Genomic DNA, 109,645 nt, shown 5'->3' with positions numbered 1-109,645 from the left:
GCGCGCGTGAAATTTTGCGCATGACCTTCCCGGCATAGTTTGATGCGGCTGCATTCCCTTGGCTGGAAGCTTTGCCCGAAGAAACCGACCCCGCGCTGGCAGACTTCCCTTTGGTGCTGCCCGTCACGGTGCCTGCTGTTGCGTTCTTCTTAGAGTTCCCCTTTTTCGGGGGCTTAGGTTTTGAAACCGCCTTGGCCACCTTTTCGGGGCGCTTGGCCGGGCGGCGGGAAGAGGTCATGCTTTGTGTTGTCGGCTGTAAGGTGTCGGGCGTGGGGGCGACAACCAATGTTGCCACTGCCGGTTGGGCCGTTAATGGCTTTAGCTGGGCTGCCGGCGTTGTGGGGGAAGCCAAGGGGGCCGCGACGGGCGGTGCCGTAACGGGCGTGTTGGTTGGCGTTTCAGCCGGTGTCACGGGTGCGGTGATGTCTTCGCCATCGACAGGCGTCTTAACCCCGGCTGCTAAATCCGCGAACCCGGTCCCAAGTTTTGCTTCGACGGCTTGGGCACCGCCCTCAATCTCGACCTGGATGCCTTGGGCGGGCCACATAACCCCGCCCAGATGCAATCCCAACGCCGCCAAAAGCGACGCCGCGGCGGCGGTGCGCGATGCCGGGATCATGGCAGCGCCCTTTGCGACACAACCATCACCCGCGCAGCGCCGCCTTGGCGCAGCTCTGCCGCGATGCGCAGAAGGTCACGGGCAGGAAGCGCTTTGTCGGGAACGACGCGAATGTCTTTCGTCCGCAGTTCCGCCGGTAGGGAGGACAGGAACTCTGCGACCGAGACCACGGTCTTACCCCGCAGCGATAGCCGCCCATCGGGGTGAACGACCAATGTGTCGGGCGGTTCGCGCCCCTCAAGGCCTGCGGTCTCTATCAAGTTCAGCTCACCATCAAGCGGGGCGGCAAGCGTGCCCGCGACCATGAAAAACACCAGCATCAGAAAGACGATGTTGATCAGCGCGATTGTCGGTTCGCCCTTTGTGCGTTTGCTTCGGCGTGTCAGCATGGCTTAGCCCATCACCAAGACATCAACGTCTTTCAGACCGCGCAAAGCGGCCAGCACGTCGACCAAACGCTGAGAGTTGGCGGTTTGCGCCAAGCTGACCAAGACGACGGTCGCGCCAGCCGTCCCGCCTGATACCTGATCGCGCAGCGCTGCCATCGCGACCGGCGCGCCATTCAGGTTCAGCGTATCGGCGGACACTTTTAAAAACAGCCGTGTCGCGTTGGTGTCGCCGCCACCGCTGTTGGCGGCGGAAAGCTCTACCTCGCCGAATTTCGAAAAGGTCGAAGAAAGCATGAAAAACAGTAACAGCAAGAAGATCACATCGATGAGCGAGGTCATCGAAAGCTTCCGCCGTCGCCGTTGTTTCAGCTTAAGTGCCATGAAGGGCCTGTACGCGTTGGTGTTCTGCTTGGCCTTCGGGGGCAAAGGCGGTGCGCAGAACACGGTTGGCAAAAACGCGTTCCCGTTCCATCCGGCCTTCGAACCATGCAAGGATCAGGGATGTGGGCATGGCAACGGCCAAACCCGCAGCCGTGGTCAGCAGGGCGACCCAGATGCCGCCCGCCAGCAGCGATGGATCAACCGACGCGCCTGCGTCCTGCATGGTTTGGAAGGCTTTGATCATTCCCAGAACGGTGCCAAACAGGCCAAGAAGCGGGGCCAGCTGTGCAACGACATCCAACAGGCCCAGCCCACGTTCCAGCTTGGCAAAGCATTCGGTCGCTTCGGCATCCACCCGGTCAGAGAGCGGGACTGTCGCCGTGTCGCGGGCGGCAAAGACCATGCCAACCACCGGTGCAAGGTAGCTTTTGCTGCGGTCCAAATGCGCCTTTGCGCCCACACGGTCGCCGCGATCCCAGGCCGCGATGGCGTGGCTTAGCGCCTTGTGCCGCCCGACACCTGCGGCTTGATATTGCCAAAGCTTGTACAGAACCACTGACAGCGTCACGGCTGAAATGAACAACAGCACGGCCACGACTGGGCCGCCAAGGTCATAGATCTGGGTAAGCTTGGATTGAAGCTGGGCAAGCGCGGTCATCCGACCAGCTCCACCATGGTGACGGATTTCAGATCAAGCCCGTCTTGGCAGGCGTTTGGCGGCAATCCATCGCCCGTACAGGTATCCGCGCCATTGATCAGGATGCGCCCGATATCGTTACAGGCAAGCCCGTCGATCTGAAACTGGCGCACGCGCGGGCGTTGCGACGGAAGCGATTGGAAATCAAACAGGGTCAGACGCGCGACTTGTCCCTGTGGGTTGAAAAGCACGGTTTCATAAACCGCCTGACCGATGTCTTCGCCATACCGGTTTTCGACCAGAAAACTGATGCGGCACGCACCGGACTGTTCGTCCAGTGCATTAAGTTCGATTGAGACACCCGCCGGTTTGGGAACGTTTTCACCAGCCGCGAAACCCGAACCAACACTCATGAGGGAAGCACAGAAAAATACAAGCACCAGATGGGTCGCGCGACGAGGGAGTGGTGTAAACATGACGGGTGTCTCCTTTACGCTCAGAAGGTTCTGGCGAGCGTAAGCTTGAAGTTCCGGCCCGGCGCTGCGCGGGTCCAAAGATGCGGTTGGTACTGGCGGTCAAAGACGTTTTCGACCCCGAAGCGCACTTCGGTTCCTTCCAGAACGCCGCTTTGCGGAACGTATGTGGCGCGCAGGTTATGCGCTGCAAATCCGGCGCTTGGATTATCCGTGCGGGTCATGCCGTCATTGGCGACAACTTCCCAGCTTAGATCCAATTCTTCGCCGAAGGTTTTGCCGAAGGTCACGCGTAGGCTGTCCGCCGGAACGCCGTCCCAGTAGGTTTTGACGCCGTCGCTATCGGATCCTTTGCCCCGCGCGATGTTGGTATTCAGATCAACATAGTAACCGGCGTTGTGGCTGTAAGATGCCTCCAACTCTAGGCCTTTGGTATCAACGCTTTCGGTGCCTGAATATGACGTCACATCCCACAGCGCCGTTTGATAAAGGTTTGCCTTAATTGCAAAGACATCCCCATCTGCAAACAGGTCCGCGCGCCGGAAAGATGCGCCAACCTCAAAGGTGCGCGATTTTTCAGGCTGTTCCATGTAATCTGAGTTGTTCAGGTCATCGATGATCGGCAGGTTTTCGGTATAGGCCGCGCTGCCGAAGACCGCGAAGCCGTTGCCAAACGCATAACGGGCCGAAAGGCCGCCCATCAGCGCGTCATTGTCATAGGTGCCGTCATTTGGCGCGGTGGACCCTTCGACATGCGAGGTTTCGTAACGCAGCGCGGGTGTCAGGGTCAGGTTTTCCGCGATTGTCATGTCATCAACGGCAAACAGGGCAATCCGGTCATCTACGCCACCGTATGCCGCATAGGCATCCAGCCGATCCCGCTGAATGAATTCCAACCCTGTGCGCAGGTCGTGTGACACGGCCCCGGTGTCGAACAACGACGTGTTGCGAAACGAAAGTGCGGTGGTTTCGTATTGGTGATCCGCATCCAGCAGCGAAGAACCGGGAGTGATCGCGTCGTTGGTGATCACCTCGTCCGAATAGCTAAGCGTTACGGACAGATCGATCAGGTCGTTCTGAACCGGGTTGTACCGGTAAGTCAGCTCAGCCGTTTTATTTCTGATTGTGCGGTCGACATTGCCAAAGTCCAGCCGTGCGAAGGCGTCATAGGGAACATCACGTTGGTCAGAGTCTGTATCGGAATAGGCAAAGGTCAGGGACTGATCGCGGTTCGCCCCGAATGTATACTTTCCCTTCAACAGGTATGATGGGTCATCCACATCGCCGGCATCCGGGTTGATCAGGTTGCCACTGCCGTCATCCTGAATGCCCAAGGTGCGGCGGGTGTAGTTGGCCAAAAATTCCAGATCCTCGGTCGGTTGCCATGCAAGGATGGAGGAACTGGTAATGCCATCGCCATTCGTCTCAAACTCAAGTGCTTGGCGGAACTTGAACCCCGGTTCGCCACCGGTCAGGTCAGATGCGTCTTTGGTGACAAGCTGTACGGAACCGCCCACAACGCCAGAACCGTATTCGAACGACCCGACAGTGCCGCGAATGACCGACACTTCTTTGTAAAGGAAGGGGTCAGTGTAAAGTTGGTTGCCGATCCGGTACAACTCTTCGCTGCCCCGGGTAACGCCATCAACACGGATCAGAACTTTCTGGTCGGTCCCGTAGGTGCCGTTTGCACCAAAGCCACGAATGTTGATACCCGCGCCCGCGGCTGTTGCGCCGTTCACAAGGTTCACACCGGGAACCGAGTCGATCAGTTCCGATATGGTGCCCGCTTGGCGGTCACGAATCTCTTCTTCATCGACAGTGGTGATGGCGGTGGCGACGTCTGTTTGAATGTCGCGCTTGTTTTCGCCCAGAAGCAGCACGCCAAGATAGCCGTCACCTGTATCCTGTGCGCTGACCGATTGCGCAGAGGCAACCACCGCCAGACACGACGCTGTGCCCATTAGTATTCGTTTTATTTGGGTCATCCGCATGAGCCCGTCCCCTTTGTTGCAAGCAATTCACCTGATGCTCGCATGGGCTGGCGCGGTGTCGTGTTTCTTGGATTTTTTCGGTCGCTGATGCTTCCGACTTGAGTTTCGTATAAAGACTGACTAAAAGTGTCAAGAATAAAGGATAGCCCAGAAGCGCTATCTTTTAAGCCATGGGCGGTGCGCGCCCCGTAGCCATCTTATTCAACCTAGAAAAAAGAGGCGGCGAATGGCCCTTTCCACATGCCCATCTCCAGCGGAAATTCGTGAAGCGCGGGTAGAACACAATAAACTGCGGGAACGCGATCTTGCCGATCAGCTTAAGATAAGCGAAGCGCAGCTTTTGGCCGCCCATGTCGGGCAAGGCGTTTCGCGAATTTCGGCCCATCCTGATCAGATCATGGGGCTTGTTCCCACACTGGGAGAGGTGATGGCCCTGACGCGCAATATTAGCTGCGTGAACGAACGGGTCGGGGCCTATTCCAATTACCGGTCGGGCCCACATGCGTCGATGGTGCTGGCCGAAGAGATTGACCTGCGTATCTTCCCCTCGCACTGGGTCAGCGCCTTCGCGGTCGAAAAAGAGACAGACATCGGTGTCCGCCGCAGCCTTCAAGTGTTTGATGCGGCGGGGGATGCGGTTCACAAGATATACTTGCGCGAAACCTCTAACATATCGGCGTGGTCCGGCGTTGTTGAACAGTTGGCCCTAGGGGATACAAGCCAAGTCATTGAATGCCAGCCCCGTAAGCCTGCCGAAACGCCGAAGGCGGATGTGTCAAAGTTGGATATCCTGCGCAAAGAATGGGCGGGGATGACCGACACCCACCAATTCATGCGCCTAACGTCCAAGCTAAAGATGAACCGTTTGGGGGCTTACCGTATTGTGGGTGCGCCCTATGTGCGGCCACTGGCACCGGCGGCGATCAATCAAATGCTGTTGGGCGTTGCGGCGACCGACATGGAGGTAATGGTCTTTGTCGGGAACAAGGGCTGTATCCAGATCCACGGCGGACCGATCGAAACACTGAAACCTATGGGGCCTTGGCAAAACGTGCTGGACCCTCGTTTCAACCTGCACCTGCGGCTGGACCACGTGGCAGAGGTGTGGGCGGTGGATAAACCCACACAACGCGGCCCTGCCATTTCGGTAGAGGCGTTCGACAAAGACGGCGCGCTTATCTTCCAAGTCTTCGGACGACGCACGGAAACGCGCGACAGCCGCCCACAATGGGGCGCATTGGTAGAAAGCCTTGAAACGCTGGAAGAGGGGGGCGCGTCATGATCCGGGCGACGCATCTAAGTGCGATACTGTTCCTTGGGGCGCTGACTGCCGGTGTCACCGGAAGCCAAGCCCAAGACCCCAAGGTGGATACATCGCGGGTGCTGTCCATCGGTGGGTCAATTACCGAAATCGTCTATGCGCTGGGTCAAGAGGATCGGTTGGTCGCCCGTGACACGACCTCCAGTTTTCCGGCGGCGGCGGTGCGGCTTCCTGATGTGGGCTATATGCGTGCGCTGTCACCCGAAGGGGTGCTTTCGGTTAACCCCGGTATGATTATTGCTGAAGAAGGTGCAGGCCCGCCGGAAACCATCGCTGTTTTGCAGGATGCCGATATATCGTTCACCACTGTCCCAGAGGCATACTCGCGGCAAGGGGTGTACGATAAAATTTTGGCGGTCGGTCAGGCGCTGGGCGTCAGCGATGCGGCGCAACAGTTGGCTGGGCAGGTGGACGCGCAGATATTACAAGCCGAAGGTGCAGCGGGTGCCATTCCCGATGCCGATAAGAAGCGCGTGTTGTTTATCCTAAGCACCCAAGGCGGCCGTATCTTGGCGTCGGGCGAAAACACTGCGGCGGATGCGATTATCCGTATGGCAGGGGGCGTGAACTCCGTTTCTGGTTTTGAGGGGTATAAGCCACTGACGGACGAGGCAATCAGCGTTGCCGCGCCCGAAGTGATCCTGATGATGGCGCGGGGTGTAAATCACGAAGCTATGACGGAAGAGCTGTTCGCGATGCCAGCCATCGCAACCACGCCTGCCGCGGAAAACCGTGCGCTGGTGCGTATGAACGGGCTCTACATGCTTGGCTTTGGCCCGCGCACGGCGGATGCCATCGCCGATCTGAACACAGCGCTTTACGGGGGGTGACATCGGGTGGTGAGCATAACTGATATCCCCCGACAGCCCGACGTGCCGCTTGACCGGCGTGTCATCGCGCGGCGCGCGACAATGGGGCTGAGCCTGCTGCTGGCGGCGGCCTCGCTTCTTAGCCTGACTTACGGGGCATCCGGCACTTCGCTTTGGTCCGCGCTGGGCGATCTGCTGGCCGGGCGGGAGCTGTCGCGGATGGATCGTGTGATCCTGTTTGATATTCGTCTGCCACGGGTAATCTTGGGCATACTCGTCGGGGCGGCTTTGGCGGTTTCCGGTGCGGTGATGCAGGGGCTGTTTCGCAATCCCTTGGCCGACCCGGGGCTGGTTGGTGTCAGCGCCGGGGGCGGTTTAGGCGCGATCACTGCGATTGTGCTGGGCGGTATGCTTCCTGTGGCGCTGCGCGACTGGGCGGGCAGCTATCTGGTTTCGTTCGCTGCGTTCATCGGGGCGTGGGTGGCGACGATGATCCTGTATCGTGTTTCAACGCGGCATGGGCGGACCTCGGTCGCGACGATGCTGTTGGCGGGGATCGCAATGGGGGCCTTGGCCGGCGCAGCAGGCGGCACGGTGACCTATATGGCCGACGATCAACAATTGCGCGACCTGACATTCTGGAGCTTGGGTTCGCTTGCGGGTGCGACTTGGGCAAAGGTTCTGGCCGCCGGGCCGATCATCTGTATTGCCGTCCTTGGTGCTCCATTTCTCGCGCGCGGTCTAAACGCCTTGGCGCTGGGCGAGGCATCGGCGGGCCATATGGGTATTCCCGTTCAGCGGCTCAAAAGCATCGCCATTTTGGCCGTTGCGGGGGCGACGGGCGCTGCTGTGGCGGTGTCGGGTGGCATCGGGTTTGTCGGCATCGTGGTGCCACACCTGTTGCGGTTGGCGACGGGGCCGGATCATCAAGCGCTGTTACCAAACGCCGCGCTTTTGGGCGGCAGCATGTTGCTGTTGGCCGACGTGATCAGCCGCACGATCATCGCGCCAGCGGAACTGCCCATCGGTATCGTTACCGCCGTCTTGGGCGCACCGATCTTTCTTTGGATTCTTCTACGGCGACGGGGGCTGGTTGACCTATGATGTTTGAGGCAAAAAATGTCGTTGTTTCCCTTGGTCGCAAGCAAATCTTGCACCACGTGGGGTTCACCGCCCGCGCGGGCGAGTTGACGGCGATTGTTGGCCCTAACGGGTCTGGCAAAACCACGTTGCTGCGCGCGTTGACGGGCGATGCCGAATATTCCGGCGAAATCGCGATCAACGGGCAGGACACGCAATCTTTGAAGGGTTGGGAATTGGCCGCGATGCGGGGCGTGTTGCCACAAGCCGCAGTCTTGGCGTTTCCGTTCACGGCAATAGAGGTGGTCCGCCTTGGCTTAACGGCTGGCCTGTCAGCGGGGAATACGCGGTTGCCGACGCAGGCGCTTGATGCTGTGGGGCTGCATGGGTTTGCCAACCGGTTCTACCAAGAACTGTCAGGCGGCGAACAGCAGCGGGTGCAGTTGGCGCGCATTCTGACCCAAGTCTGGGAACCCGTCGTCGATGGAGTGCCACGCTGGTTGTTGTTGGATGAACCCGTCGCCAGCCTTGATATCGGCCATCAGTTGAAGGTGATGCAGCTTGTCCAGCAATACGCCAAACGCGGGGGCGGGGTGATTGCGGTGATGCATGATCTGAACCTGACGGCGATGTTTGCCGACAGCGTCACGATGATGTGCAACGGTCAGGTCGCAGGCAGTGGTCCGGTAGACGAGGTGCTGAACAATCAGACGCTCTCAACGGCGTATGGGTGCAGTTTGCGGGTGAACACGATGCCGCCCTTCGGTGGAACGTTCTTGCTGCCCCATTCTGCATCGCAGCCCACGATGGGCCACTAACACCTTAGCTACGCGCCCGTTTCATCATCCGGGCGGGTGCGTAGCTGGCGCAGACGAACCCGGTGCGAGCTTTCCATGTGTTGGCGCATCGCGGCCTCGGCGGCGGCACCGTCACGCGCGCGCAGGGCCTTCAAAATCGTGGCGTGTTCTGCCACCGCTTCTTCTGCCCGCGAAACTTCCGCAAGGGTCGAGGTGCCAAGGATCAGAAGTGTCTTTTGCAAAGCATTGGTTGATTTCACCAAGAAACGGTTCTTGGCGGCGTCCAGCAATGTGCGATGGAATTGCCGGTTCAATTCGTACGCGCGGTTGGCATCGTTGGTGGCGGTGGCAAGCTCTGCGTTGATCTCTTCCAGCTCTGCGATTTCGATGTCCGAGGCAGCCCTTGCAGCCATCCGGGCGGCGGTGCTTTCCAGAACGGCGCGCATCTCATAAAGCTCCATCACCTCGGAATAATCCAAGCTGCGGATCGCGGCCCCAACGCGTGGGACATGGGTCACCAAACCGTCGGCTTCCAGTTGGCGCAATGCTTCGCGCACGGGCGTGCGGCTGATGTTCAACCGTTCGGCCAGTTCCGTTTCAAGCAGGCGATCACCAGGGCCCAATGCGCCGGTGCGGATGTCATCCAACAGGCGGTCATAGACGCCATGCCCGTGACGTGGTTCGGCATTTTTGTTTTTAGGATCAGCCATTCATATCACTCTGCTTGCAGTGTCGCATCCATGTGTATACAGGTGGATACATATCCGTCAACCTGCTCCGAATCCAAGGATGTGTTGTGCCGTTTATACCCGTTAACCGCCTGAAAACCATCGCTGTGGCCGCCATAGGCACCGCTGTGTTCTGGGCGCTTGGCTTGCCGCTTCCATTCCTTTTCGGGCCGATGTTTGCCTGTCTGGTTGTGGCACTGGCGGGGGCGCAGCTTCAGGGGATGGGGCCGGTGTCTGTTGGTGCGCGAACGATCCTTGGCGTTGCTGTCGGCGCCTCGATCACGCCCGAGGTCGTTGGCCAGCTACCGCAGATGGCCCTGTCGGTGGCGTTTATCCCAGCCTATATCGCGGTGATCGCATTGATCGGGGTGCTATTTTTCACCAAGGTCTGCAAATTCGACCCCGTCACGGCCTATTACGCCGCAATGCCCGGCGGCCTTCAGGACATGGTGATCTTTGGAAAAGAGGCGGGCGGCGATGTGCGTGCGCTTTCGCTTATCCATGCGACGCGGGTTCTGATCATCGTCACGCTTGCGCCGGTGATCCTATCCGGGCTTTTCGGCGCGTCGCTGACCAACCCGATTGGCGAACCTTTGATCAGCCTTCCGGCGTCAGAGATGGCGATAATGGTCTGTGCTGCGTTGATCGGTTGGAAAGGCGGCGAAAGGATCGGGCTGTTTGGTGCATCCATCCTTGGGCCGATGATTGTCACGGCTGTATTGTCGCTTGGTGGTGTTATCCATCACCGCCCGCCGGCCGAAGCGATCTTGGCCGCGCAGTTCTTTATCGGCATGGGGATCGGTGTTTACTACGTCGGGGTCACCTTGCGAGAGCTGCGCCATGACGTTCTGTCCGGTGTCGCCTTTGTCGTGATCCTTGCCGTGCTTGCCGCCCTTCTGACAGAGGTGATTGTCCTGACCGGTCTTGCCCAACCGGTCGAAGCTTTTCTGGCCTTCGCGCCCGGTGGTCAGGCCGAGATGACGGTGCTGGCGATCGTCGCAGGCGCGGATCTTGGGTTTGTTATCGTCCATCACCTGACGCGGATTATTCTGGTGATCACGGGCGCGCCCATCGCCGCGCGCTGGCTTGGCCGCAAAAAGTGAGCCGCCCGCGCAGCGGTTTCCGGCGCCACATTGATATACCTCAATGAAAGTAGCGTTCCGAACTCGGTACCCTAAGCAGGTCAGTGAGTTTGGAAAATACATGCACTTCAGGTCTGTCAAACTGATTACGCTGCTGGGCTGTCCTATCAAGGCCGACCCAAGCTGGTTTTTGCTGACCCTGATTGTTGTTTGGAGCTTTTCCACCGGCTATTTCCCGCAGGCGATTTCAGGTTTTGGCCCCGGCACCTATCTGCCGTTGGCAATTGCCGCGCTGCTGGGGTTGATCCTGTCACTTTTATTGCACGAACTGTCCCACACCGCTGTTGCGCGCCACTTTGGGGTCGGCGGCGGAGCCATCACGCTGTTCCTGTTCGGTGGCGTCGGGGACGTCGACATAGAGGTTCACGCCCCAGTCCCTGAATTCTGGGTGGCCGCAGCGGGGCCCGCGATCAGCTTTGTGGCGGCGGCTGGTTTTTGGGTCGTGGGGCAGGTTGGGGCGCTGTTGAACGTGCCGCCCGCGCTTGAGGCGTTGATCAATTGCCTTGTGGCAATCAACCTTGGACTTGCCCTTATAAATCTGCTGCCTGCCTATCCCTTGGATGGGGGGCGGATGTTGCGCGCGCTGTTGTGGCAACGCTCTGGCGACTTGATGTCTGCGACCCGGCACGCTGTGCACCTGACCGCCATCATCTCTTACACGGCGATGGCTGTGGGCGTGGGGGCGTTGTTTGCGGGGGCGCAGATCGGTGGGATCTGGGTGATCATCGTTGGGCTGTCGCTGTTGTTGTTATCGCGCGGGGCCGAACAGCGGATGCGCCTTAAGACGGCGCTGCGATCCAAGACCATCGCGTCGATCATGACGGTAACACCGTGGACGGTTGCCCCCTCCAGCACACTGGCCGAACTGGTGAACCGGGTCATGCTGCATCACGCCGTCAGCTTTGTTCCCGTGGTCGATGGCCAAGACCTTTTGGGTTATATCGACATCCACCTTCTGAAGAAAATCGACCGCGAGCATTGGCCCAGTACCACCGTAGGCGACGTGTTTATCAGCGTGGCCGAGGAAAACGCGATATCGCCCCATGCCACGACCAAGTGGCTGGTTCAAAGGGTGTTGGAAACAGGACGACGCAAATTTTTGGTGACAGAGGCTGGTCAGCTTCGCGGGGTTATCACACTGTCCGATTTGGCCGCGTACCTGTCGGTCTTTCGCCAACTGGACGCACAGCAGCCGGACCCGGATTTAGCGAAAGTGGAGGCCTCAGGCGCGCTTTGACGCGGCACCGGCACCTGTGCGCACAACATCCGCCGCCAAAATATAGCCCACACCGCGAACGGTTTTGATCAGGGCAGGGCGCATCGGATCCCGTTCGATCTTTTTGCGAAGCCGCGCGACCTGATTGTCGATGGTGCGATCCAGCGGGTTCCATTCAGGGCCGTCGATCAGGTCCATGATGCGTTCGCGCGAAAGTGCCTTCTTTGGGTTTTGCAAAAACGCGTTCAGCAGTTTGAAGTCACCGCTGGTCAGTTCAATCGCGGTCCCGTCACGATCCAGCAGTTCCAGGCGTTCACTGCGGGCGATCAGGCCATCAAACTCAACCCCGGCTTCAGGATCGGCTGGCGTCTCTGGCGCTGCAGGGGCCGACCGTTCGCGCGTTTCAGCGCGGCGCAGCACCGAACGGACACGGGCCAAAAACTCGCGCACATGGAAAGGTTTGGTGATGTAGTCATCGGCGCCGATTTCCAGCCCGACCACGCGGTCAATCACATCGTCCTTGCCGGTCACCATAATGATCGGGATGTCCGAGCTGTATCGAACCTGACGCGCCACATCGAACCCGTCGCCACCACCAAGGTGCAGATCAAGTGTGATCAGGTCGAAGGCTTCTGATTCTAGTTGCGCAAAGGCGGATGGCACATCCGCTGCTTCGACGACGGCTAAGCCTTCGATATCAAGGCACTTACGGATAAGCGCACGGATTTTAGGGTCATCATCTACGACCAGAACTTTTTTTCCGACCATGTTCGCCCACACAAATAGACAATAATTCCGCAGTAACTGCGCGTATCAGAACGGCTTTCTATGTCATAGCTGATGTTGATACAATTCCATACAATTTCTTACACCAATACGGGAACGGTTGCGACATACGCACGTCAAAGTGGCCTTAACAGCGAACAGGAGGCGACAATGTACGTAACTAACCCAAACGAATTTTACGAAGCCGCGGCACACAATAAATTTGCAGTCTCTTCTTTCCAAGGTGGCGACGCAGAAAAGAAACGCGAGATCGCGACAGGCAAGTGCTTGTTCCGCGAAGGGGACGATGCAAACAGCGTTTTTGAAGTGAAAACCGGCGTACTTCGCCTGACCCGCGTACTTGAAAACGGCCGTCGTCAGGTCATCGCGTTCGGCCTGCCCGGCGATATTATTGGGTTTTCAAGCCTTGGCTATCACATGTCCGAATGCGACGCGATCGCGTCTGCCGAAGTGGTCGAACATTCGGTCGATCCGAAAAAAGCGGGCGGTGTTGACCCTGAACTGCGCGACCGTTTGTATCAGGCGGCTTTGCGCGAAATCAGCGCGATGCAAGACCACTTTATGATGCTTGGCCGCAAATCGGCACGTGAAAAGATTGCCTCGTTCCTGATGGTTCTGTCTGACCGTCTTGGCGAAGAACTGGGCGCATATACACACGTAAAGCTGCCCATGACACGGTCTGATATCGCTGATTTTCTTGGCCTGACAACCGAAACGGTAAGCCGCACATTCTCTCAACTGCGCGCCGAAAAGGTCATCGCGCTGGAAGGGAACAAAGCGCTGATCGTGCTGAATGCAGACCAGCTTTTGGATTATGCTGAATGCGACTGAGGGTCATAGGCCGAAAAGCCGAAAAGTCATAAGTATCTGTTTTAAAAAGTTTTGTAAGCGGTGTGCCAGTTTTCAGATGTCGTGACAGGGCGCGAAAAAACTACTGGGTATTAATTGTTGAAAAAAAACTGATAAGCTTTGCCAAACAACTTTGGCGAGCGACATATAAATGAATGCGAATGAACAGCTTACGCCGTCGGCCCTGCAACAGGATGGCAAGTTCGAAGCTCTTCTATCGTCGGCGGTGGATGGCATTATAATTATCAGTGACCGCGGGTTGATCCAAACGGTCAACCCCGCCGCCGCGACGCTCTTTCAATATGACGTCGAAGAATTCATCGGGCGTAACGTCAAATTCCTGATGTCGGATGAACATCGCCTGAACCACGATGGCTACCTGCGCAATTACCTGACCACCGGAACCCGGAAGATCATCGGGATAGGGCGCGAAATCACCGGGCGGCGCAAGGATGGTTCGCAATTCCCGATGCATCTTTCGGTTGGTGAATTCCGCGTCGACGGCGAAATCTATTTCACCGGCATCATCCACGATCTGACCGAACGCAAACAGGCCGAAGGCGCATTGCGTCAGGTTCAAAAGATGGATGCAATCGGGCAGCTGACCGGCGGGGTTGCCCATGATTTCAATAACTTGCTAACGGTTATTGTGGGGAACCTTGAACTGTTGGAAATGCAGTTAGAGGACGAGCCGGGCAAGCTTGGTCTGCTGAAAGAGGCGCAAGAGGCCGCCGATCTTGGCGCGCGTTTGACCGAACGTTTGCTGGCCTTTGCACGTCGCAGCCCGCTTGAACCCCAAGTCATCGACCTGACCGCGCTTATCCATGGCCTGACGGACATGTTGAAACGCACCCTTGGCGCAACCGTAGAGTTAAGCACGGCCATCGCCGATGAACCTTGGTTGCTGAAGGTGGACCCGGCGCAAGTTGAAAGCGCGATTGTGAACCTTGCGGTAAACGCGCGGGACGCGATGCCGGGGGGCGGGCGTTTGGTTTTGGAAACGCAAAACATCCGGCTTGGAGAGAATTTCTTAGCCGATGATATAGGGCTAAGCCTTGGCGATTACGTTCAAATCTCGGTCACGGATACGGGCAGCGGCATGCCCAAAGACGTGATAGAGCGGGTGTTTGAACCGTTCTTCACCACCAAAGAGGTTGGTCAGGGCACCGGCCTTGGCCTTTCGATGGTTTATGGGTTTTCGCGGCAATCCGGTGGCCACACCACGATCTATAGCGAGGTCGGCAAGGGCACGACGGTGAATGTTTATTTGCCACGCCACACCGAAGACGGCGACGTGTTCCAACGCGAAGACCCATCTGAAAACGCCTCGGCCGTGGTGGGAGAGCGGATTCTGGTCGTCGAAGACGATGAACGCGTGCGGCGGCTGACGCGCACCCGGCTAGAGTCGTTGGGATATACCGTCGTGACCGCGGAAAATGGCACCATCGCGATTGAGATGCTGCAACAAGATCAAACCTTTGATCTGGTTTTCACTGACCTTGTCATGCCCGGTGGTTCGTCGGGGTATGATGTGGCCGCTTTTGTGCAAGAAAGCCTTCCCGATACGCGGGTCTTGCTGACCTCAGGCTACGCCGAAGAGTTGCTGCATGGGGACAAGCTGGCCTCAAAGAACCTGCATCTTTTGCGCAAACCTTACCGTCAGGCTGCGTTGGCTCAGGCGGTTCGGGATGCGCTGGACGTTTAGACGCTAACAGGTTTTTTCAGCAGAAACGCAGCTTGAAGCCCTTTGTGAACGCGGTATAAACCCGCATGAAATTGGGCTGGACCCTTATTGGCGATCAGGTGTTCGCGCGCCCGATATGCTGAAAAATGCTTGGCCGCAGTTGCGGTTGGCCTTTCACAGGTAGTTGCATCAACCGCATGACCATGGATGACCGGAACACGCGTTTTCAGCCAGCCGCCTCAAAGGCGGCGCTTCACCTGTCCGATGTCTGTTTGCGCCTTGATGACAAACTGATCCTTGATGGCATTTCGTTTGATGCAAACGAACGCCGCATCGGCATTGTGGGGCGCAACGGGTCGGGGAAGACCACGCTTGCCCGCGTTATGGCCGGGCTGATCGCACCCACCGAAGGTGTGGTGGAAATTGCCGGAATTGATGTGCTGAACGACCGCAAGGCGGCAATCGGCAAGGTGGGAATTCTGTTCCAGAACCCAGATCATCAGATCATCTTTCCAACCGTCGAAGAAGAGCTGGCCTTTGGCCTGACGCAACTGGGTCTTAGCAAGGCGCAGGTGGCCGAGGGTGTGGTTGGCATTCTGCGCTTGTTTGAAAAGGAACACTGGGCCAAGGCCGCTGTTTACCAGCTGTCCCAAGGGCAAAAGCAGTTGGTCTGCCTGATGTCGATCCTTGCGATGAAGCCCGAAGTTATCATTCTGGACGAACCGTTTTCAGGTTTGGACATCCCGACCAAAGCCCAGCTAAGCCGCTATCTGGATCGGGCAGAGGCGCGGTTGGTGCATATCACCCACGATCCCGCATGCCTTGCCGGGTATGACCGCGTGATCTGGCTTGAACAGGGGCGGGTGGCCCAAGATGGCCCCGCCGCACCGACGCTTGGCGCTTTTACCCAACGTATGAACGAGATTGGAGAGGATGATGATATCTCTGACCTCGCCAGTTGAAACCTGGGCACATCGCTGGCCGGCAGGTGCGAAACTTGCCGGGCTTTGCGTGGCGACGATGGTCCTGTTCGCCGCAGACGGGCTGATCTTTCACGCGGCAACCCTGTTCGGGTGTATCGCGCTTTATGCCTTGCCGGGGCATGTGTTCTTGTTGGCGGGGCTACGCCGTTTATTCGTGCTTTGGCCGTTCTTGGCCGTCATCTTTGTTTGGCACGTCGTAACGGGCACTGCGATCGAAGGCGCGGTTATCGCCATGCGGCTGATCACAGCCGTGGGGCTGGCGAACCTTGTCACCATGACGACAAAGCTGTCAGACATGATTGATGTCGTGAAATGGCTGGCGACCCCGCTGCGCGCCTTCGGGCTGAACACGCGGGCGTTAGAGCTTAGTATCGCGTTGGTAATCCGGTTTACCCCAGCATTGGCGGAAAAGGGGGGGCAGTTGACACAATCGTGGCGCGCTCGATCCGCGAAAAGAGCTAAATGGCAAATCGTCATGCCATTCACCGTTTTGGCGATCGACGATGCAGAGCATGTCGCCGAAGCCCTGAAAGCCCGTGGTGGGCTTTAGGGCATTGAAGTAAAGGAAATACCGATAATGGAACGAAACGTAGCCATGATTGCCTTGTTTGCAGCACTAATCGCTGCCCTTGGCCTTATCCCTAAAATCACTTTGGCGTTTGGCGTCCCCGTTACGGCGCAAAGCCTTGGCGTCATGCTGTGTGGCACGGTTCTGGGTGCGCGGCGCGGGGCGCTGGCGGTTTTGTTGTTCTTGGTGTTGGTCGCGCTTGGCCTGCCGCTGTTGTCGGGTGGCCGTGGTGGTCTTGGCCTGTTCACGTCGCCCTCTGCCGGGTTCCTGTTCGGCTTTCCGGTCGCGGCCTTTGTAACTGGTCTGATCGTTGAAAAATGGCGCAATGGCCCGCTGACAATCGTTGCTGGCGTTGCCTCTGTCATCGGCGGCATCGTGGTGCTGTACATCTTCGGCATCGTTGGCATGGCGGTCACGTTGGGCAAGACCATTCCCGAAGCGACGGCGCTGACCACTGCGTTCATCCCGGGCGACCTTCTGAAAGCGGCCATCGCTGGTATGGTGACATCCGCACTGGCCAAGGCGCGCCCACAGAGTGTCCTGTCGCGGGCATGACCCCAAGCAGCGTTGAAAATGTGCTCTGGCAGCGGAAATCTGTCAGGGCATACTTGGATACCCCTCTTCCACAGGAAGATGTCGCGCGTATTTTGCGCGCGGCACGCCAAGCGCCCAGTGGCGCGAATTTACAGCCCGGCAAGTTCCACGCGCTAACCGGTGCGCCTTTGTCTGCGCTGAAACAAGCGCTGGATGGGGCCATCACAGACGGGCGTGAAACCGTCGCGGAATATTCCTATTTTCCACAACCGATGCCCGCGGACCTAAAGGCAAAGCAACGCGCCGCCGGATATGCGCTTTACCAAGCCCTTGGGATTGAGCGGCGCGATTTCGCGGGCCGCAAGGCGCAGTTTGACCGCAACTATCGCTTCTTTGACGCGCCTGTCGGGATTGTCGTGACGATCCACCCCGACATGGGCAAAGGGTGCTATATGGATCTGGGCATGGCGCTGATGGCGCTGTTCCTAGCGGCCGAGGATTTGGGCTATGCCACCAGTGGCATTGGCGCACTGGCAAAATACGCCGACGTCACCCACACCGCATTGGACCTGCCCAAAGATGAACTGGTCGTCTGCGGCATCGCCCTTGGGGTCGAAGATAAAGACGCCCCGGTCAACAACTTCCGCACCGAACGCGACTCTTTGGAGGGCTTCGCCACTCTGCGTGGCTTTGAGGAATAGCTTTAGGAAGCTGGGTTCTCTGCTTGATGAGGTTGTCGGCTTTAAGCCCAAAGCGCAAAATGCTGCGGGGCTCCGCAATGTCCGCATACATGCAGGACTTAAGTGACACAGGGATGCCTAGCTTAATCGTGTGTGGCTGGCGACATGCCCGACAAGGTTTCCGTCGAGAGTATAACTTTGACCAGCAGTCCAGCCATTTTCACTAAGAGCATCCCGTACCTGATCGCTGCTGATGTGTTTATCACGTGACTTCTTGTTGCAGGTGACAATCATCACTTCCTGCTGTTGCTCGGAATTCTTGTTGAGCCAGTTCCGAAGTTCCAGCTCCGATGAGACTTTTACCCGCTTCAGTTTTGGAATGATCATGGCACGCAAACCTGTAAGACTGGCGAACACTATAGGATGAAGCGGCCATTGGCGCAAACCTGACCAAGGCCGTCTCTGTCCGCTTACCTAGTGACAGGCCCTTAGCAACAGGGCGGTGCCCAGCCCTCCGGCGGCGGCGATGGTGGCCAGCCCGTATCCGCGCCGGGTTTTCAGTTCGTGAAACAACCGCACAGCGTTGATTGCGCCAGAGGCCCCGATGGGATGGCCACGCGCCAACGATCCTCCGCCGGGATTGACGATATCCGGGTCAAGCCCGGCTTGGGTGACGCAGGCGATGGCTTGGGCGGCGTATGCCTCCATCACCTCGGCGACGGAAAGGGTGTTGGGCGTAAGCCCGGTCTCTGCCAACAGCTTTTTGATTGCCGCCACGGGCGCTATGCCGGGGCAATCGGGGCGGTCGCCAACCGTGACGCCGTGGATGATTTCCAGCGCGGGGGCGGTCAGCCTGTCGGCAACCTGCGCCGACACCACCACACAAAACGCCGCCGCATCCGCCGCGACCGAGGTATTGGCGGATGTGATATCGCCACTGATCGGCGCCGCGCGGGCGCAAAGCTTTGGCGTAAGGTTGCGTGTGAACGCATCCTGCGCCAGCCCGGCGATTGGCGTGATCTCATCCGAAGCAGTCTGACGGGCTGCCTTTTGGTGGCTTTCGATGGCCCAGCTGTCTTGTGCGGCGCGGGGAATTCCCAACATGTCAGCGGCTTCGGCCAAGTCGGGGTCTTGATCGGGCCACGGCGCAAAGGGCGGCCGATCATAAGGTTCGGCAGGGCGACCATCGGCAAAGGTACGCGACCGCAGGGGGCGGCGGGAATAGCTTTCGACGCCGCCCGCAATCACCACCTGCGCACGGCCAGATTTGATCAGCGCGTCCGCCAGATTGATTGCATCAAGCCCGCTGCAACATTGCCGGTCAATCGACAGCCCAGCGACAGAGGCGGGCAAGCCCGACGCCAGAGCCACCAACCGCGCCGGGTTACCGCCCGCACCAAGTGCGTTTCCGGCGATCAATTCGTCCACGTCTTGGGCTGCAATTCCTGCGGTCTTAAGGCAGGCCTGCACGACGGGGGCGGCTAGGTCGTGGATGTCCAGGTGCGCCAAGGCACCGCCCCGTGGCGCAACCGCTGAACGGTGCGCGGCGACAATGAAGGACCGGGTCATTCTTGCGCCTCCAGCCATTTGGCGATCTTCACGATGTCAGGTTTTCCTGCCGGAAGAGCTGGTAAGTCATTCATAAACAATATCTTGCGTGGGGCGGTTAACGTACCAAGGTTTTGACGGCACAGCGCGGTCAGCCGGTTTTTCAGAACGTCATCCGGCGGGCCACCGATGACAGCCCACAGAACGCTTCCGCGTATTTCATCCGGACGTGGAAGGACCGCGCAATGGGTCACGCCCGGGTCGCTTAGCAACAGGGCCTCAACCTCGTCCAGAAAGACGTTTTGATCTGCTATCGTAACCATCCGGCTTTTGCGCCCCTTCAGGAATAGGTTGCCGGCCTTATCCAAAGCACCCAGTTCGCCCACCGTGACAAAGCCATCCTGCGATCGGGTTTCGGCGCTGTCGCCAATTGCGTAGCTGTCGAACAGATAGGGGCTTTTGACCCAAACCTCGCCTACGCCGCTGGTCTGGTCCGTGTCCCTGATGGACAGCTCAACACTGTCATAGGCTTGGCCAACGGACCCGGCTGGGGTGTCTGAATCCGACATGGTGATGAAACTGGTTTCAGAGGCGCCATAGAACTCACTAAGCGTGGCGTTGGGGCACAGGGCCTTAATCTGGGGGCGCATCTGGGGGGCAAGCTGGCCACCGCCGCACAGGATATGCCGGACTGCGGGCAGGGGCTCTGACCCGCATAAGGCGCGCAGTTGGGTTGGCGTGGCATAAAGAACGCTGACCGCATTACGGCCCAGCGATTGTGCCTGACGGTCGGGGCGCATATCGGCAAGCAGATGGATGTTTGCGCCGATATGCGCGGCCTCTAACACGGCATAAAGCGCCAGCGAATGTGCCAACTGGCCGAACACGGCGTAGCTGTCGGTGGATGATAGGGCAAACCGTGCCCTGTTGGCCTCAAAACTATGGATCCAAGAGGCGTGGCTGCGGCGGATTGCCTTGGGATTGCCCGTGGTTCCCGATGTCATACACTCAAAATACGCGCCTGATCCTTGCGTGGGCAGGGCGGTGATCGCATCGGGCGCGACCCTGAACTCTAACCCATCGCGGATAGCCGCCAAAAGCGTGCCAATTGGTGCTGACGTGTTCGGATCGACCGGCTGATCGCGCACAAAAACCTGTGCGTCGTCGTGCCATTTGAAGGTTAAGCCGTTTGCCACGTCGTTTCCTGTGTTGGGGTAAAGGGCACCGTTACCGTGATGTTTACGTGTATGTTGTCGCTAAGCCAATCGCAGTCGCGCAGCTATTTGTCGGGCGTAACTGGGACAGGGTTCGCGCGGATATAGCAAAAACTTATAATATCGCGCCCTCTTTAAATTGGATGAATCTGCGCTGAACCGCGAAACTCTGCCGCAACGATATTCGGAGGATTTCTGAGATGAGTAACAAGAGCGCGCTGGTTATTTCTGCGCATTCGGCGGATTTTGTGTGGCGCTGCGGCGGTGCGATCGCGCTGCATGCAAGCATGGGATACGATGTGACCGTTGTGTGCCTGTCCTACGGAGAACGCGGCGAAAGCGCCAAGCTGTGGAAGCAAGAGGGCATGACCCTTGAAGCCGTCAAATCAGCCCGTCAGGTAGAGGCTGAAAATGCCGCTAAGGCATTGGATGTGCACGATATAAAGTTCTTCGACCTTGGCGATTACCCGTTGGAAATGGACCGCGAGGCCAAGTTCAAATTGGTCGATGTGATCCGCGCTGTTCAGCCGTCTTTCATGCTTAGCCATTCGACCTATGACCCTTACAACACCGACCACATGTACGCCACGCAGGTTGCGTTGGAATGCCGGATGGTGGCGCAGGGTTGGGGCCACAACCCGGGCGAAAAGGTTCTGGGCGCGCCGCAGCTTTACCTGTTCGAACCCCATCAGACCGAGCAGATGGGCTGGAAGCCCGATACATTCTTGGACATCACCCCGGTCTGGGACAAAAAGCGCGCCGCGATTGAATGCATGCAGGGGCAAGAGCATCTGTGGGATTATTATACTCGGGTCGCTGAAAACCGTGCCAATCACTTCCGCCGCAACTCGGGCGGGCAGGCAGGTGGGCGCAAGGCGGAATACGCCGAAGGGTTCCAATCTATCTTCCCACGCACCGTGGATGAGCTGTGATGTCGGACATCGCGCATCTTGGCCATGTAGAGCTGCTGACCGATAAGTTCGACGAAAGCCTGGACTTCTTCACACGTGTTTATGGGTTGAAAGAGGCCGGGCGCGATGGCGCGTCTGCATACCTTCGGGCGTGGGACGATTACGAATTCCACACGCTGAAATTGACGGCATCTGACGCGACGGGCATCGGCCACATCGGGTATCGCGCGACATCGGAAGAGGCGCTGTTGCGCCGCGTTGCTGCGATTGTGGAAATGGGCTGTGGCGTGGGCTGGGTTGAAGGTGACCTTGGCCACGGACGGGCATATCAGTTTCGGTCGCCAGCCGGGCATCTGTTTGAAATCTATTACGATACGAAACGATACGCGCCTACGCAGGGCGATGAACCGGCGCTGAAAAACACCGCGTCAAAGTTCACGGGCGCAGCGCCACGCCGGATCGATCATTTGAACCTTCTGGCCCCGGATGTCGAAGCGATTGAGGCATTCATGACCGCCGCGCTTGGGTCCAAGGTGACGGAAAAGATTGTGCTAAGCGACGGCACGTTGGCCGGGTGCTGGTTCACGGTGAACAACAAAACCTATGACCTTGCCTGCACCAACGATCACACCGGGGTGCCCGCGCGGTTCCACCACGTGACCTATGCCACGGATCAGCGCGAAGACATTCTGCGCGCCGCCGATATCTTCCTTGAAAACGGGGTACATATCGAAACGGGCCCGCATAAACACGCCGTTCAAGGCACGTTCTTTTTATACGTCTGGGAACCTGCGGGAAATCGGGTTGAATTGGCCAATTCCGGCGCGCGGTTGATCCTTGATCCCGATTGGGAACCCATCGTTTGGACCGAAGAAGAACGCAAAAAGGGCCAAGCGTGGGGCCTGAAGACGATTGAAAGCTTCCACACGCACGGAACGCCTCCAGCCGCAAAGGATCACTAAGATGGGCGTCGTTGTACAGAATATTGAACGGGCTGATCGTGATGTGATCGCCGGGCTTGGGGCTGCTGGTGTTGCCACCGTGCACGAAGCACAGGGGCGCACGGGGCTGATGCGGTCCAACATGCGTCCGATTTGGTCGGGTGCGCAGATGGCCGGATCGGCGGTGACGATTTCGGCGGCGCCGGGGGATAACTGGATGATCCACGTCGCGATTGAGCAGTTGCAGGAAGGGGATATCATGGTCCTTGCCCCGACAGCGCCCTGCGACATGGGGTATTTCGGGGATCTGCTGGCGACCTCGGCAATGGCGCGGGGCTGTAATGCACTGATCATCGATGCAGGTGTGCGCGATATCCGGGATTTGAAAGAGATGGGCTTTGCCGTCTGGTCGTCGGCCATTTCGGCGCAGGGGACGGTTAAGGAAACGCTTGGCTCGGTCAATGTGCCGATCGTTTGCGGTGGGGCGTCTGTGAACCCCGGTGATGTGATCGTGGCCGATGACGATGGCGTCTGCGTGGTGCCGCGTGAAACGGCCGCGCAAGCGTTGGCGGGCGCGGAAAAACGGCTGGCGGCCGAAGACGCGAAACGAGAGCGTCTGGCCGCAGGCGAGTTGGGCTTGGACATCTATGACATGCGCCCCCGTCTGGCCGAAAAGGGCCTGAAATATGTCTGACGGCATTCGGGCAATGTGGATGCGTGGTGGCACGTCAAAGGGCGGGTATTTCCTGGCCTCTGACTTGCCACGGTACAGGGCGGCGCGCGATGCGGCGTTGCTGGGGGCGATGGGGTCGCCTGATCCGCGCCAGATTGATGGGATGGGCGGGGCGGACCCGCTGACCTCGAAGGTGGCGGTGGTCAAGAAATCCGAACGCGCGGGCGTGGATGTCGATTACCTGTTCCTGCAGGTTTTCGTTGATCAACCGATTGTCACGGATGCTCAGAACTGCGGGAATATTCTGGCCGGGGTGGGGCCGTTTGCCATCGAACGCGGGTTGGTTGCGGCGCAGGATGGGGAAACGCCAGTGACCATCTATATGGAAAACACCGGCCAAACGGCTGTCGCCCGCGTTCAGACGCCGGGCGGCGTGGTCAAGTATCGCGGTGCGGCGCGGATTGATGGCGTGCCGGGGCCAGCCGCGCCGGTTCCGATCGAATTTCGCGATACTGCGGGGTCATCTTGTGGCGCGCTTTTGCCAACGGGCAATGCCAGCGACATGATCGATGGCGTGAGCGTCACGATGATCGACAACGGAATGCCTTGCGTGATCCTTCGGGCCGAAGACATGGGGATAACGGGCCGTGAAACCCCGGCTCAGCTTGAGGCGAACGAAGCTTTGCGCCAGCGGTTAGAGGAGATCAGGCTGAAGGCCGGCCAATTGATGAACCTAGGGGATGTTACCGAAAAATCGGTTCCCAAAATGACGATGATCAGCACAGCAGAGCAGGGCGGGGCGATTTCAACCCGAACCTTCATTCCGCATCGCTGTCACAAAACAATCGGGGTTCTGGGCGCGGTCAGCGTTGCCACGGCATGCCTGACGCCCGGTGCGGTGGGGGCCGATGTGGCCGTGGTTCCCGACGGGCCAGTCAAGCAGATGTCGATAGAACATCCAACCGGCGAAATGACGGTTGTTGGCCAAATCGATGCCGCGGGCACCGTCGTACGCGCCGAAGTGCTGCGCACCGCGCGCAAGATATTTGATGGGGTCGTTTTCCCGACCCCGGTGGAGGATCAAACCGAATGACGAAGGACTACATGCCGTTTCATGCGTCCCCGCGCAAACCACGCTTTTCCGCTCCGGCGGGGGCGGTGGATGCGCATTGCCATGTTTTTGGGCCAGCGGCGCAATTCCCATTCGCACCTGAACGGAAATACACGCCTGTCGATGCCTCCAAGGAAAAGCTGTTTGCGCTGCGCGACCATCTGGGCCTGTTGCGCAATGTTATCGTTCAGGCAACCTGCCACGGTGCCGACAACGCAGCGCTTGTTGATGCGCTGGACGCGGCTGATGGGTTGGCGCGCGGCGTGGCCGTTGTGAACGCGGATGTGACCGACGCAGAGCTTCGTGCGCTGGATGCTGCCGGTGTTCGCGGCGTTCGGTTTAACTTCGTCAAACGTTTGGTCGATGACACCCCGCGCGACGTGTTCAAAGCCATCGCCGCGCGCGTCAACGCGTTGGGTTGGCACATCGTTGTGTATTTTGAGGCCCCCGACCTGCCGGACCTGATCCCGTTTCTGTCGGAACTGCCGGGCGTGATCGTGGTGGACCATATGGGCCGCCCGGATGTTACTGCCGGTGTTCAAAGCGAAGGGTTCAAACTGTTCCAGTCCTTCATGGCCGACAATCCAAACATTTGGGTGAAAGTGTCATGCCCTGAACGGCTAACGGTCGCGGGTCCGCCCTATGACGATGTGGTGCCTTTCGCCCGCACCTTGGTCGAACGCTTTCCTGATCGGGTGCTGTGGGGCACCGATTGGCCGCACCCGAATATGAAATCGCACATGCCCGACGACGGAGAGCTGGTGGACACCATCCCCCGAGTTGCCCCAACCGAAGCGTTGCAGCGGGCGCTGCTGGTTGACAACCCGATGCGGCTTTACTGGCCAGAGGAACCGGTGAAATGAGCACGCAAGGGGGGAGAAACGCAAACGATTGGATGATCGCAGCACTGGCAAGTTGCATGTGCGTGGTCTGTATCCTGTGGAACGTCGAAGCACCGACACGCCTGGGTTTTGCGATCATGACCCAGCAATATATGGCGTTCCAGCTTGGGCTGGCGCTGACCATTGCTTATTTGCGCTATGGCTTTGACGGGCAGCAGAAGGCGCGCATCGGCTGGCTTGATGGGGTGATCGCGCTGACGGCTTTTGTCGTGCTGATGTACACCGCATGGGATTTCCCGTGGCTGTTGAAAGAACAAGCTTACCGTCCGTGGCAGATCACCTTGGTTGGGGCCGTCGTCACCCTGACGGTGATGGAGGGTATACGCCGCCGCGCGGGTTTGATGCTGTTCGGGATCGTTGGTGCGTTTTTGGTCTATGCGCTGTTCGCGGACAAAATTCCCGGGCGTCTGATCGGCAAAGAGCTTAGCCCAGAGCGGCTGGTTCAATACGTCGGCTTTGACCCCAGCGCGGTGTTTTCCACGCCCTTGGCGGTTGGCACGATCATCGTGTTGCTGTTCGTTTTCTTCGGCCAATTGCTGTTCGCAGCCGGGGGCGGGGCGTTCTTTACCGATTTGGCGATGGCGGCAACGGGCCGCGCGCGTGGCGGAAGCGCCAAGATTTCGGTGGTGGCTTCGGCGTTGTTCGGGTCCATCTCGGGCAGTGCGGTGTCGAATGTTGTGACCACCGGCGTTGTGACCATCCCGCTGATGCAGCGTGGCGGGTATTCGCGAAAAGACTCTGGCGCGATTGAGGCCGTCGCCTCCACCGGGGGGCAGTTGACGCCACCGATCATGGGCGCAGCCGCGTTCCTGATGGCCGAGTTTTTGGACGTGTCCTATATGACGGTCGCCTCGGCCGCGCTGCTGCCGGCGGCGCTGTATTATCTAAGCGTCTTTATGCAGGTCGACCTGATCGCCGGGCGTGATCAGATCACCAGCACCGAACAGGACGTACTGAGCGTTCGTCAGGTGATTGCCGCGGGTTGGCATTTTATCCTGCCGTTTGGCGTGCTGTTGGCGGGCCTGTTCTGGTGGCGGATGGACCCCGAAGATTCCGCGCTGTTGGCGTCGGTCGCGATTGTGTTCGTCGGCTTTCTGCGTGGGTATCGCGGGCAGCGGTTGGACATGAAGACACTGGGCAAGGTGTTCGTAGACACGGGCACGTCGATGGTTGACCTGATCCATGTGGTCGCAGCGGCGGGTTTTGTGATCGGCGTGCTGAATATCACCGGCCTTGGCTTCGCCCTGACGTTGGTGTTGGTCGATGCGGTGGGTTCGAACGTGATCTTGCTGCTTATGATTTCGGCTGCCATCTGCATCATCCTTGGCATGGGGATGCCCACATCGGGGGTCTATGTGTTGCTGGCGGCACTGGTCGCGCCATCACTGGTGCAGGCTGGGATCGACCCAATCGCGGCGCATCTTTTCATCCTCTATTTCGGAATGATGTCGATGATCACGCCGCCTGTTGCACTGGCGGCCTTCGCGGCGGCGACCATCACCAAGGCCGACCCTTTGGGCACCGGCATCGCGGCCATGCGCATTGGCTGGGCGGCTTTCATCATTCCGTTTGTGTTCGTGGCATCGCCTGCGTTGCTGCTGAACGGAACAGCGGCGGAAATTGCCACCGTTGGCGTGCTTTCAACGATTGGCGTCTGTGCGGTGACGGTGGGGATCGTGGGCTTTTGGGGCCGCGTTTTGAACCCGGTGCTGCGCGCAATGTTCACATTGTTGGGGCTGTTTGCCTTACCCATGGGGTTCTTGCCCTTTGCGCAGGCGTTCCACGTTCCGGCCGCTGCATTGGCCGTGGCTTTGGCCATTGGGCTTTTACTACGCAAACCCCGACTTGCCGAGGATGAGTCAGCGGTTTGAACCAACCGGCGCATTGCGTCGAAAATGAGGGAGGAGACGACATGAAACGACTAACAAAGACCATAGCCACAGGTGTGGCCGGGATGGTGTTTTCGGCCTTTGCGGCGAACGCACAAGTGGTCACGATTGCCACCGGGGCGCAGGGCTCACTTGCCTATAACTCGGGTCAGGCGGTGGCCAAGGTTGCCAACGAACAGGGCATCACGGCACGCACGCAGCCCTTGGTGGGGTATCTGCCACTGATCAACAATGGCGAGGTTGATTTCGGCTTTTCGAACGGGGTCGAGGCCGCCTATGCCCTGACAGGTACCGGCAACTACGACCGTGAAAACAAAAACCTGCGGCTGGTGGGCGTGATGTTCCCGCTGACCACCGGCATCATGGTGCCTGCTGACACGGGTATCGAAACCATCGCGGACCTGAAGGAAAAAGCGGGCGACCTGCGGATTGCTTCGGAATACACGTCTTCGACCATCATCCCGTTCTACATCGCCGGTGCGCTGGCGAATGGCGGGCTAAGCTATGACGACTTCAAACAGGTTCCTGTTGCCAGCTTTGTGGCCGGTATTAACGCGCTTGGCGATGGCTTGGTTGATGTTTCGCTGGTCAGCCTGAACGCAGGCGCGGGCAAACAGGCCGAGGTAAAGTTGCAAGGGCGTGGCGGGCTTCAGTATGTTTCGCTTGATACATCCGACGCAGCGGTTGCCGCGTTTAAAGAGTATCTGCCAGCGGGCAGCATCGTATCGCTTCCACAGAACGATAAAATCCCGGGGCTGCAAAAGGCGGCGAACCTGATCAGCATTCCTTGGGTCATGCTGACCCATGTCGATGCCGACGAAGAGCTTGTCTATGAAATGACGAAAGCCATCGCTGAAAACAACGCCGCGCTGAAAGAGTCGTTCGGCGCCTTCGGTCGGGCCAAGCTAGAGGCGATGGCCCCCGCAAACGAAGTTCCATACCACCCAGGTGCCGTTCGTTATTTCGACGAAGCGGGCATCAAGGTCGGCGGATAAGTCAGATGGCGTGGCCTTAACGGGCCACGCCGCATTTTTATATCAGAGGATTCCTCAAATGATGACGAAACTTACCGCCGCTGACGGGCATGAATTTGATTGCTGGATCGAACCTGCAAAGGGAACCCGCCGCGGTGGGTTGGTGATCTTGCAGGAAATCTTCGGTGTGACCGATCAGTTGAAAGGCGTGGCTGCGCGTTATGCCGAACAAGGGTACGAGGTTGCCATTCCCGCGCTGTTCGACCGTCAGCGCCGGGATGCCGTCATTCCGTTTGATACGCCTTTGGTTGGGCGTGACCTGATGCTTGCCTCGGCGCTGGATCAGACCATGGCGGATACCGCTGCGGCGGTTGCGGCATTGGCGGCGAACGGCGGCAAGGTTGCGGTTATGGGCTTTTGCTGGGGCGGCGGGCTTGCCCTGCGTGCTGCGCAAAAGCTGGATATCGCCTGTGCGGTATCATTTTATGGCACACGCTTGCCGACATATCTGGACAGCCCGCTGCGCGCGCCACTGCTAGGCCATTTCGGCACCACCGATGACCACACCCCGCCCGAGGTGTTGAAGCAGGTTCAGGACTATATGCCAGACATCCAAGTCCACATGTACGAAGCGGGCCATGCTTTCGCCAATGACGCACGCCCGGCGTCTTATGTCCAAGATGCTGCGGAACTGGCGCATCAGCGCACCGATGCGTTTCTGGCCGAACATTTGGGGGCCTAACCGCAATGGCACTGAACATCGCTTTCATCGGGATGGGAGAGGCCGGTCATGCACTGGTATCAGGCTGGGGCGCGACCAGATCGGCGACCATCACGGCTTATGACATCAAGCTGGGCGATCCTTCGACAGCGGATGAAATTACCGAACGCTGCGATGTTCTTGCCATCGGGTGCGCGGCCACCGCGGCCGAGGCCGTGGCTAAGGCTGATTTGGTGTTTTGCACGGTCACAGCGGATCAGGCGGTGAACGCGGCCCAAGCAGCCGCTGCGCATCTGCGGCCCAATGCGTTTTGGTGCGACCTTAACTCCTGTGCGCCGTCGTCGAAACGGGCGGCGGCGGCAGTGGTTGAGGGCGCAGGCGGGCGGTATGTAGATGTCGCCGTCATGTCACCGGTACACCCCAAGCTGAACATGGTTCCCTTGCTGATATCCGGCGCGCACGCCGCTGACATCGCGCCAGTGCTGGAAAGCCTGCCCATGGCCCCGCGCATCGTCCCCGGAGAGGTCGGGGCAGCGTCATCCATTAAAATGATCCGCTCTGTCATGGTGAAGGGGCTAGAGGCGCTGACAGCGGAATGCGTTCTGGCCGCCGTCGAAGCCGGGGTCGAGGATGAGGTTCTGGGATCCCTTCAACGCAGCCATCCGGGCATCGATTGGCCCGCGCAGGCGGCTTATAATTTCGAACGCTCCATCGTGCACGGGGAACGCCGCGCGGCCGAGATGGAAGAGGTGGCCAAAACCCTTCTTGATCTTGGCCTGCCGGCTGACATGGCCCAAGCAACGGTGATGTGGCAGCGCCGGATCGCCGGATCAGGCGTCGCGGCCCCGGCAGATGCCGTGGCGACCGGGCCAACACCTATCGCGGCGCAGCTGTTGGAAAAGCTGAAGACATAGGTCAACGCGATACATGCATAGGGCCGGGGTCGTCGAACAACGCGGTAACGGGCGCGTTGGGCGGCAGGTCCAGCGTACAGCGCAGCGTGGCCCGTGCGCGCGACAGCCGGGACGTGACCGTGCCAATGGGCAAGCCGGTATCGCGCGAAAGCTCTTCATAGCTGGCGCCGGTGGTCGCCAGCAGCTGCATCAGCTCTGCCTGATGGGGGGGCAGGGTCGCGATGGCCTTCAGCACCTCGCGGCAGGCCATGCGCTGTGGCGCCTCGGGCGGGTGGCCGGGCATCGCATCCTCATCCGCGTCGGCAAAGTTGGGATGCGCCCTTGTGCGCCGATAGGCGTTGCGCAGCGTGGTCATCAAATAGGGCCGAAGCGCACGGATATCTTCCCCCTTGGCCAAGCGGGAACAGACCGACAATAGCGCCTCTTGCGCCAAATCTTCGGCGGTGTCGCGGTTGCGGGTCAACAGGCGGGCCAGACGCATCAGATCTGGCAGCAGGGCCTCTAGCTCAGTCTTTTCATGTGTCATGGTGAACTCCCTTTCTTGGGTGCGCATCCATTGGGCCTTGCCGCTGGGACAAGCGCAATCTGGGGGAAATCCGCGCAGGTGAAATCGGGGGCCTTTTTGCGCGGCTTTTTGCGCGGCTCAGGCCCGCAGATCGGCAACCTGTCGCGCTTGGCGGAAAACCCCCAAATGGCGCGGGATTAAACCGGGTTCAGAACGCTCTTGTCTTGTGAGGGCGGCAAAACGTCGTCTCTCAGCACAGAAACTCAGGAGAGTTAAAAACATGAAACGTATTATTCTGACCGCTACAGCTTCGCTCGCGATTGCAGGTGCCGCATTTGCACAGGCAGACATGAGCACAATGGACAGCGACGGCGACGGGATGCTGACGATGAATGAACTTCTGGTCGCTTATCCAACGCTCACGGAAGAGACCTTCACCGCGATGGACGCCAACGAAGACGGCATGATTGATGCTGATGAAATGGCCGTTGGAATGGATGCGGGCCTTCTGACCACAGACGGCTAAACGCCGGTGCGCGCGGTGTCCTGACAAAGGTCAGGGCACCGTGACCGTTGCGCAATTACAGTTTGTAGCCCGGCGCGAACGGCGACCAAGTTTCGAAATACTCTCTTTCGAACTCGGGCAGTTCTTCCATCTTTTTGACCCCACATTCCCGCCGAGCCTTAATCGCGGCCGCGAAATTGGGCTGAATCCGCTTTAGCATAGAAGGCTGCGCCTGCGATTGGGTGGGTCCTGCGCTTTGGCTGACAGCGGTGAAGCCAGTATAGATATTTGCGATCCCACGATAGCCGTACGTAAAATAGCTCATGAAAAGCAAAGAGTTGTAGTGGCTTGAAAGAAGGGTCGTGAACCCGCCAGAGTTTTGGAAAATGATCCCCGGTTGTTTGCGATCCTTCCACAGACAGGACAGCCCGCTTGCTTTGGCGATGTATGTCGGCACCGAAGCCTTAAGCGCCTTGTACCCGTTTGGAAGGGTGAAAAGGTGCCAAAGGCTGATGTTCACGTTTCCTCTGGATAGGTGCGTCGGCTGAATCCATTGATAAAGGCCATCGGGCGCCCGCGCGTGATCGAACCCCTTCATTTTGTTCATAAAGGGCGAAATATCGAGCGTATCTACGAAAATCTCTTCGGGGCTTTTGGCAAGGTTCGCTAACGGTTCCAGCATTATTCGACCGTCGACGTCAAAATACTTGCAAATTTTGTCCAGAACGTCAGGGCGTGGGTAAGCCGTACCTGACAAGTAACGCGAGAACTGAGTGCGATTCAGTCCAAGGTCGCGCGTTACCTGCGATATCGACTGTTTCCGATTGACCAAAATCTTAAGATTTTCGCTGAAAACGTCGCGTATATTCGGAGAATTTGCCTGACGATCTGTCATTGTACTTTTCGTTTGGTCAACTGAGTGACCGGCGATCTAATTCGCGTTTGGGTTGAAGTAAACCCTGACGCGACTTGGCGTCATGGTGATGCTAAAGTTGTCGCTGGGGGAGTTTTGGGTGCATGTGGTTTTGCTTCTTGGGGTTTGGTTGTTTTTCTGAACGCTTGAAAAGCGCGCATGTATATTATGCCTTCGTGTCAGGTATCAACGCCCGGAGCAAACGGGGACCAGTTTCTAAGATAGTCTTGTTGGTCTTCTGGGATGCTTGAAATATCGATTTCCCCACATTGCCGACGCGCTTGCAGCACTTCGGAACAGCCACCTTGAATGTATTGAAGGATTGCGGGCTGGGCCTGTGACTGAGCAGTACTGGACATTTGTGTGGCTGTGGTGAACCCCGCCTTTACCGTGGATATTCCGCGGAACCCAAGGGAAAAGAAGGAATTAAAGAATGGCTCTAGCCCGGGGTATTTAAAGAGCATCGAAAACCCATCCGCATGTTGGAACGCCATGCCGATCTGCTTTCGGTCCCGCCACTGGGTGGATGTGCCCGATGCTTCGGCCATAAAACGGGGGAAGGCGACGGTCACTTGTTTCATCGCATTGGGCAGCGTTGTGAAATGCACAAGGTTCAGAACAATTCGCCCCCTGCGCATCAAAGAGGGCTGTATCCAGCGATAGACCCCGTCAGGCACCCGCGTATGGTCAAAGTGAAACATACGGCTGATCATCGGCATGATGTTTACATTTTCGCGAACATTGTCCGCCTTGGCGTTGTCAAGCTTTTCGATCGGCTCAAGCAGTATTCTGGCGTCACGTTCAAAGTAGGCACAGATTTTGTGCAAAATGTCCGGCCGTGGGAATGCCTCTCCGGAAAGATAGCGGTTGAACTGTGTGCGGTTGATCCCCAGTTCACGTGTAAGTTGAGCGACGGATTTGTGTTCGGAAGTCAGCTTGCGCAGGTTATGGCCGAAAACACCTCGAAGAAACTCGGGGGAATCGAAATGTTCGGTATTTTTGTTCAGCATTTATTTCCCCCTCAAACTCGCGTCACAAATGATGTGTCCGCGTCATCGCTTTTTCAACATGACGCTATTTAGCGTCTCGGTGATGCTGATTAGATAGATTATGGACTCGCCACGACACAAAGCAAGGACTTTCCTGACGCTGGGGAAGTCTGCTCAAAGTATGGGCAGAAACTCGAAACAAGATTTGGTGATTATTGTGAGTTTACAAGTTTATGGTGTTGTTGTGTGGGCCAAAGAGCATTCTTCCACTGCTATAGTGTGGTGTTCGGACGGCAATCGTCTCGCGTATATTGAGAAGGATGTCACCGAAAAGGACGGCGTGTGTTGGCCGTCCACCGGTGACCTAGTGTTGATGACAATCCGCGAAGAGGGAAAGTTGCGCTACTGCGATAAGGTTCGCCTGGTAGAGCGTAATTACAATCCTGACGTCGCGCGGCTGATCAGAAAAATAAAAGGCAACCATCAGGCTGCCAGTCAGACTAACTTCGATAGTAATCCACTCACGGACTATCAGAAGAAGAGCGTCGATAAGGCGCTGTTGGCCTCGGCGAATACCAATGGCTCGCCGAGGCCACTTTCCACTAAGCCCCGCCTCGGGAAAGCGCTGCGACGCCCGTTCGCGCGACTTCGACTAGGCCAAGAGGGCGCATAAGCTCCGCGAACGCGTCAATCTTTTGAGGCGTTCCGGTCATCTCGAAGACGAAGCTTTCCAGCGTGCTGTCTACGACGTTCGCGCGGAAAATCTCGGCCAGGCGCAGCGCCTCGATGCGCTTGTCGCCTTGGCCCGTGACTTTAAACAATGCCAGCTCCCGCTCGACCGAGGGGCCTTCGACCGTAAGATCGTGCACTTCGTGAACGGGAACGATGCGGCCAAGCTGTGCCTTGATCTGTTCGATAACGCTGGGCGTGCCGCGTGTAACAACGGTGATGCGTGACAGGTGGCCCTGATGGTCAACCTCGGCCACTGTCAGGCTTTCGATGTTGTAACCGCGCCCGGAAAACAGACCGATCACACGCGCCAGAACCCCGGCTTCGTTATCAACGATAACGGCCAGTGTGTGGCTTTCGATAACTTCGGCGTTCGGGTCTTTCAGATCATAAGCCGAATGTTTCGAAAGGCCTTTTTTCAGTTTTAGTGCAGACATTTGCAGACCTTTCTTAAACCAATACCGCGCCTTTGGCGCCGATTGCATCCTGGGTCGACGCATCGCCCAACAGCATCTCGTTATGGGGGGCACCCGATGGGATCATTGGGAAACAGTTTTCATGCTTCTCAACAAGGCAGTCAAAGATCACCGGGCCGTCATAGTTGATCATTTCCATGATCGCGTCGTCCAGATCGGCCGGGTCACTGCACTGAATACCTTTGGCGCCAAACGCCTCTGCTAACTTAACAAAGTCGGGCAGGGCTTCGGACCACGAATGGCTATACCGTTCGCCATGCAGCAGTTCCTGCCACTGGCGGACCATGCCCAGACGTTCGTTGTTCAGGATGAACTGCTTAACCGGCAGACGGAACTGAACCGCCGTACCCATTTCCTGCATGTTCATCAGCCAGCTAGCCTCACCCGCGACGTTGATAACCAGAGCGTCGGGATGGGCCATTTGAACACCGATGGAGGCGGGGAAGCCATAACCCATCGTGCCCAGTCCGCCCGATGTCATCCATCGGTTCGGGTCCTCAAAATTCAGGTATTGCGCGGCCCACATCTGGTGCTGGCCAACTTCGGTCGTGATGTAACGATCATGGCCTTTGGTCAGCGCCTCAAGGCGTGCAAGCGCGTGCTGTGGCTTGATGGTTTTGCCGGACTGATCGAAGGACAGGCAATCAACCTTTTTCCATTCTTCGATCTGTTTCCACCATTTGGCCAAGCCTTCTTTGTTGACCTTGCGCCCGCGTGATTTCCAGACGCGCAGCATGTCTTCCAGAACATGCGCAACATCGCCAACGATAGGCAGTTCAACATGCACAACTTTGTTGATCGACGAGGGGTCGATATCAACATGGGCCTTCAACGAATTCGGGCTGAAATCAGCGATCCGCCCGGTGATCCGGTCATCAAAACGCGCGCCCAGATTGATCATCAGGTCACAGCCGTGCATGGCCAAGTTGGCTTCGTACAGACCGTGCATGCCCAACATACCCAGCCAGCTTTTGCCGGACGCAGGGTAGGCACCCAGGCCCATCAGGGTCGAAGTTACAGGGAAACCCGTTGCCTCAACCAGCTCTCGCAACAATTGAGTCGCCGCATCGCCAGAGTTGATAACGCCACCGCCGGTGTAAAAGACCGGGCGCTCTGCTATCTCCATGGCTTCGACAAGCCGCGTGATGACTTCGATGTCGCCTTTGACCTGAGGCTGATAATGTTCAGTCTTCGTTTTGCGCGGGTCGGTATAGTCGCCCGTCGCAAACTGAACATCCTTAGGAATGTCGATCAGAACCGGGCCGGGGCGGCCGGTTGTGGCAACATGAAATGCCTGATGCAGGGTTTCGGCCAGACGGTCGGTTTCTTTCACCAGCCAGTTATGCTTGGTGCAGGGGCGGGTGATGCCAACTGTGTCGGCTTCCTGAAAGCCATCGGTGCCGATCATGAACGTCGGAACCTGACCGGTCAGAACAACGATCGGAATACTGTCCAGCAACGCATCTGTCAGGCCGGTCACAGCGTTTGTCGCGCCGGGGCCAGAAGTTACCAGAACAACGCCGGGCTTGCCGGTTGAGCGTGCATAACCTTCGGCGGCATGAACAGCGGCCTGTTCGTGGCGCACCAGAATGTGGCGAATTTCATTCTGCTGAAAAATCTCATCATAGATCGGAAGCACGGCACCGCCGGGGTAGCCAAAGACCACCTCCACCCCCTGATCCCGCAGGGCTTCAACCACCATCTTCGCGCCGGTCATTGACTTGGTCATTTTACTCTCCGTGCTTCACGTCTTTAGCCACAAAAAAACCCCCGGTGTAAGCGGGGGCGCATGGGGTTACCGTTAGGTGTCCGTTACCGGCCCATGCGCTTTTTTCCTACGAGGACGACAATGTCGATCATTCCTTGGGTCCTTTGCGGTCTGCGCGGGCGACATTATTGGCGGTGGAACAGGGCGTCAACCGGCAAAATGGTGAATTTTGTTTCGCCGGGGTGAAAAAACCTTTCCATTTATTGCGCGATTTTGGAATACCGCGAAATTTGGCGCATTTTTCGCCCCTGATTCCGGCCTTGTGGGGCAGAATTCAACCTGCGTGTGCGGCGCGGCTATCTTCGGGGGCTTGCGCGCGCTCTGTCATGCCATAGTCGCGCAGCACATGGGCCACCCGCAGGCGATAGCCGGAAAAGACACCGCCGCGCCCTGCAGCCTGCGCTTGGCGGTGGTCTTCGGTTTCGCGCCAACGCTGAACGGCGGCCTCATCTTCGAAGAACGAGATCGAAAGCATTTTGTCTGGGTTTGTCAGGCTCTGAAACCGTTCGACCGAAATGAAGCCTTCGATCTGTTCAAGTTCGGGGCGCAGATGGGCGGCGATACTTAGGTATTCGTCTTTGCGGCCCTCAGCCGGGAAAACCTCAAAAATGATGGCGATCATGCCATTCCTCCGTGTGGGTGGATGCGCGTTTGGGCATTGTCCGATCATGTGTCAGGCTGAACCGGTCGCACGGTGCGGTTTATATTTGCCAAACCGTGGGGCGATGTAAACGCCGGGGCAGGGGTGTGGCATCCGTTGATTTGTATCAACGACATGATCGTGAAGGCGCGGCAATTTGCCTTCAAAAGCTTTCACGAACGATTGGAACAGCAGATGACCACTTTTCGAAACACCAAGCCTGACCACTATATCGACATGCCCGAAGCCGTGGCGGTGTTTGACACGGTCGAGTCCTTACAGGCCGCGATGTATGACCTGACCCTTTCTGGGTTCAGCCGGTATGACATTTCGGTGCTGGGCGATGCAAAGGCGATGGAGGAAAAGCTGGGCCATCACTATTGGCGCGCGATGGAGTTGGAGGACAATCCAGACGCGCCCCGCGCCGCCTTCGTTTCAGAAGAGGCGGTCGGCGAACTGGAAGGTGCAATCGCCGGTGGCTTTTTCTTTCTTGGGTCTGCCATTGCAATGACGGCGTTGCTGACCCCGGCCAGCACACTTGCGGCGTCGGTCGCGGCGGTGGCAATTGGCGGCAGCCCGGGCGCGGTGATCGGTACTTTGCTGGCGCGGCGCGTCGGGGCGCATCACAAAGATTATTACGAAAACCAGATCAAGCACGGCGGGCTGCTGCTGTGGGTGCGGGTCGTTTCCAAAGAGAAAGAGGAACTGGCCCTGAAAATCCTGAAAGGCCATTCCGGCAAGGACGTGCACGTTCACCCGTGGAGCGAGGTTTAGGCCAGCGGGAAGATCAGCCCGCGTGGCGTGAAACCCGCGCGGGTCAGCCTATAGAGTTGGGACCCAAGGGCCGTCTAAATGCGTCGCCTCTGTATCGCCGGGCCACGGGGGCATCGTGATACAGATGAACGTCAGCGGCACATCCCCGTCACAGCGATATTGAAACGCCGTGCCGACCGGTATGTCGATGGATGTGCCCGCGCGAAGCTGTGTCACGCGTTCTTCACCGTCTTCGCGCCGCCAGATGCGCCCTTCGCCGCCCAGCACATGCCAGAACTCGCTAACCGTGGCGTGGACTGTCGCGCGGTTGATCTGGCCGGGTGGCACGGTGGAATGGATCATGTTGCCCCTGTCGCCATCCATGATGAACCGAATGTGCGCCCCTGCGGGGGAGGTCGCGTCCGGTTTGGCCGACAGGGTCGTTTCTTTCATCTTAGATATCCACGCCGGTGCCTTGCAGCACGCCATGTTCCAGCGCGTATCGGGTTAGCCCGGCAGTGGATGAAATCCCCAGCTTGCGCTTAATGTTCTTGCGGTGGGTTTCGACGGTACGCACGGAAATATCCAATGCGATCGCGACTTCTTTGTTCGAATTGCCTTGGGCCAGCTGCAACAGAATGGTCTGTTCGCGGTTGGTCAGCTGTTCACGCCCGCCGGGCGTTTTCGGCGTAAGAGAGGCCGTCGCGCCGGGGCACAGGTAACGCCCACCGGCCATCACCGTATCAATGGCGCGTTTGATTTCGTCGGTCGGCACATCTTTCAGGATATACCCCATCGCGCCGTGGCTGAGGGCAGAGCTGATGTATTCCGAACTGTCATGCATCGACAGGATCAGGATGCGCGTTTCGGGGCGGCGTTCCAGAATGATTTCAGTCGCGCTTAGCCCGTTGACGCAGGGCATGTTCAGATCCAGCAGGATCACATCGGGGGCAAGCTCTTCGACGCGGTCGATGGCTTCTTGCCCGTTGGTCAGCGTGCCGACGACGGACAGATCGTCATAGGTTTCAAGGATCGCTTCGATCCCTTCGGCGACCATCGGGTGGTCATCAACGATCGCAATCTTTACCGGTTCACTCATGCCGATGCCTTTCTAGAGCCTTCCGGCGGCAACATATGGCTGAGCGGCACCTGAGCTTCAATCACTGTTCCGCTTTTAGAGCTGAGGATGCGCAGGTTTCCGTTCAACTGTTCGATCCGTTCTTGCATGTTGCGCAGGCCCAGCCCGCTGGCCGTTTGCCGCCCGCGCGGTTGTTCAATACCCACGCCGTTGTCCGAAATCCGCAAGGTGCCGCCGCCTTTGTGACCGAACAGTTTCAGCGTCACCTGCGTGGCTTCGGCGTGGCGTTCGATATTTGTCAGGGCCTCTTGGGCGATACGGTAAAGCGCGATCTTGGCGTCCTTGTCCAAACGGTTGCGGAAAACGACGGTTTCAAATTCCGTTTCCATCCCGGTGCGGTGCTGGAAATCTTCGGTCAGCGCCTTAAGGGCAGGGCCAAGGCCCAGATCATCCAATACGCCGGGGCGCAGGTCGCGGCTGATCCGGCGGACCTCTTGAATGGCGCCGTTCAGGGTGGTGATGCCTTTTTCAACGCTTTCCTCGGCGCGGGCATCGCCCGCCGTCAGGCGCCGTTTTGCCAGTTCCAGCGCATATCGCGCCCCGACAAGGATTTGGCTGATGCTATCGTGGAGTTCGCGGGCGACGCGGCCGCGCTCTTCTTCTTGGGTGTCGAAAATGCGCTGTGTCAGCTGTTTCAGCTTGGCATCCGCCAGCCTTCGTTCACGGATGTTGATGCCAAGTCCGGATAGGAACACCAACAACACCGCGGCCAGCGTAATGCCACCGATCCACCAGAAGGTGCGCGCCACGCGGGCTTCGGTTTTGGCGCGGGCGGCGGCGACGGTATTCAGAACGTCATCGATGAATATTCCAGTGCCGACAGCCCATTTCCAATCTTGCAGGCCAATCACATAGGACACCATGCGGGCCTCTTCCCCAGTCGACGGTTTGCGCCACATATAGCTGTGATAGCCGCCGCCGGTTCGGGCAAGCTGGATCAACTCATCCACCACAGGAATGCCATTTGTGTCACTTAGACCGGCCCAGTTGCCGTTGATGAATTCCGTCTGGCGCGGGCTGACAAGGTTTGTTCCGTTGTAGTCATAGACGAAGAAATACCCATCCTGCCCGTACAGCATCGCGGCCAGCACTTGGGCGACCTTTTCTTTCGCGGCCTCGTCATCGGGCAGGGCGTTGCCATAGACCGCGCTGAACGATGTTCGCGCCAGCGCGAGATAGTTCTTAAGCTCGGCCTTTTTGGCTTCGATCAGTTGCGTTTCAAGCGCGGCAATCTCTCGTTGGGCCATCTGACGGGATTGGTTGATGACAAGATAAGAAATGGCCGCGACAGCCAGCAGCAAGGGCACCGTCGCCAGAAGAAACAGCTTCTGAGCGTAAGACAGCGTAAACCGCGTTTTGATCTGTTGTGCCAACCATGCCACCGGCGCGTGTTCCTTACCAAGAAAGGCCGAATCGCAGGATGCGGTGTTGCGGCGGCGGCGTCAATTCTTCGGGCAGCGCGCAATATTTGTGCGCAAATCGAGGCAGATATTTCGAAAACAATGCGATCTACGTACTACTAGGTATTTATTCGGCGGATAGCTGCCGCTAGGCTTTCGCCACCATGCAACGATCCGCCTGCTTAAAGGTGGGCTGTCACTCGGGAGGAGAACCTAATGGATCGTCGTTCTTTTTTGAGAACTTCTGCACTTGGCGGCACTGCTGCTGCTGCATCTACGCTGGCCGCGCCAGCATACGCACAAGGTAAGCGCACGCTGACCCTTGTTACCACGTGGGGCCGTGGCCTTGCTGGTGTTCACGATAGCGCACAGCGTTGCGCCGACAGCATCACAGCGATGACTGATGGCCAGCTGACAATCGACCTGAAAGCCGCTGGCGAACTGGTTGGCGCGTTCGAAGTATTCGACGCTGTGACCTCTGGTCAGGCTGATATGTACCACGGCGCAGACTACTACTTTGTTGGTCAGCACCCAGGCTACGCATTCTTCACATCCGTTCCGTTCGGCATGACCGCGCAGGAACTTGCGAACTGGTACTACCAAGACGGTGGCCACGAGCTGCACGACGAGCTGGGCCAAATCTTTGGTCTGAAATCCTTCCTGGCTGGTAACACCGGCGCACAGGCAGGCGGCTGGTTCAAGAAAGAGATCACTGGCCCAGAAGACTTCAACGGTCTGAAGTTCCGTATGCCAGGTCTTGGCGGTAAAGCACTGGGTAAACTGGGCGCTTCCGTACAGAACCTTCCAGGCGGCGAAGTGTACCAAGCACTTGCTTCCGGCGCGATTGACGGCACCGAGTGGATCGGCCCATGGGCTGACGAAAAAGCCGGTTTCCAGGAAATCACCAAGACATACTACACCGCTGGCTTCCACGAGCCGGGCGCAGGTCTGTCGCTGGCAACAAACCGCGAAGTCTTTGAATCGCTGAGCCCTGCGCATCAGAAAGTGATCGAGATTGCCTCGGGTGAAGCACACCAGCACAACCTGTCGCAGTTCTTGGCCAACAACGGTGCAGCCCTGCAGCGTCTTCAGGCTTCCGGCGTTAAGATTCTGGAATTCCCTGACAGCGTTTGGGATGCGTTCGGCAAAGCTTCTATGGAAGTGCACGCTGAAAACATGGGCGATGAGCTGTACAAGAAGATCTATGACAGCGCGATGACTTCGATGAAGTCCTCCTCTGCGTGGTTGAACAAATCTTCTGGCGCTTACACCGCACAGCGTGACCGTGTTCTGGGCTAAGCCCTGACATTTTAAATTTAGGTGCTCCCCGGTCCGGCTTTTGGGCCGGGGAGTTCCAGTTAAATGGCACGCGCACAAACGCGCGGAAGGACAGACGGGGGGACCGGCTTTGGAGTTGTCCGAAAAACAAGCAATCATGCGCATCGTCTACTACGGCGGCTCGGTGGAGTTTTTCACCGCCGTTTTTGTGGCGTTTCTGGCGCTGACCGCTGTTGGCATTTGGCGGCGTGAAATCATGTGGGGCGCGGTTCGCGTTCTAGAGGGGTTCGCCAACAGCGTTGGCCGCTTCTTTGCATGGGCCGGGCTGTTGATGGTGCTGCAGCAGATCGTGATCGTGTTCTTGCAGCGTATCTTCCGCGTTTCGGAAATCTCTTTCGGCCCGCTTGGCTATTCTTTCACCAAGGATCTGTCTTGGTGGTCTGAAGAGCTGAAACTGTACAACGCCATGATCGTTGCAATGTGCGCGACCTACACATTCGTGCAGGGCGGGCATGTGCGTGTCGATCTGATCTATTCCGCCGTTTCCCATCGCACGAAACGCATCATCGATATGGTTGGCTCGCTGATCTTCATGATGCCCGTTGCCGTGCTGACATGGATGTATGCGTGGTACTTCCTGTGGCGCCACTTGATTACGCCCAAACCTTCTGCTTCGGACACGCTGGATAAGCTGATGCTTAAGGCGCGGGCCGTGCGCTGGAACGTCGAAACCATCGGTTTCTCGCCCAACGGGTTCAACGGCTATTTCCTGTTCAAGGTACTGCTGCTGGCCTATTGCGGGCTGATTTTCCTACAGGCCATCGCGTTCTTCTATCGTTCGTTCCTAGAACTGATAGAGGGCGAAGAAAGCGCCGGGAAATACTTGGATAGAGACACCCTCGGTGAGGGTGAAGAAGCCTACGAAGGCACACACTAATAGGGGCAGGGCATATGCTATTTGGACTTGATGGCGTCGAGATCGGCCTGATCATCGTCTTTCTTTGCCTCTTCGGGGGCATTCTTTCCGGCTTTCCAGTGGCGTTCGCCATTGGTGGCGCGGGGGTTATTTCTTTCGCGATCATCGCAGGGTTGGACAGCGCCGGTTTGCTGATTCACCAAGCGGTGGATACTGGGTCTCAGGCCTATAACGCGCTGATTTCGCAGGGGTTGCATCCTGACAGTATAACCGCGTTCCGATACCCGGAATTGCCGCGGTATGAGACACCGGTTTTCCCACAGGGTTGGGAAACTGCGATGGACCGCAACATCAGCTTTGTCGTTAACCGTATGAACGAACGTGTTCTGGCCGGCCAGTCGATTGAAACGCTGCTGGCGGTTCTGATGTTCGTGCTGATGGGCATTACGCTTGAACGTTCCAAGATTGCGAACGACCTGCTGACGACTATGGCGCGCGTCTTTGGCCCGCTTCCCGGTGGTTTGGCTGTGTCTGTTGTTGTTGTGGGCGCGTTCCTTGCCGCATCGACAGGCATCGTTGGCGCGACTGTTGTGACCATGGGTCTGTTGTCGCTTCCGACCATGTTGAAGAACAAATACTCGCCTGAACTGGCGACGGGTGTGATTGCGGCGTCGGGCACGTTGGGGCAGATCATTCCGCCTTCGATCGTGATCGTTCTGCTGGGCACCTTGGCGGGGGATTTGTATTCGGCCGCACAGGAAAAGCGCGCGGTTATCGAAGGGTGTTCGGATGCGCTGACCTATCTGGGGCAGGCGGCTGTTGTGTCGGTTGGTACATTGTTCCAAGCGGCGATCCTTCCGGGGATCATGCTGGCGTTCATGTATGGCGCATATGCTTTTGGTTACGCGATGCTGAAGCCGCACAAGGCACCCCCAGTGGTGTTCGAAGGCGGCTCGGGCGAGGTTAGCACCAAGCGCGAAGCGCTGACTTGGTACCTGTTCGTTCCCGTCGGCCTGATCGCCGCCGCAGTCCTTGCCGGCATGGTCAATCTGGCTGGTAGCCAAGATGTGTCTGTCGACAGCTATACTGACATCTCTCAGGGGGCGGTGCTGCGCACAAACGTTTCCGAACAGTGTCAGGTTTCGATGATCGAACTGCACGGCCAAGAAAAATGGGATCTGGCCGTCGCTCAGCAAAAGGCAATCGACGATGCGGGCGGCGCGGTGGCAAGCACCAAGCGCACACCTGAAGAGATTGAAGCTGTGCGTGCAGAAAAGATCGCCGATGCGCCGCTGATTTCGACCGGTGTCTTGATTGGCTTCACACTGTTGGGTCTGGTTCTTTCCATGGCACGTGGCGCGCATCCAACGGCTGACGTTCGCCCATTGTTGATCGGTGGCGCGGGTATCGCACTGGCACTTATTGCCGATGCGGCGTTCATCTCTCCGATCACATCGCCGGGTCGCGGTTTCATGATCTTGTTGATCCCGCTGGCGATGGCCCTTTACGGGTGTCGCCATGCGACCGGCATGCTGAGCAAGAACGAGCTGTTGCGCGTTGTCTTCCCGCCGCTGGTGCTGATCGTGGCTGTGCTTGGATCGATCCTTGGTGGGATCACCAACCCAACCCCGGCAGCGGCGCTTGGCGCGGGTGGTGCGATCATGCTGGCGGCTTATCGCAAGCTGCGCGAAGAGGAGAAATCGGGCAAGCTGATCATCTGGTCCGCGCTGTCCATTCTGGTGATGATCCTTGCGGGCACCGACTTTGACCTGCGGGTCAGCCGTTCGGACGTGCCGTTCGAAGACTGGGTGGCCTTCTTCGTTGCGCAGGGCGCGTATCACTTTGCGCTGTTCGGTATCCTGTATGGTTGCTGGGTTCTGTTCCGGTCGGGCGTCTTGACGCCAATCGTGCGGGAAACAGCCAAGGTGACATCGATGGTGTTCACCATCCTGATCGGGTCGCAGCTGTTGAACCTTGTGGTCATCTCGTTCGGGGGGGAGGAGTATATCCAGCAATTCCTTGAAAGCTTTGACGACGAATTCACCGTGTTCCTGTTGGTGATGCTGGTGCTGTTCGTCCTTGGCTTTGTGCTGGACTTCCTAGAGATCATTTACATCGTGATCCCGATTGTGGGGCCTGTCATTTATGGCGGCGATTTTGATCCTAAGTGGGTAACGATCATGATTGCGGTGAACCTGCAAACCTCGTTCCTGACGCCGCCGTTTGGCTTTGCGCTGTTCTATCTGCGCGGGGTGGCACCTAAGGAAGTGACGACCGGGCATATCTATCGCGGGATCATTCCGTTTGTTCTGATCCAGGTGATTGGGCTTGCGATCCTGTGGTTCGTGCCGTCGATCGTGACAATCGTGCCGAACCTGTTGCCGAACTGATCCAAAGGAAAAGCCGCCCCCAAGGGGCGGCTTTATTCCATTAAGGTCATGGGCCCGCCATTGGCGGGCCCATTCCGTTTCGGCGCTAGGCCGCGATGTCAGAGTTGAATTAGCCCTTGGCGGGTCGGCTGTCGGGAAGGGTGATTCTGGCAACCTGTTCCGCGATCGGATCAACCGAAAGCGGGTGGGTTTCGCTGCGGTGATCCATGGGATCGCCGATGTCCTGCCAACGCCCACCCTTATAGATTTCCAATGCCGAGAAGTTGGCCTTGTACCCCATCTTTGGGCTGCCGGGGACCCAGTAGCCCAGATAGATATACGGCAGGCCTGCTTCGCGCGCGATTGCGATGTGATCCAAGATCACATGCGTGCCCAAGCTGGAATTTTGAAGGTCAGGGTCGTAGAAGGAATAAACCATCGACAGCCCATCTTCCAACACATCCGTCAGGCATACCGCAGAGAGATCCCGCTGGCGCCCGCCTTCGGGCGAGGGGCTGGTATATTCGATCACGCGAGAGCGCACGGGCGTTTCTTCGATCATCGCGGCGAATTCGAAGATATCCATGTCGGCCATGCCACCATCGGCGTGCCGGCTTTCCAGATAGCGGCGGAACAGGCGGTATTGTTCTTCGGTGGCCCAAGGCGACGTCGCTTGGCGCAGAAGCCCGGCATTGCGGCGCATTGTTTTACGCTGACTTCGGCTTGGCTCAAAATCATTTACCCGGATGCGGGCGGACATACAGGCGCTGCAATCCGCGCAAGAGGGGCGGTAAAGCACGTTCTGTGACCGGCGGAACCCTTGCTTTGACAGGCTGTTGTTCAGCTTGTCGGCAAATTCCCCCTGCAGCGCCGTGAATAGCTTCCGTTCCATGCGCCCTTCTAGGTAGGGGCACGGTTGCGGGGCCGTCACATAAAACTGGGGCGCAATGGGAAGCGTGTGGCGCATGAAGAGGTTGGTTTCCGTTTACGAGGAAACGCTAGCAAAGCATTCGACGCTCGCCAACCGCTTTTGTTCAGGTCGTGGCAGCACGGTTAACGGCCGCCGTGCCCAGCAGCAGGTCATGAAGCGCCTGACGACGTGGCCCCGTCAGGATCAGAATGATCGAGGCAACCTGCGGTATCAGGAACGAAAAGAACACAGAGTAGAGGAATGTGTGCATCACCGCCGTGCCCAAATCAAACCGTTGACCGGTGCGGGTGCGGAATTCGATTGCGACCAGTCGCATGCCCCAAGTCGCTGACTTTCCTGTCATGGTGATCGTGCGATAGGCAAAGCTGACGACTGCCGCCAAGAGGGGAAGGAAGAACAGCCCGGTAAACGCCGTGAACGGTACGATCACTGCGGTTAACAGTAGAATGACCAGCGTATCAACGATCCATGCGATCAGCCGCTTGAACGGCACATCGGCATAGAAATCTGCGTGAATGTCGGGGTCGGGTAACCCCCAAAGTGTGTCTGTCATATTCTTTATCTAGGGATTAGGTCGCATCAGGGGAAGGGCGCCCCGCGAAGGGCGCCCATTCTTGTCAGGCATCAATCGGATCGTTCGAAGTTGCCTCGCGGGCGGTGCGGGCGCGTTCGTCCATGAATTGGTCGAATTCCGATTTGTCTTTTGCTTCGCGCAGGCGCTTCAGGAAGGCCTCGAAGCTTTCTTGTTCGTCTTCCAACCGGCGCAGCATGTCCGCCTTATATGCGTCAAATGCGCTGTTGCCCGAAGACTTGAACCCGTGTGTCCGGGAGTGGGTGTGTTTGCTTTTGCTACAACCGCTGAACATTCGTTTGCTCCAGATCATGTATCCCAACAGGGCAAGGCCGACGGGCCAGAAGAAGATGAAACTTAGGACCATGGCCGCGATCCATGCGCCCTTACCGCGCTGATCGAGCCAGTTTTCGGCTTGTGACGGCCAAGTGGCGACGGAACTCATTTATTATCTCCTTGGTTAATGTGTATGTGAATGCCTTTCACATTACCAAGATCGGGATTGCAGGGACCTGTTGCAAGGGGTCATGTAAATGTTTTTTACATTTCTTATAATTATTTAATGAAATCAAATGGTTGCGCGCCGGTCAGTTCATTCATAACGCGCGGATCTATCGGGAAAACATGGCGTGGGGTCCCGGCGGCGGCCCAAACGGTGCCAAATTCCAGCAACCGTGGGTCGATAAATGCGCGGATCGGATTCAGGTGGCCAATCGGGGCCACACCGCCAATGGCGAACCCTGTTTGCGACCGTATAAGCGCGGCGTCGGCTTTCCCCAACGGCTCTGCCGCCAAAGCGGTGGCCTTTTCGGCGCAGACTTTGTTGCCGCCCGCGGTCAGGAACAAAATCGCGGTGCCAGAGTCTTCACCGCGAAAGATGATCGATTTGGCGATCTGGTCAATTTCGCAGGAAACGGCTGCAGCAGCCTCGGCGGCGGTGCGGGCTTGGCCAACCTCGCGGATTTCTGCGTCAATGCCGGCGGCATCTAGGGCGGCTTTCACACGCTTCAGGCTTTTGCTCATCTGACCCTCCGATTTTTGCGGGGACTATCGGTGGGGCGGTTGGGGCATGCAAGCCCCGTTGACCCCGCGCGCGCCGCACTGCATCACTTTGATATGAATTTCGCCAGCCGCATAACCCGCCACCCCATCGCCTTTGACCCTGAACGTGGGGAAGACGTGTCTGAAAGGTTCGCCGCGCAGCCTGCTGAGGTGCGCGCGCTTTTGGAAGGCACCGCCGGGTGCAGCCCGTTCCTGAAAGGCCTGATGGAGCGAGAGGCAGAGTGGTTGGAAAACGCCATCTCTGGCCCGCCCGAAACCGCGTTCCAAAGCATCCTAAGCGATGTCAAAGCGATGAGCTTGGATCAGCTAAAGCTTGGCCTAAGGCAGGCCAAACGGCGCGCGGCGTTGCTGATTGCGCTTTGCGATTTGGCGGGCGTTTGGGCGTTGGAAGAGGTCACCGGCAACCTGACCGACTTTGCCGACCTGTGCATCGATGTGTGCCTCAAGCGTCTTGTCGCGGCCGAAATCGGGCGGGGAAAGCTGCCCGGCGCGACAGAGGATGACATTGAAACCGCCGGGGGCATGGTCGCCCTGGCGATGGGCAAGCAGGGCGCGCACGAGCTGAACTATTCATCCGACATCGATCTGATCTGCCTGTTTGACCAAGACAGGTTTGCCCCGGATGATTACCACGATGCCCGCGCCAGTTTTATACGCGTCACCCGCCGGATGAGCGCGCTGTTGTCGGACATCACCGGCGACGGCTACGTGTTCCGCACGGATTTGCGGCTGCGCCCCGATGCATCGGTCACGCCTGTCTGCATGGCGATGGAAGCGGCAGAGCGGTATTACGAAAGTCTGGGGCGCACATGGGAACGCGCGGCGCATATCAAGGCGCGCCCCTGTGCCGGTGATCTGAATGCGGGGTGGGGCTATCTTGAACGGTTGCGCCCGTTCATCTGGCGCAAGCATCTTGATTTCGCGGCTATTCAGGATGCCCACGACATGCGCATCGCCATCCGGGAACACAAAGGGCTGCATGGCAAGCTGGCGTTGGAAGGGCACAACATGAAGCTTGGCCAAGGCGGCATTCGCGAGATTGAGTTTTTCACCCAGACCCGTCAGATCATCGCCGGGGGCCGTGATCCCGATCTTCGCGTGCGCGGCACAGTCGAAGGTTTGGCGCGGTTGGCGGAAAAAGGGTGGGTGGCCCCGGATGCCGCCGACGTGCTGAGCGGTCATTACAGGTTCCACCGCGAGGTCGAACACCGCCTGCAAATGGTGAACGACGCGCAAACACACAGCCTGCCGACCAACGATGACGGGTTCACCCGCATCGCCCGTTTCATGGGTTATGGCGACACGGGCGCATTGCGCGACGAACTGGTCGCGCGCCTGACAGAAGTGGCCGATCTGACCGAAGGGTTCTTTGCCCCGACCGCCCCGTCCGAAGGGCCGGTCGCCGCGCCGGACGGCGCTGATGAAATTATGGATCGCTGGCCCACATACCCCGCGCTACGCTCTGCCCGCGCGGTAGAGATCTTTTCGCGCCTGAAGCCCGAAATCCTAAGGCGGTTACAAAAAGCGGGCCGCCCCGAAGAAGCGCTTGCCGCGTTCGATGGGTTCCTTGCGGGGCTGCCGGCTGGGGTGCAGGTGTTTTCTTTGTTTAACGCCAACCCGCAACTAATTGACTTGATTATAGATATCGCTGCCACTGCGCCCGAACTGGCGCGGTATTTGTCGCGCAACGCCAGCGTCTTGGACGCGGTGATCGGTGGGACATTCTTTGAGGATTGGCCGGGCAAGGACACGCTAACAGCAAACCTGTCAGAGCAGTTGGAACAGGCGCAGGATTATGAACGGCAGCTTGATACCGCGCGCCGTTGGGCCAAGGAATGGCACTTTCGCATCGGGGTTCACCTTCTGCGCGGCTTGATCGACCCGGATGAGGCAAGCGCGCAATATGCCGACCTTGCGGGTGCGGTTGTGGCCGCAGTGTGGCCCGCAGTCGTCGCCAATTTTGCGCAAAAGCACGGGGTGCCACCGGGGAACGGTGCGGTTGTGCTTGGCATGGGGTCGCTTGGCGCGCAGCGGTTGAATGGGGGCTCCGATCTGGACCTGATCGTGATCTATGACGCGGGCGAGGTTGAAGGCTCGGACGGGCGGCGCCCGCTGCCGTCGCGCACCTATTACGCCCGGCTGACGCAGGCCTTGGTCACGGCCCTGACGGCCCCGATGGCCGAGGGCAAGCTCTATGAGGTCGACATGCGCCTGCGCCCGTCAGGCAATCAGGGGCCTGTCGCGACCTCGTTCCAGTCTTTCGTAGACTATCAGCGTAACAGCGCCTGGACGTGGGAACATCTGGCGCTGACTCGTGCGCGCGCGGTTGCTGGCGATGCGCAGCTTGGCGCGCGGGTTGAAGAATTCCGACAGCAACTGTTGCGCGAAAAGGCCGATGTGCAGACCGTGGTGGACGGCGTCATCGACATGCGCGCGCGGCTGGCCGATGCAAAGCCCGCGAAAGATGCGTGGGATGGTAAGCGTGGCCCCGGTCGTGGTCAGGATGTGGAGCTTGTCGCCTCAGCCGCGGCATTGATCGCGGGCAGTGCCGAGACGATGGTTCCCGCGCAGCTTGCCGTTGGGGTAGAAGCCAAGTGGCTGACGCAGGAACAGGCGCAGGGGCTGGAAGATGCCTATGCCTTGTTCCGCCGTGCACAGATCGCGGCAAAGCTGTTAAGCGATAAACCGATTGATCCGTCCGCATTGGGGGCGGGGGGCTGTGCCTTTTTCCTGCGCGCATGCGGCGCAAACAGTGCAGACGCGCTGGCGGAAATGCTGGAACAGGTGCAGTCTAAGACCGCAGCGCTGATTGACGCGGTGCTGACACGTAAAGGAACGGACGAATGACGCTGGACATTGCGGACCCAAAGGGGCTGATCCGGGAATCTTATCGGATCGAAGGCATTCAAATCGAAGAGTGCCGCTCTATTTTCTTGGATTGGGCGATGGCGGCAAAAGATCCGGTCGCGAAACAGATCGAATTCTTGTTGGCGACCTATGCCCAAGACGCGCCCGACCACCCGATGAGCACCGTCCTGCGCGAAGGGTTGGCCACGCCGCCCGTGCCAAAACGGCGCGGGGGGCGGCGCGGCCGGATGGACAGTTAGCCCGCCAACGCGGCTGCTTCGGCTGCTAGTTCGGTGATGGCGGCCCAGTCACCTTTTTCAACCAAGTCTGCGGGGGCAACCCACGACCCACCGACGCAAAGCGTGTTGGGCAGGCTTAGGTAGTCGCGGGCGTTGGCCAAGCTGACACCGCCGGTCGGGCAGAACCGGACCTGCGGAAGAGGAGAGCTGAGCGCGCCAAGCGCCTTAGCGCCGCCCGACGCCTCTGCGGGAAAGAATTTCTGAACGGTGTATCCGCGTTCCAGCAAACGCATGGTTTCGGTTGCGGTTGCGGCACCGGGCAGCAGTGGCAGGTCTGAACCTTCGCAGGCATCCAGAATGGTGTCCGTCGCACCGGGCGAAACACCGAACAATGCGCCCGCAACCTTGGCTTTTACCACGTCTGCCGGGGTCAACAGTGTTCCGGCCCCCACAACGCCGCCCTGAACCTTCGCCATTTCGCGGATCGCATCCAGCGCGGCAGGGGTGCGCAAGGTCACCTCAAGCGCGGGCAGGCCACCGGCGACAAGGGCCTCGGCCAATGGGCGCGCTTTGCTTGCGTCGTGGATCACCAGAACGGGAATAACCGGCGCAAGGCGGCAGATTTCTTCGGTTTGGATGCAGGCTTCGCTCGGGGTCATAATGGGTCCTCGGGTTTGTACTGTTAGCGCTCTCGTACATCAGATTTGCGCGCGGCGGTAGGGGGCAGTTCACGCAATCGCGACCAGTGTGGGTCAGGGATACCCGTATTGACCGATTGGCGCGCGAGGCGGATCATTCCAGCATTAAGTCGAAGGAATTTTTCCAATGAAACATATTGCGATTTTTTGCGACGGGACATGGAATAAGCCCGATAACAAACATCAGACCAATGTCTGGCACGTCAGTCAAATGATACCGTCCGAGCACCCCGATGGCACGCATCAGGTGGCGAAGTATTTCAAGGGCGTCGGCACGGGCGAGGGCGGAAACCGGCTGGGCCGGGCGATTGACCAATACGGTGGGGGCGCGTTTGGCTGGGGGCTTCAGCGCAAAATCGAAAAGGCGTACATCTGGCTGGCCGAGGTTTTTCAGCCCGGCGATCAGATCTATATCTTTGGCTTTTCGCGCGGCGCCTATACGGCGCGTTCGCTAAGCGGTTTGATCCGGGCCAGTGGCATCCCACCCAAGCGCAACTTTGCCCGCATCCCCGAAGCCTTCGCCCGGTATCGAAGCCGCGCAGAAGAGACCCACCCCCGCAGCGACGCCTCGGCCGCGTTTCGGGCTGAATTTTCGCCCGACGTTGTAACCGGGGAGGGTGAAAACGCGTGGCGGGCTGAAAATGGCAAAGCGGCGGGGCACGAACTAAAGATCGCCTATCTTGGCATCTGGGACACCGTCGGTGCCTTGGGCGTGCCAGGGTTCTTGGGCGCGATTGCGAAGCCGTTCAACGCCAAATACCTGTTTCACGACGCCCAGCTTTCCAGTTGGGTTCAGGCCGGGCGGCATGCCTTGGCAACGGACGAGGCGCGGCTGTTTTATCCGCCGACCCTGTGGGAAAACCTTGATACGCTGAACGCCAAAGCCAGCGGCAGACCCTATCGTCAGGAATGGTTTGCCGGTGATCACGGTATGGTCGGCGGAAGCGGGCGGGAACGTGGTCTTTCCAACTGTGCGTTGGCATGGGTCGCCGAAGGGGCGGTTGATGCCGGGCTTGCGTTTCATCCTGAAAAGCTGGCGGCGTTTCAGCGCGCGCAGAAATACTATGGCCCGCTGTCAAACCGCAGCGGCACCAGCATTTTGCGCAAACCGCGAAAGGTGAACGCGCATTGTCAGGTGGTGTCGGACGCAACGATGCACCGGCTGGCGTTCGGTGGGGATGACGGCAAGGTCTATGACCCGAAAACCCTGCGCCCGTTGCAAAGGCGGTTGGCAGCATTACTGCCAACCGAACAATCAACCCAGTTCGCTTAGGCCATTTTACCTTCGGCTGTGATGCGGGTTTTTCCGCCCAGCCAAGGGTGCAGGGCCGCGGGCAGGGTGACAGAGCCGTCTTCCTGCTGGCCGTTTTCCAGAACCGCAATCAGGCAGCGCCCAACCGCAAGGCCAGAGCCGTTCAGCGTGTGGACAAATTCGGGCTTGCCGCCAGCCGCGGGTTTAAACCGTGCGTTCATGCGGCGGGCCTGAAAATCCCCGCAGGTCGAGATGGAGCTGATTTCGCGGTAGGTATCCTGACCGGGCAGCCACACTTCGATGTCATGGGTGCGACGCGCGCCAAAGCCCATGTCGCCGGTGCACAGAACGACGGTGCGATAGGGTAGCTCCAGCTTTTCCAAGATCGCCTCGGCGCAGCGGGTCATGCGGGCGTGCTCTTCCTCGGAGTTATCGGGGTGCGTGACCGATACCATTTCGACCTTTTCGAACTGGTGCTGGCGCAACATGCCAGCCGTATCGCGCCCCGCGCTGCCGGCTTCGGAACGGAAGCATTGCGTATGCGCGGTATAGCGGCGCGGCAGATAGCTTTCGTCGATGGTCGCGCCGTTGACGATGTTGGTCAGCGTCACCTCGGCCGTGGGGATCAGCCACCAGCCGTCAGTGGTTTTATAGCTGTCTTCGCCAAACTTCGGCAGCTGGCCGGTGCCATACATCATCTCTTCGCGCACCAGCACGGGTGTGATGGCTTCGGTCAGGCCGTGTTCTTCGGTGTGGGTGTCCAGCATGAACTGCGCCAACGCACGATGTAGCCGCGCAACCGCGCCCGACAGCACCACAAAACGAGAGCCGGAAAGCTTGGCCGCCGTTTCAAAATCCATGCCGTCTTGAACGGCGGGCAGGTCGTAATGCTCTTTGGGCTTGAACGCCAATTCGCGGGGTGTGCCCCAACGGCGGATTTCGACGTTGTCATTTTCGTCAGCCCCTTCGGGCGTGTCGTCATAGGGCAGGTTGGGCAGGCGCATCAGCAGATCGGTCAGGCGGGCGTCTTCTGCCTTTGCCTCATCGTTCAGGCGGGCGACTTCGGCCTTTTTGTCGGCGACAAGGCCACGCAGGCGCTGAAACTCTTCCTCGTCCCCACGCCCCTTGGCGGCGCCAACTTCTTTGGAGGCTTTGTTTTGTTCCGCCTGCGCGGTTTCGGCAGCCAGAATTTTGGCCCGGCGCGCCTCGTCAATTGCCAAGATCTCGGACGACATCGCATCAGCCCCGAGACGAGAGAGAGCCGCGTCAAAAGCGGCGGGGTTCTCACGGATGGTTTTGATGTCGTGCATGGGAGTGTTCCTTGGTTGAACGAATTACCCCGCACATATGCCCCAAGAACACGACCATTTGAACCGCGAAAACGCAGGCCTATTGGGTCTTGGATATCTCTTCTGCAATTGTCCCGCTGGGAACGGCCGCGATGGAACGCAGCGGAGCCTCATTTCCCGCGCTGGCATTGACCACAGCAACCACGCGCCATTCGCCATCCACAAACGCCAAAACCGGCGCACCGGAGTTGCCCGAAACGACACGGCAATCTGTGCCAATGATCCCATCACGTTCCAGGGTCAGATTGCAGTAAGGATGGCCGCTTAGCACGGTTGGCTTGTTGCGGCTGAACCCGATAATGCGGAAGGGTGATTTGACGTCGCTAAGGGGGATGATGCGCAGTGGTTTGGCGACCTCTGCGGGCACTGGGGTTGCCAGTTGAATAAGCGCGATGTCCTGCGCGCTGGCCTTGGTGAAGGGGCCAAAGACCATCAGATACACCTCTGCCGCGCGGCTGTGGAAGGCGGGTTCGCCATTCAGCCAGCCAGCGGTGAAATGAACGTTTTCGGGCAACATGGTCTGACCGGTCTTATTGGCCGCAACGCAGTGGGCGGCAGTCAAAACAAATTCCGGGGTAACCAACGTGCCGCTGCAAACTGATTCAGTATCAGCCGCCCCGCGCGTCACACGGCCAATGGCGGGCCAGTCGTCTTGTTCCCATCCGGAAAGGGGATGGGGCGCGCGCGCTGGGTCTGACAGGGCGGCAGACGGCATCAGGGTCAGCACAAATACGGCAAGCAGTTTTACAAATGGAACGTACATTCTGGCCACTTCAATGATTGACGGGCGTCGAGGCTGAACCCATATGGCTTAAAAGTGTGCATTAATGAACTGGGAATTCCCAGAGTTTTGCGTCACCTTGCCAAGGCACCGGGCCACAGATAGTGTGCGCGCCATTCCTAAAGGGGCGGGAAACCGCCAAAAACAAACGGGGACATATATATGTTTGCTACGCCTGCTTACGCTCAGGCCGCTGGGGGCCCAGGTGGCGCCTTTACCAGCTTCGTGCCACTAATTCTGATCTTTGCGATCATGTATTTCCTGCTGATCCGTCCTCAGCAGAAAAAGATGAAAGAGCATAAGGCGATGGTTGATGCGCTGCGTCGCGGCGACCAGATCGTGACCCAAGGCGGCCTGATCGGTAAGGTCACCAAGGTAAAAGACGACAACGAAGTTGAAGTCGAAATCGCCAGCGGTGTGAACGTACGTATCGTGCGCCACACAATTGCACAGGTCATGAATAAGACCGAACCGGCCACCAAAGACTGAGCTGACATTAAATGCTGAACATTCCTCTCTGGAAACGCGTCTTTATTGCCGCGATTTGTGCGTTGGGTTTGGCCTATGCCATGCCCAACCTTTTTTATTCGCGGGTCGAAGGCCACAACGATGCCGTCAAGGCGATCGAAGCAGGCATGACCACACCAGAGAGGGAGTTGGCACAAGGGGCTTGGCCAAGCTGGCTGCCCTCGACAATTGTGAACCTTGGCCTTGACCTGCGCGGTGGTGCGCATCTGTTGGCCGAGGTTCATCTAGAAGACGTTCACGCAACCCGCGTGGATGGCATGTGGACAGAGGTTCGTGACGCATTGCGTGATGAGCGCGCAACCGTCGGCACAATCCGCCGTCAACCGTCCGCACCAGATGAACTGCGTGTTCGTATTTCACAGCCCGAAGGCATCGACGCTGCCGTGACGGCCGTGCGCGCGCTGGCCCGGCCCATCGTGTCGCTGACCGGTGTTGGGTCGAACGACATCGAAGTCCGCGCGGAAAACGCCGAAGTTGTGGTGACCCTGTCCGAGGCAGAGAAACAAGCCACGAACGACCGCACCATCCAACAGTCGCTTGAAATCATTCGCCGCCGTGTGGATGAGGTGGGCACACGCGAACCCACGATCCAACGCCAAGGCGCGGATCGTATCCTTATTCAGGTGCCCGGCATCGGTTCTGCTGCAGAGCTGAAAGAGCTGATCGGTACCACCGCTCGTCTGACATTCCACCCGGTTGTCAGCCGCACCGACAACGGCAATCAGTCCCCCGGTGCGCGCAACGTGATCTACCCCTCGCTGGACGAAGAGGGGGTTTTCTATGTTCTTGAACAAACCGCAGTTGTCAGTGGCGAAGACCTGACCGATGCGCAGCCCGCGTTCGACCAGAACGGTCAGCCGGTCGTGACCTTCCGCTTTAATGCGACCGGGGCGCGCAAGTTTGGCGATTACACCGTTGATAACGTCGGGTCGCCTTTTGCCATCGTTCTGGACGAAGAGGTCGTTTCGGCCCCGCGTATCAACGAACCGATCCGTGGTGGTTCGGGCCAGATTTCGGGCAACTTCACCCTCGAAGAATCTACTCAGCTTGCGATCCTTCTGCGTGCTGGTGCGCTTCCGGCGGAACTGACGTTCCTGGAAGAACGCACAATCGGCCCAGAACTGGGTGCAGACAGCGTGCAGGCCGGTAAGGTTGCCAGCCTTGTGGCTTTTGCCGGCGTGCTGGTCTTTATGGCGCTAAGCTATGGCTGGTTCGGGATCATCGCCAATATGGCGCTGCTGCTGAACGTTGGCCTGATCTTTGGTATCCTGTCGGCCATCGGTGCGACGCTGACCTTGCCCGGTATCGGGGGGATCGTGCTGACCATCGGTATGGCGGTGGACGCCAACGTGCTGATCTTTGAACGTATCCGCGAAGAGCTGAAATCGGCCAAAGGCCCGGCACGCGCGATCGAGCTTGGCTATGAAAAAGCGCTTAGCGCGATCATTGACGCCAACATCACCACGCTGATCACTGCGGTTATCTTGTTCATGCTTGGCTCTGGCCCGGTGCGCGGTTTCGCCGTGACGCTTGGCGTGGGCATCATCACATCCGTCTTTACGGCCATCTTCGTTACCCGCCTGATCATCGTGATCTGGATGGAACGTCGCCGCCCCAAGACCATCACGGTTTAACGAGGAAGACTCATGAGACTTAAACTTGTCCCCTCCGAAACCAACTGGGATTTCTTCCGTCGCTCGCGCATGACTTTTGGCGCGTCGATTGCGGCGGTGGTTCTTTCCATCGTGGTGTTCTTCGCGTTCGGCCTGAACTTCGGTATCGATTTCCGTGGCGGTACGACCATCCGTACGGAAAGCTCGCAGCCACTTGATGTGGGTGTTTACCGTCAGGCATTGGCCCCGCTGAACCTTGGTGATGTGTCCATCACTGAAGTGTTCGATCCAAGCTTTGGCGAAGATCGCCATGTCGCGCAGGTGCGCATTCAGGCCCAGGGCGATCAGGAAAGCATCACCGTTGAAACGATCGCACAAGTCGAAGCCGCGCTAACGGCAGTTGACAGTGCTATCACCTTCCCATCGGTCGAAAGCGTTGGCCCGAAGGTGTCGGGCGAGCTGGTGAAAACCGCTGTGATGGCGGTGCTTTTGGCGATCAGCGCGGTGCTTGTTTACATCTGGCTGCGGTTCGAATGGCAGTTTGCCTTGGGCGCTGTTGCGGCGTTGGTGCATGACGTCACCATCACAATCGGTCTGTTCGCGGCGTTTCAGATCAAGTTCGATCTGGCCATCATCGCCGCGCTTTTGACCATCGTGGGCTATTCGTTGAACGATACCGTGGTGGTCTTTGACCGCGTGCGTGAAAACCTGCGTCGCTTCAAAAAGCTGGAGCTGAAAGAGGTTTTGAACCTGTCCATCAATGAAACGCTTAGCCGGACTGTGATGACCTCGGTCACCACGCTGTTGGCACTGATTGCGCTGATCGTGCTGGGCGGCGATGTGATCCGCGGGTTCGTCTTTGCGATGATCCTTGGCGTTGTCATCGGGACCTATTCGTCGGTCTTCGTGGCCTCAAACATCCTGCTGTTCCTTGGCGTGAAACGCGACTGGTCCAAGCAAGACAACGATGCCGGAACCCAGTTCGGCAACATTGATGCCTGATACTTTTCAGATCATGCCCCACACTTTGGGGCGTGGTCTGGTTCGGTGATTCCTGTTTGTCCGAGGAGCCGCAGATGCGAATGAACGAAATCGAATTTTCCGGCGCGCGCCCGATTGATGGCTATGGCCCCGGCTTTTTCCGGATCGGCGGGCAGGTCCATGCCGGTGCCTTGTTGGTTTCGGACAGCGGCGTTTCGACTTGGGGCGGGCTGGATGATGCTGACGCGCTGTTGGCGCTGGCCGGGCAGGTTGACGTTGTTTTCATCGGGACTGGTGCAGATATTGCCCACATCCCAGCCGTTCTGCGCGATCAGTTGGAAGAGGCCGGTCTGGGCGTTGAAACCATGTCCAGCCCCTCTGCCGCGCGTACCTACAATGTGCTGCTAAGCGAGGGGCGGCGCATCGCCGCCGCGCTGTTGCCGGTTGAAGGCTAAGTGCGACGGTTCGTGGCGGTTGGGGATTCCCGCTTTGCCAACACATTCCAATAATATATGCGAATGAGGTATGGACCTTAGCGTCACCAATTTATCTTGCGCGCGCGGCGGTTTGCCGGTGCTGGAAGGGGTCAGCTTTACGCTTTCCCCTGGCAAGGCGCTGTTGTTGCGCGGCCCGAACGGGATTGGCAAAACCACGTTGCTGCGCACGCTGGCCGGGTTGCAGCCCGCGCTTGATGGCACGGTGTCGGTCCCGGCTGAAAGCATCGCCTATGCCGCCCATGCCGATGGGCTGAAGGCGACGCTTACCGTCACAGAAAACCTGCGGTTCTGGGCGCGGGTGTTTGGCACCGACGGCGTTCAAAACGCGCTTGATGCGTTTAACCTGAATGATCTGGCTGACCGCATGGCTCAGAACCTGTCCGCCGGGCAAAAACGCCGCCTTGGCTTGGCGCGGCTGCTGGTCACCGGGCGCCCGATCTGGGTGCTGGATGAGCCGACAGTCTCGCTTGATGTGGCGTCGGTGGCGTTGTTTGGCGATGCGGTAAAGGCCCATTTGGCAGGTGGCGGCATGGCGCTGATCGCCACGCATATCGACCTTGGCTTTGATGCCGAGGTTCTGGATGTGACACAGTTCAAAGCCGCCCCGCAGCGCCTTGATGATTTTGACGAGGCGTTTGCATGATCGCCTTGTTCACCCGTGATTTGGCATTGGCGATCCGTGCGGGCGGCGGGTTTGGCCTTGGCCTTGCGTTTTTTCTGATCGTGACGGTTCTGGTGCCGTTCGGGGTAGGGCCGGAAAGCGGCATCCTTTCCACCATCGCGCCGGGCATCTTGTGGATCGGCGCGCTGTTGTCCTGCCTGCTGTCGCTTGACCGGATCTTCGCGCTGGACTTCGAGGATGGGTCGCTGGACCTGCTGGCCACTGCGCCGATCCCGTTGGAAGGGGTGGTGTTGATGAAGGCCGCCGCGCATTGGGTTGCGACCGTGTTGCCGCTGGTGCTGGTTTCGCCGGTGCTGGGGCTGCTGCTTAATCTGGAGCCGGCTGGGTACAGTTGGCTTGTGATCAGCCTTGCGCTTGGCACGCCCGCGCTGTCGATGATCGGCACGTTTGGCGCGGCGTTAACCGTGGGGCTGAAACGCGGGGGGCTGTTGCTTTCGCTGCTGGTCTTGCCGCTTTATGTGCCCACGTTGATCTTCGGCGCCGAAACCGTAAAGCGGGGCGCCGATGGTTTGGCAACTGGAACACCAACATTGATGTTGGCGGGCATCACCCTTGGCACGCTGGCCCTGCTGCCATTCGCCGCCGCCGCCGCAATCCGCGTCAACTTGCGCTAGGGAAATCACGCGCTATTCAATTGAGAACCGCGCATTAAGGACCTAAGACACCGATATGGCATCGATCTGGCAATACGCAAACCCGCAGAAATTCATGCAGTCCACCACTGCCGTACTTCCGTATTTGGCCGTGCTGACGGTGGCCGCATTGGCGACGGGCCTGATTTGGGGCTTCTTCTTTACGCCTGATGACTACAAGCAGGGTTCGACGGTCAAGATCATCTATCTGCATGTGCCCGCCGCCCTGATGGCGATCAACGCGTGGTTCATGATGCTTGTCGCCTCGCTTATCTGGTTCGTGCGCCGCCATCATGTATCGGCCCTTGCGGCAAAAGCGGCGGCACCTATCGGCATGACAATGACCCTGATCGCGCTGATCACCGGCGCGCTGTGGGGGCAACCGATGTGGGGAACCTATTGGGCGTGGGACCCGCGTCTGACGACGTTCCTGATCCTGTTCCTGTTCTACCTTGGTTACATCGCGCTTTGGGCCGCGATCGAAAGCCCGGACATCGCCGCCGATCTGACATCGGTGCTGTGCATGGTGGGGTCGGTCTTTGCGCTGCTCAGCCGGTATGCCGTGAACTTCTGGAATCAGGGCCTGCATCAGGGGGCCTCACTTTCTTTGGATAAAGAAGAGAACGTGGCCGATGTGTTTTACCTGCCGCTGCTGGTCTGCATCGCTGGGTTCGTTCTGTTGTTCATAACGCTGGTCTTGTTGCGCACGCGGACGGAAATTCGTGCCCGCCGCCTTCAGGCCCTTATCGCGCGGGAGCGGATGGCATGATGCCTGATCTTGGTAAATACGCGGGCGCTGTGCTGTCGTCCTATGGGCTAAGCCTGATCGCCCTTGCGCTGCTGGTCGGGCTTAGTCTGTTAAAAAGCGCGTCGGTTCGCAAACAGCTGGATGCAGCAGAAAAACGGCGGGAAAAGCATGGCTAAGCGTAAAATCAATATTCTGATGATCCTGCCGCCGCTGCTGTTTCTTGGGCTTGCGGCGCTGTTCTTTGTGGGCATGTGGCGCGATGATCCGGATGGGTTGCCATCGACGCGGGTTGGGCAAGCTGCGCCAGCATTGACCGTGACTCAGTTGGGCGAGGGCGCGCCGTTTGATAACGCCGCCTTGAATGCGCCGGGCGTGAAGCTTGTGAATTTCTGGGCCAGTTGGTGCGCGCCATGCCGGGCCGAACATGCCAGTCTTGAAACCATGCAGAACGAAGGCGTGGTCATCTATGGCATCAACTATAAGGATGAACCGGCGAACGCGCTTGGCTTCTTGGAAGAGCTTGGGAACCCCTATGCCGCGATTGCGGCCGACGGGGAAGGGCGCACCGCGCTGGAGTGGGGCGTCTATGGCGTGCCGGAAACATATGTGATCGACGGGAACGGCAAAATCGTGCTGCGGTTCGCTGGTCCGATCACGCAACAGATATTGAACAACCGGATTAGACCGGCCATCGAAAGCGCGCGCTAGCCGCCTACAACTGCCATCAGCAGAATATAGATCGCAAACGCAATTGCTTCGAACGCTGGCATCGACAGCGTGAATTTTGGAATAACACCCACCATAGGTCGATCTATATCTGACTATTTTAGTAATGTTGATGGCTATTTTTAATATGTGCCTAATATTTATGTACTTTTCCGCCTTCCGTTGCGTAAGCTTTTTCAGCAGGGAGCATTGATTGCCGCCTTGGTCGCAGGCCCGGCCGGGATCAATTAGAAAGCTTTAGAAATTCGGTCAGGTCAGGGTGGTTGGGAAACCGGTTCAAACCGTCACGTGCTTCGCGCCGGGCCTCTTCGCGGCGGCCAGACAGTTGCAGCGCCCAGACATATTCGATCAGGTGTCGTGGATCATCGGGGGCCAGTTGCCGTGCCTTCGATGCCAGCGGAAGCGCGCGGCGACCTTGGTCCAAAAAGTTATAGGCGCGCGCCCCGAAGAATAGCGCGTCAAGGTTGTCTGGATCTCGCAGAATGGCCTGTTCGCAGTCCTTCGCCGCCTCTGCGAATTTTTCTTGGTCCTGCCGAACAACACAACGCGATAGCCACGCCTGCCAATGGTCATCGGTCTTAAGTACGCGGGTATAAAGCTTTTCCGCCTTTGCGGGCTGTCCCAGCTCCCGATACGTCCACGCAAGCATTCGCATGTGGCGTGGGTCGGGAAATGCGTCGATTGCTTTGGTGAGGTCAGCGACGCTTAAACGCATTTGACCCAGCTCTCGCTGCGCGATGCCGCGATTGGCATACGCTTCGCCGCGGTCTTCATCACTTCGTTCGCCGGATGTCAGGTAATCGGTGCACGCGGCTTTTGCTGCCGTCGGATTGCTGTTTGGGTTCAGGGTAAAGCAGGGGTGGGCCGTTTCACAAAGCGCTGCGTTTGGAAGGAAAAGCAGGGCGATGGCCAGAAACTTGCGCATATTATTCTTTCGATGTCGGGTTCGGAAAATGCTCCACCCAGACAGTAAAACGGCCCCTTGCGAAAACAAGGGGCCGTTTCTGTGTCTTTAGCTGTCAGCCGTCAGATTACGACTTGGCAAGGTCGCGCAGCACATAGTGCAGAACGCCGCCATGTTCGACGTATTCTTTTTCGATCGCTGTATCGATACGGCACTTCAGCGAGATTTTCTTTTCGCTGCCGTCGGCGAAGGTGATGGTGCAAGGCACCTCGGAAAGCGGTTTTAGGTCGCCTTCCAGACCTTCGATCGAAACAGTTTCGTCACCCGTCAGGCCCAGCGATTTGCGTGTGTCGCCGCCGGTGAATTCGAACGGGATAACGCCCATGCCAACCAAGTTGGAGCGGTGGATACGTTCGAACGATTCCGCAACCACGGCCTTAACGCCCAACAGTGCAGTCCCTTTCGCAGCCCAGTCACGGGACGAACCTGCGCCGTACTGTTCGCCACCGAAGATAACCAGCGGAGTGCCAGCATCCTGATACGCCATCGCCGCGTCGAAGATCGACGTTTGCGCGCCATCTGGGCCTTTGGTGTAACCACCTTCAACGCCGTCCAGCATTTCGTTCTTGATACGGATGTTGGCAAAGGTGCCGCGCATCATGACTTCGTGGTTACCACGGCGCGACCCGTAAGAGTTAAATTCGCGCACAGGCACCTGACGTTCGATCAGGTACTGACCAGCAGGTGTCGATTCTTTGAACGAACCCGCAGGGCTGATGTGGTCGGTTGTGATCATGTCACCCAACAGGGCCAGTACTTTGGCGCCTTTGATGTCATTGATAACGCCCGGCTCTTTGCTCATCCCCTGGAAGTAAGGAGGGTTCTGAACATAGGTCGACGCAGCAGGCCAGTCGTATGTCTGGCTGTCGGTCGTTTCCACGCCCTGCCACTTTTCGTCGCCTTTGAACACATCGGCGTATTTCGAAAGGAAGGCTTCGCGGGTCACGGTTTCGTGGACCAGATCTGCGATTTCCTTGTTCGTGGGCCAGATGTCTTTCAGGTAAACGTCGTTACCGTCTTTATCTTGGGCGATTGGATCGGTCGCAAGGTTGATATCCAGCGTACCAGCCAGTGCGTAAGCCACAACCAGTGGGGGCGAAGCAAGGTAGTTCGCGCGAACATCAGGGCTGATGCGGCCTTCGAAGTTCCGGTTGCCGGACAGAACGGATGTTGCCACCAGATCGCCTTCGGCGATTGCTTCGGACAGCTCTTTCTGGATCGGACCAGAGTTACCGATACAGGTCGTGCAGCCGTAACCAACAAGGTTGAAGCCGATTTTGTCCAGATCTTCCTGAAGGCCAGCGGCCTCAAGATAAGCAGACACAACCTGCGAACCCGGAGCGAGCGAGGTTTTCACCCAAGGCTTACGATCCAGACCAAGTGCGGCGGCTTTGCGTGCTACAAGGCCCGCGCCGATCATCACGTATGGGTTGGAAGTGTTGGTGCAGGACGTGATCGAGGCGATCACAACCTTGCCGCTTTCCATGGTGTAGTCTTCGCCAGCGACAGGAACTTCTTTGCCCATTGGGCGCTTGAAGGTTTCTTCCATTTCTTTGTGGAAGGCTGTCTTGGCTTCGGTCAGCGCAACGTAATCCTGTGGGCGTTTCGGGCCAGAGATGGCCGGAACGATTGTGCCCATGTCCAACGTCAGTGTGTCGGTATAGATCGGTGCGTAATCCGCATCGCGCCAGAAACCGTTTTCCTTGGCGTATGCTTCGACCAGTGCGATCCGGTCTTTGTCACGGCCAGTGTTGTCCAGGTAACGGATGGTTTCGGCATCGATTGGGAAGAAGCCACATGTCGCGCCGTATTCTGGGGCCATGTTTGCAATCGTTGCACGGTCTGCCAGCGGCAGGTGGTCAAGGCCTTCGCCATAGAATTCGACGAATTTGCCAACCACGCCTTTGGCGCGCAGCATTTCAACAACCTTCAGAACGAGGTCGGTACCAGTGGTGCCTTCCATCATTTCGCCGGTCAGCTCAAAACCGATAACTTCTGGGATCAGCATAGAGATGGGCTGACCCAGCATCGCGGCCTCGGCCTCGATGCCGCCAACGCCCCAACCCAGAACAGCAGCGCCGTTCACCATGGTTGTGTGGCTGTCTGTACCAACAAGCGTATCAGGGTAGGCGACGTTTTCGCCGTTCTGGTCAACGTCTGTCCAAACGGTTTGGGCCAGATATTCCAAGTTCACCTGGTGACAGATGCCGGTGCCGGGCGGAACAACGCGGAAGTTGTTGAATGCCTTCTGGCCCCATTTCAGGAATGTGTAACGCTCTAGGTTGCGTTCGTATTCGCGGTCTACGTTCATCTGGAACGCGCGCGGGTTGCCGAATTCGTCGATCATGACCGAGTGGTCGATAACCAGATCAACAGGGTTCAGCGGGTTAATCTTTTGTGCGTCGCCGCCAAGGGCAACGATACCGTCGCGCATGGCTGCAAGGTCAACCACGGCCGGAACGCCGGTGAAATCCTGCATCAGAACGCGGGCAGGGCGGTACGCGATTTCGCGCGGGTTCTTACCGCCTTTTACGGCCCATTCTGCAAAGGCTTTGATGTCGTCAACGGAAACGGTCTTTCCGTCTTCGAAGCGCAGCATGTTCTCTAGAACAACTTTCAGCGCAGCAGGCAATTTCGAAAAATCGCCAAGACCGGCTTCTTCAGCGGCCTTAATCGAGTAATAGGCGACGCTTTGGTCACCCACGCTCAATGTTTTGCGGGTTTTGGAGGTGTCGTGTCCGACGGTGATGGTCATGGTCTGGCTCCCTCAGGTGATACGGAGGATCTGGATTGCCCTGCTCTTGCCCCATTGCGACGCGACGATCAAGGGGGTGTCTCCAATTAATGTATACCAATGTACACCAAATTGACGCAGTTGCAGTTAGGCCGCCTTACGAAACACTCTCAAAACGTTGATTGGCACGTGTGCAGTTCGTGCAATAGGAAGGGGTGGGATGACGAATAAAAAGGGTAAATTCCGAATGGGTCGCATGTTTTGCGTGATCGCTTCTTTGTTTCTTGCCTGCGCCGGTCCGGTGATGGCGGGGGGCACATCGCCGGTGGTGGTCGAACTTTTTACATCACAAGGGTGTTCGTCTTGCCCACCAGCGGATGAAATGCTGCGCAAGCTGGTAAAGCGCAAAGATGTCATCCCACTGGCGCTTCATGTGGATTATTGGGATTACATCGGTTGGAAAGACAAATTCGCCGACCCCGCCTTCACCGAACGCCAACGTTCTTACGCCCGGGTTGCAGGTAAGCGTTCGATCTATACCCCCCAAATGGTTATCGGCGGGGTGGAACATGTGGTCGGCACGCGGCCCATGGAATTGGCCGAATACATTCAATCCCACAGCGGCAAGGTTTCGCCCGTCACCATCGCGTTAGAGCGGCAGGGCAGCAAAGTTTTGGTTCGCGCGCAAAGTGACAAAGTCTTTCGCCGAGATCTGATTTTGCAAATCGTCCGCTATTCGCCAGAACAAAGCGTCAGCATCAAACGCGGTGAAAACGCCGGCCGCACGATCAGTTACGTGAATATCGTAACAGCATGGCAGCCGGTTGCCCGCTGGGATGGCAAAAAGCCGTTGGCCGTTAAGGTGGATGCGTCCGGTTCTGACCCGCTGGTCGCTATCTTGCAGGAGCAAGGCCCCGGCGCGATCCTGGCTGCCGCACAACTGCGCTAATTACTTTTCAGCTTTGGCCGCGGCGCGTGCGCGTTTCGCGGCCAGTTTAGCCTGCTTTTCGGGCTTCCAGCGACGGTGAATCCAGAACCATTGCGCCATGTGTTTGCGCGTCAGCGACTCTAGGCTGTCATTCAGGGCTTGGGTCATTGTCGCCGCGTCTGTGTGGGCGATGGGCGCTTCAACAACCAATTCAAAGTTCAAGCCATCAGGCTGGCGCACGCCATAGATCGGCACCAAAAGTGCGTCGTATTTCAGGGCAAGCTCGGCGGCGGAAAGTGCGGTCGGGGCGGGTTGGCCGAAAAAGTCTAAAATCTCGCCGTGGGCCATGAACTGATCAACCACGATGCCGACCATTCCACCGCCTTTGATAAACCGAAGCATCTGGGCATAGCCCTTGCGCCCGCGTGGGAAAATGGGCTGCCCAATTGCGCCAATCGCATTTTCATAGTGTTCATTGAAGAACACGTTTTTCATCGGGTTATAAAGCCCGCCAACGGAATACCCCCGCGCAATCAGCGCTCCACGCGGTGCGTCGTAGTTGCCGAAATGGCCCGTTACCAGAATGACCGGGCGCTTGTCTGCATTGGCTTGTTCCAACGCGGCCGCGCCATCGCCGGTCAGCGGCAGGTCTTTGACCCGGTCGATGAACTGCTGCCCGGAATAGATCTCGATCACCGTGCGGCCGACGTTATCAGGCACCTCGCGCATCAGGCGGCGGATTTCGTCTTCGGGCAGGTCGGGCAACACATGCGCCAGATTCGCGCGAATCCGGTCGTCGTATCCGGCGATCGGGGCAATCACACGCGACATGATCCAACCCATCATCCGCACCCGCGTGGCATAGGGCAACGCAAGCGCAAGGCGGATCAGGCCGCGCAGAATGCGGTTGCTAAGCCAGTCGCCAAATCGGTTTGCTGGTTTGGATGCCTTTGCCATGAACGCCCTGTGTGCCTATTCAACCGCCGCGCGGGTTTCGCGGTGCCACACATAAATCCCGGCTACGACGATAACAAGCGCACCGAAGATTGTTGGCCCGTCGGGGATCTCGTCAAAGAACAACATGCCCCAGACCGTCGCAAAGATAAGTCCGGCATAGCTGAACGGCGCCACCTGACTTGCCTCGGCCCGCATCAGCGCACCAATCATCAGCATTTGGCCGGCGGTCCCGATGCAACCAATCAACAGCATCAGCCCCCATGCTGTGGCATCTGGTTGTACCCAGAAAAACGGAACCACAATGGTCAGGATGACCGATCCGACAAGGCCGGTGAACAACATAGAGGTCCAGACGCTTTCGCTTCGACCGACGAAACGGGTGGCGATGGCATATCCTGAAATGCACAAGGCCGCGCAGAAGGGCAAAATCGCATAGGGCGAAAACACATCCGTGCCCGGGCGGATGATGATCAACGCGCCGATCAGGGCGACGCCAACCCCAATTGCGCGGCGAAGCCCAAACCGTTCGCCCAGAAAAACAGCGGCCCCCAAGGTGATCAGGACGGGGTTCAGATCCATCACGGCTGTTGCCTCGGCCAAGCCGATGCGGGCGATCCCGAAAAAGAAAAAGGTCGTCGCGGCCAGCAACAGGCAAGAGCGCAGAAATTGCAGCCCCAGATATTGGGTGCGCAGCGTCGGCCCGATCCGGCGTGCGACGATTGCCATGACCAACAGGGTTTGGCCAAGATACCGCGCCCACAGCACCTGAACCGTATCCACGCGGGTGGACAAAGCCTTGGCCGTTGCATCCATCAACGAGAAACACAGGATCGCGAACAGCATCATCAAAATGCCCTGCGATGCCGGGTTAAGAGCGCGAAAACGATTCATGTCAGGAAATGGAGGGGTGTAAGAAACATCCACTCGCTTTAGGCGCGCTATGTGAAAGGTGCAAGGCTTGGCTAGTCCTGCTCGTCCGGGACAAGCAGGGTGATTTCACCGTCAGCCTCGGCGGCGCGGACGGAAGAAATGACGGCAGTCATCGCAGCCTCGGCATCCTTTTCGCGGACGGTGCCGCGTTCTTCGACCTGTTCACGCAATTGATCGGCCATTCGGCGGGACATGTTTTCAAGAATGAAGTCGCACACAGCAGGCAGCGTGGCGGTGGCCCCGGCCAACGCGGTGACCAGCACCTCGTTATCAACACCGCGCGTGACCGTTGGGATATCGACGGGTCTAAGCCGAAGCGGTAGATCGGCGAAGGTGAAGATCGACTTTTTCACATGGGCGGCGAATTCGGCGTCGGACTCTTCCAACCCGGCCAAGACATCATCGCGCGTTGCCGAAGGAGACAGGTTCAGAATCGCCCCGATCCGGGTGGCGGCGGGTTCTTCAAACGCTGTTTCGGGGACGTTATCAAATTGTTCGACAAGGGTGGCCCCGATCCGGTCCACGGTTTCCGGCGAAACCCGCCCGGTAAGGGACACCGCGCACGCGATCCGGCGCGCCTGATCACCGGGCAAAGCGCCCAAAATCTCGGCCGCTTTGTTGGTGGAAAGTTTGGACAGAAGAACGGCCGCGACCTCGGTGCTTTCGACGGCGACGAGGGGGAGGAGCTGTTCACACTCCATCAACGCGATGCGCGCCCATGGATCGGGGGCACCTGTGCCATTGCCGCGCAACCCGGCAGCCGCTTCGGCGCTTATATGGCCATCCAGCAAGGTAAGCGCACCTTCGATGCCGCCGGGAAAGGTCAGGCCAATCCGCTCCATCTCTTGCAGGAACTCGGTCACGACGACGCGCAGGGTTGCCCCGTCGATATATCGCATCGCGCCGATTTCAGCCGTCAAATCAGCTTGAAGGCGGGCGGGCAGAACATCCAGCGGAAGCTTGGCCCCTTCGCTAAGGAGCAGGCGCACGATAATCGCAGCTTTGCGTTTGCGACTGATGTGCGGGGTGGCGGCGGGCATTGGATCGGGCAGGGCGATGGTCACGCGGGATTCTCCTTCACGTCTGGGGGGATGGTGGACGCAAAGCAGTTAAGGCGTGGTTTATCGCGCAGCGTGTTTTTCCAAATTGAGGCCCTGAGCGGGCCATTTCTTTTGCCTCGCCCCCTAGCGGGCGCTCAGGTTTGGCGCGTGTTGGAAATGTTGGAAAAAATGCGCGACGCCAAAGTGTTGACGCCGCGCGAATGTTCACGTCAGCCGGTGACCTGTTCAATGCAGGTGCCCTTGGTTGCGTCAAAGATCTGACCTTCGGCGCATTGGCTGGCGGTTGTGTCGTGCTTCCACTGGCATTCTGCCAGAGCAAGGGCCGGGGCCACGGAAAGGGCAGCGGCCACAAGAAGGGTCTTGATGGTCATATTACGTCCTCCGGGATTGCGGTGACGTAAGGGTAGCACGTCGCTCGCGAATCCCAAAGGGCGCGGTTTTCAGGTTCAGCTTTCGCCGAACACACGCTTGAAGATCGTGTCGACATGTTTGGTGTGATATTCCATGTCGAATTTTGCGTTGATGCCATCGACGCCTAGGGCCGCAACCACATCGGCATCCGCCAGCAGAAGTTCACGGAAATCGAGGCGTTCTTCCCATACTTTCAGCGCGTTACGCTGAACCATGGAATAAGCATCTTCGCGCGAAACACCGGCCTGTGTCAGCGCCAGAAGCACACGCTGAGACATCACGAGGCCGGGGAATTTGTTCATGTTGTCCAGCATGTTCTGCGGGAAAACGAGCATCTTTTCGATAACGCCTGTCAGGCGGTTCAGCGCGAAATCAAGCGTGATGGTCGCATCTGGGCCGATGGCGCGTTCGACCGAAGAGTGAGAAATGTCACGTTCATGCCAAAGGGCGACGTTTTCCATCGCTGGAATCACGGCCATGCGCACCAGACGGGCAAGGCCGGTCAGGTTTTCGGTCAGAACCGGGTTCTTTTTGTGCGGCATCGCCGACGAACCCTTCTGACCCATCGAGAAGAATTCGGCGCCTTCCAGAACCTCGGTCCGCTGCATGTGGCGAATTTCGACCGCAACGTTTTCGATGGACGATGCGATCACGCCGAGCGTGGCAAAGAACATCGCGTGACGGTCGCGCGGGATCACCTGCGTGCTGATCGGCTCTGGGTTCAGGCCAAGCTTTTCGCAGACGTGTTCTTCGACGCGTGGGTCGATGTTGGCAAAGGTACCGACAGCGCCGGAAATCGCGCCGGTTGCAATCTCTTCGCGGGCCTGTTTCAGGCGGGCAAGGTTGCGATCCATTTCGGCATAGAAACGCGCGAAGGTCAGGCCCATTGTTGTCGGCTCTGCGTGGATACCATGCGAGCGGCCAACGCGGACGGTGTTCTTATGTTCCATTGCGCGGGTTTTCAGCGCGGCCAGCAGGGCCTCCATATCCTTGATCAGGATGTCAGAGGCGCGGACCATCTGCACGTTCAGGCAGGTATCCAGCACGTCAGAGCTGGTCATGCCCTGATGAACAAAACGTGCCTCTTCGCTGCCGACGTGTTCGGCAAGGTGGGTCAGAAACGCGATGACGTCGTGCTTGGTCACGGCTTCGATTTCGTCGATGCGAGCCACGTCGAATTCAACGTCTTTGGCCTTCCACACAGCGTCAGCGTTTTCGCGCGGGATGACACCCAGATCGGCCTGAGCGTCACAGGCGTGCGCCTCAATCTCGTACCAGATGCGGAACTTGGTTTCGGGAGACCAAATGGCAACCATGTCGGGGCGGGAGTAACGAGGGATCATCGGCGCAACCTTGCTGTTTCTTGGGCTTGCGCGTCTCATAAACGGCAATGCCCTAAGGAACAAGGCGAAGGCGTGCCAGATACGGTTACAAAACTTGCCCTGGTTGGGCGGCGTCGCTAGCGTTGGCAGATCGAATTACCGGATCACCCCATGACAGTCGCACAATTGCTTATCTTCATCCCCGCAGTCTTCATTCTGGCCCTAGGGCCGGGGCCCAGTAATCTGACGACCTTTACCAATGCCACACGTTCCGGATGGCTGGCGGCTGTGCGGGCGGTGTTTGGGCGGATAGCGGCGATGGGTTTGATGACCATCGGGCTGGCCTTTGGGCTGGATGTGCTGCTGCGCACATCGGAATATGCGTTCATGGCGGTAAAATGGGCGGGCGCGGCATACTTGGTTTACCTTGGTGTGCGGATGTGGCGCGCGCCGGTGGGGGCCTTGCCACCGCCGTCTAAGGCGCTGGCAAAGCGCGAGTTTCTGACAGCGATGGGCAACCCCAAGTATTACCTGTTGTTTTCAGCATTCCTGCCGCAGTTCGTTCTGCCGGGCAGCGCGGTTGCGCCACAGCTGCTGATCCTAGGCGCGGCATATTTGTGCGTCGAAGTCGTCGCCGCGTCCTGCTGGGCTGGAGTCGGCGCCGTTATCGGATCGCGCGCATTGACCGTTGGCCGGCGTTTGTGGCTGAACCGGGCGTCGGGGGCGGTGATGATTGGGGCCGCAGGGCTGTTGGCGCGGACGGAACAAAGCGCCTAGACCAGTTTGGTTTCCACGTGGCTGCTGCGTTCCAGCGTTTGATGCACCGGACAGCGATCAGCGATTTCCAGAAGGCGGGCACGTTGGGCATCGTCCAGATCGCCCTCTAACACGATTTCGCGGCGAAAACGGTCTACCTTGTCATTGGTGGCGTGTTCAGCGTCCTGCGCGTGGACCTTGTCGTGGGACACGTCGACCCGCACACTTTGCAGCGGCCAGCCCTTGCGCCGGGCGTACATGCGGATCGTCATCGACGTACACGCCCCTAAACCCGCCGCCAGATAGCCGTAGGGCGACATGCCCTTGTTGGTGCCGCCATAGGCGACAGGCTCGTCCGCAAGGGCGTGGTGATGCGGGCCGCTTTGCACGTCTTGCAAGAACCCGTCGGGGTCAGCTTCGGACACGCGCACAATGCCTTCTGGCGCGCCGGGGGGCGGGGGCGGGGCCGAAAGCCCAAGGTAACGCGCGGCCCACGCGGCAATCACTTCGGCGGCGTATTCTGCATCGGCGGGATTGGAGATCAGATGATCCGCAGTATCAAGCGTCACAAAACTTTTCGGGTGTTTCGCGGTGGCAAATATCTGTGCGGCGTTATCAACGCTGACAACCTGATCGCGCGGGGCGTGCATGACCAACAACGCGCGTTTCAGGTTTGAAATCGCCGGGCCAAGCTCTGCCTCGGCGACATCATCAAGGAAGGCACGGCCAATCCGCACCGGTTGCCCGCCCAAGTTCAACTGGACGGTGTCGCCTTCGGTATTGGCAAAATCAGCGGCAAAGTTGTGCGCGACGTGGCCGGGATCAAACGGCGCGCCGATCGTGACCACCGCCTTTACGCTGTCAATCGAACCTGCCGCTTTCAGAACCGCAGCCCCACCCAGCGAATGACCGATCAAAAGCGAAGGCGCCATGCCGCGCCCGGCAAGGTGATTTGCGGCTGCCAGAATGTCCTCTACGTTCGTGGTGAACGATGTGTTCTCAAACTCGCCCTCGGAATGGCCAAGCCCTGTGAAATCGAACCGCAGCACCGCAAAACCCATCGACGACAGGCGCTGCGCAATTCGGCGCGCGGCGTGAATGTCTTTGCCGCAGGTAAAGCAATGCGCAAACAGGGCGGTGCCAAGATGGGGGCCGTTGGGCAGATCAAGGCGTGCAGCGATTTCATCACCAGAGTGGCCCTTGAACATAAGTTTTTCCATCGGCATCTTGCGGCCCCTTTCATTGGCATTGTGCTGACACTGGGTTGTGGTTCGTCGCATCGCAAGGGATATGTCAGGGGCGTTACATCAATGTGAGCGCGCGCGAGTGGGCGTGGTCGAATTTCGGAAGGTTTCAGTGTGAAGACGACGATTTGGGGGCTTTGTGTGCCGGTGTTCTTTGCCCTGGCCGCCGGTTTCATGGGCGCGCTGCACCCGGTCGGGGATTCGTTCGCTGTGTTCCGGTTGCCGCTGGCGGCGATTGCCGTGGTGCTTTGCTTGATCCTGTTGCGCGTCAGCAAAGGCGGGGTTGCAGCGGTGAGCCTTGCGGTGGTGGCCTTTGCCGGATTGCCGGCGGCGTTGAAATACGTGACCGGGGCGCAGGCCGCATCGGCGGGCTTTGTGGTTTATCAAAAGAATTTGCTGTTCATGGAAATGGACCGCTCTGACCTGATTGCAGACATCCTTAGCGTCGGCCCTGACTTCGTGACCTTCCAAGAGGTCAGCGTTCCAAACCTGAAGATCATGGAGGCGTTGCAAGACGCCTATCCCTTTCAAAAGCATTGTTATTTCGCTGCCGTGGGTAGTGTCGCGGTGCTAAGCAAGTACCCGGTTGCACAGGACGGAAAGCTTTGCGCGCCCGGCATCACCGCGCTGCAAACCGAAACGCCGAATGGCCCGGTTTGGATTGTGGCGATGCATCTGCATTGGCCATGGCCGCACGAACAGGCCGATCAGTTGCGCGACACCTTGCCTGTCTTGAAGGGCCTGAAGGGGCCAGTGATCGTTGCTGGTGATCTGAACATGGTCCCTTGGTCCCACACGGTAGATCAGATCGAAAAGGCCACGGGCACACAACGGGTTGGGCCGGTTCATGGGTCTTATGATCTGCTTGGGGTGCTGCCAATTCCGATTGATCACGTGTTCGCGCCCGGTGGCGGGCAGGCAGAGCTGCGCGGGAAAATGGGGTCCGATCATCGCGGGCTTGTCGCGCGGGTCGGGCTTTAGGCGGGCTGACAGGGCGGCGTTTTTGCGACTAAGTTTGGTGGATGCCAACGATCAGACGGAACGACGCATTTGAAACCTGACCCCGTAGCGCAACCGATTTTGCAAAAAAGCCTGCCCTATACGCCGTGGGGAGATGCACGGATGACCCGCTTGCCGGGGATACAGCCACTGGCCTTTGACGATTGGTTGCTGATTGACGACGCTTATGCCGCGCAAATGGCCGAACGCGACCGGCTGATCGCCGGCCAGCCAGAGGCGGTTCATGCCCTTGCCCCAACGGCGCATTCTGCTGCGGCTGAACTGCTGGCCCTCGTGTTAAATGATCTAGACCGCCGCGATGGGTTTCAGTGTTTCAAGACATCAGTGATCAGGCCCGACGGGGTGCGCGTACCGCTTGATCACGACGCGCCGCTGCTAACGCTGGGCCGGTTGGTGCAGGAAGACCTGTGTATCCTTGAACCCGACGGGGCCGAACATGCGCTGACCGGGGCGATCCTGTGCTTTCCTGCCAGTTGGATGTTGGCCGAAAAATTCATGCGCCCGCTGATGCGCATTCACGCGCCGGTGCCGCAATACGACGAAAACATCGGCCCGCGTGTGCAACGACTGTTTGACGGATTAAAGCCGGGCAGGGTGCTTTGGCGGGCCAACGTGCATTTCTATGACGATCCGACCTTGTTCCAACCGCGCGCCGAATCTGCGCCGCGCATGGCCGTCACGGCACCCGCTCCCTACATTCGGTCAGAACGTCAGTGCCTGTTGCGCCTGCCCGAAACCGGGGCGGTGGTGTTTTCCATTCATACCATTGTTGTGCGGTCCGACGATCTGAACCCGGAACAAAAGGCGGCGCTGGATGCAAACCCGCCACTGGCGGCTGAAACCAGGGTCTGACTGCCGGGCAAAAAGAAAGGGGCGCCCGAAGGCGCCCCAATTTTTTTCAGTAATCCGAATGGATTAGCAGCTGTAGTACAGTTTGAATTCAACTGGGTGTGGCGTGTGCTCGTATTCGTACACTTCTTCCCACTTCAGTTCGGCATAGCCGTCCAGCTGGTCTTTGGTGAACACGTCACCGGCCAGCAGGAATTCGTGGTCTTTTTCCAGCTCGTCCAGTGCTTCGCGCAGCGATGCACAAACTGTTGGAATTTCAGCCAGCTCTTCTGGTGGCAGGTCATACAAGTTCTTATCCATGGCTTCGCCGGGATCGATCTTGTTTTTGATGCCGTCAAGGCCAGCCATCAGCAGGGCAGCAAAGCACAGGTAAGGGTTCGCCGCTGGATCAGGGAAACGAGCCTCTACGCGCTTGGCTTTGGGGCTTTCTGTCCATGGGATACGAACACAACCCGAACGGTTACGAGCAGAATACGCACGCAGAACGGGGGCTTCGAAGCCCGGGATCAGACGCTTGTAAGAGTTCGTGGATGGGTTGGTGAACGCGTTCAGTGCTTTCGCGTGCTTCAGGATACCACCGATGAAGTACAGAGCTTCCTGAGACAGATCAGCGTATTTGTCGCCAGCGAACAGTGGCTTGCCGTCTTTCCAGATCGACATGTTCACGTGCATGCCGGTGCCGTTGTCACCTGCGATTGGCTTCGGCATGAAGGTCGCCGATTTGCCGTATGCGTGTGCAACGTTGTGGATGACGTACTTGTATTTCTGAAGCTCGTCGGCCTGCTGTGTCAGGCTGCCGAAGATCAGGCCAAGTTCGTGCTGACATGACGCAACTTCGTGGTGATGCTTGTCAACTTTCATGCCCAGACGCTTCATCGTGGACAGCATTTCGGAACGCAGGTCTTGTGCGTCGTCAACTGGGTTCACGGGGAAGTAGCCGCCTTTGACACCAGGGCGGTGGCCCATGTTGCCCATTTCATACTCGGTGTCTGTGTTCCAAGCCGCGTCTTGTGCGTCAACTTCGTAAGACACTTTGTTCATACCAACCGAGTAGCGAACATCGTCAAAGATGAAGAATTCAGCTTCTGGGCCAAAGTAGGAAACATCGCCGATGCCCGAAGACTTCAGGTATGCTTCTGCTTTTTGCGCGGTACCGCGTGGGTCGCGGTCATACGCTTCACCTGTGTCAGGCTCTACGATGGAGCAGTGCAGGCACAGTGTTTTTTCAGCGTAGAACGGGTCTACGTATGCGCTTTCGGTGTCGGGCATCAGTTTCATGTCAGATGCTTCGATCGACTTCCAACCAGCGATCGACGAACCGTCGAACATGAAGCCTTCGTCAAGGAAGTCTTCGTCTACTAGGTCGGACATAACCGTTACGTGCTGGAGTTTGCCGCGCGGGTCGGTGAAACGGATGTCGACATATTCGATGTCGTCATCCTTGATGGTCTTAAGAACTGCGTCCTTGCTCATATGACCTTCTTCCCTTCGTTGGATGGTCGCTTAGGCCGAACGCTCCTCACGTTTGGCCGGTGTAGTTATTACAGTGCGTCTTCGCCGGATTCGCCTGTCCGAATACGGATGGCTTGCTCAACCGGAGAGACAAAGATTTTGCCGTCACCGATTTTGTCGGTCTTCGCCGCGGCAATGATTGCCTCGACTGCGCCGTCGACTTGATCGTCGGCCAGGACGACTTCGATCTTAACCTTTGGCAGGAAGTCCACGACATATTCCGCGCCACGATAAAGTTCGGTGTGACCCTTCTGACGGCCAAAACCTTTGACCTCAATAACGCTGAGGCCTTGAACGCCGATTTCTTGTAGCGCCTCTTTAACCTCGTCGAGCTTGAAGGGCTTAATGATCGCCTCGATCTTTTTCACAGGTCTCGACTCCCTATAGATTGCCGTTGTGAACGGTGTCAGAACATTTTCAATCGGCAGGAACAATTGGCTAAGGTTTGCTCTGCCGATGCAGTGTAAGGATTCCTTATTCGGTGATTAAAAAATATGCAACTTGATTGCCAAATGGGCAGAATAAGTACGGATGGCGCGAAATATGACTGAACTTCTGACATCTGCACAAATGCGCGCCATCGAACAGGCGGCGATCAACAGCGGAGAAGTCACCGGTCTGGAACTGATGGAGCGCGCCGGGCGCGGTGTGGTTGAGGCCGTTTTTGAGGAGTGGCCAGAGCTTGCGAAGACCTCTCACCGTGCCGCGGTGCTGTGCGGGCCGGGGAACAATGGCGGCGACGGATTCGTCGTGGCGCGGCTGCTGAAAGAATGGGGCTGGGAGGTTGATGTTTTTCTGTACGGCGACCCCGCAAAGCTGCCGCCGGATGCCAAGGTGAATTATGAGCGGTGGTGTAAGTTGGCGGTGGTCGCGCCATATATCGATGACGGCGAAGAAGCTTTTTCATTGGAGCCTGACGACTATGATGTGGACTCTCTTGTGTTCGATGCCCTTTTCGGCACCGGCCTTGTTCGGCCGGTCGAGGCGTTCAACGCTTTTGGTTGGGTCACGCAAATCTCTGAATGGCGGTTAAGAATTAACAAGCAGCGGCAGGGCGGGTTTCCCGGACCGCGCATCGTAGCGATTGATCTTCCGAGTGGTATTTGCGCAGATTCGGGGCGTTATCTGTCTTCGGGAAAGCAACCGCGAGACTATGAAGCGATACGTGCGGACCTAACGGTTTCGTTTCACCAGCTTAAACTGGGCCATCGTTTGGGCGATGGGCCAACAGCCTGTGGGAAATCAACCGTTGCCAGTATCGGCCTTGAGGCCAGCGCCCGTCCGACGGTGCCGCCGGGCGAACATACTATGTTGGTAGAACGGCCAGATTTCCTTGCGCCAAAACACTCGGGGCAACACAAATACTCCCACGGCCATGCGCTGATCCTTTCCGGTGGCCTTGGCAAAACCGGCGCGGCGCGGTTGGCGGCGCGGGGGGCGCTTCGGATTGGGGCGGGGCTGGTGACTGTCGGCGCGCCACAATCGGCGATGGCGGAATGCGCGGCTCAATTGACGGCCATTATGCTGCGCCGGGTAGATGATGCAGACATGCTTGAGGATGCTTTGGATGACGATCGCCTGAACGCCTTATGTCTTGGCCCCGGTTTAGGGCTTGGGCGCGACACCATTGCATTGGTGAAAAGCGTTCTGGCAACCAAACGGGCGACCGTATTGGACGCGGACGCGCTGACATCATTTACAGACGCCCCTGAAGATCTGTTCGAATTGTTGCACGACAAATGTGTTCTGACACCCCACGCGGGCGAATTTGCCCGGCTGTTCCCAGATATCGCCGACAAGCTGAACGCCCCAGCCTCCAATGGCCCGGCCTATTCTAAAGTCGACGCAACGCGTGACGCGGCCAAGCGTGCAGGCTGTGTGGTGTTGTTTAAAGGGCCAGACACGGTGATCGCCGCGCCGGATGGGCGCTGTGCCATCAACTCTGCTCAGTATGACCGCGCGGCCCCTTGGTTGGCGACTGCGGGGGCAGGGGATGTTCTGGCGGGCTTTATCACTGGCCGCATGGCGCGGGGAGACGCGCCCATGCAGGCGGCTGAAGCCGCCGCGTGGCTGCATGTTGAATGCGCGCGCAAGTTCGGGCCCGGTTTGATTGCCGAAGATTTGCCCGAAACCCTGCCACAAGTTTTTCGCGATCTGGGGCTCTGAAACGAAAACGCCGCGCTAAGGCGCGGCGAGAATCGGTTTGGTCGAGAGAGGAGAGAATCAGCGGGTGCTGGCCATCTCCAACCCGTCGGCATAAAGCACCTCTTCTTTATCAAAGATCAACGTGAAGGCGCGCAGCTCTGTCACGTCCAGGGCTTTGGAAACGGTGGTGCCGTTAAACAGCATCTCGACCGGAACCAGCGCTTCGTCGGTGCCTGTCAGGGCCTCGGCACGCTTTCCCTGAAGCCGCACACGCTGACCGGGAGGGACCAGCAAATCACGCTCGGGTGCTTCGTTGCCCAAGGCGCCAGCGGCGATGCGATAGGGGTGTCCTTTAAAGGTATGTACTGTAATTTCACGGACTTTGCACATGCCAGCCCGTGTAATAAGGCGATCGCCAGCAAACAGATATTCCACCGGAAGCGCACCATCCAGAGTTTGAACGATTGTCCCCATCGCAAGCCCGCCAAGGGATTTCGATGTGGTCGTCTGCTCAGGAAGCTGAGGCGCGTATTGTTCGATGGTTTTCGACATAATTGCTCTCTCTGACTATCTTGAAAATCAGTGTTGCGCGGGAATGTGGCAAAAATTGGTTACCGAATAGAGGAATCTATGTTGATTTTTCCTCTCGCATCCCTCGTCAGGCTTTGCTAGAAGGGCGCGAAATTCAGGGGCGGCCCCGCTCAATATGTGGGCTGCCCCGATGGTTTTGCGGGTGTGGCGGAATTGGTAGACGCACCAGATTTAGGTTCTGGCGCCGCGAGGCGTGGGGGTTCGAGTCCCTTCACCCGCACCATAAAAAAGATCGACGAGAAGGACGATAACATGCAGGTCACCGAAACCCTGAACGAGGGTCTGAAGCGCGGCTATCAGATCACCGTAGGCGCCGATGCACTGGACGCTAAGGTGAATGAGAAGTTGGCCGAGGCGCAGCCCGAGGTCGAGATGAAGGGCTTTCGCAAGGGCAAGGTGCCCATGGCTCTGCTGAAAAAGCAGTTTGGTCAGCGCCTTCTTGGCGAAGCAATGCAAGAAACCATCGACGGCGCGATGGCCAAGCATTTCGAAGACAGCGGCGATCGCCCTGCGCTTCAGCCAGAAGTCAAAATGACCAACGAAGACTGGAAAGAAGGCGACGACGTTGTTGTTGCCATGACTTACGAAGCACTGCCTGAAATCCCTGATGTGGATATGAAAGGCGTTAAGCTAGAGAAGTTGGTTGTGAAAGCTGCAGAAGCTGACGTGACCGAAGCTTTGGAAAACCTTGCTGGCACGGCGCAGACATTTGCGGACCGCAAGAAGGGCACGAAAGCGAAAGATGGCGACCAGATCGTTATCGACTTCCTTGGTAAAGTAGACGGCGAAGCCTTTGAAGGCGGCGCTGCCGAAGATTACCCGCTGGTTCTTGGTTCCGGCAGCTTTATCCCTGGCTTCGAAGATCAGCTGGTTGGCGCCAAGGTAGGCGACGAAGTTGAAGTTAAGGTTAGCTTCCCTGCCGAATATGGCGCAGAGCATCTGGCCGGCAAAGACGCCGTGTTTGAATGCACTGTTAAAGAAGTGAAGGCGCCTAAAGCCGCTGAAATCAACGACGAGCTGGCAAAACAGTTCGGTGCAGAAGATCTGGAAGGTCTGAAAGCACAGGTTGCTGAGCGTCTTGAAGCTGAATACTCCGGCGCGTCGCGCGCTGTGATGAAGCGTGCTTTGCTTGACGCGCTGGACGGCAAGGTCAGCTTTGAGCTGCCACCAAGCCTGCTGGAAGCAGAAGCAAAGCAGATCGCGCATCAGCTGTGGCACGAAGACAACCCAGAGGTTGAAGGGCACGATCACCCTGAAATCGAAACAACTGCCGAGCACACTAAACTGGCTGAACGCCGCGTGCGCCTTGGTCTTCTTTTGGCTGAAATCGGCCGCAAGAACGAAGTTGAAGTGTCCGACGCTGAGATGACGCAAGCCATGATGAATCAGGCACGTCAGTACCCAGGTCAGGAACGTCAGTTCTTTGAATTCGTTCAGCAGAACCCGCAGATGCAGCAGCAGCTGCGCGCGCCTTTGTTCGAAGACAAAGTTGTAGATTACCTGTTCGAACTGGCTGAAGTCGGTGAGAAAGAGGTTTCTAAAGAAGATCTCCAGAAAGCTGTTGAGGCGCTGGAAGACGAATAATTTCGGCCTAGGTCGAAATCAGAAGGGCCCCGTTTCGGGGCCCTTTTTGATTCGTGGGGGCATATTTCACTTTACGTTGGGTAATGTGTGAATAAGGCGTAAACGCCATGATCCCGGCCTCAATTTTTCAAAGTCGCTGTCTAAAACACACTCAGATCACGAGAATACGGAATGAGGGTGTGACGTGTTTAAAGAGTTATTGAGTGTCTCTGCTGCGATTTTTGCGTTTGGTACGGCAGCGTCGGCTGTTCCTGTTGAATGGTCCGTCGCGGACGGCGGTAATGGTCACTATTACGAAATCACCGGCGACTGGGTCACACCCGAAACCGCTGCTGCGCTTGCTGCGGATTCCTCTTATCTGGGGATCGACGGTCACCTTGTTACGATTACTTCGGACGAAGAGCAGGCGTTTATTGATGCTCTGAACACGAACAACTGGTCCTATTGGATCGGCGCATCGGACGCTGTTGCAGAAGGGACGTGGCAATGGATCGCGGGCCCCGAAGCAGGCCAGCTTGTTTCCGCAACATATTCCAACTGGCAGCCGGGCGAGCCTGACAATGGCGCGAACAGCTGGGAAACAGATCAGGATTTTGCAGCGGGCAATATGTACAGCTCGCCGATGTGGAACGACTGGGGTTCGACCAGCTATTCGGCCTATATCGTCGAATATTCCACCTCGATCAGCGCCGTGCCGCTTCCTGCGACGTCTGGTCTGTTGGTGATGGCGTTGGGTCTGTTGGGCCTAAGCCGGAAACGCCGCCGGATGCACGAAACTGTACCAAGCCTGATCCTGACCTAAGGGTTTTCAACACGGTTTGCGAAGCCTGATCGGTTTGCCCTGTGGGCAAACCTGCGGTTCCCCGACGTTGTTCTAACTGATTTAATTGCGCGCTTGGGAACGCTGAAACGCCTGAGCGCGGAAACAATTGCGCTAAATTTCCACGATTGTTTTTATTTTTGCTGTGCTGGAGGCTCTTTTTCGGGCCTAGTTGGCAAACTGCCTTAAAGACGCTTTGAAAATGCGGCTTTTTTGGTTAAGTGTCCTAAATGTATAAATAATCGAAACATTGAAGGTTCAGATCCTCTGTCCTGAAATGGTTCATGTCAGATATTTTCTAGGGGGGGACTTTTCGTGAATTTCAAATTATTTGCTGGTGCGTCGCGGATGGCGCGACAGGCGGCGAAACTGGCGTCTGCTGTTGTTATTGGGCTTGCCGTTGTCGGAACACCTGCGTCGGCCGTGACGGTCGAGCATGGGGGAGTTTCTTATGACTTCAGCACGGTTGAGGGAACCTTCAATGACAATCAAGAGCTGTTGGAATCGCAGTTTTGGTGGGGAAATTATCGACTTTCTGAAAACTTGGCTCACGAAATCGGCGTGACACTGGGCCTTCCCTACACCGCCTATGGAGAGCCCTTCGGCCCACTTTTTGCCAATGGGCCAACTGGCACCAATCAAATTCAATCCGATTTCTTTGCATCTGTTTCGGGCCATTCCTTCTGGCATGCTACGGGACCTGATACTGTCCAGACATGGGCTGTGGCGACGATGGTGGCTGCGGTGCCCCTACCGGCAGGTGGGTTTCTTTTGATGTCGGGGCTTGCCGGCGTTGCTGGTTTGCGTCGCTTGAAGAAGGCCCGCGCATAGAAGTGACATGCGACAGGGGCGTCCGGGACGATCCGAAGCCTTTGTAACCTGTGATATTCCCAAAGGGGCGTAGGTTTTCCTGTGCCTCTTTTGCTTTTTGGGTGTGCGATGTCTGTGTGGCAAAGATTGTCACTGGACGCCCACACTGAACACCGTTGGGTTTCAGTAGTTTGCAACAAAAAAGCCGCGCCAGATAACTGGCGCGGCCTTCTTTTCAAAGATGAAGAACGATTACTTCTCGTCTTCGTCCGAAGCTGTTTCTTCAGCTGCTTCGCCACGATCATCATCGTCGTCCGAGGCAGCGGAACCGATATCGTCGAACAGTTCGGCGATTTCGAATTCTGCTTCAGCTTCTGCTTCTGCGGCCAGTTCCTGAATGGATTTGCCGGACGCTTGCAGTTCTGCTTCTTCCGCGGAGCGGGCGACGTTCAGGTTGATCGTCACGGTCACTTCGGGGTGCAGGCGAACAGCAACGTCGTGCAGGCCAAGATATTTGATCGGAGCGGTCAGGATGACCTGCTTACGATCAACTGTGAAACCATCGGCAGTCGCAGCTTCGGCCGCGTCACGTGGTGTGACCGAACCGTAAAGTGCACCAGCGTCGGAAGCAGAGCGAATCACGATGAACTGCTGGCCATCGAGCTTTTCAGCCAGGCCTTCTGCTTCTTTTTTGGTTTCAAGGTTGGTCGCTTCGAGCTGAGCTTTTTCAGCTTCGAAACGAGCGATGTTAGATGCGTTAGCACGAAGCGCTTTGCCCTGAGGCAGCAGGAAGTTACGTGCGTAACCTTCCTTAACGTTTACGACTTCGCCCATCTGGCCAAGTTTGGCTACGCGTTCAAGAAGAATGATTTCCATTGGTATGGCTCCTTACTTCACGGCGTATGGAAGCAGGGCAAGGAAGCGAGCGCGTTTGATCGCACGGGCCAGCTCACGCTGTTTCTTTGCCGAAACGGCGGTGATGCGCGAAGGCACGATTTTGCCACGCTCAGAGATGTAGCGCTGCAGAAGACGGGTGTCTTTGTAGTCGATCTTTGGTGCGTTATCACCCGAGAACGGGCACACCTTGCGACGACGGAAAAACGGTTTGTTAGCCATTGGTTAGATCCTTTCCTTAAGGTCGCTGATCAACGACGTTCGCGGCGTTCGCTGCGTTCGTCACGTTTCTGCATTTGAACCGAGGGGCTTTCGCCGTGCTCGTCAACGCGGATGGTAAGAACGCGCATGACGTCGTCATGCAGGCGCATCAGACGCTCCATTTCCTGAACAGCCGGTGCAGGTGCATCGGTCTTCAAGAAGGCGTAGTGGCCTTTACGGTTCTTGTTGATCTTGTAGGCCATTGTCTTAACGCCCCAGTATTCGCTTTCAACGACGGAACCGCCGTTGTCAGAAAGTACTGTGGAGAAATGTTCAACAAGGCCTTCAGCTTGCGTGTTGGAAAGGTCCTGACGCGAGATGAATACATGCTCATACAGCGGCATGTGAGCTCCAGTTCTATTCTCAGGTGCATTTCATAGGGCAGGGGTCAAACCCTTCCGCGTCCCGCCCACGAGAGACTGCACCGGTTTCGCATGAAGTGCGGAAGGAAGCGCCCTTATACACACAGGCGGGCGTGGCGCAAGGCTTGCGGATAAACGGGTGCCATTGCGGGCCCTCACGGGTGTATTGTTTACAGTCATGCAACCATGCCGCGAAATGGGGCTCAATCTGACAAATTCCCGACATTTTTCCCCGTAAAGTTGTATTTAGTAAAAAAGAGGCCGGAAGCAGCGTGTGAAACACGTTCATGGTCCGGCGGTATGGGTAGGACGTAAAATTGTCAGAGATTGTGTTAAATAAAAAAGCCTGGGGTTACGTGGTCTGCACGAAGGCCCCTTCGGCGCGGTCGCGTGTGAATGCGGATCTTCCGACAGGTATAGCTGCAGGTGTGATCGTGCTTTCAGCGGCGGCGGGGCTGTTGTCTCCGCATGTACAGGCAGGAATTGAGGCAGGGTTCGGTGTTCACATGGCTTCGGCTGCTTTTGTGTCCGTGCCTATGCTTGGCTACTACTGGTTTTCAGGGCAAAGCGCGAAGCTTGAAACCGAGATTGACTTCGTGCGCAATCAGCTGCGCCTCTTTGTGCGAACGCGCCGGGGTTCGGTGAACAGCGAACGCACGCTGCCGTTCTATGAAATCAGATCCACCTTTATCAAACGTGCTGAAAAGCCGGGCGGGGCGGCTGGTCTGTTCGTGCGGGTCATGGACAGCGAAGAGGTTATTCAAGTCGCCTGCGGACGCGAAGATAACCTTCGTGCACTTCATGACCGTCTGGTCGATGAGTTCCGCCCCTCCGTCGTCAAAATGGATGGCTGGGAGCGCGTGGGCCGCAGGTTGCGTCGCGTTGCGGCTTAGCCCGATCCGCTAAATCATGCGGCTGTTCTGGAAAGTCGTTCAATCAGATTGTAAGAGCCTTCCATAGCCATGGGAGGCTTTTCAATGTTCGGCGCGTTATTTTCACGCAAACCTATCACCAAGCTGGCGCTTACCCCGCCCAAAGAACGCCCGGAACGCACTGGTCTGGCGCTGGTTCTGATCGTGAAAGACGAAGCCCGCCATATTGGGGAATGGGCCCGGTTTCATATGAAGGCCGGCGTGTCGCACGTTTATGTCTATGACAATGGCTGCACGGACAACACGCTGGAGGTCTTGCGCGATGCCTTGGGCGATAGGGTTACGGTTATCCCGTGGGATCAGCGGCTTAGTGACGGGCCATCCGGGCGCGAGCTGCACAATCAGGTTTTGGCCTATGCCCATGCTATTCGAAACTTTGGCGGGCAATACAGGTGGATGGCCTGTATCGATGCGGATGAGTTTCTGGTGCCCAAAAGCGCGGCCAGCCTGCCAGAGGCATTGGCGGGTCTAGGGGGCTGCGCCTCAATCTCTTTGCCGTGGCACAATTTTGGGCGCAACGGGCATCAGGTGCCGCCCGAAGGCGGCGTGGTGGCCAACTACACGCGCCGCGCCGCAGATCCGCTTAGCGGGGCGCGGGGCGTGACCAACTTCAAGGTGATCGTTGATCCGTGCCGCGTGACGGCCGTTAAGGTCCACAGCTATGAGGTGGACGGCAAGGCGATCACCTGTAACGACCGGGGCCAACAGTTCCCGAACAAGGGCCGCACCGATCCTGCGTTTTATTCGGCACAGGCCATTCAGCTGAACCACTATTACACGCGCTCTGAACAGGAACTTGCGGCGAAAATCGCGCGCGGTTCTAACAAAAGCGTGGACGCCAGCCGCCACGCCGCACGGGTGCGGCGCAACGTGGCAAATATAGAGGCTGACGAGGTCGAAGATCGCACCGCGATTGAGTTTCTTGCCCGTCCTTAACGCCGTCGTTTCGCTTGTGAACGCAGGGGCAAGGCGATAGACCCTTGCGCAACAAAGCTCAAAAAAGGGGGAGCAGCATGACCCGAGCATTCGTATTTCCGGGCCAAGGGGCACAGACCATTGGCATGGGCAAGGCCTTGGCCGATGCCTATCCGGCGTCAAAAGCCGTGTTCGACGAGGTGGACGAGGCGTTGGGCGAAAAGCTTTCCGCCCTGATCTGGGAGGGGGAGCAAGACACGCTGACCCTGACACAGAACGCGCAGCCCGCGTTGATGGCGACATCCTTGGCCGCGATGCGCGCGCTAGAGTCCGAAGGCGTTACGATTGAAGCTGCGTCTTATGTTGCAGGGCATTCCCTGGGTGAATATTCGGCGCTGGCTGCGGCTGGTGCGATTGGTGTGGCCGATGCCGCCCGCCTGTTGCGCACGCGCGGCAAGGCCATGCAAGAGGCCGTGCCAGTTGGTGTCGGGGCAATGGCCGCGCTGTTGGGTCTGGATTTCGCCACGGCCCAAGAGGTCGCTAAAGAAGCCAGCCACGATCAGGTCTGTCAGGCCGCAAATGACAACGACCCCGGTCAGGTTGTCGTGTCGGGCCACCGCGAAGCGGTTGAGCGCGCGGTTGAGATCGCCAAGGGCAAGGGCGCCAAACGTGCGGTTCTGTTGCCCGTAAGCGCACCGTTCCATTGCGAACTGATGGCCCCCGCAGCCCGCGTCATGGCAGAGGCCTTGGGCGCGGTGGAGATCAGCCGCCCAACGGTTCCGTTGGTGGCAAACGTTCTGGCCCATGATGTCAGCGCACCGGCCACCATCCGGTCGCTGTTGGTGGATCAGGTGACGGGTTCGGTTCGCTGGCGCGAGTCGGTTGAATGGATGGTCGGCAAAGGTGTGACCGAGTTCTGGGAAATTGGCGCGGGTAAGGCTTTGTCGGGGATGATCCGCCGGATCGACCGGTCTGCCGCCTCGCGTGCGATTGGCACACCAGAAGACGTTAAAGCAGCCGCTGAAAGCATTGGTTGAGGACTGATATGTTTGATTTAACAGGAAAAAACGCGCTGGTAACTGGCGCTTCGGGTGGCATCGGTGGGGCAATCGCCAAGGCATTGCACGCACAGGGTGCAACGGTCGGTCTGTCCGGCACCCGCGTTGAACCGCTGGAGGCTTTGGCCGCAGAACTGGGCGAACGGGCGCATATCCTGCCCTGTAACCTCAGCGATGCAGAGGCGCTGACCGCGCTGCCCAAACAGGCCGCAGAGGCGATGGGTTCGGTCGATATTCTGGTGAACAACGCCGGGATCACCCGCGATAACCTTTTCATGCGGATGAGCGATGAAGAATGGCAAACCGTTCTGGACGTGAACCTGACGGCCAGCATGCGCCTGTGTCGCGGCGTTCTGCGCGGCATGATGAAGGCGCGCTGGGGCCGGATCGTGAATATCACATCGGTTGTTGGCGCAACGGGTAACCCGGGGCAGGGCAACTATGCCGCTGCTAAGGCGGGGCTGGTTGGTATGTCGAAATCGCTGGCGTACGAGGTCGCAAGCCGTGGCATCACGGTGAACTGCGTTGCCCCCGGTTTCATCACCACCGCGATGACCGACAAGCTGAACGACGATCAAAAAGATAAGATCCTTGTGCAAGTTCCCGCCGGTCGTATGGGCGACCCGGCAGAGATCGGCGCAGCCGTGACATATCTTTCCAGTGCTGAAGCCGCTTATGTCACAGGGGCGACCTTGCATGTGAACGGCGGGATGGCCATGCTTTAAATCGCAGGCTGTAAATCAGTGAAAGCGTTTGCCTTGAGGGTGCGATATGCTATAGCGGCGCAGAATTAGCCGCTTGGGCCGTCGCGCCTGGCAATGGAGCGGTCCAACGGACCAATAGCAAGAAACGGGCGTTGTGCCCGAGACGAATGAGGAATTGATATGAGCGACATCGCAGATCGCGTTAAAAAGATCGTTGTCGAGCACCTTGGTGTTGAAGAAGACAAGGTTGCTGAAAACGCATCTTTCATCGACGACCTGGGCGCAGACAGCCTGGACACCGTTGAGCTGGTAATGGCTTTTGAAGAAGAGTTTGGTATCGAGATTCCTGACGACGCTGCCGAAACTATTCAGACGTTCGGCGATGCAGTCAAATTCATCACTGAAGCTTCCTAAGTTAAGCTTTCTTTGAAGAACACGAAAACGGCGCCCACTGCGGCGCCGTTTTTGATTCTGGGCCTATTGGTGGCCTAAAGCGAACGCGCCAGTTCATTCAATTGATCGGCGGCAGCGTTCCAGCCCTGTTCGAACCCCATATCAAGATGCGCCTGACGGTCTTCGGCAGATGTATGCCGGGCCGCCCAGATTATTTGGGTTTTGCCGTCATCGGCGTCAGACAGGTCCACAACCCCGGTCATGAAACTGTTGGGGCGGGGCATGAAACCTTCGCCATAGGCATCGGAAAAGATCAGGCGGGTCATCGGGGTGACCAGCAGATAGCTGCCGATGGTTTCGATCCGCTCTTTATCAGGGCCGGCCATGGTGATGTTCATCCGGCCACCGGGGCGCGCGTCACATTCTGCGTGTGGGACGGTCCATGGTTTGGGGCAGAACCATTGCTTCAGCAGGTCAGCCTCTGTCCAGCAGCGCCAGATGGCGCTGCGCGGCGCATCAAGAACACGGGTGATGGACAGGGTGTGGCTCATCCCTCAAGTCTAACATGACCCTAGGTGCCAAGAAATAACTTCGCGTGGGCGATCAGCAAAAACAGGCCGCTGTTTCGCATCCTCTTGCCCCTGTCGTTCAAACCAAGGTATCAGGGGCGGCAATAAGCCTAAGGCAGGAGGAGCAGAATATGCGTCGTGTGGTCGTCACCGGGCTGGGGATGGTCTCCCCGCTGGCATGTGGGGTTGAAGAGACTTGGAAGCGGCTGTTGGCCGGGCAATCGGGCGCTGGCCTGATCAAACGGTTTGATGCGTCCAATGTCACCACGAAATATGCTTGTGAAATTCCGCTTGGCGATGGCAGCGACGGCACGTTCAATGCCGATGACTGGATGGAGCCGAAGGACCGCCGCAAGGTGGATGACTTTATTCTGTACGGAATGGCAGCTGCGGATCAGGCGGTAAAGGATTCCGGCTGGGCACCGACCGACACCGAGGCATTGGAACGCACCGGCGTTATGATCGGTTCGGGTATTGGGGGGCTTTCCTCGATCGCGGAAACGGCTGTTCTGATCAAAGAGCGTGGCCCGCGCCGCGTTTCACCGTTCTTTATCCCAAGTGCGTTGATCAACCTGCTGTCTGGGCAGGTTTCGATCCGTTACGGGTTCAAAGGGCCAAACCACGCGGTTGTGACCGCTTGTTCAACGGGCGCGCATGCCATCGGCGATGCCGCGCGGTTGATCCAGTGGGGCGACGCGGATGTGATGCTAGCCGGTGGTGCGGAAAGCCCAATCTCGGAAATCGGGATTGCTGGTTTCAACGCCTGTAAGGCGCTTTCGACCAAACGCGAGGATGACCCATCCAAGGCCAGCCGCCCCTATGATGCAGACCGCGATGGTTTCGTGATGGGCGAGGGCGCGGGTGTGGTTGTTCTGGAAGAATACGAACACGCCAAGGCGCGCGGTGCGAAAATCTATGGCGAGGTTCTGGGGTATGGCCTGTCGGGCGACGCCTATCACATCACCGCCCCGGCAGAGAGCGGCGAGGGCGGCGAACGGTCTATGCGCGCGGCGTTGAAACGTGCGGGCCTTCAGCCCAGTGACATCGACTATATCAACGCACATGGTACATCCACCATGGCCGACACGATTGAATTGGGCGCGGTTGAGCGGCTGATGGGCAATGCGGCGGCTAAGGCGACCATGTCGTCGACCAAGTCTTGCACGGGCCACTTGTTGGGTGCGGCTGGCGCGGTCGAAGCGATCTTTTCGATCTTGGCGATCCGTGATCAGGTCGCGCCGCCGACGATCAACCTTGATACGCCCGCTGTTGAAACCACGCTGAACCTTGCGCCGAACGAAGCGCAGCCGCGTGAAATCAACATCGCGTTGTCGAACTCCTTTGGCTTTGGCGGCACCAACGCGTCGCTGATTATGGGCAAGGTCTGAACACATGTGGCGCAATTTGGCCTCTAACGCTTTGACGCTTTTCATCGCTCTGTTGCTGTTGGCAGGGGGGATGGTGATTTGGGGGAAGGGTGAATTCACCAATCCCGGACCATTGGAACAGGCAATCTGTCTAAGGGTCGAAAGCGGGTCAAATATGCGCCGCGTGTCTAATGAACTTGCGGATCAGGGGGCGATTTCCAGCCCGGGCATTTTCCGGGCCGGGGCGGATTACACCGACAAGGCCAGCCAACTTAAAGCGGGCAGCTATTTGGTGGAGCCGGGCGCGTCGATGGAAAGCATCATCGACACGATCACGCGCAGTGGCCGGTCCACCTGTGGTACCGAAGTGAACTTCCGCATTGGTGTGCTGAGCGCCAAGTTGCAGGTGCGTGAACTTGACCCCGCGACCAACCGCTATGTCGAAGTTGTTGCGTTTGAGCCGGGCGTGGAAGAGGTTCCCGCGGAATACACAGCCGTCACCAGCGAAAGCGACACCCGTTACCGCGTGACGCTGGCCGAAGGCGTGACCAGCTGGCAGGTTGTTGAAGAGCTGAAAGAAGCTGAGTTCCTGACCGGTTCGGTTGAGGTGCCCGCCGAAGGTGCGCTTGCCCCCGACAGCTATGAGGTTGTGCGAGGCTCTGAGCGGGCCGCGTTGATCGCGCGGATGGAAGAGAGCCAGGCCGCGCTGCTGGCCGAGCTGTGGCAGGCGCGCGACGAAGATCTGCCCTTGGCCAGCCCCGAAGAGGCGATGGTGCTTGCCTCTATCGTCGAAAAGGAAACCGGCGTGCCCGAAGAGCGACGTCAGGTTGCCAGCGTATTTGTGAACCGCTTGCGCCAAGGTATTCGTCTGCAGACGGACCCGACCGTGATCTATGGCATCACCAACGGGCAGGGCGCGCTTGGTCGTGGTATTCGCCAAAGCGAACTGCGTCGCGCGACGCCTTATAACACCTATGTCATCGAAGGGCTGCCGCCCACGCCGATCGCCAACCCAGGCCGCGCCTCTATCGAGGCTGCGTTGCACCCGGATACGACGGATTACATCTTCTTTGTGGCCGATGGCACCGGGGGGCACGCGTTTGCCGTGACCTTGGAAGAGCATAACCGCAACGTGGCCGAGTGGCGGAAGATTGAGGCAGAGCGGGCTAACCAATAGGGGACTGCATGGCGCGGACCATCCTGTTCAACAAGCCATTCAACGTGCTTTCGCAGTTCACCGACAAGGGGACGGAAGGAAGCACGCGTAAGACGCTTTCCGAGTTTATCGACGTGCCGGGGGTCTATGCCGCCGGGCGGCTGGATCGCGACAGCGAGGGGCTGTTGGTGCTGACCGATGACGGCAAGTTGCAGAACCGGATCAGCAGCCCGAAGTTCAAGACATCCAAAACCTATTGGGTTCAGGTCGAAGGGGACGCTTCGGACGCGCAGCTGGCAGAGCTTCGCCGCGGTGTGAAGTTGAAGGACGGTATGACTGCCCCTGCAGACGTTGCCCGAATGGACGAACCCGACGGGTTGTGGGAGCGCGATCCGCCCGTGCGGTTTCGCAAGACGGTTCCGGATTGCTGGTTGACGATCACGATCACCGAAGGGCGTAACCGGCAGGTGCGGCGCATGACGGCCGCCGTGGGGCTGCCCACGCTTCGCCTGATCCGGTATCGCGTTGGTAACTGGACGATTGATGGGATTGAAAACGGTGCATGGCGGGACGCTTAGCTGTTAATCCGCGACGTAAATCACGCGCTTGCCGGTGCCTTTGTTGCGTGTGATGGAATGTTGGTTTCCGTTCACCTCCCACAGTTGGCAGTCGGTGTTTTTTGGGGTGAGTTTGATCGTTCTGCAGAAATACGCACCGCGCCATTCCCATGCGCCGGTGAAGGGCTCTCCGTTTATTTTGCCTGTGAGCTTTCGGTTTCGGCGCACCTCGACGTAGGTATCTCCGGCGCGCAGTGTTTTGCCGACGACGGCATCCTGAAACTGCTGGGCTGTTTCGATACGCCGGAACCCATCCTGCGCGCTTGCGGCGGCGCAGAGCAATGTAAGCGCGGTGGCTAGGCTGGCTGTAACGATGCGCATGTTCACTCCTCTCTATGTAATCTTAGAAAACGGCGGGGGTTCAATCCTTTTGTTGTGGGGGTGCGGGCGGTTGCTTAACCTATTGTTAACAATAAACTTCTTGACCTAGCGAACGGTCTGGGGTACACCTTTAGGCAAGCTGGAAGAAGTGGGTAAGCGGCACGGGGTCATCCCCCGGCGCCGCTTTTTCGTTTCTCTCGTGCGGAGCGGCATGAGAAGGCAGGCTTAACCATATGACAGTGATTTCTCCTGCGGGGAAAGGGGCGGCTCAGGCAGTGCTTGAGGCGGCCGAAAGGCATTATCAGCGCACGATTCAGGCGCTGAATGAAATCATCGAAGATGTGACCGCGGGCCGAACGGCCCGGGCGAAAGAGCTGAAGGGCGCGCTGAGTGATCTTGGCAAGGCGGCCCAGACGGCATTTGACGAAAGGTCCAAAGTTGAAAAACGGCTTAGAGCAGAGGAAGGCGCGGTCAATGGATACGCGCTCGACTTCGACAGTGCGCGCGATGAGATCGGGCGCAGATTGGCTTGCCTGCGCGACGCCGCAGGAACAGGAAGCGTTTCTGGGGAGCCTGAGTGAAGGCGCGCTGTTGGCGCTGCCCTATCTGTTTGAGTTCTGGGCGTTGGAGCATCAGCTGCCGCCCGAAGGCGACTGGCGGACATGGGTGATCCTTGGGGGGCGCGGGGCGGGCAAGACCCGCGCCGGCGCCGAGTGGGTGCGGGCCGAAGTTGAAGGATCGCGCCCGCTGGATATTGGCCGGTCGCGCCGGGTGGCGTTGGTGGGCGAAACCATTGAGCAGGTGCGTGAGGTGATGGTGTTCGGCGAGAGCGGCATCTTGGCCTGTTCGCCCCCCGACCGCCGCCCGAAGTGGGAGGCGACGCGCAAGCGGCTGGTCTGGCCCAACGGCGCGGTAGCACAGGTGTTTTCGGCGCATGAGCCAGAGAGCCTGCGCGGGCCACAGTTCGATGCAGCCTGGGTGGATGAGCTGGCCAAGTGGAAGCGGGCCGAGGAGGCGTGGGATATGCTTCAGTTCGGTCTGCGGCTGGGGGCGGCACCGCGCCAGTGTGTGACGACGACGCCGAAGAATGTGCCAGTGCTGAAGACGATTTTGGCGAACCCTTCGACGGTTCAGACCCATGCGCCGACAGAGGCGAACCGGGCGTATCTTGCGGCCTCGTTCCTGGATGAGGTGCGCAGCCGGTACGCGGGGACGCGGTTGGGGCGGCAAGAACTGGACGGCGTGTTGCTGGAGGATGCGGAGGGGGCGCTGTGGTCCTCGGGCAGGTTGGAGGCGTCGCGGGTTGAAGACGCGGGCGAATTGGACCGGGTCGTTGTGGCGGTGGACCCGCCGGTGACGGGCAATGCCGGTTCTGATGAATGCGGGATCTTGGTGGTGGGCGCGCGGGTTCAGGGTGACCCGCAGGATTGGCGCGCCGTAGTGTTGGAGGATGCCAGCGTCGCGGCGGCATCGCCCACCACCTGGGCCGAAGCGGCGATTGACGCGCTGCGCCGGCATGGGGCCGAACGGCTGGTGGCCGAGGTCAATCAGGGCGGCGATCTGGTGGAAAGCGTGATCCGGCAGGTGGACCCGCTGGTGCCTTATCGGGCGGTGCGGGCCTCTCGCGGGAAGGTCGCGCGGGCAGAGCCGGTGGCGGCCTTGTACGAACAGGGCCGGGTGCAGCACATGCGCGGTTTGGGCGATCTGGAGGATCAAATGTGCCTGATGACCGCGCAGGGGTTTCGCGGCAAGGGCAGCCCGGACCGGGTGGATGCGTTGGTCTGGGCGCTGCACGATCTGATGATTGAACCGGCGGCGCGGTGGAAACGGCCGCGGATGCGGTCTTTGTAACCACTTAATTCGAAAATTTCTGAACACATGCCTGCCCGGCGCGATGCGGGGCGGGTGTTTCGTGCTGCCCGGTTGGGCGGCGATCAGCACGACCTAAGGAGCTTTACCATGGTGTTTCACATGTTTCGGCGCGGGGCCCAAGAGGTGCCCGAAAAGAAGGCCAGCGCGACGGGGCCGGTGGTGGCGTGGCACGGGGCCGGGCGGGTGGCTTGGTCGCCACGCGATGCGGTTTCCCTGACCAAGGCGGGCTTCACAGGCAACCCAGTTGGGTTTCGGTCGGTTAAGTTGATCGCCGAGGCGGCGGCGGCCTTGCCACTGATCCTGCAGGATCAGGAGCGGCGGTATGATACCCATCCGGTGCTAGACCTGATCCGCCGCCCGAACGGGGCGCAGGGCAAGGCGGAACTGATGGAGGCGCTGTTCGGGCAAATCCTGCTGTCCGGCAATGGCTATCTGGAGGCCGTGGGCGGTGAAACGGGTGTTCCGGTGGAGCTGCATGTGTTGCGGTCGGACCGGATGAGCATTGTGCCGGGCGCGGATGGCTGGCCGGTGGCCTATGAATATGCGGTTGGGAACAAGAAGCACCGGTTCGATATGACGGTCGGGCTTCCGCCGATCTGTCATATCAAAAGCTTTCACCCGCAGGATGATCATTACGGCCTGTCGCCCATGCAGGCGGCGGCGACGGCGGTGGATGTGCATAACGCGGCCAGCCGCTGGTCCAAGGCGTTGCTGGATAACGCGGCGCGGCCTTCGGGGGCGATTGTATATCGGGGGGCTGATGGGCAGGGATCGATGTCTGAGGAGCAATACGCGCGGCTTCAGGATGAGATGATGTCGTATCATCAAGGCGCGGCGAATGCGGGCCGCCCGATGTTGCTGGAAGGCGGTTTGGACTGGAAACCGATGGGCTTTTCGCCATCCGACATGGAATTCCAGAAGACCAAAGAGGCCGCCGCGCGCGAGATTGCGTTGGCCTTTGGCGTGCCACCGATGCTGTTGGGGATTTCGGGGGATGCGACCTATTCCAACTATCAGGAAGCGAACCGGGCGTTTTACCGCCTGACGGTGCTGCCGCTTGCCACACGGGTAGCGGCGACGATTTCCGATTTCCTGTCGCGCTTCGCTGGCGAACAGGTGGAGCTGCGCCCCGATCTGGATCAGGTGCCCGCGCTTTCGGCAGAGCGCGACAATCAGTGGCGGCGGGTCAGCGATGCGGTGTTCCTGTCGGACCCGGAAAAGCGCGCGCTGCTGGGCCTGCCCAAGCTGGCGGAGGATGAATGAGCGCCGCGCCGGAGCGCAGCGGTTCCAAGTTCCTGTACGCCCCGTTCGAGGTCGCCAATGCGCGGATCGAAGCGAATGAGCGCGTGTCGCAGGAACGCTGGGCGGCGCTGGAATACCGGCTGCAACGGATCGAGGCGAGCCAGGAACGGGTAGAGCGGCGGCTTTGGGTCGCTGTCTACGGCGTTGCGGCCGCGATTTTGGCACAGGGCGTAACGTCGATTTTGGCGGTCGCGCCGTGAAAGGGGACATCAGGATGGACATGGAAATGGGGCTTGAGCGGAAGTTCTGCCGGGCAGACAGCGTTTTGACCGTAAGCGATGGCGCGGTGGTCGAAGGCTATGCCTCGCTTTTTGGGAAGGTCGACAAGGGCGGCGATGTGGTGGAGCGGGGCGCCTATGCCGCGTCGCTGGCCGCGCTGAAAGGCGCGGGTCGGCGGGTGAAGATGTTGTGGCAGCACGACCCGGCGCAACCCATCGGCGTGTGGGACGAGGTGCGCGAGGATGAGCGCGGGCTGTACGTCAAAGGCCGCCTGTTAAGCGACGTTGAAAAGGGCCGCGAGGCCGCGGCGCTGATCGAAGCCGGGGCGATTGATGGGTTGTCGATCGGGTATCGCACCAAGCGGGCCCAGAAGAATTCAAGCGGGCAACGCCTGCTTTGCGAGTTGGAGCTTTGGGAGGTGTCGCTGGTGACCTTCCCGATGCTTCCCGATGCACGAGTGGGGGCAAAGGCGGATGACGCCACAGAGACCCTGCTTCGTGACTTGGCGGACGCCTTTGAGGGTGCCCGCCACGTGCTGACCGGCGGCGCATGACGTGCGGTTGGATGACCTCTCTAACACAGGATTGGACATGACAAAGACCGAAACCAAATCGGGCGCCGCCGGTGCGCCTGTGACCGAGATTAAGACTGCTCTGACAGGGTTTCTGAATGATTTCAGTGCCTTTCAGGGCGAAATGAACAAAAAGTTTCAACAGCAAGAAGAGCGACTGACCATGCTTGATCGTAAATCCATGATTGCCGGACGTCCGGCCCTTTCTTCCGCAGCCGAAGTGGAAGTACCGCATCAGAAGGCGTTCGCGGCCTATCTGCGTTCGGGTGATGATGACGCGCTGCGTGGGCTGCAGATGGAAGAAAAGGCCATGTCTTCATCCGTGTCGGCCGAGGGTGGTTACCTGGTCGATCCGCAGACATCCGAGATGATCAAAAGCGTGCTGAAATCCACCGCCTCGATCCGCGCGATTGCGCAGGTTGTGGCAGTTGAGGCGACATCGTTTGATGTGCTGGTGGATCATACGGATATTGGTTCGGGCTGGTCTTCGGAAACTGGTGCTCAGGCTGAAACCGACACGCCGCAGATTGAGCGTGTTTCCATTCCGCTGCACGAACTGTCCGCGATGCCGAAGGCCAGCCAGCGCCTGCTGGATGACAGCGCGTTCGATATCGAAGGTTGGCTTGCGGGTCGTATCGCCGACAAGTTCGCCCGCGCCGAGGCGTCGGCGTTCATCAACGGTGATGGTCTGGACAAACCCAAGGGCATTCTGAACCATACTCAGGTGTCGGACGACACGTGGGCTTGGGGTTCGCTGGGTTATATCCCCACCGGTACGGATGGCGATTTTGACTCGGTCGCGCCGTCGGATGCCATTCTTGATCTGGTCTATGCACTGGGTGCTGAGTACCGCGCGAATGCGACGTTCATCATGAACTCTAAAACCGCAGGCGTGGTGCGCAAGATGAAGGACGCCGACGGCCGCTTCCTGTGGTCCGATGGTTTGGCGGCGGGCGAACCTGCGCGTCTGTTGGGCTATCCGGTGCTGATCGCCGAAGATATGCCCGACATCGCATCCGGCACAGCCGCACTGGCGTTTGGTGATTTCAACGCGGGTTACACCGTGGCCGAACGCCCCGATCTGCGCGTGCTGCGTGACCCGTTCAGCGCCAAGCCGCATGTCCTGTTCTATGCAACGAAGCGTGTGGGTGGTGATGTCAGCGATTTCGCCGCGATCAAGCTGCTGAAGTTCGCCGTGTCCTAACGGGCCGGTGAATGGGTCGCCCGTTCGGGCGGCCCTTGGCGCGCGCCGGGTATTCCTTCCTGCGTTGTCCAGCTGCTCCCTCCGTCCGAGCAACGCGGGGGCGCGCGCCGTTTTCTGATCGAGGGGCAAGTTGGAGACATGCACATGATGTTGATCGAACAGACCACAGTGCCCGCCGAGGCGCTGCCTGTTAGCCTGTTCAAAGACCATTTGCGCCTTGGCAGCGGTTTTGCCGACGACAGTGCGCAGGATGCGTTGCTGGAGGCGCTGCTGCGCGCGGCCATGGCGGCCGTAGAGGGCCGGACGGGCAAGGTTTTGTTGGGCCGGACGTTCACCTGGACCCTGACCGCGTGGCGCGATGGCGACCGTCAGGCGCTGCCGGTGGCCCCGGTTCAGGCGCTGAACGAGGTTCGGGTGGTCGATAACACAGGCGGCGCGACCATCGTGGACGCCGCGGTGTATCGGTTGGAAAAAGACACGCATCGCCCGCGCGTGGCGACCAATGGCGCGGCATTGCCGGTGATCCCGTTGGGCGGGTCGGTTGAGGTGGTGTTTGACGCAGGCTTTGGGGCGGCTTGGGCCGACGTGCCGGAGGATCTGGCGCAGGCTGTGTTCCTGCTGGCCGGGCATTATTACGAACATCGCAGCGAGGCAGCCTTTGGCGAAAGTGGGATGCCGTTTGGAGTTCTGGCCCTGTTGGAACGCTGGCGCACGGTGCGGATTTTGGGCGGGGGTGCCATATGAAGGGGGCGCCGAACCTGACGCGCCGATTGGTGCTGGAAGAACCTGTTCGGACCTCGGACGGGGCGGGTGGTTTTGTTGAAAGCTGGGCGGTGCTTGGCACGCTGTGGGCGGCCGTAAAGCCGGGCACGGGCCGCGAGCGGGCCGGGGAGTTCGCAACGCTTTCGCGTGTTCCTTATCGGATCACCGTGCGGGGTGCGCCGGTTGGTGCGCCCTCGCGCCCGAAGGCCGAACAGCGGTTTCGCGATGGCGCGCGGGTGTTTCGCATATTGGCCGTGACCGAAGCAGACGCCCAGGGCCGCCATCTGACCTGTTTTGCTGAAGAAGAGGTGACGGCATGAGCTATGGCGTTGCAGCCGCATTGCAGGCGGCGGTTTTTCAGAAATTGGCATCGGACAGCGCCCTTACGGCATTGGTCGGATCGGCGGTTTACGACGCCGTTCCGCCGGGCGGGTTGCCCGAAACCTATGTCAGCCTTGGCCCGGAAGAAGCACGCGGACGTGCCGACGCAACGGGCGCCGGGGCGCTGCATATTTTCACGGTGAGCGTGGTCAGCAGCGCGGCGGGCTTTGCTGGCGCGAAAGCGGCCGCGGGGGCCATTTCCGATGCGCTGGTCGGGGCAGCGTTGCCTTTGGCCCGCGGCACATTGGTGGGCCTGACCTTTGAAAAGGCCCGCGCGAAACGGGTGGAAGACGGCGATGTGCGCCGGATTGATCTGACATTCCGCGCCCGCGTGGATGACGAATAACCAAGATTGGAGAACGGAACATGGCGGCCCAAAACGGCAAAGACCTTTTGATCAAGCTTGATCTGACTGGCGATGGCCAGTTCGAAACCATCGCGGGCCTTCGGGCGACGCGCATCAATTTCAACGCCGAACAGGTGGACGTGACCAGTTTGGAAAGCCAGGGCGGCTGGCGCGAGCTGCTTTCGGGTGCTGGGGTGAAATCTGCCGGCATCTCGGGCTCGGGGGTTTTCAAGGATGAAGGCACGGACGAACGCGCGCGCCAGATCTTTTTCGATGGGGAAACGCCGGGGTTTCAGGTGATCATTCCCGATTTTGGCGTGGTTGAGGGGCCGTTTCAGGTGACCTCGATCGAATATGCGGGCAGCCACAACGGAGAGGCGACGTATGAGCTGTCGCTTGCCTCGGCTGGGGCGCTGAACTTTACGGCGCTTTGATGGGGAACCCTTACGCGGGCGAGGCGGCGCTGGTGCTGGATGGCCAGCGCCACGTGCTGAAGCTGACGCTTGGCGCGTTGGCCGAATTGGAGGCATCGCTGGGCGCGGACACGTTGGTTGCGCTGATCGAGCGGTTCGAGGGCGGCGCATTTTCCACGCGCGACGTGCTGGCGTTGTTGCTGGCAGGATTGCGCGGCGGGGGGTGGTCTGGTTCGGCGGCTGATCTGGCGCAGGCAGAGGTTTCGGGCGGCGCGGTCGAAGCGGCGCGTGTTGCGGCGTGGCTGTTGGCGCGCGCCTTTACGGTGCCGGGTGGCGACGATGGCGCGGTTTGACTGGCCGGGTTTGATGCGGGCGGGGCTTTTGGGGCTTCGCCTGCGACCCGCAGAATTCTGGGCGCTTACCCCGGCAGAGTTGCTGTTGATGCTGGGCCAAGGCAGCGGCCCGGCGCCCCTAAGCCGCGCGCGGCTGGACGAGTTGGCGCGCGCATTCCCCGATAAAACGGAAGGGTCTGATGAATGACAGAGCTTGATGGGTTCGACGATCAGGTCGTCGCCCTTGAAGAAAACCTTGGCAAAGCGCGGGACGTGGCGGCCGAGTTCGACACCGAATTGGTGAAAATGCGTGAAAGCGTGACCCTGACCAACCGCGAGGTCGGCACGCTTTCTCGTGCGGTTGGGCGCGGGTTGCGATCCGCCTTTGACGGGTTGGTGTTTGATGGGCTGAAGCTGTCCGATGCGATGAAACAGGTGGGCGAGTCTTTGGCGAATGCGGCCTATTCGGCGGCGATCACTCCGGTTCAAAACCATCTGGGCGGTCTGGTTGCGACCGGCATTGAGGGGCTGGTTAGCGCCGTCGTGCCCTTCGCCGATGGTGGCAGTTTCACACAAGGGCGGGTCATGCCGTTCGCGACGGGCGGTGTGGTGTCGGGGCCAACCTATTTTCCCATGCGTGGCGGCACCGGGTTGATGGGCGAAGCGGGGCCAGAGGCGATCATGCCCTTGTCGCGCGGCAGCGATGGGCGATTGGGCGTGCGCAGCGAAGGCGGCGCGCGGGCGGTGAACATCACCATGAATGTCAGCACGCCGGATGTTCAGGGGTTCCGCCGAAGCCAGAGCCAGATCGCAGCGGAACTTGGCCGCGCCCTGGGGCGCGGGCAGCGCAATAGCTGAGGGCACAGATATGAACTTTCACGATGTAAGATTCCCCGCAAACCTAAGCTTTGGTTCGGTTGGCGGGCCAGAGCGGCGCACCGAAATCGTGACGCTGACCAACGGCTATGAGGAGCGTAACACCCCGTGGGAACACGCGCGCCGGCGGTACGATGCGGGGGTGGGCATGCGCTCGCTTGATGATGTGGAACTGTTGATCGCCTTTTTCGAGGCGCGACGCGGGCAGTTGTTCGGGTTTCGGTGGAAGGACTGGTCAGACTATAAATCTTGCGCGCCGTCGCGCGATGCGGGGTTCGAGGATCAGCCGATTGCCGTTGGTGATGGACAAACCAAGGTGTTTCAACTGACCAAGACCTATGCCTCGGGTGGGGTGGATTATGTGCGCCCGATCTCTAAACCGGTTGTGGGCACAGTGAAGGTCGGCGTAGATGGCGAGCCGTTGGTTGAAACGATCCACTTCACCGTGGATGCCACGACGGGGGGCATCACCCTGATTGATGCGCCAGACGTTGGGGCGGCTGTCACGGCAGGGTTCGAATTTGACGTGCCGGTGCGGTTCGACACGGATATCATCCAAACCTCGGTCGCCAGCTTTCGGGCGGGTGACGTCCCGCGTGTACCTGTGGTGGAGGTGCGCGTATGATGAATATTTCCGATAACTTTCAGACACATCTGGCAAGTGGCGCAACGACTTTGTGCCGGTGCTGGGTGGTTGAACGTGCCGATTGTGTGGTGATGGGGTTTACCGATCACGACGCCGAGCTGAGCTTCGACGGTTACGCTTTTCGGGCGCAGACGGGCATGACCGCGCGTGCGCTAAGTCAGACCACAGGCCTGTCGGTTGATAACAGCGAAGCGGTCGGCGCGCTGACGGATGATGCGATGACCGAAGGCGACATTCTGGCGGGGCGTTACGATCAGGCCGCCATTCGTGCGTGGTTGGTGAACTGGAGCGATCCTGCCGACCGGATCCTTCTGTTTTCCGGCTCGCTTGGTGAAATCACCCGCAAAGGCGGTGCGTTTCAGGCCGAGCTGCGCGGTTTGACAGAGGCGCTGAACAAACCGCAGGGGCGGGTCTATCAACGGCCCTGCGGCGCGGTTTTGGGCGATGGGAACTGCCGGTTTGATCTTTCGACGCCGGGCTACACGGCCGAACTTGCCGTGGATCAGGTCGACGAGGCGCGGGTGTTCAGCTTTGCGGGCGTGGATGAGTTTGAACCGCGATGGTTCGAATCCGGGCGTTTGGTGGTGCTTTCGGGGCAAGCTGCTGGTCTGATCGGGACAATCAAGAATGATCGCTTTGCTGATGGGATGCGGAGGGTCGAACTTTGGGAAAGCCTGCGCGATGCGATGGCACCCTGGGATATGGTGCGTTTGGTGGCCGGGTGCGACCGGCGGAGCGAAACGTGCCGGGTTAAGTTCAATAATATCATTAACTTCTATGGCTTCCCTCATGTGCCTGGTGAGGATTGGTTGGTCAGCTATCCAGTCCGCGGTGGTGCCAACAACGGTGGGAGTATGAACCGTTGAGCGCGCTTGGTGAACGCGCAGTTTGCGAGGCGCGTCGATGGCTTGGAACGCCGTATCGCCATCAGGCATCCGTGTGCGGCGGCGGGGCAGATTGCCTTGGCTTGTTTCGCGGGTTGTGGCGGGCGTTCTATGGCTGTGAGCCGGAGCCACTTCCTTCATACGCGCCGGATTGGAGCGAGGTCGCCGAAGAAGAGCGGCTGTGGCAGGGGCTTGCGCGCCACTTGATCGACAAGCGGTTGGAACAGGCGGATCCGGGCGATGTGGTTTTGCTTAGGATGCGGGACGGATCGGTGGCGAAGCATCTGGGCATTCAGGCAGGTGTCGGCGCCGATGCCAGCTTTATCCACGCATATTACGGCCACGGGGTCGTTGAAAGCCCGCTGAGCCGCCCTTGGGCGCGGCGCATCGTGGCGCGATTTGAATTTCCGAACGGGAGAGACTGATGGCGACGATTGTTCTATCGGCGGTCGGGGCTGCGGCTGGTTCTGCGATTGGTGGCTCGGTTTTGGGGCTGTCGGCGACGGTAATCGGGCGTGCTGTTGGCGCGACTTTGGGCCGTGTAATCGACCAAAAACTTTTGGGAAGCGGGTCGGCGGCGGTGGAAACCGGCAAGGTGGATCGGTTTCGCCTGACGGGGGCCAGTGAGGGGTCCCCGGTAAGCCGTTGTTTCGGGCGCACACGCCTTGCGGGGCAGGTTATCTGGTCTTCGCGTTTCAAAGAGACGAAGGAGACGTCGGATGCCGGCAAAGGTGCCCCTGAAATCACCGAATATTCCTATTCCGTCAGCATGGCGATTGCGCTGTGCGAGGGAGAGATCCTGCGTGTTGGTCGCATCTGGGCGGACGGTATCGAAATTCTGCGTGATCGGCTGAACCTGCGGGTTTATCCGGGCACAGACACCCAGCTGCCTGATCCAAAGATCGAAGCGATCGAAGGGGCCGGAATGGTGCCTGCGTATCGCGGTGTGGCTTATGTGGTGATTGAAAATCTGTTGCTGGATCAGTTCGGGAACCGGGTGCCGCAGTTTTCGTTTGAGGTGGTGCGGCCAGCAGAAAGCACCGCGCCCGAACAGCGAAGCCTGACACAGATCATCAACGGCGTGGCGCTGATTCCAGGGACGGGTGAGTATGCGCTTGGCACGACTCCGGTTCATTATGGTGAGGGGCCGGGGGCGAAGAGTTCGGCCAATGTGAACAGCCCATCCGGCAAAACCGATTTCGTCACATCGCTGGAAGAGCTTGATGATGGCCTGCCTGAGTGTGGCTCTGCCTTGCTGGTGGCAAGTTGGTTTGGGGACGATCTGCGCTGTGGTCAGTGTAAGTTGCGCCCAAAAGTCACCCAGACCGAGGTCGACGGCGCGAACATGCCGTGGAATGTTTCTGGGCAGTACCGCGGCGATGCGCATCGTGTGCCCGAACAGGACGGCAAGCCCGTTTACGGTGGCACGCCAAATGACAAGAGCGTCATAGAGGCGATATCTTCGCTGAAATCTGCCGGAAAAGAAGTGGTGTTTTACCCCTTTATTCTGATGGATCAGGTGGTTGGGAATACGCTTCCGGACCCATGGACGGGGGATGAGGGGCAGCCCGCGCTTCCATGGCGTGGCCGCATCACAACCGAACGCGCCCCCGGCGTAGACGGATCGACGGACCAAACCGCAGATGCCGAGGCTGAGGTGGCGGCGTTTTTCGGCACCTGTCAGCGCACGGACTTTGATACGTTTTTTGACGAGGCGATCGTCTATACCGGGCCGCAGGAATGGTCTTACCGGCGCTTTATCCTGCATTATGCGCATCTATGCGCAGCGGCGGGGGGTGTTGCCGCGTTTTGCATTGGTTCCGAAATGCGCAGCCTTACACAAGTGCGCGGTGCGAATGGCAGCTTTCCGGCTGTTACGGCGCTGATGACCTTGGCGGCGGATGTCCGGGCCATTCTTGGGCCAAACGTTAAGATCACCTATGCGGCGGATTGGTCGGAATATTTCGGGTACCACCCACAAGATGGGTCAGGGGATGTGTATTTTCATCTTGATCCACTGTGGGCCGCGCCGGAAATCGATTTCATCGGCATTGATAACTATATGCCGCTTTCTGATTGGCGCGACGAAGACGGGCATGCCGATGCGCATTGGGGCTCTGTCTATGACTTGGGTTACTTGCAGGCGAACGTGGAAGGGGGCGAGGGGTATGATTGGTATTACCCTTCGCAAGCCGCAGCAGAAAGTCAGCGACGGGTTGCGATCACTGACGGTGCGTATGGCGAAGACTGGGTCTTTCGTTACAAAGATATCCGTAGCTGGTGGCTGAACTCACATCACGATCGGATCGGTGGCGTACGTCAAGAACAGCCAAGCGATTGGGTGGCGCAATCAAAGCCGGTTTGGTTCACGGAATACGGATGTGCCGCGATCGACAAAGGCACGAACCAGCCCAATAAGTTCCTTGATCCGAAGTCGTCGGAATCCAGCTTGCCGGCGTTTTCATCGGGTGTACGTGATGATTTCATTCAGCAGCAATACCTGCGGGCAATCAACGCGTATTGGGGTGACAGCACCCAAAACCCGGTGTCAGAGGTTTATGGCGCGCCGATGATTGATATGTCCCACGCCCATGTTTGGGCCTGGGACACGCGCCCGTACCCTTATTTCCCGGCCAATTCTGATCTGTGGAGCGACGGGGAAAACTATTTCCGTGGGCATTGGCTGAACGGTCGGGCGGCGACCCAATCGCTGGCTGCTGTGGTGACAGAGCTTTGTGCGGGTTCCGGTGTTGAGGGGGTCGATACGTCTGCCCTGTATGGCGGCGTGCGTGGATACACCTTGAACGAGGTGGAGGGCGCACGGTCGGCCTTGCAGCCGCTGATGTTGGCGTATGGGTTTGATGCGGTGGAACGCGACGGCCAGCTTGTCTTCAAAAGTCGAGGCAAGGGATTGGACGGTACGGTTCAACGTGACCGGCTTGCGGTGGGCGACCCGGAAACGGGCGACTTGGAAACCACGCGAGCGCCCGAGGCAGAAACAGCCGGTCGCGTTCGTTTGAACTTCGTCGAGGCGGATGCGGATTACGAGGTGCGCGCCGCCGAGGCGATTTTCCCGGACGACGTCAACCAGAGTGTTTCGGTTTCGGAGGTGCCGCTGGTTCTGACGCAGGCCGAGGGGCGGGTCATCACGGAACGCTGGCTGGCAGAATCGCGGGTGGCGCGGGATCGGGCCAAATTTTCCCTTCCGATTTCTGAACTTGCGATCGGTGCCGGCGATGTGGTGCAGCTGGACGGTGCGCGGTATCGCATTGACCGGGTCGAGCACGCAGAGGCGCGTCTAATCGAGGCGATCCGGGTCGAACCAGACGTTTACACCCCGTCAGACGCTGTCGAAGAGGTTGTCAGTTTGCAGCCCTTCGTGGCGCCGGTTCCAGTTTACCCCGTGTTCATGGACTTGCCGTTGCTTACGGGAGCCGAAGTTGAACACGCGCCGCATTTGGCGGTGACGGCAACGCCTTGGCCGGGATCTGTCGCCCTGTTCAGTGCAACGCAGGACAGCGGGTATGCGTTAAACAGCACGGTTGTTCAGTCGTCCGTGATCGGGGTGACGCAAACACCGTTGTTTCGCGCGGATCCATCCCAGTGGGATCGTGGTGACGCGTTGCGGGTGCAGGTCTTTGGCGGCGAGTTGACCTCTGTTGAGGTGGAGGCCGTACTGAATGGTGCCAATGCGGCTGCAATCGGGGATGGCACGAGTGAAAACTGGGAAGTGATCCAGTTTGCCGAAGCCACGCTTGTTGGGGCCGACACTTACGAGCTTCGGATGCGTTTGCGCGGGCAGGCGGGTAGTGAAGGGGTGATGCCGGACGTCTGGCCTGTGGGAAGCATTCTCGTGCTGCTGGACGGTGTTCCGCAGCAGATCGGGCTGAGCCAGAACGAACGCGGGTTGGCGCGCCATTATCGCATTGGGCCAGCAGGGCGCGCGTATGAAGACCCGTCTTACATTCACAAGGTCGAAGCGTTTTCCGGGATTGGACTGCGGCCCTATGCGCCGTGTCACTTGCGGGTGGTGGATGGCGGCGGCGGCGATCTGGTTGCAAGTTGGGTAAGGCGTACGCGCGTTGATGGCGACAGTTGGGATTCCTACGACGTGCCATTGGGCGAAGCGCAAGAGCTTTACCAGATACGGGTGCGGGGGGCTGGCAACGTGGTGCTGCGTGAAGCCGTGGTGAGCAGCCCCAACTGGACCTATGACGGGGCATCCCAGGCAAACGACGGTGCAGTCGCGCCGTTCGCGATTGAGGTCGCGCAAATCTCGGAACGATACGGCGCAGGGCTTTTCGAAAGGATCGAAATCAATGAATGAAACCACAAAGCTTCAATTGCCTCTGGTTCAGGCGGCACAGGCGCAAAAGCACGTAACAGTGAACGAGGGCCTGTTGCGGCTGGACGGGTTGGTTCAGCTTCGTTTGATCAGTCTTAGTGTGGCGACCCCGCCTGCAGCGGCGGTTGATGGGGATTGCTATGCCGTGCCTTTGGGGGCGGTGAACGGATGGGCCGGGCACGACGGCGAGATTGCCATTCAATCCGGGGGCGGGTGGGTTTTTGCCATGCCGCAGATCGGTTGGCGCGGATGGGATGTTGCCAACACCGCAGAAGTCGTTTTCGACGGTGAAGAATGGGTGCCCGGCGTGGCGGCGATGTCAGCCAGCGGTGCGGCGACACGATTCCATGTGATGGAATTCGACCATGTCATTACGCCCGGATCAGTGAATGCCACTCTGGAAACTGTGCCGTCACATGCGATGGTTTTTGGCGTAACTGCGCGTGTTGTCAGTGCAATTACCGGAACGCTGAGCGCTTGGCGTTTGGGGGCCGATGGGTCAGACAACCGGTTTGGCAGCGGGCTTGGCCTGTCGCAGGGTTCGTATGCGCGCGGTGTGATGGGGGCTCCGTTGACGGGGTATAGCACGATGCCACTGGATCTGACCGCGGAGGGCGGAGATTTCGCCACGGGTACGGTCAGGCTGGCCGTGCATTATTGCGAGCTGACCCTGCCGGGACTCTAACGCATGCGCCCGGTTTTACATGGCGACGTTGTTGCGGCGGCGCGGGTGTTGCTTGCGACACCTGCAAGCAAGCGGTCGTTCATAATGGCAGAGATGTTGAGCCGGGCCAGTGCCGCCGATGCGTATCGCAAGCGGTTTGGGCGGGCGCATTTCCGATGGGGTAACGGCAGCTTGATGGCCGTGGCCTATGGGTATGAGATGCGGCCGGAACCGTTTTTGGACGATGCGGATTATTGCTCTTGTTTGGCGCAGGTTTTCGATGCGCTGAAAACGTGGCGGAGCGATGTTGGCCGGTGGCCGCGCAAGTAAGCGCGGCGAGCGATTAATCGTTTGTTAGAAAACGCCATGGTGTTGCGTTTTAAGCGTTGGCAATGCTCACTTTCCTGTGCAGGAACATGTTGAATTTGAACCTGCCCCCCTATTTGTAGTAGGCTCTGTTTGAAACGAAAGGGAAAAGCATGGCCGAAACACGTGTGAACATCGCTACGGTTGATCCGGTGTGGCGTCGCGTTTGTGACGAAGCAGAGCAGGCCATTCATGATGAGCCTTTGCTGGGCGGCTTGGTGCATTCCAGTATTTTGCACCATAAAAACCTGCCGGCTGCGCTGGCCTATCGGATTTCCCTTAAGCTGTCGTCGGGCGAAATGTCTGACCAAATGCTGCGTGAAATCTCGGACGAGGCGTATTCGTCTGAACCAATGCTAGCCGAAGCCGCGCGCGCGGATTTGGTGGCGGTTTACGAACGTGATGCTGCCTGTCACCGCTATCTGCAACCTTTGTTATATTTTAAAGGCTTCCAGGCGGTTCAGTCCTATCGCGTTGGGCACTGGTTGTGGAATCAGGGGCGGCACGATCTGGCGTATTTCTTTCAGATGCGTGTGTCCGAAGAGTTTGGCGTGGATATTCACCCAGCCGCCAAGATTGGCCGCGGTATCATGATTGACCACGCGCATTCGATCGTAATTGGCGAAACAGCTGTTGTTGGTGACAACGTGTCGATGCTTCATTCCGTGACGCTGGGCGGTACGGGTAAAGAAGAAGAGGACCGTCATCCCAAAATTGGCGATGGGGTTCTGATCGGCGCCGGGGCCAAGGTGTTGGGCAACATCCATGTTGGGTGCTGTTCGCGCATCGCGGCGGGGTCTGTGGTGTTGCACGATGTGCCACCTGCCACGACCGTGGCCGGGGTTCCGGCCAAGATCGTAGGTAAGGCTGGTTGTGATCAGCCTTCTGTTACGATGAACCAGCTGTTGCCGGGCAAAGGGGACGCGTAAGCGCCCCTTTTTCAGTCTGCGCATAGTTGGTCAAAAGCCTCTATGGCTTTGACGCCGTACATGAAGGATGGGCCACCACCCATCATGACGCAGACGTTCACGGTTTCTTCAATCTCTGCACGGGTCGCGCCTGCGGCGGCGGCAGCTTGGACGTGAAAGCCGATACAATCGATGCACTGTTTGGCGATGCCGATGGAAAGGGCGATCAGCTCTTTCTCTTTTGCGCCGATTGCACCTGCGGCCATGGACGCGCGGTGCAAGGCTGTGAAGCCCGCTGCGGTTTCGGCTTGGGCTGTGCGGTAGGCACCGATGTTTGTGCTTGCTTCGGCCAGTTCTGTTTTCCAGTCCATCTCGCTCTCCGGTTTGGTTTGGGGCGAGTGTAGGGAAGGCCGGGCATGTCGCATTGCGGCAGGTCAAAGAACAGCCCCGAAAATGACTTTCGGGGCTGCTTTTGTTTTAGGCCAGCATCGTGACTGGGTTTTCCAGATTATCCACGATTGCTTTCAGAAGTTCGGCACCAAGTGCGCCGTCGATGACCCGGTGATCGACCGACAGGGTGACTGACATCACCGTTGCCACGCTTAGTTCGCCATCATCGCCAACAACCGGTTTCTTCACGCCCGCGCCAACCGCAAGGATGCCGCCGTGAGGTGGGTTGATGACCGCGTCGAAATTGTCGATCCCAAACATGCCAAGGTTCGAAATGGCAAAGCTGCCGCCCTGATATTCGTGTGGCGCAAGTTTGCGGTCGCGCGCGCGGGAGGCGAGGTCTTTCATTTCGGCCGAGAGGGCAGAGAGCGATTTCTTGTCGGAGTCTTTCAGGACCGGCGTGAACAGGCCACCTTCGATGGCGACAGCAACGGCGACATCGGAAGGTTTCAGTTTCAGCACGCGATCACCGGCCCAGACGGAGTTGGCTTCGGGCACTTGTTGAAGGGCAATCGCGCAGGCTTTGATGATGAAGTCGTTGACCGACAGTTTCACGCCGCGTGGTTCCAGCTGTTTGTTCAACTGACTGCGGAACTTCAGAAGCGCGTCGAGCTTGATATCCCGGCGTAGATAGAAATGCGGGATGGTTTGTTTGGCTTCGGTCAGGCGTGCAGCGATGGTTTTGCGCATCCCGTCCAGTTTGACCTCTTCAAACTCGCGATCCGCATACATTTTGAGGACGGTGTCGGTTGCCGGGCCAGCGGGCGCGGCAAGTGCGGTTGCGGCTGGGGCCGAAGCGGCGGCAGGTGCGGCTTTGGGCGCCGCGGTTGCGCCTTCGACGTCTGCCTTAACGATGCGGCCTTTGGGGCCGGTGCCGGTAACTTGCGACAGGTCGAGGCCTTTGTCGGCAGCGATGCGACGGGCGAGGGGCGATGCGAAAACGCGCGCGCCGTCAGCGGCCTTGGGTGCCGCGGGTGCGGGTGCGGCAGCTGGGGCTTCGGCCTTTGGTGCATCGGCAACGGACGCGGCGGCGGGGGCCGCTTTGGGTGCTGCGGTGCCGATGTCATCCGCGCTTTCACCATCTTCCAGAAGGATGGCGATGGGGCTGTTCACTTTCACGCCTTCGCTGCCTTCGGGGATCAGGATTTTGCCGACGACACCTTCATCCACGGCTTCGAATTCCATCGTGGCTTTGTCGGTTTCGATTTCGGCCAAAAGGTCGCCGGAGGAGACAGTGTCGCCCTCTTTGACCAGCCATTTTGCCAGCGTGCCTTCCTCCATGGTTGGGGATAGGGCGGGCATAAGAATTTCGGTTGGCATGATCTCTCTACCTCGGTTTTAAAAAAGAGAACGCGAGTGTGGCAATGTCGATTACCAAAATCGCGGCGCAGAAGGTGACAAACGCACCGATTACAAAAGTCTGGGTTCGGATCATCCGCGGGTGGTTTTCATCCAGCCAAGCGGCAAACGTGCCAATCTCAACGGCGCGTTCGTGTTTGCTTGCGGCAAGATAATCCAGACCGAGTTGCAGCTTTTGATGCTCCAGCACCAAATAGACGACCGCGATATAGGCGACGACGCACGCAACGCACAGCATGACGCGGATCGGCCACATGGCCGTTAGGCTGCTTTTTATTGCAAACGCACTGAACTCGACCGCTTCGATCGCACCCAGGTTAAAGGACACGGCGATGAACGAGGCGATAAGGAAGCCACCACAGACCCAAAGTAGGTTGAGGTCGTTTTCCTTGCTCGCGGTGACGAACCGCTCAAAGAGCCATTCTTCGGCACCTCTGGTTTTACCAGTTGTCCCGTTCATCGCCTGATCCTTAACGATAGGTTACGGATTTGACGGCATCGATGACCTCTTTCGTGGTCACGAGCGCCAGTTTTTCAAGGTTCGCCGCATAGGGCATTGGAACGTCCTTGCCGGTGCAGTTGATGACTGGCGCGTCAAGGTAATCGAACGCCTGCTGCATCAGTACGGAAGAGATGTGACCGCCGATGGAGCCGACAGGGAACCCTTCTTCAACCGTGACACAGCGGTTGGTTTTCATCACCGATTTGATCACCGTTTCGGTGTCCATCGGACGCAGGGTGCGCAGATCGATCACCTCGGCGCTGATGCCTTCTTTGGCCAGCTCTTCCGCAGCTTCAAGCGCGTAGGTCATGCCAATGCCGAAGGAGACGATGGTAACATCTTCGCCCTCGCGCCAGATTTTGGCTTTGCCGAAGGGAACGGTGAAATCATCCATCACCGGCACGTCGAACGCGCGGCCATAAAGGATTTCGTTTTCAAGGAAGATCACCGGGTTCGGGTCGCGGATTGCCGATTTCAAGAGGCCTTTTGCATCGGCTGCGGAATAGGGCATCGCCACTTTCAGACCGGGGATTGCCGAATACCATGCGGCGTAATCCTGGCTGTGCTGAGCACCAACGCGGGCGGCAGCGCCGTTCGGGCCACGGAACACCATTGGTGCGCCCATCTGACCGCCGGACATATAAAGCGTCTTCGCGGCAGAGTTGATGATGTGGTCAATCGCCTGCATGGCGAAGTTGAAGGTCATGAATTCAACGATGGGCTTAAGCCCGCCGAAGGCCGCGCCAACGGCGATACCGGCAAAGCCGTGTTCGGTGATCGGCGTGTCGATCACGCGTTTCGCGCCGAATTCATCCAGCAAACCTTGAGAGATTTTGTAGGCCCCTTGGTATTCGGCGACCTCTTCCCCCATCAGATATACATCGCCATCGCGACGCATTTCTTCGGCCATCGCATCGCGAAGAGCCTCGCGTACGGTGGTGGATTTCATTTCGGTTCCGGCGGGAACTTCTGGTTCAACCACCGCCTCGGGTGCCTTGGGCTGAGCCGGTGCTGGGGCAGCGGCGGGCGCGGCTTCGGCAGCAGCGGGGGCAGGGGCCGCAACGGCGGCGTC

121 protein-coding genes, 1 tRNA gene and 1 pseudogene (2 of these 123 running past the window's edge) are annotated in these 109,645 nt (G+C 58.6%); 75 read left to right on the top strand and 48 right to left on the bottom strand.

Going from position 1 to position 109,645, the window contains the following annotated elements; translation table 11 throughout:
- The 6 genes in view from COL8621_RS09760 to COL8621_RS09735 are tightly spaced (at most 20 nt apart) and all read right to left on the bottom strand, a layout consistent with a single transcriptional unit that may run on beyond the window.
- On the bottom strand, nt 1-619 hold the 5' portion of the coding sequence (locus tag COL8621_RS09760) for an energy transducer TonB (RefSeq protein ID WP_093967191.1). It extends 209 nt beyond the left edge of the window; the window shows 619 of its 828 coding nt (coding positions 1-619); it begins with the start codon at nt 617-619; its stop codon lies beyond the left edge, outside the window.
- Nucleotides 616-1,008 carry an ExbD/TolR family protein gene (locus tag COL8621_RS09755; RefSeq protein ID WP_176438471.1) on the bottom strand — a complete coding sequence of 131 codons (393 nt, stop codon included), beginning with the start codon at nt 1,006-1,008 and terminating at the stop codon, nt 616-618. The genes COL8621_RS09760 and COL8621_RS09755 overlap by 4 nt, the downstream gene beginning before the upstream one ends.
- A gap of 3 nt (nt 1,009-1,011) precedes the next feature.
- Nucleotides 1,012-1,389, bottom strand: a complete 378-nt coding sequence (locus COL8621_RS09750; RefSeq protein WP_093967190.1) for an ExbD/TolR family protein — start codon at nt 1,387-1,389, stop codon at nt 1,012-1,014.
- Nucleotides 1,379-2,047: a MotA/TolQ/ExbB proton channel family protein gene (locus COL8621_RS09745; protein ID WP_093967189.1), complete on the bottom strand. Its 669-nt coding sequence runs from the start codon at nt 2,045-2,047 to the stop codon at nt 1,379-1,381. Before COL8621_RS09745 ends, COL8621_RS09750 begins: the two co-directional genes overlap by 11 nt.
- Nucleotides 2,044-2,502 (bottom strand): hypothetical protein, encoded by a 459-nt coding sequence (locus tag COL8621_RS09740; RefSeq protein WP_093967188.1) that lies wholly within the window; start codon nt 2,500-2,502, stop codon nt 2,044-2,046. The genes COL8621_RS09745 and COL8621_RS09740 overlap by 4 nt, the downstream gene beginning before the upstream one ends.
- A 20-nt stretch (nt 2,503-2,522) precedes the next feature.
- Entirely contained in the window at nt 2,523-4,487 is a 1,965-nt protein-coding gene (locus tag COL8621_RS09735) for a TonB-dependent receptor domain-containing protein (RefSeq protein WP_306345716.1), read from the bottom strand.
- A gap of 232 nt (nt 4,488-4,719) precedes the next feature.
- On the opposite strand from COL8621_RS09735, the gene COL8621_RS09730 reads away from it, so the two are divergent.
- From COL8621_RS09730 to COL8621_RS09715, 4 genes are read left to right on the top strand one after another with little or no spacing between them, the layout of a single operon-like run.
- Complete coding sequence (locus tag COL8621_RS09730; protein WP_093967186.1) at nt 4,720-5,775, top strand: hemin-degrading factor; 1,056 nt, start codon at nt 4,720-4,722, stop codon at nt 5,773-5,775.
- Nucleotides 5,772-6,644, top strand: a complete 873-nt coding sequence (locus COL8621_RS09725; RefSeq protein WP_093967185.1) for a heme/hemin ABC transporter substrate-binding protein — start codon at nt 5,772-5,774, stop codon at nt 6,642-6,644. Before COL8621_RS09730 ends, COL8621_RS09725 begins: the two co-directional genes overlap by 4 nt.
- A 6-nt stretch (nt 6,645-6,650) precedes the next feature.
- On the top strand, nt 6,651-7,727 hold the full coding sequence (locus tag COL8621_RS09720; protein ID WP_093967184.1) for a FecCD family ABC transporter permease: 1,077 nt from the start codon (nt 6,651-6,653) through the stop codon (nt 7,725-7,727).
- Nucleotides 7,724-8,521 carry a heme ABC transporter ATP-binding protein gene (locus tag COL8621_RS09715; RefSeq protein WP_093967183.1) on the top strand — a complete coding sequence of 266 codons (798 nt, stop codon included), beginning with the start codon at nt 7,724-7,726 and terminating at the stop codon, nt 8,519-8,521. The genes COL8621_RS09720 and COL8621_RS09715 overlap by 4 nt, the downstream gene beginning before the upstream one ends.
- Before the next feature lie 8 nt (nt 8,522-8,529).
- On the opposite strand, the gene COL8621_RS09710 is transcribed toward COL8621_RS09715, so the two are convergent.
- A complete protein-coding gene (locus COL8621_RS09710) occupies nt 8,530-9,210 on the bottom strand; it encodes a GntR family transcriptional regulator (protein ID WP_093967182.1) in 681 nt (226 codons plus the stop codon).
- Nucleotides 9,211-9,296: 86 nt separating this feature from the next.
- On the opposite strand from COL8621_RS09710, the gene COL8621_RS09705 reads away from it, so the two are divergent.
- Complete coding sequence (locus COL8621_RS09705; RefSeq protein ID WP_235823828.1) at nt 9,297-10,331, top strand: AbrB family transcriptional regulator; 1,035 nt, start codon at nt 9,297-9,299, stop codon at nt 10,329-10,331.
- Between the two features lie 100 nt (nt 10,332-10,431).
- A complete protein-coding gene (locus tag COL8621_RS09700) occupies nt 10,432-11,607 on the top strand; it encodes a site-2 protease family protein (protein ID WP_176438469.1) in 1,176 nt (391 codons plus the stop codon).
- Here COL8621_RS09700 and COL8621_RS09695 read toward each other — a convergent pair.
- Nucleotides 11,593-12,354 (bottom strand): response regulator, encoded by a 762-nt coding sequence (locus tag COL8621_RS09695; protein WP_093967180.1) that lies wholly within the window; start codon nt 12,352-12,354, stop codon nt 11,593-11,595. The two genes, COL8621_RS09700 and COL8621_RS09695, sit on opposite strands and share 15 nt — an antisense overlap.
- 168 nt (nt 12,355-12,522) lie before the next feature.
- On the opposite strand from COL8621_RS09695, the gene COL8621_RS09690 reads away from it, so the two are divergent.
- From COL8621_RS09690 to COL8621_RS09665, 6 genes are all read left to right on the top strand, one after another.
- Nucleotides 12,523-13,203 carry a helix-turn-helix domain-containing protein gene (locus COL8621_RS09690; RefSeq protein WP_093968505.1) on the top strand — a complete coding sequence of 227 codons (681 nt, stop codon included), beginning with the start codon at nt 12,523-12,525 and terminating at the stop codon, nt 13,201-13,203.
- A 169-nt stretch (nt 13,204-13,372) separates the two neighbouring features.
- A complete protein-coding gene (locus tag COL8621_RS09685) occupies nt 13,373-14,926 on the top strand; it encodes a PAS domain-containing hybrid sensor histidine kinase/response regulator family protein (protein WP_093967179.1) in 1,554 nt (517 codons plus the stop codon).
- 182 nt (nt 14,927-15,108) lie between these two features.
- A complete protein-coding gene (locus COL8621_RS09680) occupies nt 15,109-15,867 on the top strand; it encodes an energy-coupling factor ABC transporter ATP-binding protein (RefSeq protein ID WP_093968503.1) in 759 nt (252 codons plus the stop codon).
- A complete protein-coding gene (locus COL8621_RS09675) occupies nt 15,842-16,438 on the top strand; it encodes an energy-coupling factor transporter transmembrane component T family protein (protein WP_093968504.1) in 597 nt (198 codons plus the stop codon). Before COL8621_RS09680 ends, COL8621_RS09675 begins: the two co-directional genes overlap by 26 nt.
- A 27-nt stretch (nt 16,439-16,465) precedes the next feature.
- Nucleotides 16,466-17,011: a biotin transporter BioY gene (locus COL8621_RS09670; RefSeq protein WP_093967178.1), complete on the top strand. Its 546-nt coding sequence runs from the start codon at nt 16,466-16,468 to the stop codon at nt 17,009-17,011.
- Complete coding sequence (locus COL8621_RS09665) at nt 17,008-17,691, top strand: nitroreductase (protein WP_093967177.1); 684 nt, start codon at nt 17,008-17,010, stop codon at nt 17,689-17,691. The genes COL8621_RS09670 and COL8621_RS09665 overlap by 4 nt, the downstream gene beginning before the upstream one ends.
- A 117-nt stretch (nt 17,692-17,808) precedes the next feature.
- Here the strand turns inward: COL8621_RS09665 and COL8621_RS09660 are convergent, their stop codons facing one another.
- The 3 genes from COL8621_RS09660 to COL8621_RS09650 form a co-directional block, all read right to left on the bottom strand.
- On the bottom strand, nt 17,809-18,057 hold the full coding sequence (locus COL8621_RS09660; protein WP_093967176.1) for a hypothetical protein: 249 nt from the start codon (nt 18,055-18,057) through the stop codon (nt 17,809-17,811).
- An 87-nt stretch (nt 18,058-18,144) separates the two neighbouring features.
- Nucleotides 18,145-19,239, bottom strand: a complete 1,095-nt coding sequence (locus COL8621_RS09655; protein ID WP_093967175.1) for a thiolase family protein — start codon at nt 19,237-19,239, stop codon at nt 18,145-18,147.
- Nucleotides 19,236-20,414 carry an AMP-binding protein gene (locus COL8621_RS09650; RefSeq protein ID WP_093967174.1) on the bottom strand — a complete coding sequence of 393 codons (1,179 nt, stop codon included), beginning with the start codon at nt 20,412-20,414 and terminating at the stop codon, nt 19,236-19,238. The genes COL8621_RS09655 and COL8621_RS09650 overlap by 4 nt, the downstream gene beginning before the upstream one ends.
- A 218-nt stretch (nt 20,415-20,632) precedes the next feature.
- On the opposite strand from COL8621_RS09650, the gene COL8621_RS09645 reads away from it, so the two are divergent.
- The 9 genes from COL8621_RS09645 to COL8621_RS09605 are packed head-to-tail and all read left to right on the top strand — an operon-like array spanning nt 20,633 to nt 29,468.
- Nucleotides 20,633-21,364 (top strand): PIG-L deacetylase family protein, encoded by a 732-nt coding sequence (locus tag COL8621_RS09645; protein WP_093967173.1) that lies wholly within the window; start codon nt 20,633-20,635, stop codon nt 21,362-21,364.
- Nucleotides 21,364-22,305, top strand: a complete 942-nt coding sequence (locus COL8621_RS09640) for a VOC family protein (RefSeq protein ID WP_093967172.1) — start codon at nt 21,364-21,366, stop codon at nt 22,303-22,305. Before COL8621_RS09645 ends, COL8621_RS09640 begins: the two co-directional genes overlap by 1 nt.
- A gap of 1 nt (nt 22,306) precedes the next feature.
- Nucleotides 22,307-22,978 carry a 4-carboxy-4-hydroxy-2-oxoadipate aldolase/oxaloacetate decarboxylase gene (locus COL8621_RS09635; RefSeq protein WP_093967171.1) on the top strand — a complete coding sequence of 224 codons (672 nt, stop codon included), beginning with the start codon at nt 22,307-22,309 and terminating at the stop codon, nt 22,976-22,978.
- Nucleotides 22,971-24,050, top strand: a complete 1,080-nt coding sequence (locus COL8621_RS09630; RefSeq protein WP_093967170.1) for a 4-oxalomesaconate tautomerase — start codon at nt 22,971-22,973, stop codon at nt 24,048-24,050. The genes COL8621_RS09635 and COL8621_RS09630 overlap by 8 nt, the downstream gene beginning before the upstream one ends.
- A complete protein-coding gene (locus COL8621_RS09625; RefSeq protein WP_093967169.1) occupies nt 24,047-24,931 on the top strand; it encodes an amidohydrolase family protein in 885 nt (294 codons plus the stop codon). The genes COL8621_RS09630 and COL8621_RS09625 overlap by 4 nt, the downstream gene beginning before the upstream one ends.
- Nucleotides 24,928-26,841 carry a TRAP transporter permease gene (locus COL8621_RS09620; RefSeq protein WP_093967168.1) on the top strand — a complete coding sequence of 638 codons (1,914 nt, stop codon included), beginning with the start codon at nt 24,928-24,930 and terminating at the stop codon, nt 26,839-26,841. Before COL8621_RS09625 ends, COL8621_RS09620 begins: the two co-directional genes overlap by 4 nt.
- Before the next feature lie 41 nt (nt 26,842-26,882).
- On the top strand, nt 26,883-27,854 hold the full coding sequence (locus COL8621_RS09615) for a TAXI family TRAP transporter solute-binding subunit (protein WP_093967167.1): 972 nt from the start codon (nt 26,883-26,885) through the stop codon (nt 27,852-27,854).
- Nucleotides 27,855-27,912: 58 nt separating this feature from the next.
- On the top strand, nt 27,913-28,575 hold the full coding sequence (locus tag COL8621_RS09610; RefSeq protein ID WP_093967166.1) for a dienelactone hydrolase family protein: 663 nt from the start codon (nt 27,913-27,915) through the stop codon (nt 28,573-28,575).
- 5 nt (nt 28,576-28,580) lie between these two features.
- On the top strand, nt 28,581-29,468 hold the full coding sequence (locus COL8621_RS09605) for a DUF1932 domain-containing protein (protein WP_093967165.1): 888 nt from the start codon (nt 28,581-28,583) through the stop codon (nt 29,466-29,468).
- A gap of 1 nt (nt 29,469) precedes the next feature.
- On the opposite strand, the gene COL8621_RS09600 is transcribed toward COL8621_RS09605, so the two are convergent.
- Entirely contained in the window at nt 29,470-29,994 is a 525-nt protein-coding gene (locus COL8621_RS09600; protein WP_176438468.1) for an RNA polymerase sigma factor, read from the bottom strand.
- Between the two features lie 259 nt (nt 29,995-30,253).
- Here COL8621_RS09600 and COL8621_RS09595 point away from each other — a divergent pair, with 259 nt between their 5' ends.
- Nucleotides 30,254-30,499 (top strand): EF-hand domain-containing protein, encoded by a 246-nt coding sequence (locus tag COL8621_RS09595; protein WP_093967163.1) that lies wholly within the window; start codon nt 30,254-30,256, stop codon nt 30,497-30,499.
- A 55-nt stretch (nt 30,500-30,554) separates the two neighbouring features.
- On the opposite strand, the gene COL8621_RS09590 is transcribed toward COL8621_RS09595, so the two are convergent.
- From COL8621_RS09590 to COL8621_RS09570, 6 genes and pseudogenes are all read right to left on the bottom strand, one after another.
- Nucleotides 30,555-31,160, bottom strand: coding sequence for a hypothetical protein (locus COL8621_RS09590; RefSeq protein ID WP_235823825.1), 606 nt, complete (start codon nt 31,158-31,160; stop codon nt 30,555-30,557).
- A 24-nt stretch (nt 31,161-31,184) separates the two neighbouring features.
- Nucleotides 31,185-31,373: pseudogene (locus COL8621_RS19435) on the bottom strand (helix-turn-helix domain-containing protein); the annotation flags it as partial.
- A gap of 197 nt (nt 31,374-31,570) precedes the next feature.
- The gene (locus COL8621_RS09585) at nt 31,571-32,401 is read right to left on the bottom strand and encodes a helix-turn-helix domain-containing protein (RefSeq protein ID WP_093967161.1); all 831 of its coding nucleotides are present in this window, start codon (nt 32,399-32,401) and stop codon (nt 31,571-31,573) included.
- Nucleotides 32,402-32,982: 581 nt separating this feature from the next.
- On the bottom strand, nt 32,983-33,546 hold the full coding sequence (gene ilvN / locus COL8621_RS09580; protein WP_093968502.1) for an acetolactate synthase small subunit: 564 nt from the start codon (nt 33,544-33,546) through the stop codon (nt 32,983-32,985).
- Between the two features lie 13 nt (nt 33,547-33,559).
- A complete protein-coding gene (locus COL8621_RS09575) occupies nt 33,560-35,314 on the bottom strand; it encodes an acetolactate synthase 3 large subunit (protein WP_093967160.1) in 1,755 nt (584 codons plus the stop codon).
- A 313-nt stretch (nt 35,315-35,627) separates the two neighbouring features.
- Nucleotides 35,628-35,975, bottom strand: a complete 348-nt coding sequence (locus tag COL8621_RS09570) for an antibiotic biosynthesis monooxygenase family protein (RefSeq protein WP_093967159.1) — start codon at nt 35,973-35,975, stop codon at nt 35,628-35,630.
- 213 nt (nt 35,976-36,188) lie between these two features.
- On the opposite strand from COL8621_RS09570, the gene COL8621_RS09565 reads away from it, so the two are divergent.
- Entirely contained in the window at nt 36,189-36,767 is a 579-nt protein-coding gene (locus COL8621_RS09565; RefSeq protein ID WP_093968501.1) for a hypothetical protein, read from the top strand.
- A gap of 48 nt (nt 36,768-36,815) precedes the next feature.
- On the opposite strand, the gene COL8621_RS09560 is transcribed toward COL8621_RS09565, so the two are convergent.
- The 3 genes from COL8621_RS09560 to COL8621_RS09550 are packed head-to-tail and all read right to left on the bottom strand — an operon-like array spanning nt 36,816 to nt 39,266.
- A complete protein-coding gene (locus tag COL8621_RS09560; protein WP_093967158.1) occupies nt 36,816-37,199 on the bottom strand; it encodes a cupin domain-containing protein in 384 nt (127 codons plus the stop codon).
- A 1-nt stretch (nt 37,200) separates the two neighbouring features.
- Nucleotides 37,201-37,845, bottom strand: a complete 645-nt coding sequence (locus tag COL8621_RS09555; RefSeq protein ID WP_093967157.1) for a response regulator — start codon at nt 37,843-37,845, stop codon at nt 37,201-37,203.
- Entirely contained in the window at nt 37,842-39,266 is a 1,425-nt protein-coding gene (locus COL8621_RS09550; protein ID WP_093967156.1) for a cache domain-containing protein, read from the bottom strand. Before COL8621_RS09550 ends, COL8621_RS09555 begins: the two co-directional genes overlap by 4 nt.
- A 234-nt stretch (nt 39,267-39,500) precedes the next feature.
- On the opposite strand from COL8621_RS09550, the gene COL8621_RS09545 reads away from it, so the two are divergent.
- From COL8621_RS09545 to COL8621_RS09535, 3 genes are read left to right on the top strand one after another with little or no spacing between them, the layout of a single operon-like run.
- Nucleotides 39,501-40,583: a TRAP transporter substrate-binding protein gene (locus COL8621_RS09545; RefSeq protein ID WP_093967155.1), complete on the top strand. Its 1,083-nt coding sequence runs from the start codon at nt 39,501-39,503 to the stop codon at nt 40,581-40,583.
- A gap of 40 nt (nt 40,584-40,623) precedes the next feature.
- Complete coding sequence (locus COL8621_RS09540; protein WP_370804593.1) at nt 40,624-41,499, top strand: TRAP transporter small permease subunit; 876 nt, start codon at nt 40,624-40,626, stop codon at nt 41,497-41,499.
- Between the two features lie 14 nt (nt 41,500-41,513).
- Nucleotides 41,514-43,868: a TRAP transporter large permease gene (locus COL8621_RS09535; RefSeq protein WP_093967154.1), complete on the top strand. Its 2,355-nt coding sequence runs from the start codon at nt 41,514-41,516 to the stop codon at nt 43,866-43,868.
- 109 nt (nt 43,869-43,977) lie between these two features.
- Here the strand turns inward: COL8621_RS09535 and COL8621_RS09530 are convergent, their stop codons facing one another.
- The 4 genes from COL8621_RS09530 to COL8621_RS09515 form a co-directional block, all read right to left on the bottom strand.
- The gene (locus COL8621_RS09530) at nt 43,978-44,814 is read right to left on the bottom strand and encodes an arginyltransferase (protein WP_093967153.1); all 837 of its coding nucleotides are present in this window, start codon (nt 44,812-44,814) and stop codon (nt 43,978-43,980) included.
- 67 nt (nt 44,815-44,881) lie between these two features.
- On the bottom strand, nt 44,882-45,331 hold the full coding sequence (locus tag COL8621_RS09525) for an RDD family protein (protein WP_093967152.1): 450 nt from the start codon (nt 45,329-45,331) through the stop codon (nt 44,882-44,884).
- A gap of 64 nt (nt 45,332-45,395) precedes the next feature.
- Nucleotides 45,396-45,794 (bottom strand): DUF2852 domain-containing protein, encoded by a 399-nt coding sequence (locus tag COL8621_RS09520; RefSeq protein ID WP_093967151.1) that lies wholly within the window; start codon nt 45,792-45,794, stop codon nt 45,396-45,398.
- 110 nt (nt 45,795-45,904) lie between these two features.
- The gene (locus COL8621_RS09515; protein ID WP_093967150.1) at nt 45,905-46,372 is read right to left on the bottom strand and encodes a YbaK/EbsC family protein; all 468 of its coding nucleotides are present in this window, start codon (nt 46,370-46,372) and stop codon (nt 45,905-45,907) included.
- A gap of 93 nt (nt 46,373-46,465) precedes the next feature.
- Here COL8621_RS09515 and glnE point away from each other — a divergent pair, with 93 nt between their 5' ends.
- Together glnE and COL8621_RS09505 are read left to right on the top strand one after the other, a co-directional pair.
- Nucleotides 46,466-49,258 (top strand): bifunctional [glutamate--ammonia ligase]-adenylyl-L-tyrosine phosphorylase/[glutamate--ammonia-ligase] adenylyltransferase, encoded by a 2,793-nt coding sequence (gene glnE / locus COL8621_RS09510; RefSeq protein WP_093968500.1) that lies wholly within the window; start codon nt 46,466-46,468, stop codon nt 49,256-49,258.
- Nucleotides 49,255-49,518, top strand: coding sequence for a hypothetical protein (locus COL8621_RS09505; protein WP_093967149.1), 264 nt, complete (start codon nt 49,255-49,257; stop codon nt 49,516-49,518). The genes glnE and COL8621_RS09505 overlap by 4 nt, the downstream gene beginning before the upstream one ends.
- On the opposite strand, the gene eda is transcribed toward COL8621_RS09505, so the two are convergent.
- The gene (gene eda, locus COL8621_RS09500; protein ID WP_093967148.1) at nt 49,515-50,156 is read right to left on the bottom strand and encodes a bifunctional 4-hydroxy-2-oxoglutarate aldolase/2-dehydro-3-deoxy-phosphogluconate aldolase; all 642 of its coding nucleotides are present in this window, start codon (nt 50,154-50,156) and stop codon (nt 49,515-49,517) included. The genes COL8621_RS09505 and eda overlap by 4 nt on opposite strands.
- Nucleotides 50,157-50,322: 166 nt before the next feature.
- Here eda and COL8621_RS09495 point away from each other — a divergent pair, with 166 nt between their 5' ends.
- Nucleotides 50,323-51,468, top strand: a complete 1,146-nt coding sequence (locus COL8621_RS09495; protein ID WP_093967147.1) for a T6SS phospholipase effector Tle1-like catalytic domain-containing protein — start codon at nt 50,323-50,325, stop codon at nt 51,466-51,468.
- Here the strand turns inward: COL8621_RS09495 and serS are convergent.
- Nucleotides 51,465-52,757 (bottom strand): serine--tRNA ligase, encoded by a 1,293-nt coding sequence (serS, locus tag COL8621_RS09490; RefSeq protein ID WP_093967146.1) that lies wholly within the window; start codon nt 52,755-52,757, stop codon nt 51,465-51,467. The two genes, COL8621_RS09495 and serS, sit on opposite strands and share 4 nt — an antisense overlap.
- Before the next feature lie 79 nt (nt 52,758-52,836).
- On the bottom strand, nt 52,837-53,559 hold the full coding sequence (locus COL8621_RS09485) for a trypsin-like serine peptidase (protein WP_093967145.1): 723 nt from the start codon (nt 53,557-53,559) through the stop codon (nt 52,837-52,839).
- Between the two features lie 180 nt (nt 53,560-53,739).
- On the opposite strand from COL8621_RS09485, the gene yajC reads away from it, so the two are divergent.
- The 9 genes from yajC to COL8621_RS09440 all read left to right on the top strand — a co-directional run bounded on the left by yajC (nt 53,740) and on the right by COL8621_RS09440 (nt 59,966).
- A complete protein-coding gene (yajC, locus tag COL8621_RS09480; RefSeq protein ID WP_093967144.1) occupies nt 53,740-54,066 on the top strand; it encodes a preprotein translocase subunit YajC in 327 nt (108 codons plus the stop codon).
- Between the two features lie 11 nt (nt 54,067-54,077).
- Nucleotides 54,078-55,739, top strand: coding sequence for a protein translocase subunit SecD (gene secD, locus COL8621_RS09475; protein ID WP_093967143.1), 1,662 nt, complete (start codon nt 54,078-54,080; stop codon nt 55,737-55,739).
- 12 nt (nt 55,740-55,751) lie between these two features.
- On the top strand, nt 55,752-56,720 hold the full coding sequence (gene secF, locus COL8621_RS09470; protein ID WP_093967142.1) for a protein translocase subunit SecF: 969 nt from the start codon (nt 55,752-55,754) through the stop codon (nt 56,718-56,720).
- Between the two features lie 74 nt (nt 56,721-56,794).
- Nucleotides 56,795-57,154: an Mth938-like domain-containing protein gene (locus COL8621_RS09465; RefSeq protein ID WP_093968499.1), complete on the top strand. Its 360-nt coding sequence runs from the start codon at nt 56,795-56,797 to the stop codon at nt 57,152-57,154.
- A 70-nt stretch (nt 57,155-57,224) separates the two neighbouring features.
- Nucleotides 57,225-57,839, top strand: a complete 615-nt coding sequence (gene ccmA / locus COL8621_RS09460) for a heme ABC exporter ATP-binding protein CcmA (protein WP_093967141.1) — start codon at nt 57,225-57,227, stop codon at nt 57,837-57,839.
- Nucleotides 57,836-58,492 (top strand): heme exporter protein CcmB, encoded by a 657-nt coding sequence (gene ccmB, locus COL8621_RS09455; protein ID WP_093967140.1) that lies wholly within the window; start codon nt 57,836-57,838, stop codon nt 58,490-58,492. The genes ccmA and ccmB overlap by 4 nt, the downstream gene beginning before the upstream one ends.
- 55 nt (nt 58,493-58,547) lie before the next feature.
- A complete protein-coding gene (locus COL8621_RS09450) occupies nt 58,548-59,279 on the top strand; it encodes a heme ABC transporter permease (protein WP_093967139.1) in 732 nt (243 codons plus the stop codon).
- Complete coding sequence (gene ccmD / locus COL8621_RS09445) at nt 59,276-59,434, top strand: heme exporter protein CcmD (RefSeq protein WP_093967138.1); 159 nt, start codon at nt 59,276-59,278, stop codon at nt 59,432-59,434. The genes COL8621_RS09450 and ccmD overlap by 4 nt, the downstream gene beginning before the upstream one ends.
- Before the next feature lie 19 nt (nt 59,435-59,453).
- The gene (locus COL8621_RS09440; protein ID WP_176438526.1) at nt 59,454-59,966 is read left to right on the top strand and encodes a DsbE family thiol:disulfide interchange protein; all 513 of its coding nucleotides are present in this window, start codon (nt 59,454-59,456) and stop codon (nt 59,964-59,966) included.
- A gap of 241 nt (nt 59,967-60,207) precedes the next feature.
- Here COL8621_RS09440 and COL8621_RS09435 read toward each other — a convergent pair whose 3' ends face one another.
- Together COL8621_RS09435 and acnA are read right to left on the bottom strand one after the other, a co-directional pair.
- Nucleotides 60,208-60,909 carry a tetratricopeptide repeat protein gene (locus COL8621_RS09435; RefSeq protein WP_093967136.1) on the bottom strand — a complete coding sequence of 234 codons (702 nt, stop codon included), beginning with the start codon at nt 60,907-60,909 and terminating at the stop codon, nt 60,208-60,210.
- A gap of 106 nt (nt 60,910-61,015) precedes the next feature.
- Complete coding sequence (gene acnA, locus COL8621_RS09430) at nt 61,016-63,703, bottom strand: aconitate hydratase AcnA (RefSeq protein ID WP_093967135.1); 2,688 nt, start codon at nt 63,701-63,703, stop codon at nt 61,016-61,018.
- 199 nt (nt 63,704-63,902) lie between these two features.
- Between acnA and COL8621_RS09425 the strand changes: the two genes are divergently transcribed.
- Nucleotides 63,903-64,631, top strand: coding sequence for a DUF1223 domain-containing protein (locus tag COL8621_RS09425; RefSeq protein ID WP_235823824.1), 729 nt, complete (start codon nt 63,903-63,905; stop codon nt 64,629-64,631).
- Here the strand turns inward: COL8621_RS09425 and COL8621_RS09420 are convergent, their stop codons facing one another.
- The 5 genes from COL8621_RS09420 to purB all read right to left on the bottom strand — a co-directional run bounded on the left by COL8621_RS09420 (nt 64,632) and on the right by purB (nt 69,312).
- The gene (locus tag COL8621_RS09420) at nt 64,632-65,567 is read right to left on the bottom strand and encodes a lysophospholipid acyltransferase family protein (RefSeq protein WP_093967133.1); all 936 of its coding nucleotides are present in this window, start codon (nt 65,565-65,567) and stop codon (nt 64,632-64,634) included.
- A gap of 15 nt (nt 65,568-65,582) precedes the next feature.
- Entirely contained in the window at nt 65,583-66,413 is an 831-nt protein-coding gene (locus COL8621_RS09415; RefSeq protein WP_235823823.1) for a DMT family transporter, read from the bottom strand.
- A 116-nt stretch (nt 66,414-66,529) separates the two neighbouring features.
- On the bottom strand, nt 66,530-67,561 hold the full coding sequence (locus COL8621_RS09410; RefSeq protein ID WP_235823822.1) for a flagellar motor switch protein FliG: 1,032 nt from the start codon (nt 67,559-67,561) through the stop codon (nt 66,530-66,532).
- Nucleotides 67,562-67,767: 206 nt separating this feature from the next.
- The gene (locus COL8621_RS19025; RefSeq protein ID WP_141137870.1) at nt 67,768-67,929 is read right to left on the bottom strand and encodes an adenylosuccinate lyase; all 162 of its coding nucleotides are present in this window, start codon (nt 67,927-67,929) and stop codon (nt 67,768-67,770) included.
- A gap of 75 nt (nt 67,930-68,004) precedes the next feature.
- On the bottom strand, nt 68,005-69,312 hold the full coding sequence (gene purB / locus COL8621_RS09405; RefSeq protein WP_093968497.1) for an adenylosuccinate lyase: 1,308 nt from the start codon (nt 69,310-69,312) through the stop codon (nt 68,005-68,007).
- 150 nt (nt 69,313-69,462) lie between these two features.
- On the opposite strand from purB, the gene COL8621_RS09400 reads away from it, so the two are divergent.
- Nucleotides 69,463-70,068, top strand: a complete 606-nt coding sequence (locus tag COL8621_RS09400; protein ID WP_093967131.1) for a LysE family translocator — start codon at nt 69,463-69,465, stop codon at nt 70,066-70,068.
- Here the strand turns inward: COL8621_RS09400 and COL8621_RS09395 are convergent.
- Nucleotides 70,065-71,273, bottom strand: coding sequence for a bifunctional alpha/beta hydrolase/OsmC family protein (locus COL8621_RS09395; RefSeq protein WP_093967130.1), 1,209 nt, complete (start codon nt 71,271-71,273; stop codon nt 70,065-70,067). The two genes, COL8621_RS09400 and COL8621_RS09395, sit on opposite strands and share 4 nt — an antisense overlap.
- A 132-nt stretch (nt 71,274-71,405) precedes the next feature.
- Here COL8621_RS09395 and COL8621_RS09390 point away from each other — a divergent pair, with 132 nt between their 5' ends.
- Both COL8621_RS09390 and COL8621_RS09385 read left to right on the top strand, forming a co-directional pair.
- The gene (locus COL8621_RS09390) at nt 71,406-72,272 is read left to right on the top strand and encodes an endonuclease/exonuclease/phosphatase family protein (protein WP_093967129.1); all 867 of its coding nucleotides are present in this window, start codon (nt 71,406-71,408) and stop codon (nt 72,270-72,272) included.
- A 141-nt stretch (nt 72,273-72,413) separates the two neighbouring features.
- Nucleotides 72,414-73,163 carry a heme-dependent oxidative N-demethylase family protein gene (locus COL8621_RS09385; protein WP_093968496.1) on the top strand — a complete coding sequence of 250 codons (750 nt, stop codon included), beginning with the start codon at nt 72,414-72,416 and terminating at the stop codon, nt 73,161-73,163.
- A 63-nt stretch (nt 73,164-73,226) separates the two neighbouring features.
- On the opposite strand, the gene glnA is transcribed toward COL8621_RS09385, so the two are convergent.
- Nucleotides 73,227-74,633 (bottom strand): type I glutamate--ammonia ligase, encoded by a 1,407-nt coding sequence (gene glnA / locus COL8621_RS09380; RefSeq protein WP_093967128.1) that lies wholly within the window; start codon nt 74,631-74,633, stop codon nt 73,227-73,229.
- Between the two features lie 68 nt (nt 74,634-74,701).
- Complete coding sequence (locus COL8621_RS09375) at nt 74,702-75,040, bottom strand: P-II family nitrogen regulator (protein ID WP_093967127.1); 339 nt, start codon at nt 75,038-75,040, stop codon at nt 74,702-74,704.
- 175 nt (nt 75,041-75,215) lie between these two features.
- Between COL8621_RS09375 and COL8621_RS09370 the strand changes: the two genes are divergently transcribed.
- Nucleotides 75,216-76,838 (top strand): NAD(P)H-hydrate dehydratase, encoded by a 1,623-nt coding sequence (locus COL8621_RS09370; RefSeq protein WP_093968495.1) that lies wholly within the window; start codon nt 75,216-75,218, stop codon nt 76,836-76,838.
- A 57-nt stretch (nt 76,839-76,895) separates the two neighbouring features.
- Here the strand turns inward: COL8621_RS09370 and COL8621_RS09365 are convergent, their stop codons facing one another.
- On the bottom strand, nt 76,896-77,369 hold the full coding sequence (locus COL8621_RS09365; protein WP_093967126.1) for a Hint domain-containing protein: 474 nt from the start codon (nt 77,367-77,369) through the stop codon (nt 76,896-76,898).
- Between the two features lie 177 nt (nt 77,370-77,546).
- Here COL8621_RS09365 and COL8621_RS09360 point away from each other — a divergent pair.
- From COL8621_RS09360 to COL8621_RS09345, 4 genes are all read left to right on the top strand, one after another.
- Nucleotides 77,547-77,631 (top strand) — tRNA-Leu (locus COL8621_RS09360).
- Between the two features lie 29 nt (nt 77,632-77,660).
- Nucleotides 77,661-78,992, top strand: coding sequence for a trigger factor (gene tig / locus COL8621_RS09355; RefSeq protein ID WP_093967125.1), 1,332 nt, complete (start codon nt 77,661-77,663; stop codon nt 78,990-78,992).
- A 184-nt stretch (nt 78,993-79,176) separates the two neighbouring features.
- Nucleotides 79,177-79,794, top strand: coding sequence for a lectin-like protein (locus tag COL8621_RS09350; protein WP_093967124.1), 618 nt, complete (start codon nt 79,177-79,179; stop codon nt 79,792-79,794).
- Nucleotides 79,795-80,127: 333 nt separating this feature from the next.
- Nucleotides 80,128-80,643, top strand: coding sequence for a VPLPA-CTERM sorting domain-containing protein (locus COL8621_RS09345; protein ID WP_141137869.1), 516 nt, complete (start codon nt 80,128-80,130; stop codon nt 80,641-80,643).
- 231 nt (nt 80,644-80,874) lie between these two features.
- Here COL8621_RS09345 and rplI read toward each other — a convergent pair whose 3' ends face one another.
- Genes rplI through rpsF form a run of 3 tightly spaced genes read right to left on the bottom strand, consistent with a single transcriptional unit; the run spans nt 80,875 to nt 82,121 of the window.
- Complete coding sequence (gene rplI, locus COL8621_RS09340; RefSeq protein WP_093967122.1) at nt 80,875-81,498, bottom strand: 50S ribosomal protein L9; 624 nt, start codon at nt 81,496-81,498, stop codon at nt 80,875-80,877.
- Nucleotides 81,499-81,510: 12 nt separating this feature from the next.
- Nucleotides 81,511-81,738, bottom strand: a complete 228-nt coding sequence (gene rpsR, locus COL8621_RS09335) for a 30S ribosomal protein S18 (RefSeq protein ID WP_037205280.1) — start codon at nt 81,736-81,738, stop codon at nt 81,511-81,513.
- Between the two features lie 29 nt (nt 81,739-81,767).
- On the bottom strand, nt 81,768-82,121 hold the full coding sequence (gene rpsF / locus COL8621_RS09330) for a 30S ribosomal protein S6 (protein ID WP_093967121.1): 354 nt from the start codon (nt 82,119-82,121) through the stop codon (nt 81,768-81,770).
- Between the two features lie 410 nt (nt 82,122-82,531).
- Between rpsF and COL8621_RS09325 the strand changes: the two genes are divergently transcribed.
- The 5 genes from COL8621_RS09325 to COL8621_RS09305 all read left to right on the top strand — a co-directional run bounded on the left by COL8621_RS09325 (nt 82,532) and on the right by COL8621_RS09305 (nt 86,162).
- Entirely contained in the window at nt 82,532-83,032 is a 501-nt protein-coding gene (locus tag COL8621_RS09325; protein ID WP_141137868.1) for a hypothetical protein, read from the top strand.
- Nucleotides 83,033-83,116: 84 nt separating this feature from the next.
- Nucleotides 83,117-84,007 (top strand): glycosyltransferase family 92 protein, encoded by an 891-nt coding sequence (locus COL8621_RS09320; protein ID WP_093967119.1) that lies wholly within the window; start codon nt 83,117-83,119, stop codon nt 84,005-84,007.
- A 77-nt stretch (nt 84,008-84,084) separates the two neighbouring features.
- Entirely contained in the window at nt 84,085-85,023 is a 939-nt protein-coding gene (fabD, locus tag COL8621_RS09315; protein WP_093967118.1) for an ACP S-malonyltransferase, read from the top strand.
- 8 nt (nt 85,024-85,031) lie between these two features.
- The gene (gene fabG / locus COL8621_RS09310) at nt 85,032-85,769 is read left to right on the top strand and encodes a 3-oxoacyl-[acyl-carrier-protein] reductase (protein WP_093967117.1); all 738 of its coding nucleotides are present in this window, start codon (nt 85,032-85,034) and stop codon (nt 85,767-85,769) included.
- Between the two features lie 159 nt (nt 85,770-85,928).
- Nucleotides 85,929-86,162: an acyl carrier protein gene (locus COL8621_RS09305; RefSeq protein WP_035247318.1), complete on the top strand. Its 234-nt coding sequence runs from the start codon at nt 85,929-85,931 to the stop codon at nt 86,160-86,162.
- Nucleotides 86,163-86,236: 74 nt separating this feature from the next.
- Here the strand turns inward: COL8621_RS09305 and COL8621_RS09300 are convergent, their stop codons facing one another.
- On the bottom strand, nt 86,237-86,692 hold the full coding sequence (locus tag COL8621_RS09300) for an SRPBCC family protein (RefSeq protein WP_093967116.1): 456 nt from the start codon (nt 86,690-86,692) through the stop codon (nt 86,237-86,239).
- 149 nt (nt 86,693-86,841) lie between these two features.
- Here COL8621_RS09300 and fabF point away from each other — a divergent pair, with 149 nt between their 5' ends.
- The 3 genes from fabF to COL8621_RS09285 are packed head-to-tail and all read left to right on the top strand — an operon-like array spanning nt 86,842 to nt 89,811.
- Entirely contained in the window at nt 86,842-88,098 is a 1,257-nt protein-coding gene (fabF, locus tag COL8621_RS09295) for a beta-ketoacyl-ACP synthase II (protein WP_093967115.1), read from the top strand.
- A gap of 4 nt (nt 88,099-88,102) precedes the next feature.
- Nucleotides 88,103-89,254: an endolytic transglycosylase MltG gene (gene mltG, locus COL8621_RS09290; protein WP_093967114.1), complete on the top strand. Its 1,152-nt coding sequence runs from the start codon at nt 88,103-88,105 to the stop codon at nt 89,252-89,254.
- Nucleotides 89,255-89,262: 8 nt separating this feature from the next.
- Complete coding sequence (locus tag COL8621_RS09285; protein ID WP_093967113.1) at nt 89,263-89,811, top strand: pseudouridine synthase; 549 nt, start codon at nt 89,263-89,265, stop codon at nt 89,809-89,811.
- A 3-nt stretch (nt 89,812-89,814) separates the two neighbouring features.
- Here COL8621_RS09285 and COL8621_RS09280 read toward each other — a convergent pair whose 3' ends face one another.
- Nucleotides 89,815-90,171, bottom strand: coding sequence for a hypothetical protein (locus tag COL8621_RS09280; protein WP_093967112.1), 357 nt, complete (start codon nt 90,169-90,171; stop codon nt 89,815-89,817).
- 233 nt (nt 90,172-90,404) lie between these two features.
- Between COL8621_RS09280 and COL8621_RS09275 the strand changes: the two genes are divergently transcribed.
- From COL8621_RS09275 to cysE, 20 genes are all read left to right on the top strand, one after another.
- Nucleotides 90,405-90,752: a hypothetical protein gene (locus COL8621_RS09275; RefSeq protein ID WP_141137867.1), complete on the top strand. Its 348-nt coding sequence runs from the start codon at nt 90,405-90,407 to the stop codon at nt 90,750-90,752.
- Nucleotides 90,679-92,022 (top strand): DNA-packaging protein, encoded by a 1,344-nt coding sequence (locus tag COL8621_RS09270; protein WP_093967110.1) that lies wholly within the window; start codon nt 90,679-90,681, stop codon nt 92,020-92,022. Before COL8621_RS09275 ends, COL8621_RS09270 begins: the two co-directional genes overlap by 74 nt.
- Before the next feature lie 108 nt (nt 92,023-92,130).
- The gene (locus COL8621_RS09265; RefSeq protein ID WP_093968494.1) at nt 92,131-93,306 is read left to right on the top strand and encodes a phage portal protein; all 1,176 of its coding nucleotides are present in this window, start codon (nt 92,131-92,133) and stop codon (nt 93,304-93,306) included.
- Entirely contained in the window at nt 93,303-93,545 is a 243-nt protein-coding gene (locus COL8621_RS09260) for a GTA head formation protein, RCAP_rcc01685 family (RefSeq protein ID WP_093967109.1), read from the top strand. Before COL8621_RS09265 ends, COL8621_RS09260 begins: the two co-directional genes overlap by 4 nt.
- A gap of 14 nt (nt 93,546-93,559) precedes the next feature.
- Nucleotides 93,560-94,117, top strand: coding sequence for an HK97 family phage prohead protease (locus COL8621_RS09255; protein WP_093967108.1), 558 nt, complete (start codon nt 93,560-93,562; stop codon nt 94,115-94,117).
- Nucleotides 94,118-94,154: 37 nt separating this feature from the next.
- Nucleotides 94,155-95,339 carry a phage major capsid protein gene (locus COL8621_RS09250; RefSeq protein WP_093967107.1) on the top strand — a complete coding sequence of 395 codons (1,185 nt, stop codon included), beginning with the start codon at nt 94,155-94,157 and terminating at the stop codon, nt 95,337-95,339.
- Between the two features lie 144 nt (nt 95,340-95,483).
- Entirely contained in the window at nt 95,484-96,083 is a 600-nt protein-coding gene (locus COL8621_RS09245; RefSeq protein ID WP_093968493.1) for a head-tail connector protein, read from the top strand.
- On the top strand, nt 96,080-96,421 hold the full coding sequence (locus COL8621_RS09240) for a head-tail adaptor protein (protein ID WP_093967106.1): 342 nt from the start codon (nt 96,080-96,082) through the stop codon (nt 96,419-96,421). The genes COL8621_RS09245 and COL8621_RS09240 overlap by 4 nt, the downstream gene beginning before the upstream one ends.
- Nucleotides 96,418-96,828 carry a DUF3168 domain-containing protein gene (locus COL8621_RS09235; RefSeq protein ID WP_093967105.1) on the top strand — a complete coding sequence of 137 codons (411 nt, stop codon included), beginning with the start codon at nt 96,418-96,420 and terminating at the stop codon, nt 96,826-96,828. The genes COL8621_RS09240 and COL8621_RS09235 overlap by 4 nt, the downstream gene beginning before the upstream one ends.
- 20 nt (nt 96,829-96,848) lie before the next feature.
- The gene (locus COL8621_RS09230) at nt 96,849-97,262 is read left to right on the top strand and encodes a phage major tail protein, TP901-1 family (RefSeq protein ID WP_093967104.1); all 414 of its coding nucleotides are present in this window, start codon (nt 96,849-96,851) and stop codon (nt 97,260-97,262) included.
- Nucleotides 97,262-97,594: a gene transfer agent family protein gene (locus COL8621_RS09225; protein ID WP_093967103.1), complete on the top strand. Its 333-nt coding sequence runs from the start codon at nt 97,262-97,264 to the stop codon at nt 97,592-97,594. The genes COL8621_RS09230 and COL8621_RS09225 overlap by 1 nt, the downstream gene beginning before the upstream one ends.
- Nucleotides 97,581-97,781, top strand: a complete 201-nt coding sequence (locus tag COL8621_RS09220) for a rcc01693 family protein (RefSeq protein WP_093967102.1) — start codon at nt 97,581-97,583, stop codon at nt 97,779-97,781. The genes COL8621_RS09225 and COL8621_RS09220 overlap by 14 nt, the downstream gene beginning before the upstream one ends.
- Nucleotides 97,778-98,431 carry an RcGTA-type gene transfer agent tail tape measure protein gene (locus COL8621_RS09215; RefSeq protein WP_093967101.1) on the top strand — a complete coding sequence of 218 codons (654 nt, stop codon included), beginning with the start codon at nt 97,778-97,780 and terminating at the stop codon, nt 98,429-98,431. Before COL8621_RS09220 ends, COL8621_RS09215 begins: the two co-directional genes overlap by 4 nt.
- Before the next feature lie 10 nt (nt 98,432-98,441).
- Nucleotides 98,442-99,074 carry a DUF2460 domain-containing protein gene (locus tag COL8621_RS09210; protein WP_093967100.1) on the top strand — a complete coding sequence of 211 codons (633 nt, stop codon included), beginning with the start codon at nt 98,442-98,444 and terminating at the stop codon, nt 99,072-99,074.
- The gene (locus COL8621_RS09205) at nt 99,071-99,961 is read left to right on the top strand and encodes a phage/gene transfer agent baseplate hub protein (RefSeq protein ID WP_093967099.1); all 891 of its coding nucleotides are present in this window, start codon (nt 99,071-99,073) and stop codon (nt 99,959-99,961) included. The genes COL8621_RS09210 and COL8621_RS09205 overlap by 4 nt, the downstream gene beginning before the upstream one ends.
- Nucleotides 99,958-100,404, top strand: coding sequence for an NlpC/P60 family protein (locus COL8621_RS09200; RefSeq protein WP_093967098.1), 447 nt, complete (start codon nt 99,958-99,960; stop codon nt 100,402-100,404). The genes COL8621_RS09205 and COL8621_RS09200 overlap by 4 nt, the downstream gene beginning before the upstream one ends.
- On the top strand, nt 100,404-104,306 hold the full coding sequence (locus COL8621_RS09195; RefSeq protein WP_093967097.1) for a baseplate multidomain protein megatron: 3,903 nt from the start codon (nt 100,404-100,406) through the stop codon (nt 104,304-104,306). Before COL8621_RS09200 ends, COL8621_RS09195 begins: the two co-directional genes overlap by 1 nt.
- Nucleotides 104,299-105,009: a DUF2793 domain-containing protein gene (locus COL8621_RS09190; RefSeq protein ID WP_176438467.1), complete on the top strand. Its 711-nt coding sequence runs from the start codon at nt 104,299-104,301 to the stop codon at nt 105,007-105,009. The genes COL8621_RS09195 and COL8621_RS09190 overlap by 8 nt, the downstream gene beginning before the upstream one ends.
- Nucleotides 105,010-105,012: 3 nt before the next feature.
- On the top strand, nt 105,013-105,318 hold the full coding sequence (locus COL8621_RS09185; protein ID WP_093967095.1) for a DUF7742 family protein: 306 nt from the start codon (nt 105,013-105,015) through the stop codon (nt 105,316-105,318).
- 149 nt (nt 105,319-105,467) lie between these two features.
- A complete protein-coding gene (cysE, locus tag COL8621_RS09180) occupies nt 105,468-106,283 on the top strand; it encodes a serine O-acetyltransferase (protein ID WP_093967094.1) in 816 nt (271 codons plus the stop codon).
- An 11-nt stretch (nt 106,284-106,294) separates the two neighbouring features.
- Here the strand turns inward: cysE and COL8621_RS09175 are convergent, their stop codons facing one another.
- From COL8621_RS09175 to COL8621_RS09160, 4 genes are all read right to left on the bottom strand, one after another.
- The gene (locus tag COL8621_RS09175) at nt 106,295-106,633 is read right to left on the bottom strand and encodes a carboxymuconolactone decarboxylase family protein (protein WP_093967093.1); all 339 of its coding nucleotides are present in this window, start codon (nt 106,631-106,633) and stop codon (nt 106,295-106,297) included.
- A 106-nt stretch (nt 106,634-106,739) separates the two neighbouring features.
- Complete coding sequence (locus COL8621_RS09170; RefSeq protein WP_093967092.1) at nt 106,740-108,032, bottom strand: pyruvate dehydrogenase complex dihydrolipoamide acetyltransferase; 1,293 nt, start codon at nt 108,030-108,032, stop codon at nt 106,740-106,742.
- 7 nt (nt 108,033-108,039) lie between these two features.
- Complete coding sequence (locus COL8621_RS09165) at nt 108,040-108,531, bottom strand: hypothetical protein (RefSeq protein ID WP_093967091.1); 492 nt, start codon at nt 108,529-108,531, stop codon at nt 108,040-108,042.
- A gap of 10 nt (nt 108,532-108,541) precedes the next feature.
- On the bottom strand, nt 108,542-109,645 hold the 3' portion of the coding sequence (locus COL8621_RS09160) for a pyruvate dehydrogenase complex E1 component subunit beta (protein ID WP_093967090.1). The gene runs 252 nt beyond the window's last position; the window shows 1,104 of its 1,356 coding nt (coding positions 253-1,356); its start codon lies off the right edge, out of view — the gene reads right to left on this strand; it ends in the stop codon at nt 108,542-108,544.

Source organism: Actibacterium lipolyticum, from assembly GCF_900184935.1.
Lineage (GTDB): Bacteria > Pseudomonadota > Alphaproteobacteria > Rhodobacterales > Rhodobacteraceae > Actibacterium_A > Actibacterium_A lipolyticum.
Note: the sequence above shows the minus strand (reverse complement) of the source record. Positions and strands in the feature narration are given on the sequence as shown.

Coding starts and splice junctions, on each gene's coding strand:
- COL8621_RS09545 (WP_093967155.1), top strand. CDS start 39,501: ATGGATCGTCGTTCTTTTTTGAGAACTTCTGCACTTGGCGGCACTGCT.
- COL8621_RS09630 (WP_093967170.1), top strand. CDS start 22,971: ATGTCTGACGGCATTCGGGCAATGTGGATGCGTGGTGGCACGTCAAAG.
- COL8621_RS09320 (WP_093967119.1), top strand. CDS start 83,117: ATGTTCGGCGCGTTATTTTCACGCAAACCTATCACCAAGCTGGCGCTT.
- COL8621_RS09625 (WP_093967169.1), top strand. CDS start 24,047: ATGACGAAGGACTACATGCCGTTTCATGCGTCCCCGCGCAAACCACGC.
- COL8621_RS09270 (WP_093967110.1), top strand. CDS start 90,679: ATGAGATCGGGCGCAGATTGGCTTGCCTGCGCGACGCCGCAGGAACAG.
- fabG (WP_093967117.1), top strand. CDS start 85,032: ATGTTTGATTTAACAGGAAAAAACGCGCTGGTAACTGGCGCTTCGGGT.
- COL8621_RS09740 (WP_093967188.1), bottom strand. CDS start 2,502: ATGTTTACACCACTCCCTCGTCGCGCGACCCATCTGGTGCTTGTATTT.
- COL8621_RS09655 (WP_093967175.1), bottom strand. CDS start 19,239: ATGACCCGGTCCTTCATTGTCGCCGCGCACCGTTCAGCGGTTGCGCCA.
- COL8621_RS09215 (WP_093967101.1), top strand. CDS start 97,778: ATGACAGAGCTTGATGGGTTCGACGATCAGGTCGTCGCCCTTGAAGAA.
- COL8621_RS09675 (WP_093968504.1), top strand. CDS start 15,842: ATGATATCTCTGACCTCGCCAGTTGAAACCTGGGCACATCGCTGGCCG.
- COL8621_RS09210 (WP_093967100.1), top strand. CDS start 98,442: ATGAACTTTCACGATGTAAGATTCCCCGCAAACCTAAGCTTTGGTTCG.
- COL8621_RS09620 (WP_093967168.1), top strand. CDS start 24,928: ATGAGCACGCAAGGGGGGAGAAACGCAAACGATTGGATGATCGCAGCA.
- COL8621_RS09570 (WP_093967159.1), bottom strand. CDS start 35,975: ATGATCGCCATCATTTTTGAGGTTTTCCCGGCTGAGGGCCGCAAAGAC.
- glnE (WP_093968500.1), top strand. CDS start 46,466: ATGAATTTCGCCAGCCGCATAACCCGCCACCCCATCGCCTTTGACCCT.
- ilvN (WP_093968502.1), bottom strand. CDS start 33,546: ATGTCTGCACTAAAACTGAAAAAAGGCCTTTCGAAACATTCGGCTTAT.
- COL8621_RS09265 (WP_093968494.1), top strand. CDS start 92,131: ATGGTGTTTCACATGTTTCGGCGCGGGGCCCAAGAGGTGCCCGAAAAG.
- COL8621_RS09575 (WP_093967160.1), bottom strand. CDS start 35,314: ATGACCAAGTCAATGACCGGCGCGAAGATGGTGGTTGAAGCCCTGCGG.
- COL8621_RS09735 (WP_306345716.1), bottom strand. CDS start 4,487: ATGACCCAAATAAAACGAATACTAATGGGCACAGCGTCGTGTCTGGCG.
- COL8621_RS09395 (WP_093967130.1), bottom strand. CDS start 71,273: ATGCCGATGGAAAAACTTATGTTCAAGGGCCACTCTGGTGATGAAATC.
- COL8621_RS09585 (WP_093967161.1), bottom strand. CDS start 32,401: ATGCTGAACAAAAATACCGAACATTTCGATTCCCCCGAGTTTCTTCGA.
- mltG (WP_093967114.1), top strand. CDS start 88,103: ATGTGGCGCAATTTGGCCTCTAACGCTTTGACGCTTTTCATCGCTCTG.
- COL8621_RS09745 (WP_093967189.1), bottom strand. CDS start 2,047: ATGACCGCGCTTGCCCAGCTTCAATCCAAGCTTACCCAGATCTATGAC.
- tig (WP_093967125.1), top strand. CDS start 77,661: ATGCAGGTCACCGAAACCCTGAACGAGGGTCTGAAGCGCGGCTATCAG.
- COL8621_RS09400 (WP_093967131.1), top strand. CDS start 69,463: ATGACAGTCGCACAATTGCTTATCTTCATCCCCGCAGTCTTCATTCTG.
- COL8621_RS09275 (WP_141137867.1), top strand. CDS start 90,405: ATGACAGTGATTTCTCCTGCGGGGAAAGGGGCGGCTCAGGCAGTGCTT.
- fabD (WP_093967118.1), top strand. CDS start 84,085: ATGACCCGAGCATTCGTATTTCCGGGCCAAGGGGCACAGACCATTGGC.
- secD (WP_093967143.1), top strand. CDS start 54,078: ATGCTGAACATTCCTCTCTGGAAACGCGTCTTTATTGCCGCGATTTGT.
- COL8621_RS09175 (WP_093967093.1), bottom strand. CDS start 106,633: ATGGACTGGAAAACAGAACTGGCCGAAGCAAGCACAAACATCGGTGCC.
- COL8621_RS09725 (WP_093967185.1), top strand. CDS start 5,772: ATGATCCGGGCGACGCATCTAAGTGCGATACTGTTCCTTGGGGCGCTG.
- COL8621_RS09495 (WP_093967147.1), top strand. CDS start 50,323: ATGAAACATATTGCGATTTTTTGCGACGGGACATGGAATAAGCCCGAT.
- COL8621_RS09690 (WP_093968505.1), top strand. CDS start 12,523: ATGTACGTAACTAACCCAAACGAATTTTACGAAGCCGCGGCACACAAT.
- COL8621_RS09230 (WP_093967104.1), top strand. CDS start 96,849: ATGGCGGCCCAAAACGGCAAAGACCTTTTGATCAAGCTTGATCTGACT.
- COL8621_RS09225 (WP_093967103.1), top strand. CDS start 97,262: ATGGGGAACCCTTACGCGGGCGAGGCGGCGCTGGTGCTGGATGGCCAG.
- yajC (WP_093967144.1), top strand. CDS start 53,740: ATGTTTGCTACGCCTGCTTACGCTCAGGCCGCTGGGGGCCCAGGTGGC.
- COL8621_RS09185 (WP_093967095.1), top strand. CDS start 105,013: ATGCGCCCGGTTTTACATGGCGACGTTGTTGCGGCGGCGCGGGTGTTG.
- COL8621_RS09595 (WP_093967163.1), top strand. CDS start 30,254: ATGAAACGTATTATTCTGACCGCTACAGCTTCGCTCGCGATTGCAGGT.
- COL8621_RS09435 (WP_093967136.1), bottom strand. CDS start 60,909: ATGCGCAAGTTTCTGGCCATCGCCCTGCTTTTCCTTCCAAACGCAGCG.
- COL8621_RS09555 (WP_093967157.1), bottom strand. CDS start 37,845: ATGAGTGAACCGGTAAAGATTGCGATCGTTGATGACCACCCGATGGTC.
- COL8621_RS09245 (WP_093968493.1), top strand. CDS start 95,484: ATGATGTTGATCGAACAGACCACAGTGCCCGCCGAGGCGCTGCCTGTT.
- COL8621_RS09700 (WP_176438469.1), top strand. CDS start 10,432: ATGCACTTCAGGTCTGTCAAACTGATTACGCTGCTGGGCTGTCCTATC.
- acnA (WP_093967135.1), bottom strand. CDS start 63,703: ATGACCATCACCGTCGGACACGACACCTCCAAAACCCGCAAAACATTG.
- COL8621_RS09530 (WP_093967153.1), bottom strand. CDS start 44,814: ATGCGCCACACGCTTCCCATTGCGCCCCAGTTTTATGTGACGGCCCCG.
- eda (WP_093967148.1), bottom strand. CDS start 50,156: ATGACCCCGAGCGAAGCCTGCATCCAAACCGAAGAAATCTGCCGCCTT.
- COL8621_RS09420 (WP_093967133.1), bottom strand. CDS start 65,567: ATGGCAAAGGCATCCAAACCAGCAAACCGATTTGGCGACTGGCTTAGC.
- COL8621_RS09755 (WP_176438471.1), bottom strand. CDS start 1,008: ATGCTGACACGCCGAAGCAAACGCACAAAGGGCGAACCGACAATCGCG.
- COL8621_RS09240 (WP_093967106.1), top strand. CDS start 96,080: ATGAAGGGGGCGCCGAACCTGACGCGCCGATTGGTGCTGGAAGAACCT.
- COL8621_RS09730 (WP_093967186.1), top strand. CDS start 4,720: ATGGCCCTTTCCACATGCCCATCTCCAGCGGAAATTCGTGAAGCGCGG.
- COL8621_RS09535 (WP_093967154.1), top strand. CDS start 41,514: ATGCTATTTGGACTTGATGGCGTCGAGATCGGCCTGATCATCGTCTTT.
- COL8621_RS09285 (WP_093967113.1), top strand. CDS start 89,263: ATGGCGCGGACCATCCTGTTCAACAAGCCATTCAACGTGCTTTCGCAG.
- COL8621_RS09665 (WP_093967177.1), top strand. CDS start 17,008: ATGACCCCAAGCAGCGTTGAAAATGTGCTCTGGCAGCGGAAATCTGTC.
- COL8621_RS09750 (WP_093967190.1), bottom strand. CDS start 1,389: ATGGCACTTAAGCTGAAACAACGGCGACGGCGGAAGCTTTCGATGACC.
- COL8621_RS09370 (WP_093968495.1), top strand. CDS start 75,216: ATGACTGAACTTCTGACATCTGCACAAATGCGCGCCATCGAACAGGCG.
- COL8621_RS09260 (WP_093967109.1), top strand. CDS start 93,303: ATGAGCGCCGCGCCGGAGCGCAGCGGTTCCAAGTTCCTGTACGCCCCG.
- secF (WP_093967142.1), top strand. CDS start 55,752: ATGAGACTTAAACTTGTCCCCTCCGAAACCAACTGGGATTTCTTCCGT.
- COL8621_RS09515 (WP_093967150.1), bottom strand. CDS start 46,372: ATGAGCAAAAGCCTGAAGCGTGTGAAAGCCGCCCTAGATGCCGCCGGC.
- COL8621_RS09640 (WP_093967172.1), top strand. CDS start 21,364: ATGTCGGACATCGCGCATCTTGGCCATGTAGAGCTGCTGACCGATAAG.
- COL8621_RS09635 (WP_093967171.1), top strand. CDS start 22,307: ATGGGCGTCGTTGTACAGAATATTGAACGGGCTGATCGTGATGTGATC.
- COL8621_RS09715 (WP_093967183.1), top strand. CDS start 7,724: ATGATGTTTGAGGCAAAAAATGTCGTTGTTTCCCTTGGTCGCAAGCAA.
- COL8621_RS09415 (WP_235823823.1), bottom strand. CDS start 66,413: ATGATGCTGTTCGCGATCCTGTGTTTCTCGTTGATGGATGCAACGGCC.
- COL8621_RS09560 (WP_093967158.1), bottom strand. CDS start 37,199: ATGAAAGAAACGACCCTGTCGGCCAAACCGGACGCGACCTCCCCCGCA.
- COL8621_RS09525 (WP_093967152.1), bottom strand. CDS start 45,331: ATGACAGACACACTTTGGGGGTTACCCGACCCCGACATTCACGCAGAT.
- COL8621_RS09600 (WP_176438468.1), bottom strand. CDS start 29,994: ATGACACATGAAAAGACTGAGCTAGAGGCCCTGCTGCCAGATCTGATG.
- ccmA (WP_093967141.1), top strand. CDS start 57,225: ATGGACCTTAGCGTCACCAATTTATCTTGCGCGCGCGGCGGTTTGCCG.
- COL8621_RS09610 (WP_093967166.1), top strand. CDS start 27,913: ATGATGACGAAACTTACCGCCGCTGACGGGCATGAATTTGATTGCTGG.
- COL8621_RS09680 (WP_093968503.1), top strand. CDS start 15,109: ATGGATGACCGGAACACGCGTTTTCAGCCAGCCGCCTCAAAGGCGGCG.
- ccmB (WP_093967140.1), top strand. CDS start 57,836: ATGATCGCCTTGTTCACCCGTGATTTGGCATTGGCGATCCGTGCGGGC.
- COL8621_RS09485 (WP_093967145.1), bottom strand. CDS start 53,559: ATGTACGTTCCATTTGTAAAACTGCTTGCCGTATTTGTGCTGACCCTG.
- COL8621_RS09190 (WP_176438467.1), top strand. CDS start 104,299: ATGAATGAAACCACAAAGCTTCAATTGCCTCTGGTTCAGGCGGCACAG.
- COL8621_RS09590 (WP_235823825.1), bottom strand. CDS start 31,160: ATGCTGGAACCGTTAGCGAACCTTGCCAAAAGCCCCGAAGAGATTTTC.
- rplI (WP_093967122.1), bottom strand. CDS start 81,498: ATGGAAATCATTCTTCTTGAACGCGTAGCCAAACTTGGCCAGATGGGC.
- COL8621_RS09605 (WP_093967165.1), top strand. CDS start 28,581: ATGGCACTGAACATCGCTTTCATCGGGATGGGAGAGGCCGGTCATGCA.
- COL8621_RS09710 (WP_093967182.1), bottom strand. CDS start 9,210: ATGGCTGATCCTAAAAACAAAAATGCCGAACCACGTCACGGGCATGGC.
- purB (WP_093968497.1), bottom strand. CDS start 69,312: ATGATCCCTCGTTACTCCCGCCCCGACATGGTTGCCATTTGGTCTCCC.
- COL8621_RS09685 (WP_093967179.1), top strand. CDS start 13,373: ATGAATGCGAATGAACAGCTTACGCCGTCGGCCCTGCAACAGGATGGC.
- COL8621_RS09255 (WP_093967108.1), top strand. CDS start 93,560: ATGGACATGGAAATGGGGCTTGAGCGGAAGTTCTGCCGGGCAGACAGC.
- COL8621_RS09645 (WP_093967173.1), top strand. CDS start 20,633: ATGAGTAACAAGAGCGCGCTGGTTATTTCTGCGCATTCGGCGGATTTT.
- COL8621_RS09365 (WP_093967126.1), bottom strand. CDS start 77,369: ATGTCGAAAACCATCGAACAATACGCGCCTCAGCTTCCTGAGCAGACG.
- COL8621_RS09425 (WP_235823824.1), top strand. CDS start 63,903: ATGACGAATAAAAAGGGTAAATTCCGAATGGGTCGCATGTTTTGCGTG.
- COL8621_RS09250 (WP_093967107.1), top strand. CDS start 94,155: ATGACAAAGACCGAAACCAAATCGGGCGCCGCCGGTGCGCCTGTGACC.
- COL8621_RS09615 (WP_093967167.1), top strand. CDS start 26,883: ATGAAACGACTAACAAAGACCATAGCCACAGGTGTGGCCGGGATGGTG.
- COL8621_RS09220 (WP_093967102.1), top strand. CDS start 97,581: ATGGCGCGGTTTGACTGGCCGGGTTTGATGCGGGCGGGGCTTTTGGGG.
- COL8621_RS09465 (WP_093968499.1), top strand. CDS start 56,795: ATGCGAATGAACGAAATCGAATTTTCCGGCGCGCGCCCGATTGATGGC.
- rpsF (WP_093967121.1), bottom strand. CDS start 82,121: ATGCCGCTGTATGAGCATGTATTCATCTCGCGTCAGGACCTTTCCAAC.
- COL8621_RS09235 (WP_093967105.1), top strand. CDS start 96,418: ATGAGCTATGGCGTTGCAGCCGCATTGCAGGCGGCGGTTTTTCAGAAA.
- cysE (WP_093967094.1), top strand. CDS start 105,468: ATGGCCGAAACACGTGTGAACATCGCTACGGTTGATCCGGTGTGGCGT.
- COL8621_RS09305 (WP_035247318.1), top strand. CDS start 85,929: ATGAGCGACATCGCAGATCGCGTTAAAAAGATCGTTGTCGAGCACCTT.
- COL8621_RS09300 (WP_093967116.1), bottom strand. CDS start 86,692: ATGAGCCACACCCTGTCCATCACCCGTGTTCTTGATGCGCCGCGCAGC.
- COL8621_RS09565 (WP_093968501.1), top strand. CDS start 36,189: ATGACCACTTTTCGAAACACCAAGCCTGACCACTATATCGACATGCCC.
- COL8621_RS19025 (WP_141137870.1), bottom strand. CDS start 67,929: ATGACCATCAAGACCCTTCTTGTGGCCGCTGCCCTTTCCGTGGCCCCG.
- COL8621_RS09670 (WP_093967178.1), top strand. CDS start 16,466: ATGGAACGAAACGTAGCCATGATTGCCTTGTTTGCAGCACTAATCGCT.
- ccmD (WP_093967138.1), top strand. CDS start 59,276: ATGATGCCTGATCTTGGTAAATACGCGGGCGCTGTGCTGTCGTCCTAT.
- COL8621_RS09205 (WP_093967099.1), top strand. CDS start 99,071: ATGATGAATATTTCCGATAACTTTCAGACACATCTGGCAAGTGGCGCA.
- glnA (WP_093967128.1), bottom strand. CDS start 74,633: ATGAGCAAGGACGCAGTTCTTAAGACCATCAAGGATGACGACATCGAA.
- COL8621_RS09385 (WP_093968496.1), top strand. CDS start 72,414: ATGACCCGCTTGCCGGGGATACAGCCACTGGCCTTTGACGATTGGTTG.
- COL8621_RS09520 (WP_093967151.1), bottom strand. CDS start 45,794: ATGAGTTCCGTCGCCACTTGGCCGTCACAAGCCGAAAACTGGCTCGAT.
- COL8621_RS09660 (WP_093967176.1), bottom strand. CDS start 18,057: ATGATCATTCCAAAACTGAAGCGGGTAAAAGTCTCATCGGAGCTGGAA.
- COL8621_RS09280 (WP_093967112.1), bottom strand. CDS start 90,171: ATGCGCATCGTTACAGCCAGCCTAGCCACCGCGCTTACATTGCTCTGC.
- fabF (WP_093967115.1), top strand. CDS start 86,842: ATGCGTCGTGTGGTCGTCACCGGGCTGGGGATGGTCTCCCCGCTGGCA.
- COL8621_RS09440 (WP_176438526.1), top strand. CDS start 59,454: ATGATCCTGCCGCCGCTGCTGTTTCTTGGGCTTGCGGCGCTGTTCTTT.
- rpsR (WP_037205280.1), bottom strand. CDS start 81,738: ATGGCTAACAAACCGTTTTTCCGTCGTCGCAAGGTGTGCCCGTTCTCG.
- COL8621_RS09170 (WP_093967092.1), bottom strand. CDS start 108,032: ATGCCAACCGAAATTCTTATGCCCGCCCTATCCCCAACCATGGAGGAA.
- COL8621_RS09450 (WP_093967139.1), top strand. CDS start 58,548: ATGGCATCGATCTGGCAATACGCAAACCCGCAGAAATTCATGCAGTCC.
- COL8621_RS09195 (WP_093967097.1), top strand. CDS start 100,404: ATGGCGACGATTGTTCTATCGGCGGTCGGGGCTGCGGCTGGTTCTGCG.
- COL8621_RS09695 (WP_093967180.1), bottom strand. CDS start 12,354: ATGGTCGGAAAAAAAGTTCTGGTCGTAGATGATGACCCTAAAATCCGT.
- serS (WP_093967146.1), bottom strand. CDS start 52,757: ATGCACGACATCAAAACCATCCGTGAGAACCCCGCCGCTTTTGACGCG.
- COL8621_RS09505 (WP_093967149.1), top strand. CDS start 49,255: ATGACGCTGGACATTGCGGACCCAAAGGGGCTGATCCGGGAATCTTAT.
- COL8621_RS09165 (WP_093967091.1), bottom strand. CDS start 108,531: ATGAACGGGACAACTGGTAAAACCAGAGGTGCCGAAGAATGGCTCTTT.